98 protein-coding genes, 4 pseudogenes and 1 riboswitch (1 of these 103 cut by a window edge) are annotated in these 91,128 nt (G+C 36.7%); of the genes and pseudogenes, 84 read left to right on the top strand and 18 right to left on the bottom strand.

Annotated elements, in window-relative coordinates; genetic code table 11:
* Positions 1-380: 380 nt before the first annotated feature.
* The 15 genes and pseudogenes from BFJ97_RS15560 to BFJ97_RS15485 all read left to right on the top strand — a co-directional run bounded on the left by BFJ97_RS15560 (position 381) and on the right by BFJ97_RS15485 (position 12,441).
* The gene (locus BFJ97_RS15560; protein WP_068985564.1) at positions 381-911 is read left to right on the top strand and encodes an SMI1/KNR4 family protein; all 531 of its coding nucleotides are present in this window, start codon (positions 381-383) and stop codon (positions 909-911) included.
* A 414-nt stretch (positions 912-1,325) separates the two neighbouring features.
* Positions 1,326-1,901 (top strand): imm11 family protein, encoded by a 576-nt coding sequence (locus BFJ97_RS15550; RefSeq protein ID WP_068985562.1) that lies wholly within the window; start codon positions 1,326-1,328, stop codon positions 1,899-1,901.
* 434 nt (positions 1,902-2,335) lie between these two features.
* Positions 2,336-2,761: a hypothetical protein gene (locus BFJ97_RS15545; RefSeq protein WP_068985561.1), complete on the top strand. Its 426-nt coding sequence runs from the start codon at positions 2,336-2,338 to the stop codon at positions 2,759-2,761.
* A gap of 530 nt (positions 2,762-3,291) precedes the next feature.
* Positions 3,292-3,708, top strand: a complete 417-nt coding sequence (locus BFJ97_RS15540; protein WP_139114461.1) for a hypothetical protein — start codon at positions 3,292-3,294, stop codon at positions 3,706-3,708.
* A gap of 14 nt (positions 3,709-3,722) precedes the next feature.
* Entirely contained in the window at positions 3,723-4,397 is a 675-nt protein-coding gene (locus tag BFJ97_RS15535; protein WP_068985559.1) for a hypothetical protein, read from the top strand.
* Between the two features lie 193 nt (positions 4,398-4,590).
* A complete protein-coding gene (locus BFJ97_RS15530; protein ID WP_068985558.1) occupies positions 4,591-5,094 on the top strand; it encodes an SMI1/KNR4 family protein in 504 nt (167 codons plus the stop codon).
* A gap of 400 nt (positions 5,095-5,494) precedes the next feature.
* Positions 5,495-6,142 carry a hypothetical protein gene (locus BFJ97_RS15525; protein ID WP_068985557.1) on the top strand — a complete coding sequence of 216 codons (648 nt, stop codon included), beginning with the start codon at positions 5,495-5,497 and terminating at the stop codon, positions 6,140-6,142.
* 96 nt (positions 6,143-6,238) lie between these two features.
* On the top strand, positions 6,239-6,532 hold the full coding sequence (locus BFJ97_RS15520; protein ID WP_139114460.1) for a hypothetical protein: 294 nt from the start codon (positions 6,239-6,241) through the stop codon (positions 6,530-6,532).
* 359 nt (positions 6,533-6,891) lie between these two features.
* Positions 6,892-7,494, top strand: a complete 603-nt coding sequence (locus tag BFJ97_RS15515; RefSeq protein ID WP_068985555.1) for a hypothetical protein — start codon at positions 6,892-6,894, stop codon at positions 7,492-7,494.
* A gap of 62 nt (positions 7,495-7,556) precedes the next feature.
* Complete coding sequence (locus tag BFJ97_RS15510; protein WP_068985554.1) at positions 7,557-8,021, top strand: hypothetical protein; 465 nt, start codon at positions 7,557-7,559, stop codon at positions 8,019-8,021.
* Positions 8,022-8,189: 168 nt separating this feature from the next.
* Positions 8,190-9,616 (top strand): annotated as a pseudogene (locus tag BFJ97_RS15505) (IS1182 family transposase); the annotation flags it as partial.
* Between the two features lie 408 nt (positions 9,617-10,024).
* Complete coding sequence (locus BFJ97_RS15500; protein ID WP_068985553.1) at positions 10,025-10,339, top strand: thioredoxin family protein; 315 nt, start codon at positions 10,025-10,027, stop codon at positions 10,337-10,339.
* Positions 10,340-10,695: 356 nt separating this feature from the next.
* A complete protein-coding gene (locus BFJ97_RS15495; protein ID WP_068985552.1) occupies positions 10,696-10,905 on the top strand; it encodes a hypothetical protein in 210 nt (69 codons plus the stop codon).
* 381 nt (positions 10,906-11,286) lie between these two features.
* Positions 11,287-11,661, top strand: a complete 375-nt coding sequence (locus BFJ97_RS15490) for a hypothetical protein (protein ID WP_068985551.1) — start codon at positions 11,287-11,289, stop codon at positions 11,659-11,661.
* A 165-nt stretch (positions 11,662-11,826) separates the two neighbouring features.
* Positions 11,827-12,441: a cysteine peptidase family C39 domain-containing protein gene (locus BFJ97_RS15485; protein ID WP_068985550.1), complete on the top strand. Its 615-nt coding sequence runs from the start codon at positions 11,827-11,829 to the stop codon at positions 12,439-12,441.
* Between the two features lie 196 nt (positions 12,442-12,637).
* On the opposite strand, the gene BFJ97_RS24795 is transcribed toward BFJ97_RS15485, so the two are convergent.
* The 4 genes from BFJ97_RS24795 to BFJ97_RS15470 all read right to left on the bottom strand — a co-directional run bounded on the left by BFJ97_RS24795 (position 12,638) and on the right by BFJ97_RS15470 (position 15,518).
* Positions 12,638-12,793, bottom strand: a complete 156-nt coding sequence (locus BFJ97_RS24795; RefSeq protein WP_175401775.1) for a hypothetical protein — start codon at positions 12,791-12,793, stop codon at positions 12,638-12,640.
* A gap of 154 nt (positions 12,794-12,947) precedes the next feature.
* Positions 12,948-13,256, bottom strand: a complete 309-nt coding sequence (locus tag BFJ97_RS24260; protein ID WP_139114459.1) for a hypothetical protein — start codon at positions 13,254-13,256, stop codon at positions 12,948-12,950.
* Positions 13,257-13,781: 525 nt separating this feature from the next.
* The gene (locus tag BFJ97_RS15475; protein ID WP_068985548.1) at positions 13,782-14,735 is read right to left on the bottom strand and encodes a TRM11 family SAM-dependent methyltransferase; all 954 of its coding nucleotides are present in this window, start codon (positions 14,733-14,735) and stop codon (positions 13,782-13,784) included.
* 429 nt (positions 14,736-15,164) lie between these two features.
* Positions 15,165-15,518, bottom strand: coding sequence for a hypothetical protein (locus tag BFJ97_RS15470; protein ID WP_068985547.1), 354 nt, complete (start codon positions 15,516-15,518; stop codon positions 15,165-15,167).
* 223 nt (positions 15,519-15,741) lie between these two features.
* Here BFJ97_RS15470 and BFJ97_RS15465 point away from each other — a divergent pair, with 223 nt between their 5' ends.
* Positions 15,742-16,569: a DNA alkylation repair protein gene (locus BFJ97_RS15465; protein WP_068985546.1), complete on the top strand. Its 828-nt coding sequence runs from the start codon at positions 15,742-15,744 to the stop codon at positions 16,567-16,569.
* A gap of 44 nt (positions 16,570-16,613) precedes the next feature.
* On the opposite strand, the gene BFJ97_RS15460 is transcribed toward BFJ97_RS15465, so the two are convergent.
* Complete coding sequence (locus tag BFJ97_RS15460) at positions 16,614-16,952, bottom strand: hypothetical protein (protein WP_068985545.1); 339 nt, start codon at positions 16,950-16,952, stop codon at positions 16,614-16,616.
* A gap of 26 nt (positions 16,953-16,978) precedes the next feature.
* Between BFJ97_RS15460 and BFJ97_RS24255 the strand changes: the two genes are divergently transcribed.
* From BFJ97_RS24255 to BFJ97_RS15390, 15 genes are all read left to right on the top strand, one after another.
* Positions 16,979-17,158, top strand: coding sequence for a hypothetical protein (locus BFJ97_RS24255; RefSeq protein WP_139114458.1), 180 nt, complete (start codon positions 16,979-16,981; stop codon positions 17,156-17,158).
* 602 nt (positions 17,159-17,760) lie between these two features.
* On the top strand, positions 17,761-19,119 hold the full coding sequence (locus tag BFJ97_RS15455) for an aspartate kinase (RefSeq protein ID WP_068985544.1): 1,359 nt from the start codon (positions 17,761-17,763) through the stop codon (positions 19,117-19,119).
* Positions 19,120-19,344: 225 nt separating this feature from the next.
* A complete protein-coding gene (locus tag BFJ97_RS15450) occupies positions 19,345-19,527 on the top strand; it encodes a hypothetical protein (protein WP_068985543.1) in 183 nt (60 codons plus the stop codon).
* A 206-nt stretch (positions 19,528-19,733) separates the two neighbouring features.
* Positions 19,734-20,417, top strand: coding sequence for an adenosylcobinamide amidohydrolase (locus BFJ97_RS15445; protein ID WP_068985542.1), 684 nt, complete (start codon positions 19,734-19,736; stop codon positions 20,415-20,417).
* Positions 20,414-21,370, top strand: coding sequence for an adenosylcobinamide-phosphate synthase CbiB (gene cbiB, locus BFJ97_RS15440; protein WP_068985541.1), 957 nt, complete (start codon positions 20,414-20,416; stop codon positions 21,368-21,370). The genes BFJ97_RS15445 and cbiB overlap by 4 nt, the downstream gene beginning before the upstream one ends.
* Positions 21,357-22,433 (top strand): pyridoxal phosphate-dependent aminotransferase, encoded by a 1,077-nt coding sequence (locus BFJ97_RS15435; protein WP_068985540.1) that lies wholly within the window; start codon positions 21,357-21,359, stop codon positions 22,431-22,433. The genes cbiB and BFJ97_RS15435 overlap by 14 nt, the downstream gene beginning before the upstream one ends.
* Positions 22,434-22,660: 227 nt before the next feature.
* On the top strand, positions 22,661-23,269 hold the full coding sequence (locus tag BFJ97_RS15430) for a histidine phosphatase family protein (protein WP_068985539.1): 609 nt from the start codon (positions 22,661-22,663) through the stop codon (positions 23,267-23,269).
* 12 nt (positions 23,270-23,281) lie between these two features.
* A complete protein-coding gene (locus tag BFJ97_RS15425; protein ID WP_083227064.1) occupies positions 23,282-23,857 on the top strand; it encodes a bifunctional adenosylcobinamide kinase/adenosylcobinamide-phosphate guanylyltransferase in 576 nt (191 codons plus the stop codon).
* Between the two features lie 40 nt (positions 23,858-23,897).
* The gene (gene cobS / locus BFJ97_RS15420; RefSeq protein ID WP_068985538.1) at positions 23,898-24,674 is read left to right on the top strand and encodes an adenosylcobinamide-GDP ribazoletransferase; all 777 of its coding nucleotides are present in this window, start codon (positions 23,898-23,900) and stop codon (positions 24,672-24,674) included.
* On the top strand, positions 24,647-25,246 hold the full coding sequence (locus BFJ97_RS15415) for a histidine phosphatase family protein (RefSeq protein WP_068985537.1): 600 nt from the start codon (positions 24,647-24,649) through the stop codon (positions 25,244-25,246). Before cobS ends, BFJ97_RS15415 begins: the two co-directional genes overlap by 28 nt.
* On the top strand, positions 25,195-25,587 hold the full coding sequence (locus tag BFJ97_RS15410; protein WP_068985536.1) for a bifunctional adenosylcobinamide kinase/adenosylcobinamide-phosphate guanylyltransferase: 393 nt from the start codon (positions 25,195-25,197) through the stop codon (positions 25,585-25,587). Before BFJ97_RS15415 ends, BFJ97_RS15410 begins: the two co-directional genes overlap by 52 nt.
* A gap of 112 nt (positions 25,588-25,699) precedes the next feature.
* A complete protein-coding gene (locus tag BFJ97_RS15405; protein ID WP_068985535.1) occupies positions 25,700-26,197 on the top strand; it encodes an ECF transporter S component in 498 nt (165 codons plus the stop codon).
* Positions 26,194-26,877, top strand: a complete 684-nt coding sequence (locus tag BFJ97_RS15400; protein ID WP_068985534.1) for a hypothetical protein — start codon at positions 26,194-26,196, stop codon at positions 26,875-26,877. The genes BFJ97_RS15405 and BFJ97_RS15400 overlap by 4 nt, the downstream gene beginning before the upstream one ends.
* A 110-nt stretch (positions 26,878-26,987) precedes the next feature.
* A riboswitch (cobalamin riboswitch) is annotated at positions 26,988-27,173 on the top strand.
* Between the two features lie 162 nt (positions 27,174-27,335).
* Complete coding sequence (locus tag BFJ97_RS15395) at positions 27,336-29,549, top strand: ribonucleoside-diphosphate reductase subunit alpha (protein ID WP_068985533.1); 2,214 nt, start codon at positions 27,336-27,338, stop codon at positions 29,547-29,549.
* 12 nt (positions 29,550-29,561) lie between these two features.
* The gene (locus tag BFJ97_RS15390) at positions 29,562-30,602 is read left to right on the top strand and encodes a ribonucleotide-diphosphate reductase subunit beta (RefSeq protein WP_068985532.1); all 1,041 of its coding nucleotides are present in this window, start codon (positions 29,562-29,564) and stop codon (positions 30,600-30,602) included.
* Positions 30,603-30,803: 201 nt separating this feature from the next.
* Here BFJ97_RS15390 and BFJ97_RS23765 read toward each other — a convergent pair whose 3' ends face one another.
* Positions 30,804-31,163 (bottom strand): hypothetical protein, encoded by a 360-nt coding sequence (locus tag BFJ97_RS23765; protein WP_139114457.1) that lies wholly within the window; start codon positions 31,161-31,163, stop codon positions 30,804-30,806.
* On the opposite strand from BFJ97_RS23765, the pseudogene BFJ97_RS15380 reads away from it, so the two are divergent.
* The 5 genes and pseudogenes from BFJ97_RS15380 to BFJ97_RS15360 form a co-directional block, all read left to right on the top strand.
* Positions 31,124-31,845 (top strand): annotated as a pseudogene (locus BFJ97_RS15380) (ABC transporter ATP-binding protein); the annotation flags it as partial. The gene BFJ97_RS23765 and the pseudogene BFJ97_RS15380 overlap by 40 nt on opposite strands.
* Before the next feature lie 62 nt (positions 31,846-31,907).
* Entirely contained in the window at positions 31,908-32,330 is a 423-nt protein-coding gene (locus tag BFJ97_RS15375) for a DUF1801 domain-containing protein (RefSeq protein ID WP_068985531.1), read from the top strand.
* Positions 32,331-32,459: 129 nt separating this feature from the next.
* Positions 32,460-33,443 (top strand): alpha/beta fold hydrolase, encoded by a 984-nt coding sequence (locus BFJ97_RS15370; protein WP_068985530.1) that lies wholly within the window; start codon positions 32,460-32,462, stop codon positions 33,441-33,443.
* Positions 33,440-34,111 (top strand): response regulator transcription factor, encoded by a 672-nt coding sequence (locus BFJ97_RS15365; protein WP_068985529.1) that lies wholly within the window; start codon positions 33,440-33,442, stop codon positions 34,109-34,111. The genes BFJ97_RS15370 and BFJ97_RS15365 overlap by 4 nt, the downstream gene beginning before the upstream one ends.
* Entirely contained in the window at positions 34,108-35,106 is a 999-nt protein-coding gene (locus BFJ97_RS15360) for a sensor histidine kinase (RefSeq protein WP_068985528.1), read from the top strand. Before BFJ97_RS15365 ends, BFJ97_RS15360 begins: the two co-directional genes overlap by 4 nt.
* 126 nt (positions 35,107-35,232) lie before the next feature.
* On the opposite strand, the gene BFJ97_RS15355 is transcribed toward BFJ97_RS15360, so the two are convergent.
* On the bottom strand, positions 35,233-36,147 hold the full coding sequence (locus BFJ97_RS15355; protein ID WP_254660185.1) for a LysR family transcriptional regulator: 915 nt from the start codon (positions 36,145-36,147) through the stop codon (positions 35,233-35,235).
* A 105-nt stretch (positions 36,148-36,252) separates the two neighbouring features.
* On the opposite strand from BFJ97_RS15355, the gene BFJ97_RS15350 reads away from it, so the two are divergent.
* From BFJ97_RS15350 to BFJ97_RS15325, 6 genes are all read left to right on the top strand, one after another.
* Positions 36,253-37,443 (top strand): MFS transporter, encoded by a 1,191-nt coding sequence (locus tag BFJ97_RS15350; RefSeq protein WP_068985527.1) that lies wholly within the window; start codon positions 36,253-36,255, stop codon positions 37,441-37,443.
* A 72-nt stretch (positions 37,444-37,515) separates the two neighbouring features.
* Complete coding sequence (locus BFJ97_RS15345; protein ID WP_068985526.1) at positions 37,516-37,911, top strand: SRPBCC family protein; 396 nt, start codon at positions 37,516-37,518, stop codon at positions 37,909-37,911.
* Positions 37,912-38,096: 185 nt separating this feature from the next.
* Complete coding sequence (locus BFJ97_RS15340) at positions 38,097-38,813, top strand: toast rack family protein (RefSeq protein ID WP_068985525.1); 717 nt, start codon at positions 38,097-38,099, stop codon at positions 38,811-38,813.
* A 299-nt stretch (positions 38,814-39,112) separates the two neighbouring features.
* On the top strand, positions 39,113-39,655 hold the full coding sequence (locus BFJ97_RS15335) for a sigma-70 family RNA polymerase sigma factor (RefSeq protein ID WP_068985524.1): 543 nt from the start codon (positions 39,113-39,115) through the stop codon (positions 39,653-39,655).
* Positions 39,639-40,745: a DUF4179 domain-containing protein gene (locus BFJ97_RS15330; RefSeq protein ID WP_068985523.1), complete on the top strand. Its 1,107-nt coding sequence runs from the start codon at positions 39,639-39,641 to the stop codon at positions 40,743-40,745. The genes BFJ97_RS15335 and BFJ97_RS15330 overlap by 17 nt, the downstream gene beginning before the upstream one ends.
* Positions 40,746-40,832: 87 nt before the next feature.
* Positions 40,833-41,357, top strand: coding sequence for a tubby C-terminal domain-like protein (locus BFJ97_RS15325; RefSeq protein WP_068985522.1), 525 nt, complete (start codon positions 40,833-40,835; stop codon positions 41,355-41,357).
* Between the two features lie 243 nt (positions 41,358-41,600).
* Here BFJ97_RS15325 and BFJ97_RS23760 read toward each other — a convergent pair whose 3' ends face one another.
* Entirely contained in the window at positions 41,601-41,909 is a 309-nt protein-coding gene (locus BFJ97_RS23760; RefSeq protein WP_254660187.1) for a DUF6138 family protein, read from the bottom strand.
* A gap of 300 nt (positions 41,910-42,209) precedes the next feature.
* Here BFJ97_RS23760 and BFJ97_RS15315 point away from each other — a divergent pair, with 300 nt between their 5' ends.
* The 10 genes from BFJ97_RS15315 to BFJ97_RS24790 all read left to right on the top strand — a co-directional run bounded on the left by BFJ97_RS15315 (position 42,210) and on the right by BFJ97_RS24790 (position 50,717).
* Entirely contained in the window at positions 42,210-42,473 is a 264-nt protein-coding gene (locus tag BFJ97_RS15315) for a hypothetical protein (protein WP_175401774.1), read from the top strand.
* A complete protein-coding gene (locus tag BFJ97_RS15310; RefSeq protein WP_068985519.1) occupies positions 42,409-42,675 on the top strand; it encodes a hypothetical protein in 267 nt (88 codons plus the stop codon). Before BFJ97_RS15315 ends, BFJ97_RS15310 begins: the two co-directional genes overlap by 65 nt.
* 27 nt (positions 42,676-42,702) lie before the next feature.
* Positions 42,703-43,611 (top strand): DoxX-like family protein, encoded by a 909-nt coding sequence (locus BFJ97_RS15305; RefSeq protein WP_068985518.1) that lies wholly within the window; start codon positions 42,703-42,705, stop codon positions 43,609-43,611.
* A 1-nt stretch (position 43,612) separates the two neighbouring features.
* On the top strand, positions 43,613-44,224 hold the full coding sequence (locus tag BFJ97_RS15300) for a DUF4166 domain-containing protein (RefSeq protein ID WP_068985517.1): 612 nt from the start codon (positions 43,613-43,615) through the stop codon (positions 44,222-44,224).
* A complete protein-coding gene (locus tag BFJ97_RS15295) occupies positions 44,193-45,746 on the top strand; it encodes a YndJ family protein (RefSeq protein WP_068985516.1) in 1,554 nt (517 codons plus the stop codon). The genes BFJ97_RS15300 and BFJ97_RS15295 overlap by 32 nt, the downstream gene beginning before the upstream one ends.
* Positions 45,747-46,208: 462 nt before the next feature.
* A complete protein-coding gene (locus BFJ97_RS15285; RefSeq protein ID WP_068985514.1) occupies positions 46,209-47,891 on the top strand; it encodes a methyl-accepting chemotaxis protein in 1,683 nt (560 codons plus the stop codon).
* 591 nt (positions 47,892-48,482) lie between these two features.
* Positions 48,483-48,674: a hypothetical protein gene (locus BFJ97_RS15280; protein WP_068985513.1), complete on the top strand. Its 192-nt coding sequence runs from the start codon at positions 48,483-48,485 to the stop codon at positions 48,672-48,674.
* A 233-nt stretch (positions 48,675-48,907) separates the two neighbouring features.
* On the top strand, positions 48,908-49,417 hold the full coding sequence (locus tag BFJ97_RS15275; protein ID WP_068985512.1) for an RNA polymerase sigma factor: 510 nt from the start codon (positions 48,908-48,910) through the stop codon (positions 49,415-49,417).
* Complete coding sequence (locus tag BFJ97_RS15270) at positions 49,401-50,390, top strand: anti sigma factor C-terminal domain-containing protein (RefSeq protein ID WP_068985511.1); 990 nt, start codon at positions 49,401-49,403, stop codon at positions 50,388-50,390. Before BFJ97_RS15275 ends, BFJ97_RS15270 begins: the two co-directional genes overlap by 17 nt.
* A gap of 156 nt (positions 50,391-50,546) precedes the next feature.
* Positions 50,547-50,717, top strand: a complete 171-nt coding sequence (locus BFJ97_RS24790; protein ID WP_175401773.1) for a hypothetical protein — start codon at positions 50,547-50,549, stop codon at positions 50,715-50,717.
* A 77-nt stretch (positions 50,718-50,794) separates the two neighbouring features.
* Here BFJ97_RS24790 and aac(6') read toward each other — a convergent pair whose 3' ends face one another.
* Positions 50,795-51,229, bottom strand: a complete 435-nt coding sequence (gene aac(6') / locus BFJ97_RS15265; RefSeq protein WP_068985510.1) for an aminoglycoside 6'-N-acetyltransferase — start codon at positions 51,227-51,229, stop codon at positions 50,795-50,797.
* Positions 51,230-51,513: 284 nt separating this feature from the next.
* On the opposite strand from aac(6'), the gene BFJ97_RS15260 reads away from it, so the two are divergent.
* The 5 genes from BFJ97_RS15260 (at position 51,514) to BFJ97_RS15240 (ending at position 54,400) form a co-directional block, all read left to right on the top strand.
* A complete protein-coding gene (locus tag BFJ97_RS15260) occupies positions 51,514-52,110 on the top strand; it encodes a class I SAM-dependent methyltransferase (RefSeq protein ID WP_068985509.1) in 597 nt (198 codons plus the stop codon).
* A 24-nt stretch (positions 52,111-52,134) separates the two neighbouring features.
* Positions 52,135-52,710 carry a DNA-3-methyladenine glycosylase I gene (locus BFJ97_RS15255; protein ID WP_068985508.1) on the top strand — a complete coding sequence of 192 codons (576 nt, stop codon included), beginning with the start codon at positions 52,135-52,137 and terminating at the stop codon, positions 52,708-52,710.
* Positions 52,700-53,383, top strand: coding sequence for a DUF1963 domain-containing protein (locus BFJ97_RS15250; RefSeq protein WP_068985507.1), 684 nt, complete (start codon positions 52,700-52,702; stop codon positions 53,381-53,383). Before BFJ97_RS15255 ends, BFJ97_RS15250 begins: the two co-directional genes overlap by 11 nt.
* Before the next feature lie 276 nt (positions 53,384-53,659).
* Complete coding sequence (locus BFJ97_RS15245) at positions 53,660-53,860, top strand: hypothetical protein (RefSeq protein ID WP_068985506.1); 201 nt, start codon at positions 53,660-53,662, stop codon at positions 53,858-53,860.
* 237 nt (positions 53,861-54,097) lie between these two features.
* On the top strand, positions 54,098-54,400 hold the full coding sequence (locus BFJ97_RS15240) for a hypothetical protein (RefSeq protein WP_068985505.1): 303 nt from the start codon (positions 54,098-54,100) through the stop codon (positions 54,398-54,400).
* A gap of 129 nt (positions 54,401-54,529) precedes the next feature.
* On the opposite strand, the gene BFJ97_RS23755 is transcribed toward BFJ97_RS15240, so the two are convergent.
* Positions 54,530-54,997, bottom strand: coding sequence for a hypothetical protein (locus tag BFJ97_RS23755; RefSeq protein WP_083227062.1), 468 nt, complete (start codon positions 54,995-54,997; stop codon positions 54,530-54,532).
* Positions 54,998-55,348: 351 nt separating this feature from the next.
* On the opposite strand from BFJ97_RS23755, the gene BFJ97_RS15230 reads away from it, so the two are divergent.
* Positions 55,349-55,738 carry a hypothetical protein gene (locus tag BFJ97_RS15230; protein ID WP_068985504.1) on the top strand — a complete coding sequence of 130 codons (390 nt, stop codon included), beginning with the start codon at positions 55,349-55,351 and terminating at the stop codon, positions 55,736-55,738.
* A gap of 83 nt (positions 55,739-55,821) precedes the next feature.
* A complete protein-coding gene (locus BFJ97_RS15225; protein WP_068985571.1) occupies positions 55,822-56,442 on the top strand; it encodes an NAD(P)-dependent oxidoreductase in 621 nt (206 codons plus the stop codon).
* 304 nt (positions 56,443-56,746) lie between these two features.
* Here BFJ97_RS15225 and BFJ97_RS15220 read toward each other — a convergent pair whose 3' ends face one another.
* On the bottom strand, positions 56,747-56,998 hold the full coding sequence (locus BFJ97_RS15220; RefSeq protein WP_068985503.1) for a hypothetical protein: 252 nt from the start codon (positions 56,996-56,998) through the stop codon (positions 56,747-56,749).
* A gap of 76 nt (positions 56,999-57,074) precedes the next feature.
* Entirely contained in the window at positions 57,075-57,296 is a 222-nt protein-coding gene (locus BFJ97_RS15215; protein WP_068985502.1) for a hypothetical protein, read from the bottom strand.
* Positions 57,297-57,594: 298 nt separating this feature from the next.
* On the opposite strand from BFJ97_RS15215, the gene BFJ97_RS15210 reads away from it, so the two are divergent.
* From BFJ97_RS15210 to BFJ97_RS15160, 11 genes are all read left to right on the top strand, one after another.
* Entirely contained in the window at positions 57,595-58,170 is a 576-nt protein-coding gene (locus tag BFJ97_RS15210) for a phosphoglycerate mutase family protein (protein WP_068985501.1), read from the top strand.
* 661 nt (positions 58,171-58,831) lie between these two features.
* Positions 58,832-59,275, top strand: a complete 444-nt coding sequence (locus BFJ97_RS15205; protein WP_083227061.1) for a MarR family winged helix-turn-helix transcriptional regulator — start codon at positions 58,832-58,834, stop codon at positions 59,273-59,275.
* 70 nt (positions 59,276-59,345) lie between these two features.
* A complete protein-coding gene (locus BFJ97_RS15200; protein WP_068985500.1) occupies positions 59,346-61,109 on the top strand; it encodes an ABC transporter ATP-binding protein in 1,764 nt (587 codons plus the stop codon).
* Entirely contained in the window at positions 61,102-62,928 is a 1,827-nt protein-coding gene (locus tag BFJ97_RS15195; protein WP_068985499.1) for an ABC transporter ATP-binding protein, read from the top strand. Before BFJ97_RS15200 ends, BFJ97_RS15195 begins: the two co-directional genes overlap by 8 nt.
* Positions 62,929-63,361: 433 nt before the next feature.
* Positions 63,362-65,545 carry a helix-turn-helix domain-containing protein gene (locus tag BFJ97_RS15190; RefSeq protein WP_068985498.1) on the top strand — a complete coding sequence of 728 codons (2,184 nt, stop codon included), beginning with the start codon at positions 63,362-63,364 and terminating at the stop codon, positions 65,543-65,545.
* A 605-nt stretch (positions 65,546-66,150) separates the two neighbouring features.
* A complete protein-coding gene (locus tag BFJ97_RS15185; RefSeq protein WP_068985497.1) occupies positions 66,151-66,561 on the top strand; it encodes an acyl-CoA thioesterase in 411 nt (136 codons plus the stop codon).
* 286 nt (positions 66,562-66,847) lie between these two features.
* Positions 66,848-67,720 carry a branched-chain amino acid ABC transporter permease gene (locus BFJ97_RS15180; RefSeq protein WP_068985496.1) on the top strand — a complete coding sequence of 291 codons (873 nt, stop codon included), beginning with the start codon at positions 66,848-66,850 and terminating at the stop codon, positions 67,718-67,720.
* A 16-nt stretch (positions 67,721-67,736) separates the two neighbouring features.
* Positions 67,737-68,777 (top strand): branched-chain amino acid ABC transporter permease, encoded by a 1,041-nt coding sequence (locus BFJ97_RS15175; RefSeq protein ID WP_175401772.1) that lies wholly within the window; start codon positions 67,737-67,739, stop codon positions 68,775-68,777.
* Between the two features lie 2 nt (positions 68,778-68,779).
* Positions 68,780-69,547, top strand: a complete 768-nt coding sequence (locus BFJ97_RS15170; RefSeq protein ID WP_068985495.1) for an ABC transporter ATP-binding protein — start codon at positions 68,780-68,782, stop codon at positions 69,545-69,547.
* Entirely contained in the window at positions 69,547-70,269 is a 723-nt protein-coding gene (locus BFJ97_RS15165; RefSeq protein ID WP_068985494.1) for an ABC transporter ATP-binding protein, read from the top strand. Before BFJ97_RS15170 ends, BFJ97_RS15165 begins: the two co-directional genes overlap by 1 nt.
* A 47-nt stretch (positions 70,270-70,316) precedes the next feature.
* Positions 70,317-71,483 (top strand): ABC transporter substrate-binding protein, encoded by a 1,167-nt coding sequence (locus BFJ97_RS15160; protein WP_068985493.1) that lies wholly within the window; start codon positions 70,317-70,319, stop codon positions 71,481-71,483.
* A gap of 319 nt (positions 71,484-71,802) precedes the next feature.
* Here the strand turns inward: BFJ97_RS15160 and BFJ97_RS24250 are convergent, their stop codons facing one another.
* Positions 71,803-72,222 carry a hypothetical protein gene (locus BFJ97_RS24250; protein ID WP_139114456.1) on the bottom strand — a complete coding sequence of 140 codons (420 nt, stop codon included), beginning with the start codon at positions 72,220-72,222 and terminating at the stop codon, positions 71,803-71,805.
* Positions 72,223-72,357: 135 nt separating this feature from the next.
* On the opposite strand from BFJ97_RS24250, the gene BFJ97_RS15150 reads away from it, so the two are divergent.
* The 10 genes from BFJ97_RS15150 (at position 72,358) to BFJ97_RS15105 (ending at position 84,156) form a co-directional block, all read left to right on the top strand.
* Positions 72,358-73,587: an FAD-dependent oxidoreductase gene (locus BFJ97_RS15150; RefSeq protein WP_068985491.1), complete on the top strand. Its 1,230-nt coding sequence runs from the start codon at positions 72,358-72,360 to the stop codon at positions 73,585-73,587.
* 39 nt (positions 73,588-73,626) lie between these two features.
* Positions 73,627-74,175 (top strand): hypothetical protein, encoded by a 549-nt coding sequence (locus BFJ97_RS15145; RefSeq protein WP_068985490.1) that lies wholly within the window; start codon positions 73,627-73,629, stop codon positions 74,173-74,175.
* Positions 74,176-74,613: 438 nt separating this feature from the next.
* Positions 74,614-75,492, top strand: a complete 879-nt coding sequence (locus BFJ97_RS15140; protein WP_068985489.1) for a 3-hydroxyacyl-CoA dehydrogenase family protein — start codon at positions 74,614-74,616, stop codon at positions 75,490-75,492.
* Positions 75,489-76,268, top strand: coding sequence for an enoyl-CoA hydratase/isomerase family protein (locus BFJ97_RS15135; protein WP_068985488.1), 780 nt, complete (start codon positions 75,489-75,491; stop codon positions 76,266-76,268). Before BFJ97_RS15140 ends, BFJ97_RS15135 begins: the two co-directional genes overlap by 4 nt.
* 118 nt (positions 76,269-76,386) lie before the next feature.
* Positions 76,387-78,087 (top strand): acyl-CoA dehydrogenase family protein, encoded by a 1,701-nt coding sequence (locus BFJ97_RS15130; protein ID WP_439098002.1) that lies wholly within the window; start codon positions 76,387-76,389, stop codon positions 78,085-78,087.
* Between the two features lie 497 nt (positions 78,088-78,584).
* Positions 78,585-79,760 carry an acetyl-CoA C-acetyltransferase gene (locus BFJ97_RS15125; RefSeq protein WP_068985486.1) on the top strand — a complete coding sequence of 392 codons (1,176 nt, stop codon included), beginning with the start codon at positions 78,585-78,587 and terminating at the stop codon, positions 79,758-79,760.
* A 97-nt stretch (positions 79,761-79,857) separates the two neighbouring features.
* The gene (locus BFJ97_RS15120; RefSeq protein ID WP_254660184.1) at positions 79,858-81,408 is read left to right on the top strand and encodes a class I adenylate-forming enzyme family protein; all 1,551 of its coding nucleotides are present in this window, start codon (positions 79,858-79,860) and stop codon (positions 81,406-81,408) included.
* A 151-nt stretch (positions 81,409-81,559) separates the two neighbouring features.
* On the top strand, positions 81,560-82,507 hold the full coding sequence (locus BFJ97_RS15115; RefSeq protein WP_068985485.1) for a fumarylacetoacetate hydrolase family protein: 948 nt from the start codon (positions 81,560-81,562) through the stop codon (positions 82,505-82,507).
* Position 82,508: 1 nt separating this feature from the next.
* Positions 82,509-83,000 (top strand): DinB family protein, encoded by a 492-nt coding sequence (locus tag BFJ97_RS15110; RefSeq protein WP_068985484.1) that lies wholly within the window; start codon positions 82,509-82,511, stop codon positions 82,998-83,000.
* Between the two features lie 31 nt (positions 83,001-83,031).
* Positions 83,032-84,156 carry a cupin domain-containing protein gene (locus BFJ97_RS15105; protein WP_068985483.1) on the top strand — a complete coding sequence of 375 codons (1,125 nt, stop codon included), beginning with the start codon at positions 83,032-83,034 and terminating at the stop codon, positions 84,154-84,156.
* A 938-nt stretch (positions 84,157-85,094) separates the two neighbouring features.
* Here BFJ97_RS15105 and BFJ97_RS15100 read toward each other — a convergent pair.
* From BFJ97_RS15100 to BFJ97_RS15090, 3 genes are all read right to left on the bottom strand, one after another.
* Positions 85,095-85,358: a hypothetical protein gene (locus tag BFJ97_RS15100; protein WP_254660183.1), complete on the bottom strand. Its 264-nt coding sequence runs from the start codon at positions 85,356-85,358 to the stop codon at positions 85,095-85,097.
* Positions 85,359-85,570: 212 nt separating this feature from the next.
* The gene (locus BFJ97_RS15095) at positions 85,571-85,951 is read right to left on the bottom strand and encodes a DUF7668 domain-containing protein (RefSeq protein WP_068985482.1); all 381 of its coding nucleotides are present in this window, start codon (positions 85,949-85,951) and stop codon (positions 85,571-85,573) included.
* A gap of 678 nt (positions 85,952-86,629) precedes the next feature.
* A complete protein-coding gene (locus BFJ97_RS15090; RefSeq protein WP_068985481.1) occupies positions 86,630-86,824 on the bottom strand; it encodes a hypothetical protein in 195 nt (64 codons plus the stop codon).
* 424 nt (positions 86,825-87,248) lie between these two features.
* On the opposite strand from BFJ97_RS15090, the gene BFJ97_RS24785 reads away from it, so the two are divergent.
* Complete coding sequence (locus BFJ97_RS24785; RefSeq protein WP_175401771.1) at positions 87,249-87,419, top strand: hypothetical protein; 171 nt, start codon at positions 87,249-87,251, stop codon at positions 87,417-87,419.
* 136 nt (positions 87,420-87,555) lie between these two features.
* Positions 87,556-87,792, top strand: a complete 237-nt coding sequence (locus tag BFJ97_RS15085; protein ID WP_068985480.1) for a DUF3977 family protein — start codon at positions 87,556-87,558, stop codon at positions 87,790-87,792.
* 58 nt (positions 87,793-87,850) lie between these two features.
* On the opposite strand, the pseudogene BFJ97_RS25845 reads toward BFJ97_RS15085, so the two are convergent.
* Positions 87,851-88,072 (bottom strand): annotated as a pseudogene (locus BFJ97_RS25845) (integrase); the annotation flags it as partial.
* A gap of 236 nt (positions 88,073-88,308) precedes the next feature.
* Between BFJ97_RS25845 and BFJ97_RS15080 the strand changes: the two are divergent.
* A complete protein-coding gene (locus tag BFJ97_RS15080; protein ID WP_068985567.1) occupies positions 88,309-88,824 on the top strand; it encodes a hypothetical protein in 516 nt (171 codons plus the stop codon).
* 645 nt (positions 88,825-89,469) lie between these two features.
* On the top strand, positions 89,470-90,978 hold the full coding sequence (locus BFJ97_RS15075) for an N-acetylmuramoyl-L-alanine amidase (protein WP_139114455.1): 1,509 nt from the start codon (positions 89,470-89,472) through the stop codon (positions 90,976-90,978).
* A 59-nt stretch (positions 90,979-91,037) separates the two neighbouring features.
* On the opposite strand, the pseudogene BFJ97_RS25275 reads toward BFJ97_RS15075, so the two are convergent.
* Positions 91,038-91,128, bottom strand: a pseudogene (locus tag BFJ97_RS25275) (IS3 family transposase) (its annotated part continues 106 nt past the right edge of the window); the annotation flags it as partial.

Raw genomic sequence — 91,128 nt, 5'->3', positions numbered from 1 at the left:
GCCTTGGTCGAAAAAAATCCAAGCCACATGTGCAAAATAGCCATCTATCCGAAAAAATTCAGGGTAGATGGCCATTAGTCGTGCGTACCGAGAAGGTGCGCTTATTTTTTTTATATTTCGGGCTTACGGTAATCCAATAACAATAAATGCTAACGGGGAAGTCGTAATATACTACCACGACTCAGGAGAAAATTTTTTTGTCGAAATCTTTCGAAAGTTTTGTTGAGGAGAATTTTTCTGAATGGTAATTTGGTAATTATTACCAACCAATTTGCCGTTATTTTTTATCAGAATAGAAATGGGATAGAAGTACCCCCCCGAAATAAACATACGTTCGTTCGGATGGAGTATGGCATTGTAAAAGAAGGGTGTGAAATATTATGAATAATACGTTATTAAATATTGATGAAATAACAACAATTTTAGATAGAGATTTTATTCCTATAGAGTCAATTGTTACAGGATTAAGACTAAAGAAACAAGTTGGGATGCAAAAAAATGTGGAGCAAGTAGAGCGAAGACTTGGTGTGAAATTCCCTGCTGATTTTGTTAATTTAATTTTAAATTACGATTTTGGTGATTTTAGTATTTTAGGGATACATTTTGGGAGTGAAACAAATTATCTAGAAAAGTTAATAAGTTTCCATGAACATTTGTCAAATGAAGATGTAGCTAATTTTTCCAATCAATTTATATGTATAGCAATTGGGGATCACTTTACATTTATTATGGATGTAAATAGTGGGAACATTTTCGTTTTTGGTTCAGAGACACCCTTTAATAAAAAAATAAAAATAGCTGAATCTTTTACGAAACTAATTCAAGTGTTAGGAACAGCATATTTTCATAGAACTCAAAACATGAGTCATATTAAGCAGTTAGTTAAAAGGAACTACGTGAACGAGATATGAAAGGGAAATTCATTAAGGAAATCGGCTTTGATGAGATGACAAAAACGTATGAGCGAAGTTAGGCGGGATGGTTCAGAGGATCACTTGGTAGGTGAAAAAAATGGATTATCTTTATCGGAGGTTAAATTAAATGCCAAGTTAAGTAGGAACTTTGCGCTTAAATTTTATTCTATCTATAAAATATCAAGTTTCTCTGAAAACGAATTAAAAGAGAGACTTAATGCAGTCCGTTTTGATAGAAAGACAAAATTTATACCAAAATCAAAGTACATATAAAGAAGAGACAATCTTACGTGCTGATTCTTAATTGGACTCAAACACAATATAGAGATGAAATTGAAAAGTTAATTAGAGACACTAAAAAAGATTTGAGGAATTGAAAAATTCAATTACTTGTAAAGGATAGTGATGCGAATGCAGTACTATAGATTAGTGGAGTTTTATAAAAGGGATGTTTATTTTTACCAAGATGATCAAAAGAATCAGGTGAAATCATATGAATTAGAATCAGGAGTATCATCTTTTAGTATAGAAAGTATTTATTACAAAGTTGATAAACTTGATAAATATGTTAACAAATACGACATGTTACCATCAGTTGGTGCGCCTTTAGTAAGCTTAAAAATGAAGTGTTTTTTAGAGGAAATTGCTAACAACGCCTGTGAATTTTTTCCGGCTATTATTGTAGACGAAAAAGGCGAGATGAACACAGATTTCTTTGCACTGAATATATTGGCTGTTTCTGATTGTTTTGATGAACAGAAATCGGAATACGATATGACTGCAAACGATCCTAAAAAAGTTGGTCGAATTACAAGCATATACTTTAATTATCAAAAACTTGGACAAGAGCATATTTATCGTATGAGCATAAGACCTTCCATGATAGTTGTATCTGAGGCTTTTGTTGAAGGATATAGAAAGAATAAACTAAAAGGATTACTCTTTGCAAAAGAGGGAAGTCGCCTAAGACCGGAATTTTTAGATTAGATTGTTTATGTTTGAACGTGATAAAAAGGATCAGAATTATATCATGCATTCCAAACGGATGCTAATGTACGTACGAGCAGTCTTCGAGGATAAGGTTCATTCCGAGCACCGAAACAATATAGATAGACCATATCATCAGGATAGTCGCTAAGATGGCCCAACTACAGGTGCATGAGTAATCCAAACATGGGGAGATGGCAATGTCCTTTAGGTGAACTTTCATATAATTAGGGTTATAACGAAATTACGAATAGTTTAGGTCATAAGAGTTATTACTTTTTTAACAAAGATAGGCTGTGTACGAAAATGTTCATCCAGTGGGTAGTGAAGTCAGCTATGAATATTATGAGGACTTTGAATTGACGTTTTAGCACTGAAACAGACGATAGGACGAATTGAAATTCGTTGCTCTATGTAAAGAAATGGAGGGCATAATGAGAACCAGATTTATTGATACAACAGTGGGTGTAATAAATGCTAGAGATGCGTTGATTTTAAATAAGTTAATCATGGAACGATTTCCAAGAGAAGTTGAACTTTCGTTAAATTTAGCAACAGCGTTGGCATCAAATATTTCCACAGAAGAACGATACATAGATATTTCTTTCATTTTTAAAAATGTAGTCAAGTTTGGACTTTGTGGTCTTGATTATTTTAACGAAAATTTATTGGATACGTGTTTTTGTGAAGTGATTGATTCCGACTTTTTGAATCAGCAAAAGACACTGGTTGAAAAGGGATTTAAGCATTATTTTCTTGAATGTTATGATGAAATTATTGAAGTTGTGGCCCAAGAATACAATCTTATTTTGCTAGATGGACTTAGAATAGCTGATGAAAAAATGGATAAAAGCAATTAAAAAGAGTTTGAATTGTAAGCACGTAATGATGATAGGCGAACGTCCATTTTAATCAAGAGCACGAGGTTCAAAAGGGAGATGCTTATAAAATGAAAGAAAAAACAGATATTTTAAGTATAATAATTTACTATTATAGAGATGAAGAACGAATGAATAATCTTTGGTTAATAAAAAAGAGTTTTCAAAAACACTCTCTCTAGTCATGGGAGTTGAGTGTAAGAGAAGCTTATAAATACTTAATGGACTAAGTAACATTGAATTGGAGGAAATCAATGATTTTAAATTTAAAGCCGACACCATTAATCACTAGAACAGAAAGAAACATTGATTAAATGAGATCAATACTAGTTTTCAAACTAATATACATACGAGACTAATTGAGTTTTGGAAATTTTTTAAGGAAGTTACATTTGAAAACGGAATAAATATTTATGGTTTTGACATTGCATTGGAAAGGAACGAGTTGTATGAAATAAGTGCTTACGCATCAGATTATATTTTGATAGGGGATGATGGTGGGGGGGCAAGGAGTGTTTTTAAAAAAGAATAGCGACCAACTAAACGTATTCTATCAAGATTTGGGTGCATTGTCGTCGCCTTTTTATTCTTTAGATATTGATTTATTTAGTTGGCTTGAAAATAATCCTGTTATAGATGACGAAGATTCACCTTCAAACGAACTTGATTTGATAGATGTGGTAAAAGTGTATATAGTCAGAATACCAAATGATGTAAACAAGTTTATTATGGAAATAAGAAAATATTTTAATTTGAAACTTTCTATTAACGACATTAGAGAAAAACTAAATGGTTTACCTTTTTTGGTTATTCAAGATATCACACTTATGAAGTATGGCAAAACAATTGAAATTTTAAATCAAAAATACAATTGTTTAGAGGTTCTCAATTCAAAGAATGAGATTTTAATTAGGCCAGTAAAAAATTAGGGGGAGTGTATAAGATGATCAAAAAAGATTACGATTTGCTGCTCGAAATTTTTGAAAAATATTACGACTCATACGAAGAAATGCTTGACCGAGTGAAAGACGTAGAAAATGATACGGTTATTTGGAGTGATTCGTATTTGGAATTTTTCCCATATCAATATGCACTGAATCAATTAAAGAAGCCAAAAACCTATAAAACTGAGCCTGAATCCAATGAAGGTATTATAGTAAATAGGTTAAAAGATGGTGAACTGTACTATTCTTATGATAATGAAAATAAGGGATGGGGCAGTGTTTTTGTAATAAAAGAAGATGGAATGAAACTGTATCTTAGGTTTCTAAATAACGATAATGATGAAATCGTTTTAGAACAAGTATATTGTGTAGTTTTTAAAGAGACTGTGATTGAAAAAGTATTATTCTATTTAAAGGACGTTGACTTGGACGGAGACGAGGAGTTGAACGAAGAAACTTTTTTGGTAGATACATATTCATATAATAGCGATGAGTCAATTGATACAATTATAAGAAATGGTTTCTATCATGAAAGTAAAAATATTATCCCAACTACCACATTTCGATTTGAGTATGTTAACGAAGATCAATTCATATACACAAAACAATTGAAACTAAATCAAATGGATGTCGAAAAGTTAAGGTGGAAGATCAAAAAATCCAGAATCAAGTAGGAAACGGATAATGTGGACTAAACCCATTTTAAAATCAACTGTACCTCAAATACTAGTTTTTTACTGGAATTATTAGCAAGACATGGTTTGAATCCTGATATTGCTGAAAATGGAGCAAAAATGTAGGGAACAGCACGATTTTAAAGAGTTCAATATACTAAATGCAAGTAAAATTGAGATTAAAGGAGTAAGTATGGGGATAATAGAGATTATTAAAAAAATTGAACAAGATAGTAATTGCAGACTTGTGAAAAGGATCACAGATTTCACAAGTGAATTAGCTCTTCCAAAAGATTTGAATTATTTTTTTAGCAATTATGACTCCTTACAAATGTTTATAGATAAGCCTTATGGAATAAAAATAGTTTCTTCAAATGAGTTTATTCCAACTAGTAAAAGACTTTACCCAGAGGATGATGTTATTTGGGAGGAACTAGAGGGGGATATTAGTAATGAGTGGTATCTTATTGCTGAATCTGAACAAATAAACCAATACATTAGCATGGACATGAGCAAGTCGCATTTAGGTTATTGCTATGATAGTTTCTTGGAAACCCATGCAACACCAGGAGACAGTCAGATTATTGCTAAAAGCTTTACGGAACTGTTAGAGCGTTTATACTCTAGTAAAGGTGAAAATTGGTTTTGGTTGGCTGAAAATTTCGAGCCGTATGGGGATGCTTATGATGGCAGGTAAACAAGGAGAAAGGGATAATAATTAGTTGGATCGTTGGATGACTATAATATTTTGCTAAAAGCTAATTACAAAAATTCTAAAACATATGTAAAGAAGATGTCTCAATCTCTTTCTTTACATATGTTTTTTTGTTAGATTCCTTGTCTTAAAGTTTTAAAGATATGAGTGTAAATCAATGCCTGATGGTCCAATTGGTATAAAATCTAATACTTATTTTCCAGATGCACTTAATGGATACCATATGGATGTAAGAAGCAGAAAAACCACTCTTTTTTAGCATTGAATTTATTTAAAACGGTATAAAATGGTATTATATGTTATGAGGTATTTGGTGACACCTGAGAGACGTTTGACTATGACAAAATGGATTGTAAGTAATAAACGAGAGGATTGAGCTTTTATGAAAAAAATAGATGATTCGATATTAAATTTTATACAGACAATGAATAAACATCCTCAAGAAGAATCCCTAGTTGTAAAGAATGGTGGAGTACGTTATAGGTCAGAATTAGTAAAACTACAGGTAGATGAAAAAATTTATCTTTCTCCTGAATTAAAATTTTTTTATGAACATTGTGAAATAATTTGTGATATCCGTCATGATGGTCACAAGCTAAAAAGCACGAGCATTGATTTAGGAAATGCACCTCTTAATCTTTGTTCTCCTGAAAATCTTATTTATAGGCAAGAGGGGTTTCGTTGGATTGAAACGGATCTGAAAGAAAATCCAAAATGGAATCCATTTTTGCTTGTCATTGCAGATATAAATGATGATCCAGTCGTGGTTGTAACTGATAAAGAAGGCTCACCAGTCATGGCTTCTTATGAATCAGGTGCTCTTTTTCCGATTGCAAACTCATTTTCCGATTTTCTGGATTACCTCTCAATTACAATAGAATTAATACAGGGAAAATATAATGGGGAAATAATAGATGATGAATCTTTTGAATTCCTAGAAGGCTTTATAGAGGATTTAAAAGAGAGGATAAGTAAGATAAATCATAACGATGAACTTGTTGAAAATTTTATCGATTACTTATATGGCTAATAAATCAAAAATTGTTTGACTCCTTTGGTAATAAAGGTAAACCTGCCTTAAACACAAAAAATTAAAAGGAAAAATTCAACTGATACTATGTTCAAGATGACGATGATTAATATACATATAGGGGCAAGTCAAATAGTAGTTTCATTTTCCGCAGACTTTACTATTAGACATGATTCTACTCAACAAAGAATGGTATTTTCTGGTTATAGCAACTTGGATGTTTCTCCTCAACAAGGAAGTTGGTCTACTACAGGTGTAAACGCTGTAATAATAGAAGGTGGAAGAACTTATAAGTTTACAATTGGAGGTAAACTTACTTATCTTGGCATTACAACTGAACATACTCAAGAAGTTACATTTTCATGTTCTGCAACTGGTGTAATTTCCTAAAGACAACATAAAAAAAGAAACTCCTTTCAATGGAGCTTCTTTTTTTATCCCTACAAGTAACCTCACAGCATCCGAACCCTCTTGGTATATATTACGAAATCACGACCACCTTTACTGCTCATATCACCTATTATGGGCAGTATTCCCCAGCACCAAATACACTCGGAAATTCTTTGAAGGCTTGCGTAGACTAGGTTTCTTACAGTTTTCAATTTGCAAGTGTAGCAAGTAGCATTTGTTACTCTGTTTCTTTTTTTAATAATTAATAAAAACAAATTATTAAAAGGGTTATTAAGTATTTGTATAGAATAATCCTAAATATGGAATATTATTGAATTTAAGTGATTGGAAGTGGAATATTGAAAAAGATATATATTTTTATAGTTATTATTTTAATATTTAGCTCAATCTTTTTTATAAAATTTAATCCCTTTTCGGATAACCAATTAAAAGAAGTGAGTTATGACGTTGATGAATCTCTTCAGGAAATTACAATGCTTAGGGCATATGAAATTGGGATTGAAAAGGCGAAAACATATGACGATGAACCTGAACTTGTTTATTTAAATAGTGTTGATGATAAAAAAGTGAGTGGTGGCGATGGTAAAAAGGGAAATTGGCAAGGGATAATTTCTTTGCCAAATAAGAATCAGCGTTTCATATTTGCAATTGAAAAAGGTGAATTAAAGAACTTTAAATTAATGGATGGTTCTGAGAAATTAACAATCAAAGATTATGATATAAAGGTGGATAGTGATCAAATAGTAATGCAAGCAGTAACGGAATTTAAATTAGAACCTGGAAATAATCAATTTTCAAATGGATATCATTTTCGTATTTTGAGGGATGAAAAGAATATATTTATGGCTGTAAATGGCCAAGTAGATAAAAAAGAGATGGAAATATACTATAACCCCAAGGATGGAAAATATATGGGTAATACAGAAGATGCTATTGATTAATCTAAAAAGGAGGCGAAATATGCTAATGGGGTGCTATCTAATCTATTAAAGAGGAGTTAGATTTGAAGAAAAAAGGTTTATTATTAGGGATTTTATTTTCGACTTTATTGTTATTATTACCAATTAAAGATACTGTGTTTGCTGCAACTTATAATTCTCAAAATGTAACTGCTTATGTAGCACCATTGGGGAATAAAACTTATCATGGGACAACCCCACAAATATATGTTATGGCCGCTGTTCGTCCTGCTAAATGTGGAGATATATCTTCAGGAACAAAATTACCAAAAGGAACAATTATTACGACTTCAACTAAATTAGATAGTTTTCCAGATTCTGTTTCAAGGGATTCGTTTGCGGTTTATGACATGGGAGATACTAATTGCGTAAGGGATGTGACTCCTTACTTTTTTGATATTTACTTTGGTATAGATACAAAGAGCAATTATGAACATGCAAAATATTTTGGGAAAAAGACAGTTAATTATAGCACTTTTGCGTGGGGGGAATTGGAAATCCTTGAGTAAGTGAAGATTACTTGAGGATGGGACAAAACCCATCTCTAAACTAAAAAGCCGGTGAAATTTTACGATCACTAAAATTTCACCGGCTTTAAATTTTTTTCATAAAAAATAAGGACCACTTCTGCTAAAATTAAGTCACCACAACAAAATTATACAGAAAGAAGGATCCTTATGTTTAAAGATTATAACATGAATCAATTAGTTTTGCCTTTAGATTTAGAAGGAAGTTACAAAAGAATGATATTGCCTTCCATGTTCACCATTTAGTCGAAAGTATCCAGCCCGAAGCGTTTGAAGCATTCCTTTGAAATGAGGGTTGTCCTGCCTACCATCCACGCATGATGCTTAAAATTATCTTATGTGCCTACACGCAATCTGTCTTCTCAGGGCGAAAAATTGAATCGCTTTTAAAAGATAGTCTTCGGATGATGTGGTTAGCTCAAGGATATGAACCAACCTACCGCACAATCAACCGATTCCGTGTCCAACCAGAGGTGAAAGAGCTAATTCGTCAATGCTTCGTTCAATTCCGCTGCCAGCTGGTACAGGAAAAATTAATTGATCAGGAAGCTATTTTTATTGATGGAACAAAGATTGAAGCGAATGCGAACAAATTTACATTCGTGTGGAAAAAATCGATTGAGAAATATTATAACGGACTAATTGAAAAGTCGAACCAGCTATACGATGAGCTGCTTGAAAAAGAAATCATGCCAGAAATTGAACGGGAAAATGAAAAGGAATTAGCCTTGGAAGACCTCGCTCAAATGGTCGAAAAAGTAGATGAAGTGATTTCTGAATATGATCGGAAAATTGAGGACTCGTCGGATGTAGCAGAGCGAAAGGCTTTAAGAATAGAACGGAAATTCCCTAAGCAAGCTCGCAAACAATTAATCGACTATATTGGACGCAAACTAAAATATCAAAGAGACTTCGAAATTTTTGACGAACGAAATAGTTATTCGAGAACAGACCCGGATGCGACATTTATGCGTATGAAAGATGATTATATGAAAAATGGTCAATTGAAGGCTGGTTATAACATACAAGTGGCAACAGAAGGTCAGTATGCGCTTGCCTACAGCATTTTTCCGAACCCAACGGATACACGTACATTAATCCCATTTTTAGATGAAATCGAACAACATTATTTTAAGTTACCAAACCACATTGTCGCAGATGCCGGATATGGCAGTGAACAAAATTATGATGATATCCTTTCGAATCGTAAGCGAGAAGCCTTAATCACTTACAACATGTATTTAAAAGAACAAAAGAAAAAGTATAAGCAAAACGAATTCAATACAGCAACCTGGGATTATGATGAAGAAAATGATCAATACACTTACCCAAATCAACAACAGCTTGTATTTAAATATCGTACCACGAAAACGGATAAGTATGATTTTACGCGTGAGTTTAAGATATACGAATGTGAAGACTGTTCCGGATGCCTCCTCCGTTCATTATGTACAAAAGCAAAAGAAGGAAATAATCGTAAGTTAATGGTGAATGAGAAGTGGGTTAATGGAAAATATAGCGTTCCCATGCTTCATCTTAGGGGAGCATTATCTGAACCTAATGTAATAAAGATCTATTTCATTGTCCTTACAAGAAAGCCCCAACAATGCATATCAAAATGTCATTGTTGGGGTTTTAGCTTTATATATTATAGATGTTTTTTAAAATCTAACATGGATTCCGATACGACACTCAATTATTTAGTTCAGGATTTGAATTGTAAAAACTTTGTGCGTCCAAATCAATTTTCAGTGCAGCTTTGTTGTCATTTAAATGAAGATGGTAGCATTGTGGTGGATGAGGCAGGGCGTACGTCACAAGAAAATGTTTATGCAGCGGGGGGAACTGCTAAATTAGGCCGGTCTTCATCAATAGTAGCTGTTGCTGAAGGATATAAACGGCGATAGTAGGGTCTAATCATAACTAAAAGCATATTATATCTTCAAGATTTATATTTCTTATTTCCACAAAGGGAGGAAGGGATTATGTCAATTGTTCATGTAACAACAAAGAAGGAATTAAAAGAACAATTAAAAACTAAAAAGATGGTGTTAATAAGTTTTTGGGCTGAGTGGTGTGGACCGTGTAAAATGTTCGCGAGGGTTCTAAATCAACTCAATGAAGAATGCAATGGTAAGGTGAAAATTGTAAGGGTGAATATTGAAAAAAGCCCAGAGATTGCAGCGGAATATAAGGTAATGGGCATTCCTCATACTCGATTGATTATTCATAATAAATTACGCGAACCAATTATTGGATATGTCCCTTTTGAAAACTTAAAGCAGATGATTGGCGTTTGATCGTCAAACAGCAGGAAATTTGATTGCATAATTTATTGGTGAAGGACCAGCAGAATAGTTCTTTTTAGAGTGTACGTAAGACTTTCCGAATTTCTGGAAGAAGGCACTTGTTACATTAGAAATACCGTCATTAATAAAATGAGGGGAATATGTTTACTTCATCATAAAGTGGTTGAATCCGTTGATATATTAATGTTTGTAAAAGGATGTTAGTCAAATACGATATTTTCAATCTGTTTAATTATATACCAGCTCATGTTATAATGAGGAACTTAAGGTAATGAAGACTTTTCCTTATAACTGAACGGATGCCAAGAAAGCCTCCGCATAGAGATAAAATATAGAGGTGTAAGAGATTGAATAAAAAATGGACGATTGAAAAAATTAAAGAATTTGTTGAGAATAATTCGGAAAGTAAGTTGCTAACGACGGAATATCACGGTTTTTCTCAAAAGTTACTATTAAAATGTGCATGTGGTAGCAACTTTGAAAAAACATTTACAAAATTTAAAAATAAAAATCAACGTAAATGTGACGTCTGCCAACCACCAAAAGAGTCTCGCTAAACGAAGTGCCAAAAGAGAAGTTGGCGTCTTGATTAAAATCACCTCATACCTATTCTTTATAGAGATGAGGTGATTTTTTATGGACATTAATATTATTGAAATATTTCCGGATGTAATTTTATACTAAGAGAAGATAAAGGTGTTAATGAAATATAGATGAACGCACTTTTTAACATTTGATATAAAAACTGATGGGGTTACTGTAACTGAAATTAAAGAGTGATGTTCAACGATTGGTGCTTTACTTCAAAATGGGGTAGAGCCATTTTTTTCTTAGACGAAAAGCGCAGATTAGTCCAAGAAAAAGTTATAAAGTAATATAGATTCATTTGTGGTAAAATATGTTATTGTTGCGAATTAAAAATAAATGGAGGTTTTTATATGAAAAGGAAGTTAGTCTTAGCCTTTGGTTTAACAGGAGTTTTAGCATTAACATTTGGTTTTGCAAAAGACTTGCAAAGCATAAAGGTATCAGCAGCAGAACAAACAGTAGTTGCTTCAAAACAAACAGACATTACTACGGTTATAACAAAAGAAGAACAAAATATGGTAGAAAATCTGCCGACTAAAAAGGGGTTTGTACCACAAGGAAATGGAACAGGCTTCTTTTTTGTAAAAGGGGACCCAACTGAAAGAAAGGATATTACTACTGTAATCACAGCAGAGGAACAAAAAATGGTGGAAAAAATGTCCGTTAAAGAAGGATTTGTAACACAGGAAAATGGAACAGGTTTCTTTTTTATGAAAGAAAAATAATTGTTAAAATAAGGTTGCATTTCTGTTATAAGCAGGAATGCTTTTTCATTAACGGGGGCGATTGTTCAATTAAAGCAATCGCTTCTTGTGCTAACGGCGCAGTTTAGTGAAAGAAGGACTTAAAATATTGTTGCATATGGACGCAAAACAATGGGGGGAAGTAGTATGTTTATAATTAGAACAGCTATTTTATGGATTATTATATCAACGATCATTAATGCATATTTAATGACATTACCCATACCTGTTTTACGAAAAAGAGATTATCCGGCTAACTATCTCATTAAACGAAATAATAGGATAGATAGTCAAAACAAAAGGGAATGTGCAGCATTTTCAACAGCATATGTGTTGCGTCATTTTGGAATGGAGGCAGATGGTGAAGAGTTATATACTAATTTTCCTAGTAAAGTGAGGTCAGGTAATGTATATCCAAAGGGAATTCGTACGGTGTTAAGAAAAAAGGGATTTAAAACAAACTATTATAAAGGAAATATCAATACATTAAAGTACGAAGTTAGTAAAGGAACTCCTGTTATTGTCTTTATTAGAGTACATAAGGATCGTAATAATTTGCACTTTGTCCCTGTCGTAGGATATGACAAGGAGTATTTCTACCTTTCAGAATCATTAAGGCAACTGGTGAATTGTAATAATGATAACAATAGCTATAATCGAAAAGTTCCTATTAATGAATTTAAGAAATTGTGGAATGTAAAAAATATTAATATGCTTCTGTATAGCAATACTTACATAACCGTAGACGCCACACAGAGCTAATGTTAACGACGAAGAATTTCATCTGGAAGTAAATGGTGATTAGCCCGGAATTATTTCCGGTTTTTTTGTGCATTAAGAAATTGAAGGAGATGGATCATGGGTGGATGTTTTTACAGAATAAGAAAAGCCCCCATACACACCTTTTTCTAAAGTGAATATTGGGGGGTAGTTCAAAAATTAATTTTTGATTTTACAACTAACGTTTATTTTCATTTTGAATATTACTGAAGTCTACTTCCTCAGCGAACTCTTCTCTGTTTTTATTTTTACGCTCTCTGTTAGCATTTTGATTTTGATTCTGCTGTTTTTTGTTGTCTTGAGTTTTATTATTTTTATGTTTATTATTACCCATTATCATCTCACCTCCACCATTAGTGTGAGTGAAAGATGATTTTTTATCCGCATAATTTTACAATTAAATTTTAGATGTAGTTTTATAATAAAGATTGATTGTTAATAATAACCTCACATTTAATTTTGAAAAGAGACAGTGAATTTTTTCCATTTTAACTATTTATGGGTTCAACACCAAAACGTGTGGTTGATTTCCGTTCCGACTGGTCGCTTTGCCGCTGCCGCTTCGCTTTCGCGCAGATAAAACATTTGTTGCTGCCGCTTCGCTTTCGCACAGATAAAACATTGCCGCTGCCGCTTCGCTTTCGCGCAGATAAAACATTTGTTGCTGCCGCTTCGCTTTCGCACAGATAAAACATTTGTTGCTGCCGCTTCGCTTTCGCACAGATAAAACATTGCCGCTGACGCTTCGCTTTCGCGCAGAGCAGAGCTTCCTGGGGGCGTCCGATGAGCCGCTTCACTCGCGTTGCTCGCTCCAGGGTCTCGGGCCTACACGATGTAGGTTACGAAGGCGTTATCACAGGACGTGATGCTCTTAGCCTTCGTTCCTCTACCGCTGATCCCCAAGGAGTCACCCAGCCTCCACTCCAATCAACTTATTTATATAGTATATGTTTTAACAAATGTCATCCACAACTTTTGGTGATGAGCCTATTTATGGTCTTTTTTAATGTTATTGCAAATATTTTTGGGTTTGTATTCTTCAAAAAAAGAAAAGTTTATATTTTGCTTCTTTCGCAATATTTATACTAGCAGGTGTATTGGGTGGAATCGGCGTACTAGCACTATTTATTATTCGTGATGCCTTTGCAGTATTCTATGGTCTCCGAGTAATCAATATATAGTTCTTAGTGAGGGGGTCAAGTTGTTTATTATTTGATAAATTTGTATCCTTCTATACATATGGACAAAAAAAGTAAACCGCCTCCGCATTGCAAGCTGTGAGTAGGTTTACTTTCTTCTATAATGATAGAAGGTACGTGCTTTTATTTACATAATAGAATCTGGCGTAAAAACGATTGTTTTTTAGCAACGCATCGATCTTTTATAATAAAACCTGCATCTTCTATCATGTCATCAATTGTTTCAATTGTAACGACAACTACCGTATCGGCAATCCGACGAGCATGTTTAATAATATCAAATTGATCTTCTGGTGATGAATGCGTAAACAAGTTATATGGTAAATCAATTATGGCGACATCGTAGTGCTCCGTTACTTCTGAGATTGGACCTACTGTAATGTTACCTGTTAACCCAAAATAAGCGATGTTTTCGCGGGAACCTTTACAAACATTGTAATATATATCTCGCCCTTCCATATTAATTCCCATAGAAAGGGCTTCAATTACCACTGTCCCTATACCACAACAAGGGTCGATTGCACGAATATTTTGAGGCTGGGGAACGGCGATATTCGCTACAGCGCGAGCAACTCTAGTGCTAAGTGCCGTTGAATAACTGTTTGGCTTGTGTAAATGTTTACGCCAAATGGATTCACTCTTCGAATGCTTTCCAAAATACCAAATTCCATCTATTAAAATAAGACCAAATATAGTTTCAGGATGATTTAGATCTGGTTCTCCATCTATACATAATCCTATCTCACGTTCTAACAATCTACGCTCTGATTGAGGGATTTTCTTCGTTTCACCTATATCCATATTATTTAAACAAACCACTTTAAAAGTTGCTTCATTTATGTTTGTATCCTTCACCATTGTCATGATGTTCTCTACGCTATTATCTTCATATAGCACTTCAAGTCTCTCTTGTATAAAAGGGCTACGGCTTGGATCAATTTTAACATTGCTTATTATATAGTTTGATTGGGAATCAAAACTAAAAAATGAACGCATCTCCATTCTACACAAATCGTATTCGTCAACATGATGTACATATGTGTATATAAATTTACTTTTATTTTGTTCGTTACTCAATTGACTATCATCCTTTTATATTGTTATTCACTTGATTTCACTAAAGTTAATAAAAACCAAATAAAGTTGTTTATTTGGTAATCGTATCATAGGTGACTCTATCAAGCCACTCGATAACAGTATCGAATTGAGATAGTATTCAAATAGTGAGGAGGTCAATGCCTAAAGAACGCTTTCCAATTGTTGGTTTTCGTGGAAAACTAACAATAATATCTTCAGCAGTTATGCATTCTGCCATCACGTTATCCTGTTAATTGGTTGCAAGGGAGAATGTGGATCATGTACTATCGGAAGAATTAGGAAGTTGTAGACTATCTCGGTTTTATCCTGTAATTGGGTGGAGGACCTTATCCCGTATTAACTGCCCGTAACGATCGCAACCTTAAATTTTTCACTATAACAATCACCAAGTTAAACAAGCAAAAGGTATTAATCCTGTTGCTTGTTTTTTTTGTTATGCTTGATTGCTAAATGTAATGAGAAACTAATCGCAACGAACATTATTACAGAAAAAGCAACCGAGAACGTGGCTTTATAGTAGATTGATGTAATAAACATGACGATCGAACTAATGATGATGGCTACTCGAAGTAATATATCTGTTCTTTCACTTGGATTAAAAAAATCTTGAAGAATAGCAAAGAAATAAGCTATTCCGAAAAATACAAGATACTCATAAACAAACACAGGTTTTACATAATCCGGAATGCCAAAATAAATTATTTCAAATATAAAAATGAGTAGTATTACATATTTTGAATATTTGCTAAAGAAGTTTGACAAAGTATCATCTCCTTTCAATACTTATTCTAAAAAAAATAGAAATTTTTGCTATGAGCATTTAGTTTCAATCTAAAGGGATTTTTCTGAAAGGTGATGGTGTTTTTGTCCAGTGCTTCATTTTTAATAGAGGAAAACAGTGGAAATAATTTGTAAGAGAAAATAATATAGAAAGAGACATTCTAATAATTTCTAGGATTTTTCCATTAATTTCAGGGGGTGTGAAATGGTTGTAAAAGAAGATGTTTTAAATAGAAAGGGAGCTAGGAAGGCTAGCGATATCCCTAATGACGTTTTAGCGTTGTTGAATCAAGGCCGAATCGAGAGTGTTAATTTAACGGAATGGCAAGCTGTTAACCATATTTCTTTAGTCAAAAATGTTCTACCAACAATGGGGCTAGAAGAAGAGTTGGAAATTATTTTAACTGAGATAGAGAAGCAAAAAGTTGAAACGGGAATGAAGGCTATACGTTTAATAGGTGGTTTATTAGACACAGTCGTGGTTAATGAAAGTGCGACTAAAAAAGAGGATGTAATCAAACTATGCTCCCAACATGTATCTGATACTGTCCGATGTTGGGCAGCATTTATGAATAAAAACAACGATCATTCTTTAGAAGAGAAATTGTTGTATACCCGATCTTTCGCAGCAGATCATCATTTTGGTGTACGAGAAATTGCTTGGATGTCAATTAGGGAAGACCTTTCAGAAAATGTAGAGGAAAGTGTAGACTTGTTAACGGAGTGGGCGAAAAGCGAAGATGAAAACATTCGTAGGTTCAGTTTAGAATCAATCCGTCCTCGCGGGGTATGGACAAAGCATATTGAAAGATTAAAGCAAGAACCACAAATCGTACTTCCTATCCTAAATTTGCTACAATCAGATTCGTCAAAGTATGTTCAAGATTCTGTCGGCAACTGGTTAAATGATGCTAGCAAAACTCAACCAGAGTGGGTAATAAACCTTTGTGATGAATGGCAAAAGGATTCTCCAACTAAGGCAACTGAGAGAATTATTAAAAAAGCTCAAAGAACAATAGTGAAAGGGAAATAATGTTTGTACAAAATATATAATCAAAACCATCCTATAATGGACCATTATGTAATGGACATTTTAAGGGTGGTTTTTTTAGCTTTATCTGGCTGATCAAGTTGTGGATGACATTTGTTAAGACGTACGCCTAGTATATAAGTTGATTGGAGTGAAGGCTGGGTGACTCCTTCGTGACCAACATCGGTGCTGTTGCTGTCGCTGCGCTTTCGCACAAACAAAACCCTCTGCTGCCGCAACGTTAGCACTACGCTTTCGCGCAAAAAACATCCTGCTGCTGCCGCTACGTTAGCACTACGCTTTCGCGCAAAAAAACATCCTTCTGCTGCCGCTACGTTTGCACTACGCTTTCGCGCAAAAAACATCTGTTGGCCCAAGCGGCTCATCGGACGCCCCCAGGAAGCCTTGCTCTGTGCGAAAGCGAAGCGACAGCAACAATGTTTTTTCTGCGCGAAAGCGAAGCGTCAGCGGCAAATGGTTTATCTGTGCGAAAGCGAAGCGTCAGCGGCAAATGTTTTATCTGTGCGAAAGTGCAACGACAGCAACAAAAAAAGCGCCCAGTCGGAACAAAATCAACTACACGTCTTGGTGATAAGCTCTTTATCCTCCAAAAGGATTGTCAACATAAGTGCCCTTCTACGCAGGGGGAGAACATCCGCGAAAGGAGAACAAATAACAAGCAAAACAGGTGAATCAACTTGAAGAGTGAGCGACTTTCAGCAATCGCGAATAGCACAAACATCACAATTTTTTCTGCATATGATAACAAGGAAGCGTTTTCATTAATTAATATAGAAGAAAGTTAATTTCATTTCATTCAAATTGGAAACAATATAGAAGGAAAAATTGGCTGCAAAAAAATTGTTAAATGACGGGGTTAAGTTGGTTCAAATTGGCATGTTTTATCGCTAAAATTGATTACTTAAATCCTGTAATTTAGATGATTTAAGCTAGTTCAGACAAAGATTTGTACGATTATGTGAATTCTACAAAAAATTTTTGTAAAAACCTTAACTATTTCATATGAAATCCGTATAATAAATCAAACAGTGCGGAAATTGTCCATATTCTATCGGTAAATTGCGTGAATTTTTTAAATTGTATTGACGTAGAGAGCGATAATTTGTACACTGTGTACATTCAATTGTTTTGTGGGGGAATACAATTAATTTAAAAAGTTAGGATTTGATAGATATGATCGTATGTAAATTTGGTGGAACATCTGTAGCAAGTGCAGAACAAATTCAAAAAGTAGCAAACATTGTAAAATCTAATCCGGCACGTAAAATCGTAGCCGTTTCTGCACCAGGGAAACGCTCCGGTGACGATATAAAGGTAACTGATTTATTAATTAATTTAGCAATGGCAGCATTAAAAAAAGAAGATGTTGAAGAGAAAGTGCAAACCGTTGTGAATCGTTTTAAGGCGATTGCAGATGGTTTGCAGTTAGATCATACAATTTGTGGCGTGATAGCTGAAGATTTACGTGAACGTGTGCAAGGTGATAAATCAAATGAAGAATTATTTATCGATAGCATTAAAGCAGCAGGGGAAGATAATAACGCGAAGTTAATCGCAGCGTATTTCAATTCTATCGGTATGCCGGCTCGTTACGTAAGTCCGAAAGATGGTTTAGTGGTCAATGATTTACCTGAACGCACGTTTGCTTTACCAGAGGCTTATGCAAATTTAGCACCTCTAAAAAATACAAAAGAAATTATTGTGTTCCCAGGTTTCTTCGGTTACACTAAAGCGGGCATATTGCGAACATTTGACCGCGGTGGCTCTGATATTACAGGCTCTATTTTAGCAGCAGCTGTTGAGGCAGAGCTTTATGAAAACTTTACGGATGTGGATTGTGTGTTCTCCGCGAATCCGAAAGTCGTGAATGATCCAGTGGAAATTAAAGAAATTACGTATCGCGAAATGCGCGAATTATCCTATGCAGGCTTTTCAGTGTTCCATGATGAAGCATTAATGCCTGTCTATAAGATTGGGGTGCCAGTTAACATAAAAAATACAAATAATCCATCAGCCCCAGGTACTCGTATCGTACCAAGTCGTCCTGCAACAGGTCGTCCAGTTACAGGTATCTCGGCAGACAGTGGTTTTTCAACTTTATATGTGTCAAAGTACTTGATGAATCGTGAAGTAGGCTTTGGACGTAAGCTTCTACAAATTTTAGAAGACGAAAATATTTCTTATGAACATACACCGTCTGGTTTAGACGATATTTCTGTCATTATGCGTTCAAATCAAATAACACCAGAAAATGAAGCGCGTATTCTTTCTCGTGTGAAACATGAATTACATGCAGATGATGTGCAAATGCGTCATGGTTTCTCTATGATTGTTATCGTAGGTGAAGGCATGCGTAATAATACAGGTTTAGCGGCACGTGCTGCAACGGCCATTTCAAAAACAGGTGCAAATATTGAGATGATTAATCAAGGTTCATCTGAAGTAAGTCTAGTATTCGGTGTGCTACAGGAATTTGAAAACCAAATTTTACAAGCACTTTATGAAGAATTTTTTGCACATGTGAGAGTATAAGTAAAAAGTGAAACGATAATCAGTGGGGGTTTTTCTTGATTATTAGTCTTCACCAATCGGGCTTTTACGGGCAGTTAATCGCTGACCGAACTACTTTACTTTCGCTACAGACAAATTACTGCCCGTTCATGCGGGATAAACACTAATCCTTGAACGGGATTAGTGTTTTCTTTTTGGCGGGAATACGGTAAAATCGAGGGCGTACATAGATTGGAGGTTTTTCTTTTGAAAAAATTATCGATTGGTATGTTTCTATCAATGATTGGCATACTATTTGTTTGTTTAACGATCATGGATATTTTACCGTCCTCGACAAAAACAATGAAGATTGTCTACATCGGTATTGGCTGGGTATTTATCATTGCAGGATCCATTGTTCGTTTTAAACACTTAAAACAAAAGCAATAACGGAATATCTCGAAATTGAATTGTTATAAAACGCGAATTTGTGATACAATTTCAAAAAAATAAATAATTTGAGTATTAGGAAGTTGTAATGCTGTACAAAATTCAAAAAGTTCAAATTTGGGAACAATCATAAATTTAAGATTGAACAGTACAAATTCTTCTTTGTAAGAATTTGTTTTTTTATTTTCTGAATGGGAGGCGAGATAATGCCAGTACTACGCAAGGAAAATATTCACATTTCTGAACATTATGTTGCTTTCCGCACAGATTCACCAATGAAGGTCGTATCCTCGGCAGTACATAATCCGGGATTTGGCTATTATACACATCTAATCAATCGTTCAGTGCCATATACGTACGATGAACGAAAACCGCAGTTAGAATTGCAACGATTTTTACAGTCCGAAGGCTTTCCAATTGACAATACGGTTGCGATGATGACGGCTGTCTATGCCAGGTACGCAACAATTCGTGAGTTTACATATGAAGGCATTTATCTTGTCATTATGATTACAGCAGGGCTCGGGAATGCCGTAGATATAACGCGTGCCTTTCATCGTCAGGAGCAGTATCATGCTGGCACTATCAATACGTGGGTACTTATCAATGGGAAATTGTCGGATGAGGCTTTATTTCAGGCAATGATCTCTACGACTGAGGCAAAGGTCAAGGCTCTCATTGATGAAGGTATTACAGATCCAACAACGGGCACGCAAGCTACAGGTACTTCAACAGATAGCTTGTTAATTGCTTCGACGGAGGAAGGTGTCTACCATCAATATGCTGGTCCGATTACAATGCTTGGGAAAGTCATTGGTCATGGTGTTTACGAAACGATGCGTGAGGCTATTCAAAAATATAAAAAAGATAAAGAGGAGAATCCTTTATGATGGCATTGATGATTGCTTGTATCATTGGGCTTGCTTTTGATTTAGTAGTCGGTGATCCTCCTAAAATGCCTCATCCAGTACGCTGGATTGGAAAGCTCATTCAATCTCAAACAGAATTATGGAATAAAGGAAGAATGAGAAAGTTTCGTGGGATGATCATGGCGCTCACTGTAGTCGGCACAACGATGTTTGTTGTGATGGTCATTGTGCTACTAAGCTATAAGATTAGCCTATTATTTGGCATACTAGTAGAGGGATTACTGATTGGTATAGGATTAGCGCAGCGTAGCTTAAAGGAAGCTGCGATGGCTGTGTATGAACCGCTTGCTAAAGGGGATTTTGCTGAAGCTCGTGTGAAGCTATCTTGGATTGTCGGACGGGATACGGAGAAGCTTGACGAGGATGAGATTGTTCGTGGTGTTGTGGAAACGGTCTCAGAAAACACGAGTGATGGTGTAACCGCTCCGTTATTTTATGCCTTTTTATTTGGCGCAATAGGGTTATGGGGCTATAAGGCAGTCAATACGTTAGATTCTATGGTTGGCTATAAAAATGAGAAATATAAAGATTTTGGTATGTTTTCTGCAAAGCTAGACGATGTATTGAATTTTATTCCTAGCCGATTAACAGGCTTACTCATGGTACTAGGGACTAAAAATGAAACAACAGTATCTCTTGGTCAGCGATTAAAACGTTGGCTACAGGATGCAAAAAAGCACCCAAGTCCGAATAGTGGGTATTTGGAGGCAGCTACAGCTGTTCAGCTAGGAGTACAGCTTGGAGGAAAAAATACATATCAGGGTGTCGTTTCTTATCGAGCAATTATGGGAGAAAAATTAGTTCCATTAACTAAAGAGCATATTGCAACGTCTATTATTCATATGCGTATGGCTACTTTGCTCTTTACTCTTGTTATATTAGCAGTGGAGGTGTTAATTTTTGCAATTACCTAATCACGGAGCAAATCCGCAAAATGTCTATCATCAACTTGGACTGATCATGCCCAAAGAGGTGTATGATTTTAGTGAAAATGTCAATTCGGCAGGACCACCTCAATTCGTTGAGGCGCGTTGGCGCACATTTTATCCGCTCATTCAACGTTATCCAGATCCAGACGGTGAGCCATTTTTAACAAAGGTGACAGCTTTTCATCATGTACAGAAAGATTGTGTTTTACTAGGCAACGGTGCCTCAGAGCTTTTTAGTGTTCTGGCTAAACGCTATGCCAATAAACGGGTGATTATCGTGCATCCCACTTTTTCAGAATATGAACGAACATTACGGGCGGCAGGTGCTGAAATTGTGCCAATACTTGTAGAGGATATTGTTCACTACACATTGCCGATGGAGCGTCTAAAACGACAGATGGCGAATGCAGATGCTTTATATATTTGCACGCCGAATAATCCGACGGGGGTACTTCCAAATAAAGAGGAGCTCTTACAATTAATTACTCATGGTGCACAAGTGAATTGCGAGCTTGTTATTGATGAGGCCTTTATTGACTGGATCGATGAAGCCTATTCATTGATTCAATATGTGGTAGATAATCCGCATATGATCGTCGTTCGTTCGATGACAAAAATGTACGCGATTCCAGGATTGCGCCTTGGCTATTTAGTTGCGAGTCCTATCGTTGTTGCTGAGTTAAAGTCTAGTCTACCGCATTGGAATTTGAATGCCTTTGCACTCGTGATAGGGGCAGGTTGTTTAGATGAAGAAAATTATTGTCAACAAGCGATTGCCTATGCAACAACACAGCGGGAATTGCTACAAAGCTATTTACAAGAAAATGGTTGCCAGGTGACAAATAGTGTAACCAATTATGTATGTTTTACGTTGCCTGAAAAACAGCAAGCAGATACATTTTTTACTTATTGTTTATCAAAGGGCGTCGTACTACGCCATACAAAAAACTTTATGGGCTTAAATGGTGAATGGTTCCGTATCGGGATTAAAGATATTGCGGCCATGACTTATTTAAAAAACTGTTTGCAAGCATGGTTTAACTTATGAGTCTTCTACCTCTGTAGGTGGTGAGATGAATGCGGGTTTAAGCTAATTTTTCAGCGGGTGTCCAAACATCTATACCTGTCGCTCGCTTTCGGTACAAAAAACATAGGTTGCTGACGCTACGTTAGCACTGCGCTTTCGCACAAAAAACATCTGCGGGCCAAAGCACAAAGCCGATTCGGATGCAATTATGCCGAGGCAGAATTGATTATTAATTAGGGGTGAGAAAAGTGACAACTTTTTATTTAGTGAGACACGGTGAAACAATGTGGAATAAAGAACATCGGCTACAAGGATGGTTAGATTCTCCGTTGTCTGAAAATGGTATTTCAAATGCGAAAAAACTGCAAAAACATTTGGGGGAAATTGCATTCGCTGCAGCATTTAGCAGTTCGAGTGGTCGTGCCAAGGAAACATTGCAGATTCTTGTCAGTGATCGACAGCTTCCCATTTACTATGCGGATGATTTACGTGAGATTTTTTTAGGGGATTGGCAAGGTAAAACGGTCGAGGACATCATAAAGACACAACGCTTAGACTATGAATTATATACCGATTATCCTGCACAATTTATCGCAACTCATACCGAAAGCTTTGGCGCAGTAACAGAGCGAGCGATGTATATGTTGAAAGAAATTGCAGATAAATTTCCTGATGAAAATGTATTAATTGTTTCCCATGCTGTAACAATTAAATGTGTCGTTAACGCCATTTTAGGCAGAAGCATTGATCAGCTTTGGTCAGAACCATTCATTCATGGTACAAGCGTAACGATTATTGAACGATTAGAGCATCAATTGCTCGTTAAAGATATCGGTAACATTCAACATCTACAATAGGAGGCGTAATCATTGCCACTGATTTTCATTACAGGGGGAGTACGCAGTGGTAAATCCCACTTTGCTGAAGATGCGGCTGTTACTCACTTTCAAACAAAGTCCATGCATGGACAACGACTTATTTATATTGCTTCAGGAGTAGCGCTGGACCGTGAGATGGAGAAACGAATAGTGCGACATCAGGCTGACAGACAGGCGCAAACTGTTAAATGGCTAACGATAGAAGCACCTTATGAAATCGCTGATACATTGAGTAACCTGATTGATGGAGATGTCGTGTTATGGGACTGTGTCACGACATGGCTGACAAATGCTTTTTACGAAGGATTTGAAACAGGGACTCCGTGTGTGGCACAACCAGGCTGTTTAGAGGAGAAGCTCCGTGTTGTAAAAAGGGCGGTAGAGACGTTACTTGAGAAAAGGGTGACGTTTTTTGTCGTCTCGAACGAATTGTTTGATGAGCCTCCATATACAAACGAGGAAGTTGAATTATACCGACAAATGCTCGGGAAGTTACATCAATGGTTCGTTTCTATAGCGGATAAGGCGTATGAAATCAATTATGGAATCGTAAAGAAATGGAAGTAATGAAACGCGCTTTGAAAATAAAAAGAAAGAAGGCAAGGCGATGAAAAATTTCTGGCAGAGCATACAACTTGCATTTCAATTTTTTACAGTTTTGCCGGTACATAAAGAAATTCCTTTAACCAAAGTAACCATTACGGGGATGTTCGCCTTTTTGCCATGGATAGGGGCTCTGATGGGTACCATAGTGGCAGCGGTGATATATGCTTTAACAGAATGGACGACGAGCAGTGAAGTCTTGCTTTCCTTTATGATTGTCGGATTATTCGCTTTGTTTACGGGTGGTTTACATTTAGATGGTTTTATTGATATGGGGGATGCTTATTTTTCATATCGGGATCGTGAGAAGCGGCTTGAAATTCTAGATGATCCACGTGTTGGCGCATTTGGAGTGCTTGCAGTCTTATTTTTAGTGCTTGGTAAACTTGTTATTTTGCATGAACTATTTGTGCAGCATAAATTAGCTCTTTGGATGCTGATTTTTATTCCATTATTAACACGAGTGGGTATGAGTTTTTATTTTTTGTCGCTACAGTGCTCAAAAGAAAAAGGGCTTGCCTACTTTTTTAAAACGCATATTAAGCCAGGATTACTTATCTGCTTTATGCTTATAACATTGGTAGTGGCGTATAGTAGCTTATTGATCGTAATAGGCTTTTCGTTTGTTCCGTTAGTGTTGATGGCTGTATTAGCGATTGCCTTTTTAGTCTTTCGACAATTTACAGTGCGCAACTTTGGTGGTGTTTCTGGGGATTTACTCGGTGCATCAATTGAAGGAATGGAGGTTGTACTGTGGGTGACGTTGTTATTGTGCGCTTAATGAGACATGCACCAACAAAGGAAAATTTAGAAAAACGATATATTGGCTGGACAGATTCTTCATTAGCCGATGTATCTTCGCTGGCTATTGTAGATAAAGATGTCACGAAAGTGTATGGTAGCGATTTACTGCGCTGTAGAGAAACGGCCGCTCATTATTTTCCGAATGCAACTTACATGGCAGATAAAAGATTCCGAGAGTCGAACTTCGGAGAATTTGAAGGGCGAACATATGAGGATTTAAAATCTGATCGTCGTTATTGTGCATGGTTAGATGATCCAGTACAGTCACCGCCTCCAAAAGGGGAAGGTTTTGATGCATTTTGTGCGCGAGTCATTGAAGGATTTACAACGTTACCAAAAGGAGAAGACGTTTATCATCTTGTTGTGCATGGTGGCGTCATTCGAGCACTTCTTGTTGCATTTGCACCGACTGAGCAACCCTTTTGGACGTACCATACACCGCATGATAAAATGTTTTCTTTATCGTTTTCAAGAAAGGCTTGGGAGGAGGGGGCGAGATGCATGTCTTTATCGGAGGAGCTTATAGTGGAAAAACCGACTATGTCATGAATTTACTTGCAGATCAAAAAGTTGAGCTAGTAGATGGCTATGTACCTGATGACACTCCTAGCTGTGATGTACTGGTTATTAAAAACCTAGAGAAGTGGCTCGTGACACAAGATCTGGAGGATGATGAGGTCATTGTCAGAACCATTTTGACAAGACTAAAGACTCTTGAAGAAAATTGTGCACTCTATATAATTGTGACCGATATGGGACGAGGGGTTGTGCCGATGGAAAAACAGGCACGATTATTACGTGATACATGTGGGCGCTTGTACCAGGCATTATTTGCTGAAGCAGAACATGTCGTACGTATTTGGTACGGTATTGGGGAACAAATCAAATGACGTAGTTAGTCAGTTGAATGGGGTGCTCATCGTACACTTCCAAGCGCTCAGCCGAAACGGAAATTAACCTCACGCTATAATGAACAATGTTTAAAAGAAAAGAGGGAATGGAATGGATCGACAAAGATTAATGAAATTGACACTCGTTGCCATGGTAGCGGCAATTTGTGCAGTTGGGGCAGTTATTAAAATTCCAACACCATTTATTACAACTGCTGCACTGGACGCGGCTCCTGCATTTTTGAGCGTTGTATTTTTATCTCCAGTATTGGCTGGGGTTGCAGGAGCAATTGGGCATTTTATTACGGCCTTAACTTCTGGCTTCCCACTTGGACCACTCCATATTATTATCGCAGTAGAGATGTTTATCGTAGTATGGATCTTCGGGATTATGCATAATAAAGGAATGCATTTCTGGAAATGGCCTGTGGCACTTATTTTAAATGGCGTTGTGGCACCATTACCGTTTTACTTTATCATTAGTCCGGCATTTTATTGGGCATCTCTTACTAGTCTACCGTTGGCAACTCTAATTAATTTAGTCATCGTTGCAGTTGCAATGCCCATTTTATCTAAAGTATTTGTGCGTAAGGTAGGGCGATTACATTGAGAAATGCCATAAAAGTAGGGGAGCTGATTGCTACGACAGATAATGCCGCAGCAATTGGTGAAAAACCGCAAGATGTTGTGTCTGCCTCAGATCAACTCACGGCATACTTGACAGCACGTGTTACTTTTTTAGAGCAGCTTGCCGCAAATGCTTTACCTACACATGTCCTACTCGCTAATTTTTCAGGGGATGTGGCATGGTCTCGCTATGTGGCAGGCATTCAGCAGGTTTTTGATGAAGCTGGTCTTATTTGTCCGCAAATAGACGGTAGCACTGAGTCCAATATGCCGACTGTACAATCTGGTTTGTCCATAACGATGCTTGGTGAACAGCAGCAACGTACACCCTATAAGCATGATCAGCTGATTTGGTACACTTATGGACTGCCGCTTGTAGGCAATGAAGTCCTTGCACAGCCTGAGGATGTCGCACAGCTACAGCCTATTTTTCAGGCATGGAAAGAGGAAATCGTGCAGCAAGTTTGGCCAGTTGGATCAAAAGGTTTGCAAGCAGAATTTACTCGACTTTTTGGCAATCAACAGGTCACATGTTCGTTAGATGTTGAGAAAACAGCTGGCCCGTGTGCAGTCATTTTACTTGGTGTACATCCAGAAAAAGAGCAGCTGGCACAAAAAAATTTTCTTAGAAATTTTGAGAAACTACGTAAAACTGCATTGTAATTGGGCTTGCTTCGAGAAAAAGTAGTGCGTAATAAAAATCAAGGGGCAAAACGCCTATTGCAACAATAAACACCATATGTTAGATTTGTTTAGGAGTTAAAACACTATATATAGTATTTTGAACAAGAGGTACCAATATGGTTTAAAAGGGAATTCGGAAAAGAGCATCTTAAGCCGAAGCTGTCCCCGCAACTGTAAGTGCTGACAAATGATGCAGAGGCCACTGTTAACAATGGGAAGGCGATCATTTGGAGGAAGCATGAGCCAGGAGACCTGCCGATTTGTTCAAGACAGCGACACATTCTTCGGGGATTGAGAAGTGGAGGCGAGAGATTTGTTCACTTCTGTGTGTGCATGTCCTTCATTTCCATTTCCGATTTTACAGCGATCACGCAACCGATAGAGGATGCGTGATCGCTTTTGTGTTGTCTGGAGATAGAAAGGGAGAGTATGTGTATATGACAATTCAAATCGAACAGCAAATTGCTAAGCTAAAGAAAAGTTACACGGAGGATGAACTTGAAAGTTTTGTAAGGTTATCGGATCGATGGCTACGAAAAAATGACAATGCCACATTTGAGGCATGGGCGGATGCGATGATTTTACAAACGCTTAGCCTAATTGATGAAGAGGAGCCATATTGGACATTTGTTGCAGCGCAAATTTATTTAGAAAAATTATATGACCAATTTGCAATGCGCCGCGGTGTTTCTGTGAAAGATGTTTATCAGGTTTTCCCAGCACAATTAGCACGCTATACAGAGGCTGGTCTGTATCATGAAAGTTTAACAACAAAATATAGTGAGCAGGAGCTTCAGGAACTTGCTTCATATTTAGAACAAAGTCGAGATGAGTTGTTTACATATATTGGCTTAAAAACATTAATGGACCGTTATGTTGTTCGTGATTATACGAAAACACCTGTCGAGTTACCACAGGAACGTTGGATGGTCATTGCGATGACATTGATGCAGGATGAAACAGAAAATCGTTTACAAAAGGTGCGAGAGTCTTACTGGGCAATGAGTAATTTATATATGACTGTTGCCACACCAACATTATCGAATGCAGGGAAAACACATGGACAGCTATCTAGTTGCTTTATTGATACAGTAGATGATAGTTTACAAAGTATTTATGACACAAATACAGATGTCGCAACATTATCTAAGTATGGCGGCGGTATTGGTGTTTATATGGGCAAAATTCGTAGCCGAGGCTCATCTATTAAAGGTTTTAAAGGTGCATCAAGTGGCGTTTTACCATGGATTAAACAGCTTAATAATACGGCAGTTTCGGTCGATCAGCTTGGGCAACGACAAGGAGCTATCGCGGTCTATTTAGATGTTTGGCATAAAGACGTCTTTACGTTTTTAGATTTACGTTTAAACAATGGGGATGAGCGTTTGCGTGCCCATGATATTTTCACAGGGCTATGCTTACCGGATTTATTTATGGAGACAGTTGAGGCACGTGGGGAATGGCATTTATTTGACCCACATGAAGTACGAGAGGTCATGGGCTTCTCATTAGAAGATTTCTATGATGAGAAAAAAGGTGACGGTTCCTTCCGTACAAAATATGCAGAATGTATCGCCAATCCTTTATTAAGCCGTGAAGTCGTACCAGCGATCGATATTATGAAACGTATTATGCGCTCACAGCTTGAAACAGGCGTGCCGTTTATGTTTTATCGTGATGAAGTAAATCGTATGAATCCGAATAAGCATGAAGGGATGGTTTACAGCTCGAACCTATGCACAGAAATTTTCCAAAATATGTCGGCTACTGAATTCGAATCTATTACCCTTGAAGATGATGTCATCGTAACACGTCGCAAGCCTGGAGATTTCGTTGTATGTAACTTATCATCTATTAATTTAGGCAGAGCTGTACCGGCTGGTGTACTAGAACGTTTGATTCCAATTCAAGTACGTATGTTAGATAACGTTATTGCCTTAAATACAATCCCAGTGAAACAAGCAGAGCGTACGAACTTGCGCTACCGTGGTATTGGGCTAGGCACATTTGGTTGGCATCATTTATTAGCTTTGAAAGAAATTCAATGGGAGTCTGAGGAAGCTGTAGAATTTGCGGACAAGCTATACGAGGAAATTGCCTATTTAACGATTCGCGCTTCTAACGATTTGGCAAGTGAAAAAGGTGCTTACCCATTATTTGAAGGTTCAGATTGGCATACTGGTGCGTATTTTGACAAACGTGGTTACGACAGTGAAAAATGGAATGCGTTACGCGCAGCAGTTGCTGATAACGGTATGCGTAACGGTTATGTTATGGCCGTTGCCCCTAACTCATCGACATCTATTTTAGCGGGCAGTACGGCGACGATTGATCCAATCTTCCAAAAAAGTTATTCAGAGGAGAAAAAGGATTACAAAATACCAGTAACTGTACCAGATTTATCACCGACGACGACTTGGTATTATAAATCAGCTTATTTCATCGATCAAAATTGGACAATCAAGCAAAATGCTGCACGAGCTCGTCATATTGACCAAGGCATTTCACTGAATTTATATGTTCAAAATACGATTAAGGCGAAGGATTTATTAGCACTACATATGAACGCTTGGGCGAGTGGTGTGAAAACGACATATTATGTACGCTCAACATCTGTAGAATTGCTAGAATGTGAGTCTTGTGCAAGCTAGGAGGAAGTAACGATGACAACGATTACGAAACGACAAATTATGGATAAAGAAGCACCGAACCGTTCAACAGGGATTGTGAACGGTCGCTCTTCTAACATTTTAAACTGGGATGATGTGCGTTTTAGCTGGGCTTATCCAAAGTATAAAAAAATGCTTGGTAACTTCTGGACACCATTTGAAATTAATATGAGCAATGATGTGAAGCAGTTTCCTGAGCTATCAGCAGTTGAACAGGAATCATTTTTGAAAATAATTGGTTTACTAGCACTTTTAGACAGTGTACAAACAGATTTTGCTGGTAAAGTAGCAGATTATTTAACAGATTCAAGCTTAAATGCATTAATGATTATTTTAGCACAGCAGGAGGTTATCCATAATCACTCTTATTCCTATGTGCTATCAAGTATTGTGAACAAAGACGAGCAGGATCGTACGTTTGACTTTTGGCGTACAGAGCCAGTGCTAGAGCGACGCAATGATTTCGTTATTAAAGGCTACCATGCATTTTCGGAAGAGCCATCTGTTGAAAATATGCTAGAAGCGATCATTTATGATGTGATTTTAGAAGGCTTATTCTTCTATTCCGGCTTTGCCTTCTTCTATCATTTAGCACGTAATCAAAAAATGGTGGCCACGTCAACGATGATTAATTATATTAATCGCGATGAACAGCTTCATGTCGATTTATTCATCAAAATTTATCAAGAGCTATTAGCGGAATATCCTGAATACGATACACCTGAACGAGCAGCACGTGTACAGGAAATATTCCGTGAGGCCGTACAGCTAGAGGTAGATTGGGCCAATGAGGTGATTGGCGATAAAATTGATGGCCTCGATGTGGAAGATGTCCATGATTATGTGCACTTCTATGCAAATGTTCGTTGTAATCAGCTTGGCGTTGAGCGTCCATTTGAGGGCTATCGCAAAAATCCATTGAAGTGGGTTAAAGCTTATGAGGATGTTGACTTAGGGAAAACAGACTTTTTCGAGCAACGTTCTCGTCAATATGTGAAGGTTAATGTAGAAGATAACGGGTTTGATGATTTGTAAAAAATGATAGAGAAAGAAAGCCATGTTAGTATGATAATTGCTGACATGGCTTTTCTTCAGTTATTCAAAAAAATCTGATTCGAAAAATGGTGGGATGCCAGATTCTCTTAAAAAGTATTTGTATTCAGTAGGGACTTCTAAAAGTGATTTATTAGGAATTAATACTTCATCTCTTAATCGTTGAACGAGTTGAGCATCTAATTATGGAAACCATTTTTCATAAGGTACTTTTCTTTTTTCTTCAATAGAAATAATAAAATGAATAATATATTCAAACATCACAGGGAAATCTTGTTTTATATGATGATGATGAGCAACGATGGCTTCGATGTAATTATTTAATTCATGAAACGGTTCATTTGGATTATATCCACCTAAATATTTTCGGTCGTGCTGTGGAATATAGGTAAAGCCACTGCGAGCATGCCACTTACCGAGCATAACGGTAAAAGCGGCGAGGGCACATCTTCGTGTTTCTAAATCTCGATCATTAAAATAATTAAAATATTCATCATACTCACAACCTCCACCAGTATGCCAAGGCGGGTGACACCATTGCACTTGTAGGGCCGACGGGATCAGGGAAAACGACCATTATCAATTTGTTAACTCGTTTTTATGATGTGGATGCAGGTGAAATTTTAATTGATGGTCATAACATCGAGGATTATAAAATGGCAACAATTCGTCAAAGAGTTGGTGTCGTACTACAGGATACCTATTTATTCTCTGGGACGATTCGTGAAAATATTCGTTTTGGTAAGCTTGACGCTACGGATGTAGAAGTAGAGGAAGCGACGAAAATTGCCAATGCCCATAATTTTATAAAATATTTACCAGCACAGTATGATACACCTGTACAGGCAGGTGGGACAAACCTTAGTCAAGGTCAACGACAATTACTTGCTATTGCCCGGGAAATTTTAGAAAATTCGGATATTTTAATTTGGATGAAGCTACGTCTAGTGTGGATACGTAAACAGAGGTTGATATTCAAAAAGGTCTACAGCATTTGATGCAGGGACGCACAAGCTTTGTCATTGCACACCGCTTAAAAACAATCGAAAATGCCGACCAAATTCTTGTTATTCAACAGGGGGAAATGGTTGAGCAGGGTAATCACCAGGAGCTCATGCAAAAACAAGGAATTTATAGTCATCTACAGCAAAAGCTTTTGCTAGAGCAAGTGGAGAAAGATATAGAATGCGTTCTATTAAAAACTATTAAACAGCTTTTGGTATAGCAGTTGTGGTAAACTTCTGTAAACGTTATGATGCACTAAAATGTAGAAGGTGAGAGATCAACATGTACGAATTAAAAACGAAAGAAACGGATGACAGTGTTATTGAATTTATAGAAAACGTTGATCATCCTAAGAAACGTGAAGATGCTTACCGACTTGTAGATATTTTTACTGAAGTAACGGGGCATGAAGCGAAAATGTGGGGGCCCAGTATTATCGGTTTTGGCGGCTATCATTACAAATATGAATCTGGACATGAAGGCGATGCACCTTTAGTTGGATTTTCTCCTCGAAAGGCTAAAATCAGTTTATATTTTGCTCCAGGTGACAATGAGCGCGATCAATTATTACAAGAATTTGGCAAACATACAACAGGAAAAGCTTGTGTTTATATTAATAAGCTAGCAGATGTGGATGAGGAAGTATTAAAGTCACTCATTAAACAATCTGTATCTTTTTTACAAAAAACATATCCCCAATCATAATTCTCTTCAGGTCAAGGGCTGTCTAAATGGTGTAAAAACTTTTAGACAGTTTTTTATTTCTTGAAAAAATTTATTAGAAATTTATTTTTAACGTGTATCCTTTCAAGTATCAACTGAGAGGAGAATTGTATGAAAAAACTAGTGAAGAAAATAGGAATCTACTTTATTGCGTTAATGCTACTTGGGCTTGGCGTGATATTTAGCTATCATCAATACGAGTTAAGTAAGGAATCTAATGTTTTGGAAAATAAAGGAGTGAATGTAGAGGTCGATCATAACAAAATGAATGTGTATACTGAGGGCGATGGTGAGGACACTTATGTATTTATGGCAGGTTCAGGGGTTGCGGCTCCTATTTATGAGATGAAAGGACTTTACAGTAAATTTTCGCATGAACATAAAATTGCTGTTATTGAAAGAGCGGGATATGGATATAGTGATGTCTCTAACGACGAACGAGATATTGATACAATTTTAGCCCAGACAAGAGAAGCACTCCAGAAAAGTGGCAATAAGCCTCCTTATATACTCGTACCACATTCCATTTCGGGGGTTGAAGCTATTTATTGGGCACAAAAATACCCAGAAGAAATAAAAGGGATTATTGCACTTGATATCAGTTTGCCAAGCCAATATATAGAGCATAAAATGGGAGTAGCCGATTCTTGGACTGTTAGAGGAATGAATCTGTTAACGGACATGGGCTTACACCGACTAGCACCTTCGAAAGTGTATAATCCAGAAGTAATCAAGCAAAATTTTTTAACGGATGAAGAAAAAGAAATCTATAAAGCACAATCCTTTAAACAATTTTTGAATGATGATATGAAAAATGAACTTCTACATGTCTACGAAAATAGTGTGAAATCAGAAAAGCTTCCAAAACCAAAAGACACACCTATATTATTGATTGATGCCATTGCTGAACAAAATAAAGACTCCAAATATACGAAGTACAATCGCCAGGAATATGCGGAATTTGCTGAGCAAATACATATAGCAGATGTGAAAGAATTAAGTGGTACCCATAGCATCTATTTGTATAAACCGGATGAGATTTATCATTTTGCTATGGAATTTATGAAACAAACGAATGAAAGGCTGATGGAATGAAAGGATTTACGATTTTAATTGTAGAAGACGATCCGATGATTGGTGATTTGATGCAAAAAATACTACAGCGTGAAGGTTACGATGTTGTATGGAAAACAGATGGACAAGAAATAATGAGCATTATTCGGCAAAGCGATTTAGTGATAATGGACATTATGCTCCCAGGGGAAGATGGCTATCAGCTGACAAAGAATATTAAAAGCTTAGGCTTAAATATACCTATTATTTTTCTGTCTGCTCGTAATGATATCGACAGCAAGCTTCAAGGCTTAACGGTTGGTGAAGACTATATGACAAAGCCTTTTGACCCTAGAGAGCTGCTAATAAGAATACAGAAAATGCTAACGCAGCAATATGGAACATTTACGCAAATCCAGCATTTGTTAATTGATGGTGAGCATCGAAAGGTTTTTATAAATACGATTCATGATGAAATTTCATTGACTGCGATTGAACGTAAAATCTTCTTTTATTTATTTGACAACAGGGACAGAGTTTTAACAAAGGATCATTTTTTTGACTATTTATGGCCACTTGAGGATCGAAATCATAATATTATCAATGTTCACATCAAAAAGATCAGAACAAAAATGGATGATCCTTCAGGGTACATCCTTCAAAATATTTACGGAGAAGGGTATCGATTAAATACCTACATAAAGAAATGACATTAAAAACAAAATATCGAATGTTATTATTTTCTGCCATTGTTAGTGTGCCAATCGTCTTGTTAGGAATCAGTGTGTCAATGTCCATTATTTATGACGTTGCCTTTAAAACGCGCAATAAAGGCACGCCATTCCATGAATCATTCGCCTATCCAGCCATGCTGATTGTATTTTTTCTCTCATTATGTTTGCTTGCGTTTTTATTTTCGAAGTCAATTAATTCATTACTTTCCAAAATTAATATGCTAAACAAAACGATTCGTGACTTAGCAAGCAATGAAAGAACACCAAGTACATTAGAGGTTGGTAGTGAGGATGAAATTGGACAGCTCATTCAGTCTGTGAATATTTTAATTGAGCGAACTACTTACCGAGAATTAGAGCTTAAGCAACAACAGGAGTTGCAAAAAGAGCTTCTACAAAAGCTAAGACACGATATTAATACACCGCTCACTGCGATCCGTTTACAATTATTTTATCTAGAAGATTACTATAAAGATCAACCGAAATTGGTAGAGTCCTTAAACGAGCAAATTCAATACATGGCTAACTTAACGAATGAATTTAATGTGCAGTCCTTAGATACAATCGAAAATTCTTATGTTGTGAATGAAGAAGTACAGCTCACGGTATTGTTGGAAACGATGATAAAAAAGTGGAGCTATTTATATCGAATGCATAACATCGAACTAAACTTTCGTACAGACGATCTCGATTTAACATGGACGAGCAATGAGCTATGGCTACAACGCTTATTCGATAATGTGTTTCAAAACACAATGAAACATTCAAAAGCTACAAAACTTGAGGTAACGATTAAAGAAGGCAAGGTTTATATGAACGATAATGGGATTGGTTTTGAACAGCATCATGCAAGTACTGGACTAGGGTTAAAAATAATAGACGATATCACAAGAATATTGACTATTACCTATACCTTACAATCAACTGGTGAAGGAACTTTTTATTGTTTTTCTTTCGCTGAATATCGATAAATTATGAAAGTTAGGCGATAAATTCTAAAATTGTTCCGATAAATCTGTAAATCGTTCCGATAAATATAAAAATTAGAGCGATAAATCTAAAAACAGTTCCGATAAACTGATAAAGCCCTTATCGAACTAGCTTTGTTCAATAGGGGCTTCCAGTAATGATTCAATCACATTTTTTAGTTGATAAATGGGTGATTGTTTACTGTCGCTCTTTTTGTAAATAAAGACTGTTTCTATGATGTTGTGGAGCTGCTGTAAATCGTAATAATGAATGTTCGTATAGTTATATAAATCAATTAGTTTTGTATTTAACACAGCAATCGAATTGTCAATTTGAAGGAAATCAAGAATACTACTCACTGATTTTATTTCTTTCATCGTAAACGGAACTTGATGCTTTTTCAGCCACTCAGCCATCGCGCGTGAATACATACATCCTTTACTTAGTACAAGTAGTGTAACGGGTGAACGTTCCTCAAAATTAATGATATGTGTATTATTCGATATGACTTCAAATGTTTCGGATGCAATCATGTCATAATTTAAATCAGAATAATGTTTAATAGGGTTACTTGTTAGTGCACAATCCATTTCGGCATTGTGTACTTTTTCATTTAAGGAAGTACTGGATTCTACTGTGAAATCGACATCTAAAGGTATATTATTAGTTTGCAAGCTATTCATAATGGATGCGCCATAAATTTTGATTGTTGTATGGGAAGTGCCAAAGCTAATTTTTGTGTTCGTTTGTGCTGCCCCGATTGCTTGTAAAAATTCCTCATACTCTTCGGTAATCAGCTTTAAAAAGTGTAAATATTGTATGCCTACATCCGTAATTTTTAAGCCTTGCGGTGTACGCTTAAAAACTTCCTGACCAATTTCAGTCTCCATTTTTTTTACCTTAGACGTTAGGGCAGATTGCGTATAATTCGTCATTTCTGCGGATTTACTGAGATTTTGCCTCTCCAAAATTTCAATTTTTAATGCTATTTCTTCTATGTTCATGTTGTCGTTCACACACCTATTAAATTTTTTGATAGCCACTATCATTTTCCTCCATTTTACGCGTTGCTATGGCAAGCGTAAACTTTAGATACATAAAGTTATACTGCACAAAGGAATCAGTGTAACGGTATTGGAGGAATTTTCATGAATACATATTATAAATGGATCATCGTATTGGTAGCTACGGTTTCCCAAACTGCGGCAACTTTTGTGACGTACGGCATGGGGCCAATTGCTACATTTTATCAAATTGAATGGAATTTATCATCTTTCCAAACAGGATTTATTGTTTCGGCTGTTAATATTGGACCCATTTTCTCGATGATAGTCTTTGGCTATTTAATGGATAAGAAAGGGGAAAAACAAATCATCGGATGGGGCTCTGTTTTACTAGGGTTCTCAGCTTTACTGCTTATGTTGGCGAATAGCTATACGGTGTTAATCATTTTATTAGTAGTCGTAGGAATATGGTATGGAAGTGCGCAAACAGGAGGTAGCACGGCCATTGTGAAATGGTTTCCGGATAAACATCGAGGGCTGGCGATCGGTATTCGACAGACAGGTATTCCGATTGGTGGAGCCTTAGCGTCCGTCATCCTCACATATATGTACCATCATTATAACCTAACATCAGCGCATCTTGTGCAAGGCTTGGTGGCTATTGCCGGAGGGTTACTTTTTTTACTCATCTATCAGGAACCGAAACAACATCATGCAGTAGCCGCTACATCTGTAACGTTTAAAGAGAAGATTCACGCCATTAAAAATAATAAAGATTTATATCCCATTTACATTGTAGGCATCGTGATGATGACCTTACAAATGATAATTGTTGCCCATTTTATGAGTTATTTACATCATGAGGGTGGTTATTCATTGACGAAGGCTGGACAGTATTTAAGCCTTGTATTATTGGGAGGAATGATTGGAAGGGTAGCTATTGCCTGGATCAGTGATCAATTTTTTGCACAGAAGCGGGAGCATTTATTAATCATGGTAATGGCGAGTGCAGTTATTTTCACAGTTCTATTGCCTTTTATCCTGCAAGCGAAAATATTAATGCTACTATTTTGTTTTTTATTAGGCTTTGTAGCGCTTGGCTGGTATTCCTTGTTTATTGCCTGTGTGACAGAACAATCGAATCCACATTATGTTGGTCTAACAGTGAGTGCAGCTTTAACGTTGAATCAACTATTTATTGTGATTGCCCCTACGTTATTTGGATGTATGGTAACGATTTTTTCTAGTTATCAATTGGCGATGGACATTGTCGCTGTCGTAGTGGCCATAGGTGCATTCAATTTATATTGGTCCACAAAAAGTAACAAAAGGTAAATTTTGTGTCGTGGAGTTAAATGCGATAAAATGATGAAAAAGGCATGAATTCAAGTAACGGAGGAGTTACAGATGACAAAACATGAAGAAAAAAGTTCGATTTGGATTGATGCAAGTATTGCTACAGTTTGGCAAGCAATTACGGATGAAGAGCAGCTGTCGCAATGGTACGCCCCAGATTCGACATGGGACATTCCTAAATTAGAGGCTGGTGAACAAATAACCTTCACGTTAATGCCGAATGAACAAAATCAGCTCTCTGAAAAATTACCGATGAATTTAACGATCCAACATGTCATTCCAAATCGAGAGTTTTCGTTTTACTTAGAAGTACCAGAAACAGTCATTGCTATTTTCTTAGATGAAGAGCGAAATGGTACTACTGTCACTTTTAATATGAGTGGCTATGAGTCTAGTCTTACCAACTTGAAGGTGTTAGTAGAGGAAAAAAATATACCAAAATTTTAAAAATGAACCCTGTATGAAGGCAAATGTGTCACAATACAGGGTTCATTTTTGTGGGTGCATATTCATGAGAAAAGTCTTTACTACGTCTTAGGTCGTAGATGAATTTAAAGCTGAGGGGCGTATTTATAAATTGGTATTTTGATACAATTTAATGAGTGGTATATTATACGGTAGGAGGAATTATTTTGAAAAAGTTTTTCGGTTTTGGATTAGTCATAAGTGCTTCATTACTTGTTTTATCAGGGTGCAACTCAGTTATACCAGGTAAAACTAAAGATGAAACGATCTTCGTTGAAAAGGATAAAGCAGAGAAATTAGATGTTGAAATACAGTTTGGTGTTGGAGAAATTACAGTTAAAAAAGGTGCTAAAGATTGGGTTGAGGGTACGGCTCAATATAACATTAATAAACTGGCACCAAGAGTTGAATATGACTTACGCGGCAAGACAGGAGAAGTGCTGATTGACCAAAAAGGTTCCACGAAAGTGCGTTTGGGAAAAATAAAAAATACATGGGATATCGAATTGAATGAAGATACGCCAATGGATCTTTTCGTTGAAACAGGTGCCTCGGATGCAGAACTCGATTTACAAGGTCTTCAGTTGGAAAAATTAGAGATTGAAGCAGGCGTTGGTGATCTCACTGTAAATTTAGGTGGAGATTGGAAAAAAAGCTTCAAAGCGAACATTGAAACAGGTGTTGGTCAAACTACTGTCATTTTACCATCAGAGGTTGGGGTAAAGCTGACAACAGAAGAAGGGATCGGCTCTTCCAATATAGAAGATTTTATTTCAAAAGGGAATGGCGTTTATGTCAATGAAGCATATGAAAAGGCAGATGTAGTGCTAGAATTACACTCGGAAATCGGTGTAGGCGATATTTCTTTTGAATTGGATAAATAATGAAAAGGTAAGTAGGCTACTTTGGATGAAGTAGTCTATTTTTTTGTTCTATAATATTTGGCGAGTGCAAGTGCCGGATAAAAGAATCGAAGTAGCGGATAGAAAAGTCAAAATCGACCGATAGAAAAACAGAAGAAGTGGATAAAAGAGTCAAAGCGCTGGAACAATTATGGAAACTTTACATTGTACCTTATTTCAACATCGGAAGAAGGACCACTTTGTTCAATAAAAAAAGAAATTATAAAAGTGAAACCTTTTGATAGGGTTATTTACTCTAAGTATTGAAAGGAGGAAACAGCATGGAACATGATCTATCTATTGTCAAACAGGCTATTGCAGGGAATAAGGAAGCGTTTGAGCAGCTACTCATTTTAGAGGAAGAAAAACTTTTTTATACTGCGCTTTCTTATGTTGGCCAAAAAGAGGATGCACTGGATGCGATTCAAGAGGCAGCGTGTAAAGCCTATCTAACCGTTCACCAGTTAAAGCATCCAGAATTTTTTTCCACATGGCTGTTTCGCATTTTAATTAATGAGTGCTACCGATTACTTAAAAAAGGGCAAAAAATCATTCCTTATGAAGAAAGCGAATTATTAAATCGTTTACAAGAGCAAGAAAATGTCACGGGTAATCCTATTGATTTATCGGAAGCTATACAGCACCTCAATCATTCTCAACAAATGGCCATCATCTTATTTTATTATCACGATTTACCGATTAAAGAAATTTCAGAAGTAATGGAAAAGCCAGTAAGCACGATTAAAACGTATTTGCATCGTGGAAAAAAACAGTTGAAGCGAGAATTAGAAAGGAGTGCAACGTTCAATGAAAAAGTCATTTAATGTAAACGGACCCCTTCCAGAATTCCCAAGAGATGAGGTACGAGGAGCGATTGCAAAAGGAATACAACAAGCAGAGGAGCAAACAAATATGAGTCAGCCACCTGTACAAATGAAAAGAAAAAGCAAACGTAAACCATTATTATATATAGCAAGCACGGCAGCCGCATTTAGTATAATGATAGGTTCTGCAGCCTATGTATCACCAACCTTCGCAAGCACTTTATCACAGCTACCGATTGTTGGATCGGTATTTAGTAACTCTGGCTTACTTGGGCTAAAACAAGCTAGCGAACAAGGGTTAACAAGCACGATTGGAGAAAAGCAGACCATTAACGGTATTTCCGTAACTGTAGATGAAGTACTTTATGATGAAGCTAATATTACGGTAGGCATTACAATTGATTCTGAAAAGGAATTAAGTGGTTATTACTTCGGGGCAGGACCGAACTTTACTATTAATGGTAAAAACCCTAAAGTGAGTTCTGGTGGCTATGGTGAAAAAGTTGTAAGTTCAACGGTCCGTACAGGCATCGCAAGATTTAACGTGAAGGAGGACATGCCGGATTCCTTTGATATGGGCTTAACGTTAGAAGGGAAAGAAGGGGAAAAATGGGAATTTACAGTTCCTGTTAAAAAGATTACGAATACTATTGATTTTCCAGTTCATCATCAGCAACAAGTAGATGGCATTCAACTGGATGTGTCCAAAATTTCATTAAGTCCATCAGGTATAGCTCTTGATTATAAAGCTTCTGAAAAAGGCACAATTGATAATCCACAAGTAGGTGCATCGCATATAGAATTCCATATTACCGATGAGAATGGCAAGGAAATTACATCGCATTCTGGTGGGACAGAAGGTCATTTCGATAATGGCCTATGGAACTTTAGTAGCACAAAATCCTTTGATCCGATTTCAAAAGATGTTCGTAAATTAATTATTACCCCGTATTTAATGCTTCCATCAGGCGGTGGGGGTGTTCAAATTGATAGTGCTGGGGTAGAAACGAAAATTCCCTTCGATAAATCATCTTTAAAAGAAGTGAAGTTCCAACCATTCACAGTAGAAATCCCTTCACAACAAAAATAATGAAAAAAGCGTCAAATACAATCTTTGTATTTGGCGCTTATTTTATGGTAGCTTTAAGAAAGCATAAGTATTGAAGGAGCGAAGGTATTGAAAATTTATACATATCAGCAACCAGCGTCGATTGAGTCAACAGAAAAGGTAGCAGTATTAAATGAAGCGGGAGAAGTATCATCTACTGTTCAACGTGTATATTCAAACGCACTGAAAAAAGCATTCGACCGCTCAATGGACTATCGTTATTTTGTGCGTTTCGACGTCAGTGATGTCGCTGGTCAGCCTCTTTTTACCTGTAAAAAGGTGTCGCGTCGTGGGCGAGTGCATTTCAAAGGCAAGGATTTCATCACAGGGAAGGACTATATGATTGCTTATGATGGCTGGCAAATTATGATCCCTGATTTAATCATTACAGATGGCGTCCAAAAAATAAATCTGAACAAAGAGATGGAGGACTGGTCCATATTCTCTCTAGACGATCAACCCATTGCGCGCTGGCAGGCCATTTTTCAGGAGACTCATTTTGAAATTACCCTGCAAATCGAAGACAGCAGCCCGATACAGCATGAAGCCTTTTTTATTGCGATTGGACAGGCCGTGTTGTTTGTGGGCGCGTAATATGTCGATAAATTTGAAAAGTTGGTCGATAAACTGAAAAAATTGAGCGATAAATCTTTGTCATAAAGTTTGGAGCTAATCTAAAGAGCATGTTTTGAAAAAATTAATCAAAACATGCTCTTATTGAATTTGGCAAATCAGGTCATTTCGATTTGAAGCGCCAACAGCTGCTCAAATGCTTCTTTTAATGGCGCTTGTGCCTTTTGGGTTTCTTCTACAAGATTTTCTATGCTCTCAAAAATCCTACACCATTTCGCATTCATAAATTTCTTTGCCTTTCAGCGCCTCGAATAGCGCCTCGGCAAGCTCAAGGCTGTCGATGGTTAGATTTTTGACCAGCGTGCCTTCATCAATCCCACCCTGCAAAATGGATACAATCACGGGTATAAGCTCTTTCTTTACGCCATGCGCCTCAATAAACGCCTCTGCATAGCCATCCTGCGCTAACTGATGCTCTGTATCTACTAGTTCCATATAACGGCAGACTAGCGGAAAATAATCTTCGCTGTACAAGCCAGCCCCATTACTGCATAAGTGCCCGGCATGACCGATTCCTCGCTCTTCTCTACATCCTCGTACCGAATCGGATCCTTTTGTTTAGTTCAAGTACAAAAATTTATAATCTTCACAGTCAGGTTCGCATAAATCTCCAATAAAAAGAAATCTATAGAGGTTAGATAATTTTAATTTAACGGGGGCTACTTTCGACTAGTAGAGTTGGCAAGTTGTCATTTCGATTCAATTATTTTCACTTTATTGAAATTTAATGGGTAAATCCCGTTTTATGGTGATTAATCAATTTACTGCTATAATAGTATAAATCGATTTTCAAATGGAGGTAGGATGTATCTAGTGATTAAAAGAATATTAGTAGCTGTTGCTTTCATGATATTGATTTTCGCAGGGTATAGTTTTTCTCTTAATAAAGAGCGATCGATTGAAGGTGAATTTTCAATGGATCTTTTTGAAGAACAAATTAGAAGCATCGGTATCGTAAGCACTCAAAATGACGAGGTAAAAATTATTTCTCTAAAGGAAGAAAAAGAGGTTCATGACTATCTTAAACTATTATCAGATAGTAAATTTACAAAAAAAAGACATAAGCTACAAGAATAATAAGGAAGATATTCAATCTTATGATGTCAGTCTTACAAGCTATAAAAGAGGAACAACTTTTCATTTAACGGTTGATCAGGCTGGAGGATTTCACTTTGTTGCAGATGGCAAAATGAAAAACAGCGGGAAAAACTATCGTTTAGTAGACCAGTTGCTATTTGAAGCAACTGCTAAGATTATGAAAGAAAATATGATTGAATAGTGCTTTCCATCGAGGAGGGAAGAAAGCGTGAAGAAAAAGCCGATTTTTGTGGAGATAGAGATAAATGCACCTATAGAAGAAGCATGGACGTATACGCAAAATCCAAAGCTACACGAGCAATGGGATTTACGTTTTACCTCTATTACATATATGGAGAAAAATTCACCAGAAGAGCCTCAGCGTTTTACTTATGAAACGAAGGTAATGCCAGGCTTAACAGTTAGTGGATGGGGAGAAAGTAAGGGTGAGCATCAGAAGGGAAATGGCAGCAAAACATCGTCATTACACTTTGGCACGCCTCAAAAAATATCACCGATTGCAGAAGGGAAAGGGTACTGGCGATATATTCCCAATGACAAGGGACTCACATTTTTGACACAGTATGACTACGATGTTCGCTATGGAAAACTAGGAGAGTTATTTGATAGAGTGTTTCGTCCAATAATGGGCTGGGCAACAGCTCTTAGCTTCGATGTCTTAAAAAGATGGCTTGAAAAGGGAGAAAATCCTTCTTCTCAGTATCGTCGTTTCTTTTTAACAATCCTGATCAGTGTCCTATTTTGTTTTGTATGGTTATATCATGGACTTGTGCCGAAAGTCATGGTGCAGCATCCTACTGAAGTGATGATGATTGAGGAATTACTTGGTGGGGAGAACAGCCATGCTAGTCAAATTGTAAAATGGATTGGCATTGCAGAGATAATCTTTGCACTTTTTTGGCTGTTACCTCGAGCGAAGCGTTTCTTGTTTGGAGCTCAAATTTTACTATTTCCGCTAATAACATTGGGGGCCATTTTTGCAGATAAAACGATTGTCACTGCTCCGTTCAATCCGGTGACATTTAATCTAGCATTATGGGTAATGTCCATTATTGGCTTCGTTCTTTGTCAAGATATGCCGAGTGCCAAAAGCTGTAAACGAAAGCGAGGGAAGTAACATGACGATTTATCAAACTTTGTTGGGCGAGGATTTTAGACGGCTGCATCCAATGCTTCAGAGGCGTTATACATTACCTGTCGATCAACCTTTTTTTGCTACGGGTGTGATGCGCAAAATTGAGTCTGGTGCCAAGTGGCTACGTCCCTTTTATGCGATCGCTACAAAAACGAGATTTTTGTTTCCTGAATCAGGTGAGGATGTTCCATTTTCAATTTGTAATACTTGTCGAACATTGCCAAGTGGGGAACATGAAGTGTTATGGGAGCGTACCTTTTATTTTTCTAACAAAACTAGACATTTTGATGCGAGGATGACAGTTGATCCAGTTCAAAAAATAGTGAAGGACTATTTAGGTTCACCAGCTCTTTTTTATTCAGACTTACATTTTGCAGTGACCAGTGAGGGACGATTAGTTATTCGCTCCGGTGTTCAACGATTTGTAGTCTCGAAATTAGAATGTCCGATACCCAATATTTTGGAGGGACGTGTTGTTGTCGAGGAAGGATTTGATGATAGCAGGAATGTCTTTACGATTCATGTGTCCATTCATAATCCGTTGATTGGGAGGCTGATGATGTATGCTGGCGAATTTACGCAACAATCTAGGTAGCCCCGTATTACTTTTAGGATTTGTGCTGACGGTCGTTTGTTTTGTCTTTAGTGTTCAACCTAATTATATGTTGTTACTGACAGTTGCCCAACTGATCTTCGTTCCTGCGACGGTGAAAATGGTCATAGATGTTAACAAGGTCGGCGATACTATTGTCGTCGTAATGATGCTTGCAGTTACGATGCTCCACTGGTGGTCTGAAGGTTGGGTGGCAATCGCTCTAGCACTTATCTATGTTCTTTATACTGCGTTTATCGCTGTGCAAGGCGTAAAGCGATTTTTACAGCGAGGCTTTACCAATATGGCAGAAATTTCGATTGATGTTGGAATCATCTACATATTTATTGGGGGACTATGGTTTTTCGCTTTTATCGCAAATATTGATACAGGTTTTTCATCATTGATAACGTGGTTAACAGCTATTCATTTTCATTACTCAGCTTGTCTATTAGCGATTTCAATTGGTCTTTTTGGGCGTATTCATAAGGGCAACTGTTACAATATGGTCGTTGTAATTTTAGTAACAGGTCCGCTTCTTGTTGCATTCGGTATCACGTTTTCTACGATACTAGAAATTATTTCAGTGACACTTTATATAGTGGCTATTTACTGTTTATTTTTCCTTGCTCTAAAAACGAAACTTCCTCGTCAACAAAGCTTACTTTTACTAATTTCCTACGGTGCTTTATGTATCACGATATTATGGTCGTTTATGTATGCATTTAGTAATCTTGTAGGTAATTCCTATGTAGGGATACCAGAAATGCTAAAATTTCATGGAATTATGAATGGTGTTTTCTTCGGTGGAGTAGGTGTTCTGGCTTGGGCTTTAGCAATACCAGACACTACACATCAACCATTTCATTTTCCAGTTAGCCAAATTCGAGGGAAATTGCAAGACCAAAGTGATTCGCATCCAGGTTTAGTCGATGCGCTTAGTGACTTTGTTGATACGACAAAGCTACCTTACACGATTCCACATTTTTATGAAGAAACCAATCAGTATCGTTTGCTGGCCTCTGTACAGTGGAAAACTTGGTTTAAACCGTTTGCGTTGATTTATCAAGCTATAAGTCGTGTCATGCAACAGCTGAATTTACCCTTTTCTAGTAAGGAAATCGAGATGACAGGTAGGATTGTTAAAGTGGATGAACTGCAAGATGGGCGACTTGCTCCACGTGCTTGGATTCGTCAAATCGATAAACAAACAATCTTTGTTGCAATCTATTCTAAGCACACGACAGGGCAAACAACCTATATGAATATTGCGCTACCATTGCCTTTTTCAACAATGATCGGGGTGTTATATTTATACGAGGATCATGGAGAGTTACATTTAACGAGTAATCATGCTGGAGATGCGGGCATTTATTTAGCCATCAATCGATTTTTATTCAAACTACCTATACATGAACATTTTACGATTACTGCAAAAGACGAAAAAACACTAACCGCCGTACATAAAATGCGGATTTTTGGTGTACCTTTTTTACAAATTGACTATCGAATCACACGAAAATAGATAATGTTAAAGGAATCAGTTTGCCTTACTAGGAGGAACATTTGAACGCAATAAAGGTGGATCGATAATCCTCTCGTTGTTTATATGCAAGCAGTGATTCAACTCGCGGATGAACAATTTATGATTTTTTATCACAGACTTATGTACTATGTTACGTTTGCGAAGTATGATGAGGAAAGAAGTTTGGGATGGATGATCGTTTTTCTTTTAGAAGGGAGCAGCTTACTTTTGAGGCTGTTCCTTTTTTTAGAACGAAAGTCTTGTTTAAATGTTTTAAGATAGTTCATCTGTTTAATAAATTTGGTTTTGGAAGATGCTAGAAAATACATAAAAATTAACTACTTATTTCTTTAACTATTGGAAAAATTCATAAATCATCCAAGGCCCATTTGAGAATGGTAAATTAATATTGATAAGCAAAATAATATGTAAATTGGATTTAGAAAATAAGGAGAATTTGAAATGAATTTTAAGTCAATTAGTAAAAGAATCGTTTTTTCCTTCAGTATTGTAGTAGCGATAGTAGTTTTATACATTGGTTACAATTCTTATGCAGTCATGCAAAGTAACAAAGCAACGGAACAAATTATTGATGAAGAATTGCAATTACTAATTACTGAGTATGAGGAAGCTCAAACGATAGGGCTAAGAATTGCCGCAGCTAGAGGGTACATCCTTTCTGGTGATGAGAAGTACAAGGAGATTTTTGAGAATAACGTAAAGCATGCTGAAGAAAACGAAAAAATACGTTTAGCATTAACAAATTCAGGAGATTTCAACAAATATACTGAAATGGCTAAGGAATGGAGCAGCTATGTTGAAAAAGAGGTATTTGATGTTTATGATCAAGGCCAATTTGAACTAGCGAAGAACAATTTAGCTATTATGAGTGAAGAGGCTACCGAAATACGCGAAGGCTTTGAAGGGTTAGCCGAGGATCGTAAGCAATCGATAAATGCGTTGGGTGCAGACATTATTAAAGCGGGAGAGACAAAGCAGCTTACAGGTATGATCGTAGGTGCTGTGATTGTGATCATTGCAATGATCATTGCATTGTTTAGTGCTCGACTAATTTCAAGACCAATCATCACAGTGACAAAACGTATGCAACAAATTACGGAAGGTGATTTAAGTGAGCCTCCACTTATTGTGAATTCAAAAGATGAGGTAGGGCAACTTACGGAAGCAACTAATACGATGTCGGATATTTTGAATCGTTTATTAAAGCAAATTCAAACAGTATCAACTGACGTAGCCGCGCATAGTGAAGAGCTCATGCAATCAGCGACAGAGGTGAAGACTGGTACGGAACAAATTGTTGATACAGTAAATGAAATTGCGAGTGGTACAGAATTGCAGGCAAGTAACGCATCAGATGTAGCCTCAACAATGGCAGAATTCACCCTAAAGATGTCAGATGTCAATAGTAGCAGTAAGGATGTTCATCAGTATTCCCAAAATGTCATGGCTTTAACGAAAGAGGGTCAAGGTTTAATGGACGCCTCCACTGAGCAAATGACATCTATCCATCATATTGTGAAGGATGCTGTTTATAAGGTAGATGAATTAAGTAAACAAACACAGGAAATCTCAAAAATCGTAGCTGTCATACAGGATATTGCTTCGCAAACGAATTTACTGGCGCTCAATGCTGCTATCGAAGCGGCGCGCGCAGGGGAGCATGGTAAAGGTTTTGCGGTCGTTGCAGACGAGGTTCGTAAACTTGCTGAACAAGTAGCTGTCTCAGTGGACGATATTACGGGCATTGTTCAAAGAATTCAACAAGATTCTAACATGGTGACATCTTCACTAGAAACTGGCTTTGGAGAAGTTGAAAAAGGTACAACACAAATCGCCGCAACAAATGAAACATTCAACCAGATTGCAGAGGCTGTTTACTCAATGTCAACGAATATTGACAACATGTCGACGAAGCTAGAAGATGTTGTACAAAATACGATTAATATTCATAAATCAGTGGACGAAATCGCAGCTATATCAGAACAGTCAGCAGCAGGAATTCAAGAAACCTCTGCAACGATTGAACAAGCAGCAAGCTCTATGGATGAAATCAACAATAGTTCTGTAAATCTAGCGGACATGGCAGAAAATTTAAACGAGCTTACTAGAAAGTTTAAATTATAATAATTAAATCTATTAATAGAGCAAAGAAAATTGGTGAAACCAGCAATTGACGAGTAAATCGTGTAATTGCTGGTTTCATTTTGTTTAAAATGCACTTCATCAAGGGCAAGATTTAGGCATCCAACTATTCAATCGCCCAAAATTAACGATGAATGGCTGTGAAGTAAAGCAGCATTTGGATAAAAATTTAGCCATTCATAAAAATGAGATATTGGTGACAGATTCTATCTTTTCTCGAATGAAAACTAGGTTAAATAGTTTCAATTATGTATGATTTCTTCTGCAATTATACGTGTTAATGAAAAAATGTTAAAATTCGACAAAAAAGCTAATATTTTTTATGATAGAATTATAAGAAGACAAGCAACGATATAGTAACTTCAATGAAAATTATTATTAAATAATATTAATGGTTTTTTAGAGAAGTTAAAATATTATTAAAATAAAATTGATTTTGGATTGATTAATTTCCATGATTTATCCTATAATTAGTATAAAATGTTCATGGGATGTAGTAATAGTGCATTGTTTTAGAAGTTAGCGTAATGTTTATGAAATAATAATTTCCGATGAAATTGAGGTGAAAAAAGCATGTTTGGGCTTTCAAAAGAAGAAATTATGTTAATGCTAGAGAAAGTAGATTTAAAAGAGAATCAAAAAAATGCCATAGCGGAGATCCTTCATATGAACAATTTGCGAATTGAGCAACAGCTAGCATTTATTATTCATCTAGTGATCGATGAGCGAGAAAAAAATATTTCACATAATACATATTTAAATTAGAAAATGTCGAAGGAATGAGAAAATTGACTTTGACACATAGAATCCAAAACATTTGGACTTATAAGAAATTTTGTTCCTAATAATTTATTGTTTTTAATTGAAAATCACAAGTGTGTAAAGACAAGCACTTGTGATTTTTTTCTATTTATAGCAATTGGTTGTATACTTTTTGGGAGTTAGAAGGTTATATAGATGAGTTAACTACGAAATGGATATCCAAAAGTTGGTGAAATATGAATAAAGAGTGGGAGCGTCTATTGCTTGCGCATGCAGAAGTCGTTTTCAAATATTTGATAAAAATAGGGGCTACAAAAGAAGATGCAGAGGACGTTATACAAGAAGCCATCATTAAAACAATAGAGTGTTTGTCTTCAATACAACATGATAATTTACGGGCTTGGTTATTCAAGGTCGCCCTTAATCGTTACTATACATTGTATAACAAGCAAAAGCGCACAACATTGATTGGTGACGAAGAAATCGAAAAATTAAAGATAGTATTGGATGATGTGGAACAACATTATTTACAAAAAGAGCAAAATGCAAAAATTAATGAAGCCTTGCTTGGGCTACAGCCGACGTTTCAGCAATTACTTTTACTGAAATACGATATGGAATTTTCTTACAAAGAGATCGCGGCAATTCTAGCTATGAGTGAGTCGCATGTAAAAACCTATTTACAACGAGCGCGTAAAGCATTTAAAAAACAGTGGGAGGCGTTAGAATATGGACAACCTTTTTAATACAGAACAGATGACAAAAACTATGAAAAAAGCACAACGGCGTGCAACATGGAAAACGATCTTTATCACGTTTTGCGTTTTAATTGTGACTTTGTCTGCTGGGAAAATAGCTAATGATGCTATTACTAGATTTTTGCAAAGCCATGCACAGAATTCCTTTTATACTTTACACCAAGTAGGAAGGGCGAATGAGTTTATTGGGACAACGAAGAATTACCCAGGCATTTTAGGTGGTGAAATGCATTATAAAACGTTTAAATTCATTGAAGGTAAAATCGTTCCTACAGGAGATGACACGTATGGCTACGGTTTTTTTCGAGATGAGAAAGTTTATGAAGGTTCTACTTTTCCTCTTCCATTTGGAAAGAGCGGAAGTGAACAAGATGTAGATGTTCAGCATTACAATGAACTTGGACAGCGTGAAATGTTGTTTTTCTATCCATTTATAGATTATCAAAAGATGCGAAATGATTTAGCGTTGTTGCCTGAAATGGATGATCATAAAATAATGGAAGTTGCTTTATCGTTTGATAAAGGTTATTCAATGCAGGAAGCGCTTGCTAAACTGCCGAAAGATGTGACTACTACTTGGCTATGGGTTAAGGATGTAAATGAAGTAGACGACCATACTGGTAAGATTGAAGAAAATGGAAAAGTTGTAGGTAGTTACAATGTGTTGCGTTCAGAACAAGATGTATATGGTTTTTCACTTTTAAATCCAAATGGTGAGGTAGCAGAGAACCCGGCCGAGCAATTTGTACGTGCAATAAGTACTGGCACTAGACAAAAATCAAGTTTACAAGATGAGTATAAACGGTTGGAAAAAGAAATTGGCGGAGCTGATGGGTTGTCAGTAAATGATCTTGTTATTTATGGGGCTGTCGTCACTGGGGATAAGAAAACACTCACAAGCTTACAGCATCTTGATTTTATTAAAGCATCTTCAATCGGAGTAATAACAGATAAATATTAATAGCGTGTTGATTGGGAAAAATAGGTTTATTATTGAGCGATAAAAGGATTTATTTGTTGCTATTTTGCTATTATATTCCCATTTTAACAGATTATAGTGTAGGGCTACTCGACTCCCGCGGGAAAGCGAGACAGACGAGACCCTGAGGCCAACACGATGTTGGTCACGAAGGCATTGTCACAGGACGTGACGAACTTAGCCTTCGTTCCTTTAGCGGAGGAAGCGGCTCGACGCTCGCCCGCAGGAAGCCTTGCTCTGCGCGAAAGCGAAGCGTCAGCGACAAAGCGAGTAGCCCGTAGCGGAAATCAGAGCCTTCAAATTAATTAAAGTGAACAAATGGTTAATTAACACACCTGAAATATAAATATAAAAATAAGGTCATCCATAGGGGATTGACCTTATTTTTATAATTCCTTTGTAAAACAAATAATACGATTAGTCTCTGAGAAACCTAGTTTAAGATGGACGGCTAGACTTTCGAGATTTTGTAATTCACAATCACTGGCAAATTCAATACATCCCTTACGTTTAGCCCACTGCTCACAACTCTCGACAAGGAGTTTTGCAAAGCCTTTCTGTCGATTTGGTTCGTTGACAAAGAGTCCTTCTAAATAGCCGACTGGGCTTGAGTCGGTACCTTCCACATAATCTGTTCGGAGTTGACATTGTGCAAAACCGACTGCTTCATCATCCTCATAGGCAAGATAGATCGCAGCGTTTTCTGCGTTAATTAGTTGCGCCATTTCCTCGCTAAATTCTTCTAACGTATGATTTGGCCAAAGTTGTAGTGCTAATAATGCGGCTGTTTGTACATCTTCTATGACGGCTTGTTTAATCATATAAAGTCTCCTTCTTCAATGAAATGGTAAAAACTGAAACTTTTTATTATTCAGAACGTAAAAAGATACAAGGTAAAAAATACAGGGAGATTAGTACTTCTATTCTCTATAGTAAGAATGAATTTGAGCGAAAGCAATTACTTTCGCATTTTTACGAGATTCACTGCTTTAAAAGGTAAAGGTGCTAAATTTGATGAACACCTAACAATACAAGCGACACAAGATATCTTAATTGTTAGTTCACAGCAAATATTTGAAAGGGAAGATGGAAAGGGGAAACCATAATGACAATTTTACAAAAACTGATACAACAAGCTAAAAAACCAAATGGAATTGTAGGGTCATTGATGCTGCGAATTATGAATAAGGCACACAACGGTATGAACACATGGCTAATGCGTCAAGAAGTAATTAAAGATGGCGATCAAGTATTGGATATTGGATGTGGAGGCGGGAATACACTTCGATCATTATCGAAAATGAATCCAAGTGGTACAATTTATGGTATAGATTTTTCTGCTCAGGCTGTGCAAGAATCTATAAAAACAAACGAAACAGATGTAGCAAATGGAAAAGTAATCGTGACGCAAGCAAGTGTTTCAAGTATTCCGTACACGGATAAGTTTTTCGATACGATTACAGCCTTCCAAACACATTATTTTTGGCCAGACTTAGCAAATGATGTGAAAGAAGTATTTAGAGTGTTGAAGGACGGGGGTAAATTCATCATTATTTCGGAGCTCTATAAAATTAATTATCATATGAAAGCGTATAAAACAAAACTTGAGATACAGCAATTATTTGAAAGTGTTGGATTTCAAAGCGTTACTATACAGGAAAACACACAAAAAGGCTGGCTTTGTATTACAGGGCTTAAATAATACATAAAAATGGGGGATTTATAAATGAAAAGATGTGAATGGGTCAAGCTAGATGAACCTTTATATGTTGAGTATCATGACAAGGAATGGGGAAAGCCCGTCTATGATGATCGGCATTTATTTGAGATGCTCTGTCTAGAAGGGGCACAAGCTGGACTTAGCTGGTGGACGATCTTACAAAAGAGAGAGGGCTACCGGGCTGCTTTCGACCAATTTGATGTTTCGAAAATTGTTCTCTATACGGAGGACAAGCTACAGGAGCTTAGTCAAGATTCTCGCATCGTGCGTAATAAATTAAAAATTGCCAGTGTTGTGACGAATGCCCAAGCTTTTCTACGAATACAAGAGGAGTATGGTTCGTTCTCTGAATATATTTGGGGCTTTGTGGATCATCAGCCGATCATCAATGAATGGTCGTCAATTGCTGATGTGCCTGTCACGACGGAAATTAGTGAGCGAATGAGCAAGCAATTGAAAAAAGACGGCTTTAAGTTTGTTGGTAGTACTATTTGCTATTCATTTATGCAGGCCATAGGAATGGTTAATGATCATGTCGTTGATTGTATTTGTCGCAGTGAGGGGTTAACTGATGAAAATTGATGATATCAAGGCACAGTTGGTGAGACAGGCAACGATCTTTGAAACAGGTGGGATTAGACCTACACATAACTTACTAGAAAGTTGGATTGGCTATGTAGGATGGTCATTACGACAGGAACAGTGGCCAGAAGGATTTCAGCCACTTGCTACTTTATTTTTAAAGGAACTGCCATTTGTACCAGCATCACTGCAACATTTTAAACTGCTAACGATATTTATTAAAGAAGAAATATTTGATCACCTTATAGAAGATGATCTTAGCCGTTTTTTCGAAATAAGAGCATATACATCCCTAGAAGGGTTAATCCAGCAAAATTGGAAGCATGAACATATTCGTGCTTTCCCACTTATTCCAAAGCATATTGATAATGATTATCCAGCATGGGATGGGGGAGGGATTCCATCCGATATGGAGGATGAAATTTTGAGTCTAGAGCACGAGGGAAATATTGAATATTTCGATGATATCGTAGAGGAAATATACGCAATTCATAAAATAGGTGGCTACCCAGCTTTTTGCCAAAGTGGTTATGATTTCGGTGAGGAGTTTCCATTTGTATGCCAGATTGCCTCAGACGAAAAGGCATATTTTAATATCGTCGATAATGGAAATTTCTATTTTTTTTATAATCCAGAGCTAAATGAGTGGCGAGTTCATTGTGATTTTTATTAGCAGTAAAATCATTTCTCCTTCACAGCTAGCAGCGTCAATTCAAAGGTCATAAATACGGTATTCTCAACAATAACTTGATAAATAGACATGTAGCGAATCACCAAAAAAGTGACAGCAATAACAGTAGCTAAGAACTCTAATAAGATCTTGCTTTTTTATGCTGTTAAGGCTTGAGGGCACTTCCTACTATGTCCTTGATATGATGGAGGCTACGGAAGAGTGAAATGAGGGCGCATCTTTCTTATTTAATTGATCTCATGAAGAGGAGGAATGAAGATGAGTCGACACATACCAGAAAATAATGGAACAAAGAAGGTGAAAAGAATGGAAAGTAAAACAGTAGTGAAAAACGGTATTGGCTTTGGATCGGTATTAGCCATTACTATTTCTTGGAGTGTAAATCATTCAATAATATGGGCAATCATTCACGGCTGTTTTAGTTGGTTGTATGTAATCTACTATGCGATAACAAGATAAATTGTGGATTAACGTGTGAAATGCCAAGCAAAGAAGCGGGATAGATGTGGAACCTGACGCTATGCAATGGTTTAGAAAAAATTGCAACCTATACATACAATAGTGAATGTATTTTCGTTCATAACTTTTAGGCATTTAGCATAAATAACTAAGTGCTCTTTTTTCAAAGAAAAGCTCCTATTATGAATGGAAGTTCACTTACATCATTGCATGTATCGTAGAAGAAAGGTTGATCAGATGACACATCAAGTGACCGCCACAAGCAATATTGATTTTAATGCTTCAGGCGTTGATGAAATATTACAAAATGTAGCTTTTATATTATCTACTTTCGTAATACCTTGCCCATTATACGGAGATTTTGGTTTTAGACTAGATACTCTTCCACCTTTTCAGCTTGCAAAAAGACGTAATACTGCACGCCTTATTGAAAGCATTCAACGTTTCGAGCCACGAGCTGTAGTAGTAGATGTAGATTACCTTGGAGATACTTTTATAGGAAAATTAGAACCAGTTGTGAAAGTAATCGTAAATGAATAAACTTACAAAAATTTGCCAGGCTATTTAACGGTTAGCTTGGCAAATTATAAGTAGATTTGTTGTCAAAAAAAAATAGTCATTGCTTTGGCCTTAACGCTTATTGTATTGAACAAGCAATATGCATTTGCGTTAGTATGCTGCAGCTTTTCTGATTGCATCAACTTTTTGGCAATCAATAGTAATAGTAGTGTGACCTTTTCCTAGATCTTCTAGGAAGTATGCACAACAATTTTTTGGATTAAAGGATAAGAAAATTAGACCTAAGAATCTACCACCGCCAGCTAAGAAAATATCTACATGTGTACCTGGATCTAAATGTCTTAAGAAATCACATGCGCAACCTTTACAGTGATGGTGTTCAGACTTTTCTTCATGACAATGACATTTCTCGTGTTTCATTTCATGTTCACGTTCGCATTTGCATTCGCACTTGAATTTTTCATGTTCATGTTCCCACTTGCATTTGTCATGCATACGTTTACAATCGCACTTGCACTCGAGCTTCTCATGTTCTTGCTTCCATTTGTCGTGCCAACTACCACAATGGCATTTCTTATGATCCCAGTTCATGTGTTTTCCATATCTATTATCTTGCATATTTTAGTCTCCTTTTAGATTAGTTTTGTTGTATTGGTAGCGCTAACCTTTACACTTATAATCTATGTTTGAAAAATGTAAGGAGATTGGTAATATGCCCCTGAGTTAGAATAAAAATAATTTTTTTCTAGAAATATGAATAGCTCGATATATATAAATGTTAGAAAAAGATAATTTTTAGAGATGGATAGATAGACTTTCACCTGAAAAAATGTTTCTGAAGAAATAATGGTCATCAAGAATATACAAGAATAAAAACAACTTGCATGTTGTAACAATGTATAAAATATAGAGTATGGAGCGGAAAAATAAGATTATTTATTTTGAAAAAATATGAAATGGAGAGAATGAATGGGAAAGTTAATAAAAGGTATTTTTATTTTATTTTCCTTGATATTAATGACTGCAGCATTAATAAAATATAATCAACCTTCATTTGAATATACCATGCAAAAAAATCCCGACCTAGTTTACGCTGAAGAAATTGGTGGGAAATTACAACAAACGAAGTTTACGCAAAAAATTATCGTAGCATTACGAGCGGCAGGTTATTCTCCAGATAGTACGATAGGGTATTTAATTGAATCTCCAAACAACCAAGTAGTAACAATAGAATTACATAATTTAGATGAATTTGATAAAAGTACAGAAAGTGAAATTCAATATATCGTCAACACGATAGCGAAAAATAATAATCTTCAGATGTTTATAGTTGATGTCAAACTTATTGATGTACATTAACAAATGGTTAGCGCAGTATCGGTAAAGACATCTAAATGGGTACAGAAAATTGTGTGCTATAATCAAAAAAAGAGGTGATCATGCTGAGGATTTTAGTTTTAGGTGCTACCGGGCGCGTTGGTAGCCACATAGTTTCCCTTGCGTTACGGGATAAACATATCATAACAGCTGTAGTGCGCAACCCAAATAAGGTAAAAGTAGATAATGAAAATTTGCATATTATACAAGGTAATGTGTTGGAAAAACAAGATATAGAAAATGCCATGAAGAATGTAGATGTTGTGATTAGTGCATTAAACACAGATGGTACAAATACATTAACTCAAAGCATGACTCTGATTTTGGACGCAATGAATAAAATGAATGTGAAAAGAATTATAACTGTTGGAACGGCTGGTATTCTACAAAGTCGTCTGATGCCAAGTATCCTACGTTACCAATCGAGCGAATCAAAAAGAAAAACAACCTTTGCAGCACAGGAACATCATAATGTCTATGAATTATTGAAGAAATCTGACACTGATTGGACAATCGTCTGTCCTACATACTTACCTGATGGTGAATATACCGGTACCTATCGTATCGAACGAAGCTTATTACCTAAAGGTGGGGTAGAAATATCGGTAGCGGATACAGCAGAATTTACCTATCAACAAATTCAGTGCAAGGAATATTTGAAATCGCGTGTTGGGATTGCGTACTGAACAAGCTTAGCTAAATCCCCTTTAAACATAAAAAAATAATGGAGACTACTTTGTAATGTACTTTTTAAGTTAACTTTAATTTTTATGGTTATAGGAGGCATTATCTTGAAAAAAGAAATAAAAAAAGACCTGATAAAAGTGATATCTGTGTTTGCTATAGGTATTATTTTAATTTATTTGGTTCCTAGTCTCTTAAATTATTTTTAATAGTATTTCTGACCCTTAAAAAGTAAGAATAAAACAAGAAGCCTTTTAATTCGAAGGCTTCTTGTTTTTATCAAAATACATGATACAATTTACACAATTAATGAATTAAGCGGTTATTTTTCATAAAGTGACCTATATTAACCCCACCTAATTCAAAAACTCCTCCACTACAAGCTGCACAAATTGGTACTTTTGGGATAGCAGTTTTCATTTTTTTATCTACATTATGGCAATGATACCGAAAGTATTCTTCAAAATGGCTCGCATGTTTTTCATAATATCCCTTTAAATAATCAATGGTAGGCAAATAGTTTTCGGTAAAATCTGTTACTGTATTATGAATTAACATGTTCGTCTCCCTTCTAGTAAAGCAACCTTCAGATCATGTCTTAACATACTTTTTTTGCTTAATACTCTTTTGTAGCCTAAAAGTATAAATAATTGAGTATCCATCCGGCGATCCCACCTATGATCCCTACAATAATTAAGATAAGCCCATGTTTTTCGGCATGATAATCACTTTTTAAAACGATACCCATGCAAACGGCAATGATACCACAAAACAATTGAAAAAAGACAAATGCAAACAAAGCATTAATCCAACCAATTGTTATTAGTAAGGACTTGCAGTTTTTTACATCTTCCATGAAAATTCCTCTTTTCACAATCATTTGGCTTTGTATATACCATTTTATTGGAAATGACTCTTTAAGTACATGATATTCTTTGGATATTGTCAGTAACATAAAAAAGAGCATTTCATTTAAAGAAACTAGGGTTGCAGGAGAGAAGGCTAAAGTCTTGTGTAGATTTTAAACAAAGTTGCGACGTTTTAAAAAAGGTCGCAATGCATTTGCTCAAGATAATATAGCTGAGGTTTTTTATTCCATTAATGTACGTAGGTTATTTGAAGAAAGATATTCAAATATGAGGAGTGGTGATTAGATGGATCTAGTATTTATTCGTCACGGTCAAGGTGAACATACATTAGATATGCCAAAAAGCTTACAGATTAAAGACCCATCATTAACACCTAAAGGGGAGAAGCAAGCAAAACTGTTAAGAAATCAATTCCCTTTAACTAATGATGATATTATAATCATAAGTCCTACTAGAAGAACTCTGCGAACAGCATTTATTTGGAGTGAAAATATAGATTGTCGTAAGATTGTAAGTCCTTTCGTTTCACCACGGCTGTTTCCTTTATTACATGATAAAAGCACATTGCCTTGTGATAAAATACTTGATTTAGAAATAATCCAAAAAGATTTTCCAACTTTCGAAATTGATATTAATGTCCCCCTAGATTTATGGTCAGATGGAATAAATGTAATGCCTGAAAATAAATTCATAAAAATTGCAGAAGAATTTATTATCAAGTGCAAGCTGTTACAAAAAGAAAAGATATATATTGTTTCCCACGATGGTACCATGACTTCGTATCGTCAATTAATTTCAGGTCATAATTTATCCAGAAAAGATTTCCCATCAGAAACAGGATGGTTTCAAATTACTTGTTAAATTGACGGGGTGCCTTAAGGCTCATCTCATTGATCAAACTTTTTTATAATAATCTCATACTTAGCTAGAAGCTTAACTCCATTTATTGCTTTCATTTCATCTTCAGCTATTCTATCAATAGTACGGATAAAACTAGTCTGATTTCTATTCTTCTGCGGGTGTCGGTTCGTCATACCATTGTCCATTGGCGCTTCCTAGCACCATAATCCCCCAACGAAGACTCATAACTCCCTAAAGAATTGAGACTAGGACACAACACGCCAACTGCTATAAGACTTATATTTGTTTCTAGTATTTTCGGTAATCCGTTATAAATATAGCGGGGGTCTGGCGAGCGAATAATTCTATGCCAAGCTGTCCTTTATTCACGTACTCAGGCTTAGACTAACACTATGTACTTTATTATTTTGACATTTATAAGCATACTTTATTTCAAAGCAAAACCACTTATTTTTATAACCAGTAAGTGGTTTGGTTTTATTGTTGCATTTTTTGCAAACAATATGGCAAAATTAATACGTCTGTAAGTGACCTATTTTCACCTAAGGACATAAACATCTTTACGAAATATTTGTTATGTCTTGAGTTAAATACGCCATTTGTGGAGGATGCTATTTTTAAATACTATTGTTTAGACGTTAACATTTTGGAGGTAGAAAAATTGAGTAAAAGGAGATCGGTTGGATTAGAGTTGCGTACATTGTCTCTTTTAATGAGAAGACAATTGGATCAAACCACATGTACTACATTACCGGAAAAAGATAACCTTACTGCCATGCACGGTTGGACAATTAGTTATCTTTACAAAAACCAAGATAAAGATGTGTTTCAAAAGGATTTTGAAAGAGCATTTTCTATTCGTAAATCAACAGCGTCTAGAGTACTAAAATCCATGGAAAGTAATGGTTTGATTACAAGGCAATCAGTTCCTTACGATACAAGACTAAAAAAAATTGTCTTAACAGAAGAAGCGCTGAGAATACATGACGGCATCGAAACTCGTAGAGCAATACTTGAACGAAAATTACTAACAGGTATCCCTGAAGAGAAACTTGAAGTTTTTTTTGAAGTGATGGATGCTATGAAAGAGAATATTGAATCTTGAAGAAGATGCTATTTTGATGTTTTTATTACTATATAGTTAGCACGCTAACTAAATAAGGAGGACTGCAAACATGTTGAAAATATTTAAATACTTAAAACCAAAAGAATGGACGCTAATCGTTGCCAGCATTGTGTTCATTGTAGGGCAAGTTTGGCTAGATTTGAAGTTGCCGGATTATATGTCTAAAATTACGACACTTGTCCAAACAGAGGGCAGTAAAACGAGCGAGATATGGTCAGCTGGAGGGAAGATGCTTTTATGTGCCCTTGGCAGTATGATATTGGCTGTCATTGTTGGTTATTTTGCGGCAAAGGTAGCAACGTCTCTTTCAAAGGAATTGCGAAAAGGAGTATTTGACAAAACTTTATCTTTCTCTATGGAGGAGATTAATGGTTTTTCAATCGCAAGTCTTATTACTCGTTCTACAAATGATATTACGCAAATACAGCAAACTGTTGCAATGGGTCTTCAAGTTATGATCAAGGCTCCTATCCTTGCAACGTGGGCTATTTTGAAGATTATGGGGAAAAGTTGGGAGTGGTCAGCGGCAACAGGAGTAGCTGTCATTGTTTTACTTATTTTGATAGGTAACCTAATCATCTTTGTGCTACCGAAATTTAAAGTCGTTCAAAAACTGACAGATAATCTTAACCGAGTAACAAGAGAAGGTTTAACTGGTATTCGTGTTGTTCATGCTTATAACGCACAAGGGTATCAGGAAGAAAAATTTGAACAAGTAAATAAAAACTTAACAGATACAAACCTTTTTGTGAACCGCCTTATGGCCCTTATGCAGCCGGGGATGGGTCTGATTATGTCAGGTTTAACTCTTGCAATCTATTGGATTGGAGCGCATGTAATTAATAATGCAGCGGGTATGGATAGAATCGGTAAGTTTAGTGATATGGTCGTATTTTCATCTTATGCAATGCAGGTAGTTATGGCATTTATGCTATTATCAATGACATTCATTTTGCTACCGAGAGCAGCAGTATCTGCAGCACGTATTAATGAAGTACTAAATACACCTCAGACAATTATTGATGGAGACATAAAATCGTCGCCTAAAGGAATCGAAGGTGAAATCGAACTACGTAATGTTAGTTTTAAATATCCTGATGCAGAAGACTATGTTTTAAAGGATATTAGTTTTACAGCACATAAAGGCGAAACTGTTGCTTTTATCGGTTCTACGGGTAGTGGTAAGAGTACGTTAATTAATTTAATCCCAAGATTTTACGATGCTACGGAGGGAGAGGTATTAGTCGACGGTATTAATGTAAAAGAATATGCACAAGAAGCTCTTTATAATAAGCTGGGCTACGTTTCTCAAAAAGCTGTATTATTTTCAGGTACGGTAAAATCTAATGTTGCCTACGGTGAAAACGGCCAGATCCCTTCAACAGATGAAGGAATCAAAAAAGCAGTGGAAATTGCCCAAGGTAAGGAATTTGTGGAGACAATGGAAGGCGAATATGAAGCGGCGATCGCCCAAGGTGGTACAAATCTTTCGGGAGGACAGAAACAGCGTATTTCGATTGCAAGGGCAGTTAATAGAAATCCTGAAATCTTTATTTTTGATGATTCGTTCTCTGCCTTAGATTATAAAACGGACCGTCAACTTCGTTCTACATTGAAAAAAGAGACAAAAGGTGCAACCTCTTTAATTGTGGCACAGCGAATTGGAACAATTAAAGATGCTGATAAAATTATTGTTCTTGATGAAGGTAAAATTGTTGGTATGGGAAAACATAGTGAATTATTGAAAACTTGTAACACTTATCAGGAAATTGCTTATTCGCAGCTATCGAAGGAGGAGTTGGAAAATGACTAATACACAAAATAAGCCCCGAAAAGGTCCAGGTGGTCCAGGTCATATGATGGCTCCTGGAGAAAAGCCAAAGAATTTTAAAAAGCCTTGGGGGAAGTTGATTGCCTATTGTAAACCTTATTTGCCAGCGATTATCTTTGCACTTGTATTAGCAGTTGTAGGAACAATTTTTACGATTATTGGACCCAATAAACTTAGTGAGATCACCGATTTGATAATGGAAGGCATGGCTGGTGAGATTGATATTACGGCTATCGGAAAAATTGGTCTGTTCCTTGCTATTTTGTATGGGTTGAGTTTTATCTTCAATTATATTCAAGCGTTTATTATGGCTACTATTACGCAGAGAGTTTCCAAAAGATTACGGACAGATATCTCGAACAAAATCGATAGATTACCGTTGAAATACTTTGATTCTACAACCAACGGCGATGTGTTAAGCCGTGTCACGAATGATGTGGATATGATTGGACAGTCTCTAAACCAAAGTATCGGTTCGTTAGTATCAGCGGCAGTAATGTTCTTTGGATCTTTGATAATGATGTTCTATATTAATGTTACGATGGCTCTTTCTGCCATTGCTGCAACTTTCATTGGATTTGTATTCATGACCTTTATTATATCCAAATCTCGCAAGTACTTCGTTCGTCAGCAGCAAGACCTTGGTAGAATAAATGGCCATATTGAAGAAATCTATTCAGGGCATAGTGTAATGAAAGTTTATAACGGTGAAAAAGTAGCCAAGCAAGAATTTAATGAAATCAATGAAAGTCTATTTAATAGCGCTTGGCGAGCACAGTTTATGTCGGGCATGATGATGCCTCTTATGATTTTTATTGGAAATTTAGGTTATGTTGTTGTTTGTGTAGTAGGTGCCGCACTAACAGTGAAAGGTTCTATTACATTTGGTGTTATTGTTTCATTTATGGTTTATATCCGCTTATTTACGCAGCCGTTGTCTCAGCTAGCACAGGCAGCAACAAGCTTGCAGTCAACAGCCGCAGCGAGCGAACGTGTATTTGAGTTCTTACAAGAAGAGGAGCTTAAAGATGAAAGTGATAAGAAAGCCATTTTAGATGCTAAAGATGTTAAAGGTAATGTGAAATTTGAAAACGTGAAGTTCGGATATACGAAAGAGAAACTTATAATTAAAGATTTCTCTGCTCAAATAAAAGCCGGTCAAAAAGTGGCAATCGTCGGACCTACAGGGGCTGGGAAAACAACACTTGTTAATCTACTCATGCGTTTCTATGAGGTAGACAGCGGGGAAATCATGATTGAGGATGTACCGACTAAGTCCATTACTCGTAAAAATGTTCATGACTTATTTTGCATGGTGCTGCAAGATACTTGGTTATTCGAAGGTACCATTAAGGAAAATATCATTTATAACAAAGATCATGTAACCGACGAAGAAGTAGTTGCAGCTTGTAAGGCGGTAGGTTTGCACCACTTTATTAGAACGTTGCCGAAAGGTTATGATACAGTATTAAACGATAATACAAGTTTATCTGTCGGACAGAAACAGCTTATTACCATTGCAAGAGCTATGGTTAAAAAAGCACCGTTGCTTATTTTAGATGAGGCTACTAGTTCCGTTGATACGCGTACAGAAGCACTTATTCAAAAAGCAATGGATAAATTGATGGTGGGCCGAACATCATTTGTCATTGCGCATAGACTTTCAACAATTAAAAACGCCGATTTAATTTTAGTTATGAAAGACGGAGATATTATTGAAAGCGGTAATCATGAAGAGCTGATTGCAGAAAAAGGATTCTATGCGGATCTATATAATAGTCAGTTTGAAGATGCTTCTTAAAATCAATGCCCATATACTCGCTTCCGGTTACTAGGGGAGAGAGTAGCTTTGTAAAAAAGATTGATCGTTAATAATAGAGATTTATAAAAAGTACCTCGTTTTCCTATGAACTGCACCCCAATTATTAGACACACCATCTAACAATTGGAGTTGCAGTTTTTTTGTCTAAATTTATTGCAGAAGAAAAACGACAAGCTATTCAACGCTATTTGAACGGTAATGAAAAACGTTGTTAAAACGCTAACGATGACAGCTAACGGCTCTTAGTTAATAATCTAAGTTTACAAACAAACGTTCTTTTTTTGTTGCAATGGTCTATTTTTCTAGTATAACCCATTCAACTAGAAGCGGCGTATCAAAAAAGGTAGTACCACTTCTCATGTCGAATAGTTAATTACAAATATGCTTTTAGACAATAAGGGGGAACTTATACATGGGGGCGAATAAAGAAAAGATTATAAATAGACTTGAACATCATTTGCGAATGACATCGAGGCAATTGATTAAAATGGGGACGGAAGAAGAAGCGATTCATTATTTAATAGAGTCATTTAAATCAGAGCTATATTGTGATTTTGTTGGTGTGATTTTGGCGGATGCTGATGAATTCGTACCGAAAGCATGGGGTGGAAATGCGAATGAGTTTAGTCATGTTTTTCCTATGGAAATAGAAAAATGCTCACCGCTAATACTTGAGCAAAGTTTACATAGTAAAGAAACGAACAAACAGGAAGACTGTCTATTAATGGCTAAGTTAAAAGAAACGGGTGTAAAAACATGGTTTACAGTGCCTCTTACAGATGATGTACATCGATTTGGATATTGTATTATCGGATTTTTTACCTATGTACCTTTGCTTGAAATGGATAAAATATTTGATGAGTTCGGTAAAGATGTTGCGATTGCGATTTCTTTGGCAAGACGTAAGGACCAGCAATTAAGAAAAATTGAGGGAATTGAGTGGATTAGTCGAAACTTATCAATTAATCAGTCACTCAAGGAGAATATAAATGAATTTACTACCCAAGCTGGACTAGGGACAAATGCACAATCTGCCTGTATCTATTTATTTAATGAAAAAGAAAATTGTTTTGATTTACAAGTCCCTATATTTGGTATTAAAGATTTCGATGAAAAGATTATAGTGGATCATAAAAATACATTTAAAGAGTATTTTCCATTCATCGAAAAATCGGGTGGGCATCAAATAACGATCCCGATTATCGTTGATTTGAAAACAATCGGTGTTCTGCAAGTAGGAAATAAGAATGGCAATCTCCTATTTTCAGAAGACGATGTAAATACACTGAAATTATTAAGTGATCATATAGCGATTTTGCTCAAAAATGCGCTACTTTACAATTTAGAGAAAGATAATCGTAAACGGTTACAAATCCTCCTCGATTATCAGCAAGCTCTTGTGAAAGAAACGGTTGTCACTGATGATTTTCACGGTGTAACGAAAATGTTAGCTGAATTATATTGTGGTTCAGTGATTTTATTAGATCGTTTTTTCCATCCTATATCATACAAAATTGAAGAAAGTGAATTAGGGGATATTGGTAAGTTGAGAGAGGTATTGGAAAATGAACGTATAAGGACAGGGACGTTTAAAATATTGGAACAAGGCGGGCCTCCCTTTTTGATTTCGCCAATCAATGGTGTGAATGCGCTATTGGGCTATCTGGCAATTTGCATAAATAATGGAGATTTAGATGAATTTGATCAATTGACTGTGGAACTTTCAAGAAATATTTGTTCCATTCAGTTCATCAAGCAGAAACTTGTGTTGGATGCCGATAAACAGGCGAAAGATACATTGATGAGTAAATTACTTGTGAAAAATATTGAGGATGACCAAAGTATTTTGCAATATGCAAATCTTTTTCAATGGGATATTTTTAAGCCTCATCGTGTAGCAAATTTGTCAATCGACTTGGCTGAATCTGAAGTAGCTGGACTGAATTTATTTGAGCAAACAGTAAAAAAATCGATTGTTTGGGATTACATTAATGAAGGAATTACGCTGAAATCGAAGAAAATTTTAATGGCTACATTGAGTGAACACTATTTATTCATTGTGCCGATAGAGGATGAAAAAAATCGTAAACAGTTTTGGGCGGATTTTTACAAAAGAGTAAGAAAAGCAGTATCCAAAAGTATGATAAAGTGTGAAGTTTACTTAGGCATTGGGAGTAAGGTAGAAAATATGAATGAGTATTTCAATAGTTACGAACAATCATTGCAAGTATTAAATGTCGTTAAAAGCCGATTTAAATCTAAGGGCTATTCATTGTTTGAAGAAATAGGATCATACACAATCCTGCATGATCTAAACTCTTCAGTTGTCACTACATTCATTAAAAGTCAGTTGGGCATATTGCTTGATTTTACAGATAAAAAGAATGTTGATCTGCTTCAAACACTCAGCACTTACTTGCAGAATAACGGCAATGCAAAAGGTACCTCTGATGAGTTATTTATACATCGAAGCTCGTTACTTTACCGTTTAGAAAAGATTGAGAGTCTACTGGAAATAGATTTAAATGATTCAGAGACACGTTTTAACTTAATGATGGCAATCAAACTATACGATTTAAATCGACAGATCTTTTAATGTGGCCCTTGTAAGTGTGAGCTAAATCAAAAAAAGGCAATTCGTTCAAAACCGAACGAATTGCCTTTTTTCCTTTTCATATTTTTTACACCGTCATCTTCATTAAAGTCATAATTCTTTTGAGATTTACTGTCAATATGGCAGGGCCCCTTGCATTTTACATACTAAATAGATTCACAGATGGTGCCACATCATAACCGTGCCTCTGAACTCACTATTTTTCGCTTCAATTTTATAGCGTGATTTCGCATTCCCTTAAAATTCCTCACTTTTTTGAATCACTTCTTGATTTTTTGTTTAGTCGATTTAATTGTCGCAGTATAGGTTTTTTTTTGCCCCCCTGATTTTTATGGGTCGGTTTATTTTTTTATTTAACAATTTTGATGAAAAAAATAGAATGATTCCTACAGAGTGTACGTTTCAAATAAAATGATTGAAAAATATAATTACGATAACAATAAAAATTGTTACATTGTTACAGAATAGTTACAAAAAAGTGAAATATTGCAAATGTTTTAATGCATAAAAAGACTATTGGATTAAAGAGTAAAATCGATGCAAGTTGTTTGTAGATACAAGATTTATTCAAAATCAGGGGGGATAAAATGGCTGTAGATTACTCGTTTAAAGTAAGATTTGGCGATACGGATGCTGCGGGAATTGTTTTTTTTCCAAATTTTTATAGGTGGATGGACGAAGCAATGCATGAATTTTTTGCCGAGTTGGGACATCCAACATCTGAGTTATTATCCATAGAAAAAATTTCGACGCCACTTTTAGATTCTAAATGCGAATTTAAGACGCCACTTTTTTTCGAAGATGAGGTTAATGTGAAAACGGAAGTCATCGAGCTTCACAATAAAGTATTTAAATTATCTCATACATTTTATCGTGGAGAGACATTGATTGCTGAAGGGTACACATTACGTGCTTGGACTTCATTTAAAGAGAAACCAAAAGCATTTGCAATTCCAGAACATATTCGTGAAAAACTAACAGTACATCAAAAAATATGATCAGGTAGGAATGGAGATAGTCTTTTAATGCGGAAGACAAACGGATCATACAAAAGTTGAGGGTTTGAGTTTTTCAGAGTCTTCTATATTAGGAAATATAAAAGAGTCTAATTGCTTTAATTTTATTTTTATGAAAGCGTTATCTTTTTTGTGGGGGTCTTGTCGGAACCGTAGTACCAATAACTTAATAGTGAAGGAGAAATGGACGGATAGTAAGAAAGTGATTTTTGTCATCATTTTCAAAACCGACAATAATTTAGAGCTATTTCGAAAGGGGTTATATCAGATGGATTTGTTTTTACAATACTTAATTACTGGACTAACTGTGGGGAGTATTTATGCATTATTAGCTATTGGGTTTGTCACAATTTATAACGTTACAGGGGTATTGAATTTGGCGCAAGGAGAATTTGCAATGATTGGAGCATTATCTTGTGTCACATTTGTCAATTTGGGTATCCCAATCTTAGGTGCAATTCCACTTGCGATTTTGCTTACGGCCTTTATCGGCTTAGCGGTTGAAAGATTCGCTATAAATCCTGCTGGTAAAGCAACGCCGATAGTGTTGGTTGTTATTACATTAGGTGTTTCAACTTTTTTAAAAGGAATGGGTTTGATCATATGGGGAACATCTCCTAAATCTCTGCCACCGTTAGTTGAAAGTAAGTCAATCGAATTTTTTGGGGCTGTCGTAAATTCGCAAAGTTTATGGATTCTTGTAGTATTACTTGCACTTTTAATAGTGCTTTATTGGTTTTTTGAAAAAACATTTCTCGGTTCTGCTTTACGCGCAAGTGAAAAAAATCCACGTGCTGCAAGCTTAATGGGGATCAACACAAAAACGATGTCTATGATTGCTTTTACAATTGCTGCTGGATTAGGCGCTATAGCAGGTGTCATGATTGCCCCACTGACAGATGCAACTTATGAAATGGGCTTTTTTCTCGGTATAAAAGGTTTTGTAGCAATGATTTTCGGCGGAATGCACAGCATACCTGGAGCTGTTGCAGGCGGATTATTATTGGGCGTCATTGAAGCATTTTCGGGCGGGTACATCTCTACTTATTATACGGACGCATTGGCATTTGGTTTCTTATTGCTCGTTTTATTTTTCAGACCACAAGGATTGTTTACAAAGGCAACTGGAGAACGTGTTTAATAGGGGGGGATATATAGTGGAGAAAGTAGAAACAATTTTATATGGAAGGCGCTGGAAAAGCTTTTTAGGATTTATTGCATTGATTTTGATATTACCACTAGTTGTAAGTTCGCAATACGTATTTACGCTTTTGATTTTAATCGGGATTTATTGCATCATCACCATTGGTCTAAGTTTACTTATAGGTTACGCCGGGCAAATTTCGATAGGACACGCTGCATTTGTCGGAATTGGCGCATATGTTTCCGGTGTCTTAACAGTTAAATATAGCGTATCACCATGGGTTGCGATGGGAATTGGAATGGTCGCGACGTTCATCATTGCTTATTTAATAGGGATGCAAGTTCTAAAACTAAAAGGCCATATTTTGGCATTGGCTACTATTGCGATTAACATCATTGTATACATTTTATTGGTGGGGCTAAGCGATTATACAGGGGGAGCTGGTGGATTAGTCGGTATTCCAAATTTATCATTACTGGGACTGGACTTAGGAAACCAAGTGAACTTCTACTTCTTTGTTTGGAGTATTGTCTTTGTTGTTATCTTGTTTTCTACTAATATTATTCGTTCGAGTGTTGGGAGGATATTACGAAGCATTCATGATAGTGAAATTGGAACGGAGACACTAGGCGTTAATGTAACAAAATTTAAAGTAGCTATTTTCGCATTAAGTGCTATGTATGCTTCATTGGCGGGTAGTCTGTACGCGCATTACATTAATTTTATCGCACCACCGACATTTTACATTTCATTTTCAATTTTACTTCTTGTCATGGTGATGGTCGGTGGTGTCCATTCCATTTGGGGAGCAATTATCGGAACGGCTTCGATCATGTTTTTAAATGAAGTAATTCGTTTTGTAGGGCATACGTATTTCAATATTAATGGTGAAGTCGAAATTGTAGTTTATGGTTTAATCATAATACTTGTTATGATCTTCATACCTAAAGGCTTGGTTGGAATACTAGACGTCAGGAAAATATCACCTGTTAAAAGCTCTATAAAAAAAGATGTAACCATTAAGAAAAATGTTGCTTCTGAGAAAGGGGTTTAGATATGGGCAATTTACTCCAAGTTAACGGTTTAACAAAAAAGTTCGGTGGAGTAACAGCGGTGAATGATGTTAGCTTTCATGTCGGTGAAGGAGAAATTGTAGCTGTTATCGGCCCTAATGGAGCGGGGAAAACGACATTGTTTAATATGATTTCTTCATACATTCAACCGACTGACGGAGAAGTTCTTTTTAAAGGAAAAAAAATATCAGGGAGGAAAATTTTTGATTTGGCTCACCTTGGGATCTCCAGGACGTTTCAAAACTTGCAAATTTTCAGTAATATGACGGTTTTGGAAAACGTGATGATGGGGACTTCAGTGAATATAAAAACGAACGTTTTTAGTGCTGGATTCCGTCTTCCAACGGTAAAAAGAGATGAAGAATATGCATATAAAGCAGCTTATGAAGTATTGACGATGATGGAGATGAGTGATCTATTACATGAACAAGCTGGACAACTATCTTATGGATTGCAAAAGAAGTTGGAGTTCGCACGGGCAATTGTTTACAAACCACAGCTCATCATGTTGGACGAACCAATGGCAGGCCTGAATGATGCCGAGACAAATACAATGGCAGGATATATTAGTGATTTAAAAGAAAAAGGACATTCATTTTTATTTGTAGAGCATAAAATGGCGACAATTATGCAACTCGCCGATCGGATTGTGGTTCTTGATTTCGGGACGAAGATTGCGGAAGGTACCCCCGATGAAATACAAAAAAATGAAAAGGTAATTAGTGCTTATTTAGGAGAGGAGGCAATTTAATGTTCAAAGTTGAAAGTCTTAGTTCACGTATCGGGAAGATTCAAATTTTACATTCGCTCGACTTTCATGTGGACAAAGGAGAAATTGTATCCATTATTGGTGCTAATGGCGCAGGGAAAAGTACGTTATTAAATACATTAGCGGGCCTTTACACACCAGTCGAAGGAAAAGTAATACTTCAAGATGAGTTAATTAGTGGTCTTCCTGCCCACAAAATAGTTGGGAAAGGTTTATGTCTTGTTCCAGAGGGGCGTCAAGTTTTTCCAGGACACACCGTAAAGGAAAACCTGACGTTAGGGATTTACTCGAAATACTATAAAGACCGGAAACATGTAGAGGAGAATTTGGACAGAATGCTGGAGTTATTTCCAGGATTGAAAAAACATTATCATAGGATTGGCGGGAATTTGAGTGGTGGGGAGCAGCAGATGCTTGCGATTGGACGTGCGCTCATGTCTGATCCTAAAATAATTCTCCTAGATGAGCCATCGATGGGTTTAGCACCAAAAATAGTGAATGAAATTTTAGAGATTTTAGTGCGAATTAAAGAAGAAATGGGAACAATGGTCATTTTAGTAGAACAAAATGTTAAAGCAGCGTTAAAAGTGGCTGATCGTGCATACGTAATGGATCAAGGAAAATTCATAATGGACGGCACGAATGAAGAAATTAGTTCGAATCCCGAAGTGAAATCAGCATATCTAGGAATAAAGGTAGGGTAAGTGAACGAATTGTTTTGACAAAAAAATTGGGGGAGTGAAGGGTTTGTATGAAAAAATTTTTTATAGGTAAACTAGTTGCTATTTTATCTTTCGTTTTTCTATTAGTTGTTGCGGGATGTGGAATCGAGAATGCAGAGGAGACAAGCGGTGGGAAAAGTGAGGAAGGAGTTGTAAAAATTGGTGTGATTGTAGCTGAAACAGGTCCAGCATCAACACTTGGTAGTGCACAAGCAAAGACTGTGGAATTATTACAAAAACAATTAGATGAAGCAGGTCCAATTGATGGTAAGAAAGTTCAGCTTATCAAACAAGACTATGAAACGAATGATACAAAAGCGGTAGTCGCGATGGATAAATTAATTTCAGAAAATGTTGTAGCGGTTGTTGGAGCGACTCAATCAAGTACTACGATGGCCATTATACCAAAAGCCATTGAGAAAAAACTACCATTACTTACAATTGCACCGATTGAATCGGAAAGTGAGTATGTATATAGCATGGCACAAAGCACAACGGTCATTGCAATGCCGATTGTTGAATATTTAAAGAAGAATAATATTAAAAAAGTAGCGTGGGTGAATGCTTCTGACGGCTTCGGAGTAACTGGTATGCCAGCATTTGAAGCGTTGGCTAAGGAAAATGGCATCGAGATTATTGCTCATGAAGAGTTCGATGCTACTGCTACAGATATGACAATTCAATTGACAAAAGTTCGTAAAAAGAATCCCGAAGCGATCATCGTTTGGTCGAGAACACCTGGAGCTGGAATTATCGCTCGTAATTTTAAAGCGATGAATTTTGACATTCCGATGATTCAAAGTACGGCTGCTGCAAACCAAGGGTTCTTGGAACAAGTGAAGGATGACAATGAAAATATTATGGTCGTTGGTAGTAAACTAAGTGTTATAGATCAATTGCCAGATTCGGATCAAAAAGAAATGTTAAAGGCATTCAGTGATGCATATAAAAAAGAATTTAATAGTGAACCAGACTTATTCGCTGCACATCTTTTGGACGGTATAAATGTTGTTGTAAAAGCGATTAAAGCAGGAAATGTAACATCCGAAGATATTCATACTTATTTACAAAACGATTTAGGAAAATATTTAGGGGCTACGGGAACTTTTGATTTTGGTGTATCACAAGCAAGCCCTGAACCTGATGGAATATCTGTTTTAAGTATTGAAAATAATGATTGGAAGTTTACTGAGTAAATAAAGAGACCTATAACATTAAAAATTAATATAGATCTCTTTTTTTAAAAAGATAAGGGTATTATAAAGTATTTATGGTTTTTTGTGGTTCTTTACCAAAAGTTGTGGAGGACATTTTTTTAAATATATGCCTTGTATATTAGTTGATTGGAGTGAAGTCTGGGCGACTCCTTAGGGACAGCGTACAGATGAGCCTCTGAGCGAGCACCTAAGGGAACGAAGGCTAAAACCATCACGTCCTGTGATAACGCCTTTGTGACCAACATCTTGTTGCTGACGCTTCGCTTTCGCGCAAAAAACACTTGTTGCTGACGCTACGTTAGCACTGCGCTTTCGCACAAAAACACTTGTTGCTGACGCTGCGCTTTCGCACAAAAACACTTGTTGCTGACGCTGCGCTTTCGCACAAAAAACACTTGCTGCTGACGCTTCGCTTTCGCGCAAAAAACACTTGCTGCTGACGCTTCGCTTTCGCGCAAAAAACACTTGTTGCTATCGCTACGTTAGCACTGCGCTTTCGCACAAAAAACACTTGTTGCTGACGCTGCGCTTTCGCACAAAAAACACTTGTTGCTGACGCTGCGCTTTCGCACAAAAAACACTTGTTGCTGACGCTGCGCTTTCGCACAAAAAACACTTGCTGCTGACGCTTCGCTTTCGCGCAAAAAACACTTGTTGCTATCGCTACGTTAGCACTGCGCTTTCGCACAAAAAACATCTGTTGCTCGAAGCGGCTCATCGGACGCCCTTAGGAAAGCACCCAGTCGGAACGGAAATCAACCACACCTTATGGTGATGGACCTTTTTTATAGAAGTTTGATCACTAAAATCAGATTGAATACTATTTCAATTGCTTAAAAAGGGGATGTAATAAATGGTGAATGTGAAAAAAAGAAATGTAATTGTTGTAGGAGCTGGACCAGTTGGACTTACTGCGGCATTGGCCCTTCAAAAAAAAGGTATATCATGTGTAGTAATTGAATCGCAAGAAAAGGATACTCCGCGAGCTGGTAGCCGAGCGATCTATATTCATGGGGCATCGTTAAAGTTACTGGAAGAAACATCAAAAGGTCTTGGTTTTGAATTGTCCAAAGATGGAGTTATTTGGCCAATCAAAAGAACTTTATTCCGTGGAAAAGAAGTTTATGTGCGTAATTATGGGGTAACCAATACTCAAGATCCGACTAAATTACCACATTTTGCATCGCTTCATCAACATAAGATAGAAAAGCATATTTACAATGCTTGTTCTGAGGCTGGTGTTGAATTTGTATGGGGAGAATCTGCAAAGGATCTAGACATTACAGATGGAGGCGTCAAGTTAACAACGGCTTCTGGTGAGATTTGGGAAGCAGATTATATAATCGGCTGCGATGGTGCACGCTCTGTCGTGCGTGAACAGTCTGGTATTCAATTTGAAGGTCCGCGTACGAATGATACATTCATAGTCGTTGATATTGAAGAGGATGAAAATGATCCAATGTCTATTGAACGGATCTTCCATTATCAGCACCCGGCAATGGAACGCCGTAACGTAATGTTTGTTCCATTTAAGGGAGGCATGCGTGTCGATCTTCAATTGTTAGCTGAAGATAAGGTTGAAGATTACGGCACAGAAGAAAGTGTGAAAGAGTGGCTTCCAAAAGTGATGAATCCAAAATATGCAGAACGAGTTACTTGGGTGTCCTCGTACCGTTTCCATCAAGTAGTTGTCGATTCATTTACGGATGAAAAGCGCCGTATCTTGCTAGCGGGAGAGGCAGCTCATTTATTCGCTCCTTTCGGTGCACGTGGATTGAATTCTGGAATACCTGATGCAATTATTGCAGTTCGTGGTATCGAACAGGCAATAAAAGCAACTAGTGAAGCAGAACGTTGTCAAGCTATTGTTGAAGCGGCCACTGAACGGAGAATTGCAGCATTGTGGAATCGAGATGGATCGACAACTGCGCTTCATCACTTACAGGGCGATTCGCGAGAAATGAATATGAAGCGCGAACTTGCAGCTTCACTCGTTTCAATCGTTCCGACTCTAGGACGCTGGCTCGATGAAGGTCCATATGGTCCGAAATTCGGTCCACCTGAACTGACAACAAAATACTAATGGTAATTAATACTTGAAGTTGAAAAGGAGGATTATCGCATGGTGTTGATTAGTGAGAATAAGTTTGGTTCGAAAGCGCAGTCAATCAATGAGATAGCTGAACGATTATCTGCTATAGACTGGTACGAAAAAGCAGGGTATAAAGAAAAGATTGCCGAAGAAGCATTACAACGCTTAATGCAGAAGTTGCAAGTGGATGATTACGAAATTCAGTGGGTAACCAAAGAGCAGACATCAGAAACAATTAGTAAACTGACATTTGATAATAGCAACCTATGGAAAGTTTTGAGTGGTCTTCCAGATCAATTGAAAAAAAAAATTGATGAAGCAGGTCAAGCAGATTTGCTTAAAATAGCAATTGAATCCGTACCGCAAGCAGTTTTTCATGCAACATTTCAAAAAGCATTCCAAGAATTTGGTGATGAAAAGCAGGTTAATTTCTTTGTAGGACACGCCATGTACATTGCAGTTCTCGTTTGTACAGCAGAACTTGCAGGTGAGGAAGATTTGTTTATTCCTTTGCTTGAATTGCTTGAAATGGGTCACGTACCTGTGGGTCTAGATGGAAATAGGATTTATCTATTGTAATATGAAACAACATATTTATACTTCGTAACTTACAACAGAAAAGCTGTACCGGAGCTACCTCCAGTACAGCTTTTTTTATTTATTATTGTAATAGAAAAAGAGAATCGTAATGTGAAAAGTTCTATTTTGAGAAGGAGGATGACTTGAATAAGGGATTTATGTGAGTTAAAACTTATTTCCTTTGTCCATTGTCTCTTATTTTCCAGGCATTCTTTATTCCTGTAGAGGTTTACCTATGGCTAATATGATCAGGGAGAAGGTGGTATGAAGATTCATGGATTTATATAAGGGATTTCAAAGGTAACACTTATGAATGAAAAGTAAGAAATTCATATTATTTGATGAAAGAAGATCTCGTTTTCCTACACTATGTAGATACAATGCGAAAAATTGTCTGTATATAATGAAAATATAGAAAAAAGTTAGGGGAGATAAATAATGATCATTAAAACAATTGGTGTAGTCGGCGCTGGTTCTATGGGTGCAGGTATTGCAAATCTTGCCGCATTAAATGGCTTTAACGTAGTTTTGCGAGATATTGAAGACAGGTATTTAGAAGGGGCCATGGCTCGACTTAATAAATTTATGTCAAAAAGTGTTGAGCGAGGAAAAATGACTGAGGAGCAAAAGCAGGAAACACTTACGCGCATCCAGACAACTACAAAGCTTGAAGATTTGAAAGATGTCGATATTGTTATTGAAGCAGTTCTTGAAGATCTCGATTTAAAGAAAGAGGTATTCTCACAACTTGATGTAATTGTTAGAGACGATGTCATATTAACGACGAATACATCATCCATGTCCATAACAGAAATTGCGGCTGCAACGAAACGTCCGGATCGTGTCGCAGGTATGCATTTTTTCAACCCTGCACAATTAATGAAGCTAGTAGAAATCGTACGCGGTTACGAAACGAGTGATGATACAGTGTCTGCTTTGAAAGCGCTGTCACTTCAACTAAGGAAAGAAGTTGTGGAAGTCAAAAAAGATACGCCTGGATTTATTGTCAACCGCATTATGATTCCTCAGTTTATCGAGGCGATTCGTCTTTTAGAAGAAGGTGTAGCATCTGCAGAAGATATTGATAAAGCAGTGAAATTTGGCTTGAACTACCCTATGGGACCATTTGAATTACAAGACTATGCTGGTGTCGATATCGGCTACCATGTAATGGAATATTTCAACAATGAATTTAACGATCCACGCTTTGCACCACCTTTACTAATGAAACAAATGATGAGAGCTGGTCGTTTCGGTAAGAAATCAGGAGCAGGATTTTACGATTATAAAGAAAAAAAGGAGCTGGTGGAAAAATGATATATAAATCTTTGTTAGTGGAAGTTGAAAATAATATAGCTACAATAACGATTAACCGTCCACCTGTAAATCCTCTAAATACTCAAGTTTTCAATGAGTTATCTGATGTGTTCAGTAAGTTGGATGAAGAGGATGATGTTCGGGCAATTATTTTAACTGGCAGTGGTGAAAAAGCATTTGTTGCTGGTGCAGATATTTCCGAAATGGCGGGATTGGATCTTGTTGGAATCAATAAGATGAATAAAGTATCTAGATCAGTATTCACACAAATAGAAAATTCAACTAAGCCAGTCATAGCAGCGTTGAATGGAATGGCACTTGGTGGTGGACTAGAACTTGCTCTGGTGTGTGACTTACGTATTAGCACTGAAAAAGCAAAGTTCGCATTCCCTGAAGTAGGTCTTGGAATAATTCCTGGCGGAGGAGGCACTCAGCGATTACCTAAAATTGTTGGGCAGGGGATAGCGAAAGAACTCCTCTATTTTGGAGAAATGTTCGATGCTGTTCGTGCACTTGAATTGGGTATTGTAAATAAAGTTGTGCCAGCTGAAGAAGTAATACCTGTTGCAAAAGAATGGGCAAAAAAACTTGCTCAAAAGCCACCAGTTGCCCTGCAAATGGTAAAACAGGCCGTCAATGCAGGAAGTAATACAGATATCGAGTCTGGGTTAATCATTGAAGCAGCATGTTTTGGTAATGCATTTTCAACAGAAGATCGAAAAGAAGGGTTGAATGCATTCGTTGAGAAGAGAAAGCCGGTTTATACTGGTCGTTAATAAAACTAATAAATATAGAAACGTTCATATAGAAAGTCATCAGGTTCTTCATTTTCTATAAAACTTTGGTAAGACAGTGAATAACCAAACTTCTAGATGGAAGGAGTGAAAGAAAGTGTTGATAGAAGAAAAGGAGACTAATAGCTTCTTATCCAGAAGTATTGTTCCAGAAGATATATTCACACCGGAAGATTTTAGTGAAGAGCATAAAATGATTGCCGATATGACTGAGAAGTTTGTGGTGAATAAAGTTATGCCTGCACTAAAAAAAATTGAAAATCAAGAATTCGATGAAACGGTCCGTCTTATTAAAGAAGCGGGAGAACTTGGACTAATCGGTGCCGATATTCCGGAACTAGATGGCGGATTGAACCTCGGGAAAGTGTGTGGCGCAATCATTTCTGAGAAGATGGCTATTAGCCGTTCTTTTTCCATTACATTTGGGGGACAAACTGGAATTGGGGCACTACCAATCGCTTACTTTGGAAATAAGGAACAAAAAGATAAATATTTGCCTGTTTTATTAACTGGAGAAAAGATTGCTGCGTATGCGCTGACGGAGCCATCTGCTGGAACTGATGCAATGGGACTGAAAACAACTGCCAAGTTATCAGCTGATGGAAAATATTATGTGCTGAACGGAGAAAAACAGTGGATTACAAATTCGGCATTTGCAGATATCTTTATTGTTTATGCAAAAATAGGCGACGCTAAAATAACGACATTTATCGTTGAAAAAGAGTACGAGGGTTTAACGACTGGTCCTGAAGAGAAAAAAATGGGGCTGAAAGGATCGTCAACTCGTTCACTCATCTTGGAAAATGTAAAAGTACCGGTAGAAAATGTGATTGGAGAAATTGGTCGTGGTCATATCATCGCTTTTAATGTCTTAAATATTGGTCGTTTTAAATTATCTTCAGCAACACTTGGTATTTCCAAACGATCGATTGAACTTGCGACAAAGTATGCCAATGAGCGTAAACAGTTTCACAAGTCAATTTCTAGTTTTAATTTGATCAAACAAAAAATTGCAGATATGACGATTCAAACATATGCCAATGAAAGTAGCGTCTATCGCACGGCTGGTGCAATGCAAAAAGGTTTTGAGGAAATGAAAGACAACGGTGTGGGTTATGGTGAAACGATTGCAGGTTTTGCTGTCGAATGTTCGATGAATAAAGTTTTGTCTTCTGAAACGCTAGATTTTGTCATCGATGAAGCTGTTCAAATTCATGGTGGGTATGGCTATATGGGTGAATATGAGGTAGAAACTCTTTACCGTGATTCACGTATCAATCGAATTTTTGAAGGTACAAATGAAATAAACAGAATCATAATAGCTTCTACATTGTTGAAAAGTTATGTTGCAAAAAATCATTCAGTACATCCTGAAAATGGTCCACTTCAACATGAAAAACAGACACTCCGTCTTTTGAAGGATTATTACCATGTGACAATCCAAGCGATTCATCAGGCTAGTATCGATAATATGAATGAAGAGCAAGAAATTGCGGCATTCCTTGCAAATCTTGCAATTGGTATTTACACAAGTGAAAGTGCCATCCTGCGTGCTGAAAAAGCAATCAAGCAGTCTGGGGAAGAACAAAATGGACAAAAATTAGATTGTGCAAAAGTCTTTATTCATGAAATTGCGCAACGGAGTGCAATTGCAGGGTTAAATTTACTTAATCATCTTAACGATCATGAGGAGTTCTCACATGCAACGGGACGCCTGATTGCAAGTAGTAAAGAAAATATAGTTGAAACAAAAAGGCGTATTGCTGATCGAGTAATTGCGGTAGAACGCTATATGATTTAATTAATACGAAGAAGAGGTACTGAAAAACTGAAAAGGAGAATTTTTAACAGTTGTGTTATTGGGGAAAAATAGGTTTTTTATTGAGTAATAAAAGGAATTTTTTTGTTGCTTCATTTGCCTGTATATTCCTATTTTAGCTGAGTATAGTGTAGGGTTACTAGACTCCCGCCCACAGGAAAGCGAGTAGCCCGTAGCGGAAATCAGTCATTTAAATGTATAAAAATGCTTAATCGACACACCTAAATTTTTCCCAATATTCAGAATGAGAGAGAAAGTCGAGCCCCTACACGAAGCGAAAGAGAAGAAGGCTTGCTTAGGGTCGCGTCATCCTGAGTGGACTGACGCCTTCATGACCAACTTCCAATTGGCTCAGGAAGCTCGGTACCGCTCAAAGATAGCGTATGCCAGAGTAGTGGATCCAAATAGTAGATTTTTCATTAATATTTTTCAGGTAAATCATTTTTTTTAGTGGAAGAATAGTGAAAGGAATGAATAGAATGACAGACATTGTTTTATTAGAAGGTGCACGTACGCCATTTGCAAAAATTTCAGGTTCATTCCGTGACATTACGGCTACAGAACTAGGTGTAATCGCAGCAAAAGAAGCAATTCGTAAATCAAATATCAACCCGGATGACATCGATCAAGTCGTATTCGGGAATGTTCAGCAGTCGAGTAAAGATGCACATATGTTAGCAAGACATGTTGGTTTGAAAGCTGGTACATCTCTTGAGGTACCTGCAGTCACAATCAACCGTGTCTGTGGTACTGGTATTGAGGCAATTTTAACTGGTGCACGCTATATTCTTACAGGAGAAGCGAATGTCGTTTTGGCCGGTGGTACTGAAAATATGAGCCAAGTACCTCACGTTATTCGCGGTGCGAGATGGGGAAGCCCTCTTGGAGGACCGATAGTTGAAGACTGGGTATGGGATGGCTTACTTGATACGAACGCTGGATACACAATGTCGCAAACCGCAGAAAACCTTGCAGAAAAGTATAAAATAACACGCGAAGAAGTGGATGCCCATGCACTGTCCAGTCATAAGCGCGCTATCAAAGCGAGAGAAAAAGGCTATTTTAAAGAAGAAATTGTCTCTGTAAATGTAAAAGGAAGTAAAGGTGATAGCATCGTTGAACATGACGAACATATCCGTGAGACAACTATGGAAAAGCTCGGGAAGCTGGAAGCCCGTTTTGTTGTGGGAGGGGTTGTTACGCCGGGAAATGCAAGTGGAATGGTTGACGGTGCAGCGGCAGTGATTATTGCATCTAGCCATTATGCAGAGAAGAATGGATTGAAACCGATTGCGCGTCTTGTTTCATGGGATGTTGTTGGTGTTGACCCGAAATATATGGGGATTGGTCCGGTACCGGCAATTAGAGGAGCATTGAAAAAAGCAAATTTACAGTTGGAAGATTTGGATTTGATCGAAATTAATGAGGCTTTCTCCGCACAATATTTAGCTTGCCAGAAGGAACTAGGATTTGACTTGGAAATAGGAAACGTTAATGGTGGTGCTGTTGCTCTTGGACATCCACTTGCAGCAAGCGGAACAAGAATCACACATTCACTTATTTACGAGTTAAAAAGACGTAATAAAAGGTATGGTGCAGCAGCCGTTTGCATCGGTGGCGGCCAAGGAATCGCAGCAATTTGGGAATCATTATAAAAAATATAAGTAATTCTAAGTGTTGTCCGTGGAAGTCGATTTGAGCATTTAATAGCCAGTCGTTTTGGGACTATCTATAGTAGGAGAGGTGGATAATTTGGATAACATTGTAATGCACTCTAATGTCAGTGATTTATTGAAAATCAAAGCTAATAAATTGCCGAATCGGGAAGCAATCTATTATGAAAAAAGAAGAATGACATACGGACAATTAGATCGTGAAGTGACAAAACTTGCACAAGGACTAATAAATAGTGGTATTAATAGCGGGGATCGCGTGGCGGTTGCACTCATAAATTCAATTGAATTCGTCACATCATTATTTGCTATTGCACGTGTTGGAGCTGTTTTAATTCCACTTAATCCATTTTTCACCAAGGAGGAAAGTTCCTATATAGTGCAACAAACAGAAGCCAAAGCGTTACTTTGTGGAGAAGTAAGTTTTTATTCAGAGCTTCGTGCAGAAATTGAATCGTTGGAGATCCTAATTTCTGTTGGTTTTCAGGCAGAGGAATATCTTTATTATGATGATTTATTAGTTGGTAATGAATTTGAAGATATTCGTGTTGAGCCGAAAGGTAATTTATTTACAATTATGTTTACATCGGGCACAACTGGACGTCCAAAAGGTGCGATGCTAACGCATGAAAATGTATTATTTAGTTCCGGTTCAGCTTCAAAAATTATGGAATGTACAGAGGATGATGTGTTTTTAATTCCAAATCCATTATTTCATATTATGGGTATCACATTTCTCCTTCGGGCAGTATTTTGTGGTGGGAAATTAGTAATAATGCGGAAGTATTCAGTAACAGGGGCATTGGCACTCATCGAATCAGAAAAAGTAACTGTACATCCAGGTGTTCCAACGATGTTTATATTGGAACTGAATTCTTCTGATTTTGAGAAATATGACTTAAGTTCCCTTCGAACAGGTGAAATGGCTGCTGCACCATGTCCGGTGGAAGTTGTAAAAAAAATACGGACGAATATGAACTGCAATATATTAATCGCATATGGCTCAACTGAAACGTCTGCAACACTTACGCTGACTGGATTTGATGCCGATGATAAGGCTCGTTCAGAGACAGTGGGTCGACCGATACCTGGCGTGGAATTAAAAGTGGTCGATGAAAATCGTCTGGAGTGTAAGGTCGGCGAGGTTGGTGAACTTGCTTGTAAAGGTCCTGGAGTGACTAAAGGCTATTACAATATGCCGATAGAAACTGCTCAAGCGATTGATCAGGAAGGTTGGTTTTATACAGGAGATTTGGCTACAATCGATGAAAATGGTTACGTTCGTATAGTCGGTCGGAAAAAAGAAATGATCATTAAAGGTGGATTTAATATTTATCCGCGGGAATTAGAAGAAACGCTTCATCAACATCCAGCTGTTTTGGAAGCGGCAGTCATCGGTCTTCCAGATGCGATATTTGGCGAATTGACATATGCCTGTGTTGTCCTTCGTGAAGGGGAGACATCTAACGAAGAGGAATTACTTGCTTTTATGAAAGAGCGGTTTGTCAAATACAAAATTCCAGACAAGTTCCTCATTCTAGATGAGTTACCCGTCACAGCGTCAGGGAAGATAAGCAAAATAAAGTTGAAAGAAGAGCTAGTTAAGTATAATAAAGCATTTACAACTTAGTATGAGATAGCCATATTACCACGTCTAATTCGCGGACATATTGTATTAGTATTTAGCAAGATTGCTATTACCACTGTTCTGAGCTAGTAGATTGAGCATCATTGCTAATAGAATTGGAGTGTTTAAATAAAACATTTAAAGGGAGATAGTTATGAAATTGATAACATTTACAACTGCAGGTTTTTCTCGTATTGGTGCAATTGTTGAAGGGGAAAAGGTAGTCGACCTCAATTATGCGTACCAAGCACAACTTCAGAGTGAAGGTAAGTATCGCTATGAAGCCATTGCCGAAGCATATGTACCAGCCAAAATGGAAGGCTTCCTCGAGGGAGGAAATGACAGTATGGAAATTGCGAAGTCTGCGATTAACTATGCACTTTCTAATACTGGAAAATTCAAGCACCAGCTGATTTATGATAAAAGTGAAGTAAAAGTAAATGCACCAGTGACAAACCCTGGGAAGATCTTCTGTGTAGGGCATAACTACCGTGAACATATTTTAGAAATGGGACGCGACATTCCAACTAATCCAGTTTTATTTGCTAAGTTTGCGAATACAGTTATTGGACCGGAAGACGATATCCCATTCCATCCGATTTCTGAACAACTCGATTACGAAGCTGAATTCACAGTTATAATCGGTAAACAAGCACGCAATGTATCTGAAGAGGAAGCACTTGGTTACGTGGCAGGTTACACAATTGCCAACGACGTAACTTATCGTGATTTACAAAGGCGAACACTACAATGGCTACAAGGAAAAACAGTTGATGGCAGTGCACCGATGGGACCTTGGATGGTTACTTCTGATGAATTAACAAATCCATCTGGACTCGGTGTCGTACTGTCAGTTAATGGTGAGGTGAGACAGAAAACGAATACAGAAAATCTCGTTTTCTCTGTTCCACATCTTGTTTCATTTCTTTCGAAGTTAGTTACTCTTGAACCGGGTGACATTATTTTAACTGGAACGCCAGGCGGTGTAGGTGTTGCAATGGATCCTCCCACATTCTTAAAAGATGGCGATGTCGTGAAAATTGAAATTGATCAAGTAGGAATACTGGAAAATAAAGTAGTTCTACAGGGAGGAGGTAACTAACATGACTACTACAACAAATAAAGACTCGATTCAAGCTATTAATAACTCAATCTGTGACATTCTCAAAAGTGTAGAAGGTTTAGATGAAAAGGTTTTTCGTTGGAATCCAACTGAAGAAGAATGGTCAATAATGCAAATTGTATCGCACTTAAACGAGGCGATTCCGTACTGGCTTGGCGAAGTGGAGCGCGTAGTTGCAGAGCCGGGTTCGAAGTGGGGACGTGGTTTAGAGGATGAAAGTCGACGTGCTGCAGTATTTAATCCAGATGAGCTGAGTATTGAAGAAGAAATTGCGACGTTGAAAAAGATACAGCAACAAGTTTCAGACCGTCTAATCGGTTTAAGTGAAGCACAACTTAATGCAGAGAATCCGCATCGTAATTTTGAAAAGTTTGGCCACAAACCAGTGTCGTTCATCATCAATCATTTCCTGGTAGAACATGTGAACGGACATTACGTTCAAATCCAACGTAATTTAAGTAAACGTAACTAAGTAGACTACTAAAAGAAAAGGAGTGTTTTGAATGGCTGAAATGAAAGAAGAAGTCAAACAATTTATGAGTAGTGATACTGTTAAAGACTTTACGAAAGATATTCAACAATACAATCTCGGTCCCCTTTGGGAAGCCATCCCTGAAATTATGAATAAAACACCAAAACCACAAGCCGAGGCATATCTTTGGAGCGGGGAACTGTTGACTAAGAAATTGATGGAAGCAGCACAAATATTCACACCAGAACGCGGTGGCGAACGTCGTGCGATTTATTTTCAAAACCCTGGTTTGACTTACCGTCAGCCTTGGGGTTGGGCGTCGACAACACAAACATTGTATGCAGCAGTTCAACTTTTACTTCCTGGAGAAGAAGCACCATCGCATCGACATACACAAAGTGCAATTCGTTTTATTACAGATGGTGAAGGTGCGTATACAATCGTTCAAGGTGAACGGATTTATATGCGAGAGGGTGACTTCTTGACGACACCGAAAAACCTATGGCACGGTCATGGTCATGTCGGTGATAAACCGATGATATGGATGGATGCGCTCGATATTCCAACCATTTATTCCATTGGCGGGACATTCTTTGAGCCACATAAAGATGGACTCCAACAGCCTAATGTACCGGATAACTTTTCGGAACTTCGTTATAGTGGCGGTATGGTTCGCCCGGTTGGTGATGCCAATTATACGATTGCACCTTTGGCAAATTACAAGTGGAATCGCACAGAGGAAGCGATTAAAGGTTTAATGAATTTTGATCCTGATCCGTATGAAGGTTTTGCGATTGAGTATATCAATCCATCTACTGGCAAGACGGCAAACCCAACGATAGGTTCAAGGATGCAGTATCTTCCGAAAGGATTTCATACGAAAGCTCATCGGCATACGCATTCGACAATCCATCATGCATATAAAGGATCTGGTTATACGATTATTAACGGAGTACGTTTTGATTGGAAAAAAGGCGATTATTTTGTCATACCAAACTGGGCATGGCATGAACATGTAGTTTCAGAAGATTCTTATCTGTTCTCGGTGAACGATCTGCCGATTATGGATCGCTTCGAACTAGAACAAGAACAAGCTTATGATGTGGATAACGGGCATCAGAAAATCACTGGTGAATTCAAAGCGGCTTTTCGTTAATAGCTTAACAATTGGATAAATGGGAACCTCTTCTTCAACAATAACTTAAGTGTTTTTTAGAAGATACTAGGTTCCTTTTTTAGATAGCAGTTCAAAATCATTTGGTGGAATATTCTAGTCATTTATGGGGTAGTGTCAGATACATTTTAAAAATCAAAGGTAAAGGTCTACTACGTTTATTATCACCATCCAATATAGCTACTACAAGAATTTTTTTGCTTCCACATAAAAGCTTTTCTTAAAGAAAACTGCGAAAGTTGCACATGCTAACATGACGGAAAAAGCATTGAGAAATGCTCAACTAACGATTAAACAAGTTATAAAAGCGATTCAGAAGCAGTAAAAGACGCCTATAATTCTCAAGAATTTTAAAAGTACATGGATGAAAATAACAAAGATAATTATTGGTTCATACTTAAAAATGATGAATCCTAGTATGACTAATGGAGAATTATTTGCTACGAGAGTGGTAAATATTTTAAAAATATATATTACACCTTGAAGTAAAAAAATAAACATGTCCATCGTTCCGTTTATTTCTATAGATGATTTATCCGCTGAACGGAGACAGGAGAATACATGAAACCTAATTAGTAAGTTTTGTTCCTTTTAAGCTCCTATGAAAGAACTTGATCATCTTTATTTTCTGTGATGTAGCGCTGTTTTTTACGCTACAGGGGCTAACGGGGTGCATTACTTGAAGATCATTGAGTTGCATAGGCAGCTCTTTCTTTTTATTGAACTCCCATGAAAGAACTTAATCATCTTTCATTTTCTGTGGTGAAGTGCTTATTTTTGCACTTCATGGATCGCTAATGGGGCACGTTATTTGGATAGAAATTAGGTGTGACTGGAAGAATTGTCGATGATATAAAAAAACACCAAAGTGTCTTATGTATTTTCAAATTAAGCTTATGGAAAACTTGGAATTTGTAGGGTTAATCATAATAGTGAAATTCAAAACCGTCTTCTGGTTCGCCAACTTCATACCCCAATAATTTTGTAGCGCTATTCTTAAATAATGTAATCCATTCATTCCATTCTTCTGCTGGTAATTCAGCATAGAATTGTAATCCACTTGGTTCAATACTTACTTCTATCAATTTACCATCTGAACCATACCACTGTGGACAGCCGTTTACAAAGTTGTTCCCAGTTAGGCATTTCTCTATATAAACGCTCCAAATTATCCCAAACTTCATGTGGGGCAGAATAATGAATATTCAAATTAATGTTGTATATTTCCATATGTTCTCCTTATAATATTTAGATTTATAAGTCGTTAATTCTTGATTTTATTCGCTAATTCAACCAAAAGTCGAACTTCTGAATCTTTGATAAGCTCATACACTGAATTTGAATATCCCATATCCCATATCTTCTAATATTCTAGCGTTTCTTTCGAATTATTGTTTTACTGTGGGTCAACTGTGATAAAAACACTTTTTAATCCGTCATCCGTATATAAAAACTCCATTTGCAAACACATATCTGCCAATTCTGAATTTGAAGTTAAATCATAATCAACAGCAAATCCACTGTGATCATTGAATTCATAGAAGTTGATTTGTGAATATTCGTATGTTGGGTGAAAATTACATGGAGCGCCATATTCATCAAATGAATCAAATCCATTTAAGTTTAATGTTTCTTGGACATAATAGAATAACTCACCAATATCATCCACTTCAGATTCATCCACATAATTTAAAATGTTTTCATATTCTTTACTGTGCATTGCTTTTAATATATTAGTAATAACAGTTAAAGCATATTGTTTATCTTCACTTTTCATATTGAACCTCCAAATTCTAATTTGTCTTTCTATTCAACAGTATAATATCATACAGTTGTGAGAAAATTCACTTAAGCTGTATGCCGTAATTGCTGGATTTTGACTTTCTAAAATAGAAAAGAAATCTTTTGTTTTAAAGAAACTTGAACAATTACCCAATGATAAGAAAGTCATTATATTAAAATCGCCAAGAGAAGTACAACTTTTTTAAATAAACTTAAGGTTGAGTTGTAATTTCTGAGGAGTGTTAAAAGAGAGTTTTTATTCAACTCCCATGAAAGAACTTAACCATCTTTCATTTTCTGTGATGAAGTGCTGTTTATTGCGCTTCAATGGATGGCTAACGGATGTGTTTATTAAATATCATTGAGTTGCATTGGCAGCATTTTTTTACGAAGCATTTAGCTAAACAAGTTATAAAATGAAAAGAATAAAATAATTTAAAAAAGCATTCAGGGAATGAACTGTTCATCCTTGAATGCTTTTTCACTTCTTTTGTTTAGAGTGGATTTCCTGTCCACGTCCAATCTGTCTGTAAGCCTAACGTTAATTCCGTGGGGAAGGGGTGCCCGATTTTGTAAAAACATCTTAAATGATATCTCTGGTAATCTTTCCTTCCTCTTTTAACAATATCAACAGCTTTGCCTGGTAATATGTCTTCCGGATATTGTCCGTATATTAGACGCCCATTTTTCTACGGGTATTGCTTGTTTTTTTCGTTTGCTGGCTTTTCATTTTTTTAGTTGAAAGGTCGGCATTCTTTTTTCCTTTATTAGAAGAGGAACGGTTCTTTTTGTTTTCAAGCTGCTGTTTCACTGCCTCATGCAGGCTGATTTTTTTCTTTGGTACTTCAGAATGATTATTCTCGGTCATAGGAAATGCTCCTTTTAAATATGATAGTTAGTCCAGTATAAACTATTTCCTATCTTTTGTGAAACTTTCCACTTTAACTTACAACAAGTGAAGATGCTTTTTTACTAACGGTGCAGTTTAGTTGTGCGAAATGTTCCTAGCTGAAATGGAGAATGGTCACATTACTCTGGATATCAGAAGTGTTGATGATTAAATCGAATTGGATTAGTTGGAACGCCGTATGCGATGAAAGTCGCACGTACGGTGTGAACAGGGGGAAAAGCTGGCGATAATTTCAAAGGTTTACCTATCTGTATGAATAAGCGTGGGCACTTTTGTGTTTTAATTTCAAACAAAGGAAATTAATGTTAATATTAAAATGGAATATCGGCAATAATTAGAATAGTAAAAGAACAAGACTGCTATTAAGGTGGAGGTAAAACTTATGAAATACAATAAAGGCTTATATGTATCACTTGTACTAATGCTGTTTGTTATTTTGGTTAACACAACAATATTTGATGATGAATATTCAGGGATTGCAATGTTCGTTTGTTTAGGCATATTTATAATGGGAACAGCATTTTTTATAAATACTAAACAATTAAAAAATTAGGATGCGTAAAGCGTAAACTAACGGCGGTTTTACTTCAAGATGGGATTTAACAGGTCCCATCTTTTTCTTCTTCAACGAACGTCACAGGATAGTTGAAGACCAGTTATTATTGTGCGGTTATTGGGGTGAGTTGATTTTGAAATTCATTGAATTCGGAATAGGAAACACATGGATAATTAGGACTGAAACAGAGTTAGAGGATGGCACAGAATATGAGGAGAAGGGAATAAAAGGACCAATAAAGTTCTACTCCTTGTATTTAAGAATTTGGATTGGTAAAACCGTTTTAATAGCAGATTTAAAAGAAGGTTTTAAAAGACAAAAGAAAAACCGTAACGAATTTAAAGTTATATTTGGTATAGTCAGTGGTTAAATCTTGTTTCACTGAAAGATAGAGAACCCCTCAAGAATCATTGTTTTGACACAGGATGAAATCGTTTAAACCAAATATCACAGCGGACATTATAATAAATCTCTCTTTTCTTTATCTCTTTTACCTCTAACGATTGCTGAGCGTTCTAACCTCCAATTCTACATCCTATTGAAAACATAAACTCAAATATCGCTTTTTCTAGGGGAGTATGACATGCCTCTCTTAAATGTTCAATTTCGGCTTTCGGTTCCTTTATTTTAGCTGCTGGATTTTTAGATATACTCAATATCAACATCTAGACATACACCTCGCCATGGGGAGATTTTTGTAGAATGCTATACACAAAGATATTATCCAAATAAAACTTTAGTAAAATTAATGTATTTGACTAAATCTAAATTTCTTCTTCGAATAAGATATATTATTCTAAATCGAAAAGAAGGTGGTATAATGTCAAATCAACGAGGTCATAAAGATAGTAATGATGGGTCTAATTCCAAGGAATTACAAAGCAGTGTGGAAAGTAAAAATGAAAAAGTAAGGATTATTGTAAAAAAAGATGGAGAAGAAATTAGGACTGATTCTCCTGTATCGGATAAGTTAAAGCTTGTAATTGTTATAAATAATCAGTTCACTAGTGCACCCAATACCACGCAAATTGCAAGTGGGGCAGGAAGAAATAGTGCAGCTGGTAGTAATGCTGCAATAGATTCCTCGAATACCGATCAACAGCAAAGTGTGGGAGCACAAGGGGTAGCTAGAAACAGCGGTATGAAGGGAGAGCAGACTCAACCTCACGAACAGCATGAAGACTGTGATGGTGACGAGGAAATTGTTATCATCATCAATAATCAGGTAAATAGGGGTCAAAGACAGTCGTCAGCTACTCAGGTAGCAAGCGGAAGCGGTTTAGATAGTACGGGAGGAACTAATTCAGCCATAGGAAGTTCTAATACGAAGCAGCAGCATGCGGTTGGTGGAGGCGGTCGTGCAATAAATAAGGGTGAGAATGGTGATCAAGAGGAAAAGTAACAATTCATTGGAAAAGTTAAAAAGGATTAACATATAATTATCTACGTAATCTAAAAGAGAATTGATCCCATAGCTTATAGAAAGGTAAGAATCAGTTTTTTATTTAATCAGAAGGATAATATCTGGGCCATATCATATTTCTAGTTTTTTAGACTCGGCAGTAAAGTTAACCATTGAAAGAATGGGTAACAAATATTTATTCGCCTTTTTTATAGAATGAAAATTCTATATTTTTTACCTAACGTAAATGCTGTTCTGTTCTATCTCTCTTTTTAGATGATAGTAAAGCAGCGACTAATAGCGAATAGCTGACATGCGTAGGGCCAGAATAATGTATGAATATATTTGAACCGAAAACCTCATTTAGATATGTTACGGTGGACCGTATCATAAATAAGTGGGGTTTATTTGAAATATAGGAAAGCGCCGATCTGGATTAATGCTTTTTTGTGTTGCTTTTGATTAAAGAAATTTATGGTAATAATAATTCTTGCATCAATTTAGATTATTTAAAAAATGTCATCCAGAACTTTTGGTGATGAGCCTATAAATCCCAAAAATAATAGTAATTACATTATTATGGTAGCTTTAAGTGTTAAATTTTGTTAAAATTTACTCGATAATAAAAAGGGAGGAAATAGAGCATTGTATTTCAAGAAAGTCAGTCTTATGTTATGCATCTTATTCATTTCAGCTTCTATATTTACCATACATAGTGCAAGTGCAAGTGCAAGTGGTGGTTTTGAAGATATTTCTCCAAGGCATGAAGCTTATGAAGAAATCAATAATTTAGTTGTCAACAAATCAAGCTTCGTAGATGTTGCAGTTGGCCGTGAGCTTTCGGGCTATGTAGAACAGCAACAGCTTAGCTTCTTTAAAAGTGAAAAGGAGCTACCTGTTAAAGATGTAGCTGTACTTGATACATCACAGGTCATTGGATTAGTTTCCTCAACAACTGATGGATTAAATATTCGTAAATCCAAAGATTCGTCATCTAAAGCTAACATTGTAGGTACTATCAATAAAGGTGGTAAACTATCAGTCTATGAAGTTGAAGGAGATTGGTTAAAGGTTTCCTATAATGATACCTTTGCCTATGTTTATAAAACGTATGCACAGTTTTTAGATGCAGATGGTCATGCATTAGGGAATATTCAAAAGCAAGTTACTACAACACAAAGTATAAATAGTTATGTAAAACCTACATCTTCTTCAAAGGTTATTTCGACTGTCAATAGTAAAGTGAAATTACCTGTTTATAAGATAGTAAATGGTTACTATTTAACTGTAGTAAATGGTGTACCTGGCTATATCGTGGCAGATAGTACTGAGGATGTAAAAGTAGAGAAACCTTCTACTCCGAATCCAACTCAAACTCCTCCGACAGTTTCAGGTGATCTACTAGGTCGAGTGACAGTTGATCATTTAAATGTCCGCAAAGAAGCTAACTCTACTTCTACAGTACTATGTAAGTTGAAAAAAGGCGAATATGTTCAAGTAAATAGTATTAACGGTTATTGGGCACAAGTTACTTATAACGATCAAAAAGGGTATGTCCATAAATCTTATTTAAAGATATTAAATCAAAGTGGTAATCCGTTAAAAGATCGTATAATCATTATTGATCCAGGTCATGGTGGCAAGGATCCTGGAACTGTAGTCGGTACTATCGCAGAAAAAAACATTGCTTTAAAGGTCAGCACTCTTGTTACGCAAAAGCTTGAGGCGGCAGGTGCGAAGGTTTTAATGACTCGTACTGGGGATACGTATCCTACACGAGAAGGTCGAGTTGACTTTACTCATGCTAATTATGGTGAGATTTTCGTAAGTATCCATGTTAATTATGCAGCTAATACTTCTGCGCAAGGTACCGAAACATTTTACGCTGAAACACCAGGTGATATGCATCAGGAAGACATTGATCTTGCGACGTTTGTAAACAATCAAATTGTTAAAAACGTAAATATGAATAATCGAAAGGTCAAAAAAGGAAATTTCATTGTAATTGCAAATACGAATATTCCAGCCGTTCTAGTTGAGCTAGGCTTCCTATCAAATAATGAAGATCGAGCTAAACTGACAGATGATCAATATATTGAGCTATTTGCTGAATCTATCTACAAAGGAATTTTGGAATATTACTCAAAACAATAGTAAAAAGGGCTACATAGCTCATTAAAGTGTACCCTTTGTAAAGGACATTTTGAAAAAAGCTAGGCAACCTTTTGAAGCTGCTGTCTGTATTTTGCAGGCGGCAGCTTTTTCAAGTTCCATTGTCCTCGATAATGGTTGTAATACATCTAT

Source organism: Lysinibacillus xylanilyticus, assembly GCF_001708185.1.
GTDB lineage: Bacteria > Bacillota > Bacilli > Bacillales_A > Planococcaceae > Lysinibacillus > Lysinibacillus xylanilyticus_A.
The sequence above is the reverse complement of the archived record's forward strand: the minus strand, read 5'-3'. Positions and strand labels throughout refer to the sequence as shown.

Bases quoted from the DNA above. Each gene is read 5' to 3' on its own strand.
- BFJ97_RS15560 (WP_068985564.1), top strand. From the start codon at position 381: ATGAATAATACGTTATTAAATATTGATGAAATAACAACAATTTTAGAT.
- BFJ97_RS15550 (WP_068985562.1), top strand. From the start codon at position 1,326: ATGCAGTACTATAGATTAGTGGAGTTTTATAAAAGGGATGTTTATTTT.
- BFJ97_RS15545 (WP_068985561.1), top strand. From the start codon at position 2,336: ATGAGAACCAGATTTATTGATACAACAGTGGGTGTAATAAATGCTAGA.
- BFJ97_RS15535 (WP_068985559.1), top strand. From the start codon at position 3,723: ATGATCAAAAAAGATTACGATTTGCTGCTCGAAATTTTTGAAAAATAT.
- BFJ97_RS15530 (WP_068985558.1), top strand. From the start codon at position 4,591: ATGGGGATAATAGAGATTATTAAAAAAATTGAACAAGATAGTAATTGC.
- BFJ97_RS15525 (WP_068985557.1), top strand. From the start codon at position 5,495: ATGAAAAAAATAGATGATTCGATATTAAATTTTATACAGACAATGAAT.
- BFJ97_RS15520 (WP_139114460.1), top strand. From the start codon at position 6,239: ATGACGATGATTAATATACATATAGGGGCAAGTCAAATAGTAGTTTCA.
- BFJ97_RS15500 (WP_068985553.1), top strand. From the start codon at position 10,025: ATGTCAATTGTTCATGTAACAACAAAGAAGGAATTAAAAGAACAATTA.
- BFJ97_RS15490 (WP_068985551.1), top strand. From the start codon at position 11,287: ATGAAAAGGAAGTTAGTCTTAGCCTTTGGTTTAACAGGAGTTTTAGCA.
- BFJ97_RS15485 (WP_068985550.1), top strand. From the start codon at position 11,827: ATGTTTATAATTAGAACAGCTATTTTATGGATTATTATATCAACGATC.
- BFJ97_RS24795 (WP_175401775.1), bottom strand. From the start codon at position 12,793: ATGGGTAATAATAAACATAAAAATAATAAAACTCAAGACAACAAAAAA.
- BFJ97_RS15465 (WP_068985546.1), top strand. From the start codon at position 15,742: ATGGTTGTAAAAGAAGATGTTTTAAATAGAAAGGGAGCTAGGAAGGCT.
- BFJ97_RS15460 (WP_068985545.1), bottom strand. From the start codon at position 16,952: ATGAGCCGCTTGGGCCAACAGATGTTTTTTGCGCGAAAGCGTAGTGCA.
- BFJ97_RS15455 (WP_068985544.1), top strand. From the start codon at position 17,761: ATGATCGTATGTAAATTTGGTGGAACATCTGTAGCAAGTGCAGAACAA.
- BFJ97_RS15445 (WP_068985542.1), top strand. From the start codon at position 19,734: ATGCCAGTACTACGCAAGGAAAATATTCACATTTCTGAACATTATGTT.
- cbiB (WP_068985541.1), top strand. From the start codon at position 20,414: ATGATGGCATTGATGATTGCTTGTATCATTGGGCTTGCTTTTGATTTA.
- cobS (WP_068985538.1), top strand. From the start codon at position 23,898: ATGAAAAATTTCTGGCAGAGCATACAACTTGCATTTCAATTTTTTACA.
- BFJ97_RS15410 (WP_068985536.1), top strand. From the start codon at position 25,195: ATGCATGTCTTTATCGGAGGAGCTTATAGTGGAAAAACCGACTATGTC.
- BFJ97_RS15405 (WP_068985535.1), top strand. From the start codon at position 25,700: ATGGATCGACAAAGATTAATGAAATTGACACTCGTTGCCATGGTAGCG.
- BFJ97_RS15395 (WP_068985533.1), top strand. From the start codon at position 27,336: ATGACAATTCAAATCGAACAGCAAATTGCTAAGCTAAAGAAAAGTTAC.
- BFJ97_RS15390 (WP_068985532.1), top strand. From the start codon at position 29,562: ATGACAACGATTACGAAACGACAAATTATGGATAAAGAAGCACCGAAC.
- BFJ97_RS15375 (WP_068985531.1), top strand. From the start codon at position 31,908: ATGTACGAATTAAAAACGAAAGAAACGGATGACAGTGTTATTGAATTT.
- BFJ97_RS15370 (WP_068985530.1), top strand. From the start codon at position 32,460: ATGAAAAAACTAGTGAAGAAAATAGGAATCTACTTTATTGCGTTAATG.
- BFJ97_RS15365 (WP_068985529.1), top strand. From the start codon at position 33,440: ATGAAAGGATTTACGATTTTAATTGTAGAAGACGATCCGATGATTGGT.
- BFJ97_RS15360 (WP_068985528.1), top strand. From the start codon at position 34,108: ATGACATTAAAAACAAAATATCGAATGTTATTATTTTCTGCCATTGTT.
- BFJ97_RS15350 (WP_068985527.1), top strand. From the start codon at position 36,253: ATGAATACATATTATAAATGGATCATCGTATTGGTAGCTACGGTTTCC.
- BFJ97_RS15345 (WP_068985526.1), top strand. From the start codon at position 37,516: ATGACAAAACATGAAGAAAAAAGTTCGATTTGGATTGATGCAAGTATT.
- BFJ97_RS15335 (WP_068985524.1), top strand. From the start codon at position 39,113: ATGGAACATGATCTATCTATTGTCAAACAGGCTATTGCAGGGAATAAG.
- BFJ97_RS15330 (WP_068985523.1), top strand. From the start codon at position 39,639: ATGAAAAAGTCATTTAATGTAAACGGACCCCTTCCAGAATTCCCAAGA.
- BFJ97_RS15310 (WP_068985519.1), top strand. From the start codon at position 42,409: ATGACTATCTTAAACTATTATCAGATAGTAAATTTACAAAAAAAAGAC.
- BFJ97_RS15300 (WP_068985517.1), top strand. From the start codon at position 43,613: ATGACGATTTATCAAACTTTGTTGGGCGAGGATTTTAGACGGCTGCAT.
- BFJ97_RS15295 (WP_068985516.1), top strand. From the start codon at position 44,193: ATGCTGGCGAATTTACGCAACAATCTAGGTAGCCCCGTATTACTTTTA.
- BFJ97_RS15285 (WP_068985514.1), top strand. From the start codon at position 46,209: ATGAATTTTAAGTCAATTAGTAAAAGAATCGTTTTTTCCTTCAGTATT.
- BFJ97_RS15280 (WP_068985513.1), top strand. From the start codon at position 48,483: ATGTTTGGGCTTTCAAAAGAAGAAATTATGTTAATGCTAGAGAAAGTA.
- BFJ97_RS15275 (WP_068985512.1), top strand. From the start codon at position 48,908: ATGAATAAAGAGTGGGAGCGTCTATTGCTTGCGCATGCAGAAGTCGTT.
- BFJ97_RS15270 (WP_068985511.1), top strand. From the start codon at position 49,401: ATGGACAACCTTTTTAATACAGAACAGATGACAAAAACTATGAAAAAA.
- BFJ97_RS24790 (WP_175401773.1), top strand. From the start codon at position 50,547: ATGTTGGTCACGAAGGCATTGTCACAGGACGTGACGAACTTAGCCTTC.
- BFJ97_RS15260 (WP_068985509.1), top strand. From the start codon at position 51,514: ATGACAATTTTACAAAAACTGATACAACAAGCTAAAAAACCAAATGGA.
- BFJ97_RS15255 (WP_068985508.1), top strand. From the start codon at position 52,135: ATGAAAAGATGTGAATGGGTCAAGCTAGATGAACCTTTATATGTTGAG.
- BFJ97_RS15250 (WP_068985507.1), top strand. From the start codon at position 52,700: ATGAAAATTGATGATATCAAGGCACAGTTGGTGAGACAGGCAACGATC.
- BFJ97_RS15245 (WP_068985506.1), top strand. From the start codon at position 53,660: ATGAGTCGACACATACCAGAAAATAATGGAACAAAGAAGGTGAAAAGA.
- BFJ97_RS15240 (WP_068985505.1), top strand. From the start codon at position 54,098: ATGACACATCAAGTGACCGCCACAAGCAATATTGATTTTAATGCTTCA.
- BFJ97_RS23755 (WP_083227062.1), bottom strand. From the start codon at position 54,997: ATGCAAGATAATAGATATGGAAAACACATGAACTGGGATCATAAGAAA.
- BFJ97_RS15230 (WP_068985504.1), top strand. From the start codon at position 55,349: ATGGGAAAGTTAATAAAAGGTATTTTTATTTTATTTTCCTTGATATTA.
- BFJ97_RS15220 (WP_068985503.1), bottom strand. From the start codon at position 56,998: ATGTTAATTCATAATACAGTAACAGATTTTACCGAAAACTATTTGCCT.
- BFJ97_RS15215 (WP_068985502.1), bottom strand. From the start codon at position 57,296: ATGGAAGATGTAAAAAACTGCAAGTCCTTACTAATAACAATTGGTTGG.
- BFJ97_RS15210 (WP_068985501.1), top strand. From the start codon at position 57,595: ATGGATCTAGTATTTATTCGTCACGGTCAAGGTGAACATACATTAGAT.
- BFJ97_RS15200 (WP_068985500.1), top strand. From the start codon at position 59,346: ATGTTGAAAATATTTAAATACTTAAAACCAAAAGAATGGACGCTAATC.
- BFJ97_RS15195 (WP_068985499.1), top strand. From the start codon at position 61,102: ATGACTAATACACAAAATAAGCCCCGAAAAGGTCCAGGTGGTCCAGGT.
- BFJ97_RS15190 (WP_068985498.1), top strand. From the start codon at position 63,362: ATGGGGGCGAATAAAGAAAAGATTATAAATAGACTTGAACATCATTTG.
- BFJ97_RS15185 (WP_068985497.1), top strand. From the start codon at position 66,151: ATGGCTGTAGATTACTCGTTTAAAGTAAGATTTGGCGATACGGATGCT.
- BFJ97_RS15180 (WP_068985496.1), top strand. From the start codon at position 66,848: ATGGATTTGTTTTTACAATACTTAATTACTGGACTAACTGTGGGGAGT.
- BFJ97_RS15170 (WP_068985495.1), top strand. From the start codon at position 68,780: ATGGGCAATTTACTCCAAGTTAACGGTTTAACAAAAAAGTTCGGTGGA.
- BFJ97_RS15165 (WP_068985494.1), top strand. From the start codon at position 69,547: ATGTTCAAAGTTGAAAGTCTTAGTTCACGTATCGGGAAGATTCAAATT.
- BFJ97_RS15160 (WP_068985493.1), top strand. From the start codon at position 70,317: ATGAAAAAATTTTTTATAGGTAAACTAGTTGCTATTTTATCTTTCGTT.
- BFJ97_RS24250 (WP_139114456.1), bottom strand. From the start codon at position 72,222: ATGAGCCGCTTCGAGCAACAGATGTTTTTTGTGCGAAAGCGCAGTGCT.
- BFJ97_RS15150 (WP_068985491.1), top strand. From the start codon at position 72,358: ATGGTGAATGTGAAAAAAAGAAATGTAATTGTTGTAGGAGCTGGACCA.
- BFJ97_RS15145 (WP_068985490.1), top strand. From the start codon at position 73,627: ATGGTGTTGATTAGTGAGAATAAGTTTGGTTCGAAAGCGCAGTCAATC.
- BFJ97_RS15140 (WP_068985489.1), top strand. From the start codon at position 74,614: ATGATCATTAAAACAATTGGTGTAGTCGGCGCTGGTTCTATGGGTGCA.
- BFJ97_RS15135 (WP_068985488.1), top strand. From the start codon at position 75,489: ATGATATATAAATCTTTGTTAGTGGAAGTTGAAAATAATATAGCTACA.
- BFJ97_RS15125 (WP_068985486.1), top strand. From the start codon at position 78,585: ATGACAGACATTGTTTTATTAGAAGGTGCACGTACGCCATTTGCAAAA.
- BFJ97_RS15115 (WP_068985485.1), top strand. From the start codon at position 81,560: ATGAAATTGATAACATTTACAACTGCAGGTTTTTCTCGTATTGGTGCA.
- BFJ97_RS15110 (WP_068985484.1), top strand. From the start codon at position 82,509: ATGACTACTACAACAAATAAAGACTCGATTCAAGCTATTAATAACTCA.
- BFJ97_RS15105 (WP_068985483.1), top strand. From the start codon at position 83,032: ATGGCTGAAATGAAAGAAGAAGTCAAACAATTTATGAGTAGTGATACT.
- BFJ97_RS15100 (WP_254660183.1), bottom strand. From the start codon at position 85,358: ATGAAGTTTGGGATAATTTGGAGCGTTTATATAGAGAAATGCCTAACT.
- BFJ97_RS15095 (WP_068985482.1), bottom strand. From the start codon at position 85,951: ATGAAAAGTGAAGATAAACAATATGCTTTAACTGTTATTACTAATATA.
- BFJ97_RS15090 (WP_068985481.1), bottom strand. From the start codon at position 86,824: ATGACCGAGAATAATCATTCTGAAGTACCAAAGAAAAAAATCAGCCTG.
- BFJ97_RS24785 (WP_175401771.1), top strand. From the start codon at position 87,249: ATGAAATACAATAAAGGCTTATATGTATCACTTGTACTAATGCTGTTT.